Origin of the sequence: Rhizobium sp. L1K21, assembly GCF_024055895.1 — a bacterium.
Taxonomy (GTDB): Bacteria; Pseudomonadota; Alphaproteobacteria; order Rhizobiales; family Rhizobiaceae; genus Ensifer_A.
Map to the genome: position 1 here is coordinate 287989 of NZ_JAMXLE010000003.1, position 112574 is coordinate 400562.

The following is a 112574-nucleotide window of genomic DNA, read 5'->3' on the forward strand; positions in this document are numbered from 1 at the left end:
GTATCTTTCCACCGCTGCTCAAAGTCCCCGCCCCATTGATTGCGCCAGGTTTCTTCCACAATCTGCCGGCCATCCATGGGCGAACCCGCAATCGTGGAGAGCACGGCATGAAGCGAGCGAACGTCATAATAGGGCTGAACGAGCGGCTGGATGATCGAAACCGTACCGTCGGTGGCACGGGCATCGCTCCAGGTCTCAAGCTCATGTTGAAGCGGGGTGTGCCAGGTTGAGAGTTGCGCGGTCTCATCGAAATGCAGTCCGCCATGGAGAATGAAGTCGACATTTTTCACCGCCTCGGTAAATTCCCGCGCGTTGGGGGACGCATAAGCTGGATTGCAGTTGAAGATCAGCAGGTGGGACACGCGGTCCTGTTCCATGTCCTCCAGCAGTTCGCCAAACGAACCAGTCGAGGGATCGCGTTCAGACAAACCGATCGGCTCGGAATAATGCAGAACCGTGCCGGAAGAACCCAGCCTCTCATTTGCCAGCATCGCCAGGGCTTGGACTTCGGCAGAGTGGTGACTGCCTGCCGTGATGAGTGTGCGCAACGGGTTCGTCCGCGCTGAAGCAATCGCAAGGTCCAGCCATTGCGCTTCCTGCTGCGTCAGCGCCGCCTGTGTTTCGGCGACGTTAATCCCCAGCGCTTTTGTAAATCTAGCCAGAAGAAGCCCAATGCGGCTTTCCGAAACCAGGAGGCGGTTTTGCGCGCGTGAGCCGGTGAGTGTCGGGATGGGTTCTGCAACAAACAGTGTGCTCGCACCCTCGCCTGCGCGAAACCCGCGGCGACGCTCAGCCCATTTGCGCGCGTTGGCCGCCTGGTGCGGGCCGGGACCAAGCAGATCATCATTGAAACTGATAATGGTTTCCGCCGCATCAAGGTGAAGATGCTGATCGAGTTCCCGGTCGAAGGCCATCGAAGCCGCGCCCCTGCGGCTTTCGCCATCGGCCACTTCGAGGCGGTGGACGCGCATGCGGGGCCATCGCTTTTTGAGAAGCGCCAGCTGCCTCAGAGCGGTCGGCGAAGTGATATGGCCGGTGAGAAGGCGCAAGCCTTCACCACTTGCATCGTCCAGTTCTGCGAGCCGGCTGACCCAGGCCCTCTCGAAATTCCCCCAGCTTGTTTCACGGTTGTTCTGTTTCGGGGTTTGCGAGCGCGCAGGATCATAAAGCCCATAAAGCGCGGCCTGCATGAACGGGTCCGTTGCACCCGCAGTCAAGGGATGATCGGGATTGCCTTCGAGCTTTACCGGTCTGCCGGCATATGTTTTCCCGACGACCGGCTGAGCGTAACCGGCAAATGTCACCGCAGTCGAATAATAGGCTGCTTCATAAGGGCCTTCTGAATCCGGTGATTTGACATAAGGCAGCGCCTTTTCATCGGGGTTGGAGGAGCATCCGGCAGCGCCCGAGACGGCAACCGAGGCCGCAAATGCCTTCAGGAAAGAACGGCGGCTGATATCGAGCGCGCCCGGCCTGCCGGTGTTTTCTTCCCGGCTGAAGAGGCGGGAAAGCTCTGGAAGTGATGCAAGTTCATCGAGCTTCACCCAGAAGTCACGGCCGCTTTGTCCGGACATCCGGCTTCTGATCAGCTCCATTGCCTTTTCCATGGTGCTTCCTCTCCGTTAGCGGTGGCAAATGCTGCAGTCATCCAGCTTCGAAGGCTGAATGCCGTAGGCCTTGACCATCAACCTGCCGTAGTCTTCGTGCTCGCTTGAATTCTGTTTCCAGCTGCTCCAGTCCATGCGTGTCACTTGATCCGGCGGGCGCAAATTGGGTGCGGGATCGCGATGGCAATCGAGACAGAACTGCATCTGAAAGGCCTTGGCCCGTTTCATCAGTGGCATCTTGTCCACCCGCCCGTGACATTCCACGCAGGCAACACCCCGCTGGATATGGATAGAGTGGTTGAAATAGACATAGTCCGGCACCCGTGCGACCCGCTGCCATTCCAACGGGTTGCCTTCGGCGAGACTCTGGCGCACCGGTGCCAGCATTGGCGCGCTTGTCCATAGTTGCGAGTGGCAGGTCATGCAGATATGCGTCGGCGGCAGACCGGCGCTTGCGTCTTCCTCCACTGACGTATGGCAGTAGCGGCAATCGATACCCAGCCCGCCGACATGGTGTTCATGGCTGAAAGGCACCGGCTGATGGCGCACCCAATCCCTGAGCGTGGCATAGGCGGAATCCTGATATTTGAGGAAGGCCAGCGCAGCGATCAGCATGAGCGCCAGAAGGGCAAGAACCGCACGAAGACGCGTGTCTGCCGAGGCCGTAAATATCTGAGGCACATCCCTCCCCTTTGCCCGAAAGTGCTCTTTCTCGTGTGGGTGTGAACTAAAACGCACACGCGCAAAGGCACCCCCTGCGCACACCCGAAATTCGGCTTCCAACAAGCGTGCTTCAGAATTGTTCCAGCATTTTTGTGAAAGCCGCACCTGCGCGGGTTGGAACATTGGGAGGGAAACAGGGTTCGTCAGAAAACAGGACAACAAACGGAGAATGGAAATTGCCTGATTGGCTTCACGCGCTCGCCCTTCTTTCGCTGGTGGTTGCAGCTATCTGCGCCCTCGTCGTCATCATGGATGAATTCAGACATCCGCAGCATATGTGGATCATGAATGTGGTCTGGCCGCTGGTTACGCTCTTTGGCTCGCTCTACGCACTTTGGGCCTATTTCCGTTATGGCAAGCTGGCCACCAAAGAGGCGTTCATGCAGGCCAAAGAGGCTAACCAAACACCCCCCAGCAAAGCGCAAACGCCCTTTGCGGTCATGGTAGGGAAGGGAGCGGCCCATTGCGGCAGCGGATGTGCGCTCGGCGATCTGATTGCAGAGTGGCTGGCTTTTCTTGTTCCGGCGATTGCCGTCTACCTCGGTTGGAAATCTATCTTTGCCGAGAAAATGTTCGCCGTTTGGATCCTCGACTATATTTTCGCTTTCGGCTTCGGTGTGATCTTTCAATATTTCACGATCAAACCCATGCGGTCCTTGTCCGTAGGCCAGGGCATTATTCAGGCCGTCAAGGCCGATTTCCTTTCACTCACCTCCTGGCAAATCGGCATGTACGGCTTCATGGCCTTCGCGCAGTTTTATCTTTTCCGCACGCTGATGGGCATCAAGCTGGAAGTCGCCACGGCAGAATTCTGGTTCATGATGCAGATTGCCATGTGGGCCGGCTTTCTGACTGCCTACCCTGTCAACTGGTGGCTGATATCGAAGGGAATCAAGGAAAAGATGTGAACCGGCAGGCGCGCGAACCGCATCCAGGCGGGAACCAAACAGGCACTTTGCCGTTCGACATGATAATATGACGAATATCGGCGACTTCATTCTCAGCGAATTGCGCGGCCTGCCAGACTGGATCGTCACGCTCATTCTCTTCGTTGGCGCACTGCTCGTGAGCCTTGGGCTTTTCAAGCTGCTTTATCGTTTTCTTGAAAAGATGACGTCCTCGCGACAGACCGTTGCCGCGCGGATTGTCAGACGCGGCCGGCGACCGCTCCGTCTGGCGGTTATCGCCATTTCGCTGACATTGGCCTCTGCGATTGCACCACTGACCAATGCCCAGGCCGCCATCGTCCGGCATATCCTGATTATTGTGACGATAGCCATCATCGGATGGATTTGCCATATCGCGCTGGAATTGTGGATGTATGTCTATCTCCGCAACTACAAGCTGGATGCGGAAGATAATCTCTATGCCCGCAAGCACGTTACCCAGACGCGTATTCTTCAGCGGGTCGCCAACTTCCTCATTATCATGATTTCGATTGCGTGGGCGCTCATGACCTTCGAGCCCGTTCGCTAATATGGCGTGAGCCTCTTGGCTTCGGCAGGTGCAGCGGGTCTGGTCGCCGGCCTTGCACTTCAGCCGGTCTTGAAGAACCTGTTTGCCGGCGTGCAGCTTGCCATAACCCAGCCAATACGCATCGATGATGCTCTGCTGGTTGAGGGAGAATGGGGTCGCGTGGAAGAGATCACCTCGACCTATGTCGTCATCAAGATATGGGACTGGAGGCGGCTTATTCTGCCGCTCAGCTATTTCATTGAAAACCCGTTCCAGAACTGGACGCGCGAAACGGCTTCGCTGATCGGTTCGGTTTACATCTACACGGATTTCACCGTGCCGGTTCAGGTCGTGCGCGAAAAGGCCGAAGACATTGCGGCAGCCTCCCCGCTCTGGGACCGCGACGTAATCAACGTGGCTGTCACCGATTTCCGGGAACGGGTCATGGAAATCCGCGTTCTCGTTTCCGCGCGCAATTCCGGCGACGCCTTCACATTGCGCTGTGACATACGCGAACACCTTATCCACTTCCTGCAGGAAAACTACCCTCAGGCGCTGCCGCGCACCCGCGCAGAACTTGATGGATCCCTGGAAACCGCAAAGGACGATATGCCTCCCAACACCGCATTCGAAACCCCGAAGGGCAACCACCGGTGAGTGGCATCACCTCAGGTGCTTCAGCAGAAACTGCTCCACCTCACGCTGCCGGGCACCGGAGCGGATCTGGCTTGCGGAATATTGCCGCGAGGAAATCTCGTTTGCACGTGCGTCCACAAGAAACCGCCGCTCCGCACCGATGAGACGGTCCTCGGCGGTATAGGTAGCAACGGGCGTTATGAGGATCGACTTGATATCCTCGATACCATTTTCCAGGTCCTGCGCCTGTGGGCTGCCCAATCCCCGTTCAATCACCGAGCGGAAAGACCCGATATCCAGCATCTCTCCACTTGCCAGCGGTCCTTGATAGCGGGTGCGCTGACGCCCATGCCGGTCGCGGACGATATCGCTGAGAACGTGCCTGAATATGGATTCACCGAAGTCCAGTTCCACGAGTATGGATTCAAGATAAATCGTCTCGGCGCTCATATTGGTGATAATGCAATGCGATTCCACGGCACTGCTTGATCTGTTGACCAGTATCTTCGGTCGGAACCGATAGCGGTAGTTGGTCAGGATCAACTGGAAATAAAGCGCCCAGACCAGAAGCATGAGCCAATTGCCCATAGCACTGAGCGCACCACTGTTTTCGTTCATCCAGCGCCAGATGTCGCCGAAAATTTCCATCACATAGTCTTTCTGTTTTTGCGGGTTTTGGAGGCTGCGCGCCGCGACTGAGCCAAACCTGAATGATGACCGCAAGAACCACGCTTATTCGCGAATGTTCCGTCCGGAATCGTACAGGCTAAAATTGCGGCTTCGGGGAACATAAGGGTTCCAAAATGGTTATTCGGATAAACCCCTTGGAGCTAAGATATGCCCAGTCCACACGAACCTGACCTGCCGCAGAACGAGCCGCCGCCTCCGCCTGTTCCGGGGCCTGTTCCGCCGCCATACAAGGAGCCGCCTCCTGACCGTCTTCCGGACGAGGATCCCCTCCCCAATCCGGACGAAACCAACAATCCGCCGATCCAAACATGAACGGCGAACATCAAGGTTTCGATTGGCCCCGCGTCAATAAGCGCGGCCGGCAGAGGTACACGGTCGTCCTGCGATCCGGACAAAAGCCGGGAACGGCAAATATTGACAACCAACAGGGAGCACAGGGCGTCAAGACGATGAAGATCCTTTCAGTGACGTCCGAAATGTTTCCGCTCGTTAAAACCGGAGGGTTGGCAGATGTGACCGGATCTCTGCCCAAGGCGCTTTCTTCCCTCGGGGTTGAGATGGTGACACTGCTGCCGGGTTATCCCGGTGTCATCGACACCATCGAAACAGCGATACCTCTTATCGAATTTGACGATCTGATGGGAGAAACGGGACGTGTTCTGCGGGCAGTACAAGATGGTCTGGTGATCCTGATCCTGGATATCCCAACGCTCTATCAGCGCGATGGCGGCATCTATCTTGATGACCTCGGTGTCGACCATGCAGACAATTGGAAGCGGTTTGCTGCACTCAGCCTCGCGGGCGCACGCATCGGCGCAGGCGCCATTCCTGACTGGGTTCCTGATCTGGTGCATGTCCACGACTGGCAGACGGCGCTAACGCCGGTCTATATGCGCCGTGTTCTTGGCGAAACAAAACCGGTTGTGCTGACCATTCACAATCTCGCTTTTCAGGGGCAGTTTTCCGCCGAAACCATAGATGGTATCGGCCTTCCGTCCGATATTTATGAGATTGACGGGCTGGAATACTACAGTGATATCAGTTTTCTCAAAGGCGGCCTCCAGTTTGCCGACGCGATCACTGCGGTGAGCCCCACTTACGCGCGCGAGATACTGACCCCCGAATTCGGAATGGGCATGGAAGGGGTTCTCACCTCCCGCCGCCAGGCACTGACAGGGATCGTGAACGGCATCGACGCCGCGATCTGGAATCCCGCGACGGATATTTATCTCAAGCAGACATATTCCGTGCGTTCCATTGAGCGGCGGCGTTTGAACCGGGCCGACCTTCTCCACCGCTTCGGGCTCGACCACAACAGTGGTTGTGTTTGCGCTGCCGTGAGCCGGCTGACCTGGCAGAAGGGAATGGATATTCTGGCCGAGTCGGTTGATGAAATGGTTGCCAATGGGGATAGCCTCATCATTGTCGGCAAGGGCGACAGGGCCATAGAAAATGCCTTTCGCGACGCTGCAAGCCGCCACCCCGGCAAAGTTGCTGTTCACATTGGCTATGAGGAAGAACTTGCCCATCTCGTACTAGGAGGCGCAGATGTGCTCATACAGCCCTCGCGTTTCGAGCCATGCGGCCTCACACAGCTCTATGCCCTGCGCTATGGGTGCATTCCCGTCGTTGCGCGAACTGGTGGTCTCTCCGAAACCATTGTCGATGCAAATGATGCGGGACTTGCAGCCGGTGCTGCAACCGGCATCCAGTTTCATCCACCCAGCCGACAAAACGTTTTGCTTGCCCTGCAACATGCACGTGACCTCTACAAAAAGCCGTTGGTTTGGCGGAAACTGCAACGGGAAGGGATGAAGTCCGATTTCTCGTGGATGCGCAGTGCACAGCAATATGCAGAGCTTTATGAAAGCTTGCTGAATGGTCCGGACATAGCCGCAAAGAATGTTCCAGACCCTGAACCGGCACCCAGGCTGCAATTGCTTTCCTGAAAGGTTCTTCTGGAACTTCGAACCTCCCATGCAGTTAGGGCGGCAAACAGGAGCAGCAATGAACACATCTTCGACGGCAATCCAGAACTCATCTTCACCCCTTCTCCAAAGCGCGAAGGCGGATGTGACGATGCGCGCCGGCGTTTTGGAAGCGCCGCGAACGTTCAAGATCAAGGAAGTTTCCGTGCCTGAGCCGGAACCTGGCCAGGTCCTGCTTCGTCTGGAGGGCTGCGGCGTGTGCGCCTCGAACCTTCTTCCGTGGAAGGGGCCAGAATGGATGAATTTTCCAACCGAGCCCGGCGGGCTTGGACACGAAGGCTGGGGACGCGTTGTCGCGGTCGGCAAAGGTGCGAGCACCTCTCTGATGGGCCGTCGCGTGGCGGCCCTCTCCCGAAACAGCTATGCTGAATATGACGTTGCTGACGCGCAATCGGTCATCCCTTTGCCCGATGCGCTGGACGACCAAGCCTTTCCGGGCGAGCCGTTGGGATGTGCGATGAACATCTACCGGCGGGCCAATATCCGCAAAGGTGAAACCGTGGCGATTGTGGGCATCGGGTTCCTGGGTGCCATTCTCACACAGCTTGCCGTGTCGGAAGGTGCAAACGTGATCGCGATCTCGCGTCGCCTATTCACCCTGACACTTGCCAAGCAATTTGGCGCTGCCGCCGTGTTGCCAATGGACGATAAGGACGCGATTGTTGAAAAGGTGCGCGATCTCACCGGCGGCAAGCTTTGTGACTGCGTTCTGGAGATGACGGGGCATCAAGAGCCGCTTGACCTCGCAGCCGAGCTGACCGCTGAACGTGGCAGGCTCGTTATTGGTGGTTACCATCAGGACGCGCCGCGTCAGGTCGATATGCAGCTTTGGAACTGGCGCGGTCTTGATGTGATCAACGCCCACGAGCGCGATCCGAAGATTTATGTGCGCGGTGTCAACGAAGCTATATCTGCCGTTCTTTCCGGCCAAATAAACCCGGCACCGCTCTTTACGCACACCTATCCCATCAATGAACTGAACAAGGCCTTTCAGGATGCCGTCGACAAGCCTCCAAATTTCATGAAGGCGCTGATCACCTATGGCTAGACAACGCTGTCATTCAGCGAAAACCACTTGGTCGTGGAACCAAACAGGGGTCGGTGAAGTTTTGCTTCGCCTTGTGGAATTTCCCCTCCCCTGCTGCAAGGCCCCTCTAGGGTTATAGCCGGCCATTTCGATATCACGTTATGGTCGGCCCTTTTTCGTTTTGGGAAGACGCCGGAGGAACTATGTCGAAGCAGATCATGCAGCCTGGCCGAAACGTTTGGAAAGAGGCGCATGCCGAACGTGTTCAGTTTCTGGTGGACGGAGACAGCTATTATCCCCGGCTGAAGACCGTTCTCGAAAAGGCGAGACGATCGGTCTGGATTATCGGCTGGGATTTCAATCCGTATATCAAGCTCGATCCCATAAACGAACCGGAACTGACGCTGGGTGATTTTCTGCGCAGTCTCGTGGAACGCAATGAAGAACTCGATATCCGCGTGCTGATTTGGGATGAGGGACCGATCTATTCCGGACGCTCCCTGCAGCTTTTCATGAACCTTGGCTGGGAGAAGCATCCCCGCATCCATCTGCACTTCGATACGAAGCATCCGCTGCGCGCCTCCCACCACCAGAAGCTGGTCTGCGTGGACGAGACCTTCGCCTTTGTCGGCGGCATGGACCTGACGGCCAAACGCTGGGATGATCGCCAACACACAGCCGACAACCCGTTGCGGGTAACACCGGACGGTGACCCTTACGAACCTACACACGACGTACAGGCTCTTGTGCAGGGAAAGGCAGCGGCGGTGCTGACTGAGGTGGCCCGCACGCGGTGGCGTTGGGCCACGAAAGAAATATTGCGGCCCCATGGTCCCGTCCACCATGACTGGCCGGAGGGTGACCTGCCGGACATTTCCGGCTGCTATGTCGGCGTCGCACTGACCCAGCCCGGCATCAACGGCCACAGACGTCGCACGGAAGCGGCCAAACTGACTTGTGATGCAATTTCCGAAGCCGCGAAATGCATCTACATCGAAGCGCAATATCTCGTTTCCAATCGAGTTGTTGCCCAATTGGCGCGCAAGTTGAAAGAGGTCGACGGCCCCGAAGTGGTCATCCTGGTGCCCAAGACCACGCGCGGCATCGTTGAGCAAATGACGATGGGCAACGGTTTGGCGCGCTACATTCGCAAGCTTAGAAAAGCCGACAGCCATAACCGCCTGCTCATCGCATACGCTGCCGTTCCCGGCGAGAACGAGAAGGAAGTGGAAGTCCTCATTCATTCCAAGGTCGTCATTGTTGACGAAAAATTCCTGCGGATCGGTTCGTCCAATCTCAACAAGAGATCAGAAGGGTTCGATACCGAATGCGACATCGCAATCGAAGCTGAAGACGATCAATGCCGCACGGCAATCGTCGGTCTTCGCAACGATCTGCTGGCCGAACATCTGTCTGCCAAAAAGGAGGACGTAGACCGAATATCCCGCTCGCAAGGTTCGGTTCTGGCCGCCATCAGTGCCTTGAATGTTCAGCCGCGGGGACTGCGGATCATGCAGGCCGAAACCGGCAATGGCACAAGCAGATTCACCAACATCGCACTGCCCATCTTCGATCCCAAGAAACCATTCTGGCCTCTTCAACGCCTGAAGCTACGGTTCGTTGCGCTCATGAGGCGGCTGAGACATTCATTGGTTTCTCTCTTCTGAGCGATCTGACCTTTACACTGGTGAGAGCCACAAGACGCGTTCAACCGGACCTGTACGTGCCTGGGCGGACCGAAGCACGCCCGGCACGCAGGTTCTTGAGTTCGGTTGCCAAGAACAGGATGACACCGAAAGCCAGCGGGATGAAGAAATAGACGATGCGAAACGCAATCAATGCGCCAAATGGAACCGCGCCCGGCAGAACATAAAGCAATCCGGCTTCCAGTACGCCGAGGCCGCCCGGCACGTGGCTCAGTATCGCCAGCATGTTGGCGATGGAATAGCCGAGTGCAACATCAATGAACTGGATATCGACCAGTGATTTCAGAAGAAAATAAAGGCAAGCCGCGACGCACAGGAAATTCACGGTTCCCACCAGAATCTGAACAAGGGCAAGACGCCAGCTCGGAACCTTCATGTGCCATTTGTAAATGCGGATGTGCCGGGGCAAAAAACGGGCTGCCAGCAGGTAGCATAGAGGGAACGCCAGGAGCGCCAGAGCCAGCCCGGTCATGGCGGCGGGCGGCAGGAAGCTTGCAGCTTGTGGACGCCCGAGCGACAGGAGCATTGACGACCCACTCAAGGTCACGATTCCCAAAGCGACTGTAAAGCCGCAAAATACGATGAGCTGTCCCACTTCAGCCACGGTCAACCCCCACCGGGCGTAATATCGATAGCGGATCGCACCGCTGCTGAGCATGGAAACGCCCACATTGTGACCAATCGAAAGACTGACAAATGAAACGAGTAAAACTCTTGGCGGCGGGAGCCTACGACCGAGATAAGCAAGCGAGGTACCGTCGAAGCCTGCCAGACACACATAGGATGCAGCCGTGAACACAAGAGATAACGCCGCGTTTTCGAAGGGTATCGCGTAGATCGAGCGAAGCAGTTCTTCAGCGCTGTAGCGGCTTATGTTTCTGTAAAGAAGCACACAACCGATTACGATGGCCGCCAAGGTCAGCGTCCGGGTGAGAAACAAGCGGAGCTTCATGGAGAAATTTCCCCCTGCGTAACATCATTCTGGAACGTCGGGACGGGTTGGAAAGTTGAAACCCATAGACATCGGGAAATGGGAAAAGACGAATGGCACGAAAAATCAGAATCCTCACCTACAACGTCCACAGCTGCATCGGTACCGACCGGAAAATCGATCCGGCGCGTGTTGCAGATGTGATCGCCGCATACGAACCCGACATTGTCGGCCTTCAGGAACTCGATATGAACCGCCAGCGAAGCGGCTCGGTCGACCAGGCCGACATTATCGCGGCGCTGTTGAAGATGAAGACCTTCTCTCACCCCACGATCCACACCGCGGCGGAAAAATTCGGCGACGCCATTTTGACTGCCCTGCCGATGGAGGTGAAAAAGGTGGGAATTCTTCGTTCGATCCGCGAGCCACGGGGCGTTGCCTGGGTCGAAGTCGATGTCGATGGGCAACCGTTGCAGGTCATCAACACCCATCTTGGTGTCTTGCGGCGGGAACGGATGCCGCAAATTACGACCTTGCTCGGCAATGCCTGGCTCGACCATCCCGATTGCAGAGGAAAGCCTACCGTGCTGATGGGCGACTTCAACGCCATACCTGCTTCGCCCGGCTATCGCCAGATTGCAAGACAAATGCGGGACATTTGGCAGGATGTCAGCGGTAAGCCCGCTCCGACCTTTCATTCCCGCTATCGCGTCTTCAGGCTTGATCATATTTTCCTTTCCGGGGGCGTGCGCGGCGTGAGTGCACAAATTCCCTCAACTCCATTGACCCGCACCGCTTCGGATCACCTGCCGCTCGTTGGTGAAATCGAACTTCCGGAAAGAGCCTGAAACAGACTGACACGAACGCCAGCAAAGGCCTTTTTCATCCGGGCATGCCTTTCAGACGGTTGAGATGAACCGTGCTTTAGAACCTTTGGCAAAAGGCATTGTTCCATGCCGCCTCAGTCACTCAAGGAGCCCACTGTCTTACGGGGTGGCAACGGGAACATTTCAATGGCCATCGGGTTTCAATCTCATCTCATGGAACGAGGAGCACTCGATGACCTCACTTACGCTGAGGCTTAGCGGATATCTGAAACAATTGACGGCGGAAATCGTCGGAAACCAGGCGCTGCAGGACGAAGGCCGGCGCGAGGTCCTGACCGCTCAGCAACCAGAGGACAGCGGTTTAGTCCCTCAAGCAGACGACGCTGCCGTGGCAGTGGATGGCCAGCTGCGCAAGCGCCTTCCAGTCGCCACCTACAGGCTTCAGCTCCGCAACGGCATGGATTTTGACAAAGCCGGCGGCCTGATCCCCTACTTTCGACAACTGGGTGTCAGCCATCTTTATCTTTCTCCGGTTTTCAAGGCGGTTGCCGGCTCAGAGCACGGCTACGACGTTGTCGATATGAATATGATCGAGCCCGCCATCGGCGGACATGACGCCTTCGACCGCTTCGTAAAGCAGGCTCATGAGGCCGGCTTATCCGTCATCCTCGACATTGTGCCGAACCATATGGCAGCCTCGCCCCAGAATGACTGGTGGTTCAGCGTGCTGGAATGGGGTCAGGCCAGCCCCTATGCTACCCATTTCGACATCACCTGGACCGACAAGCTTTCTCTCCCTTTTCTCGCAAAGCCTGTCTTGGATCTTGTCGAAAATGGCGAGCTCCGGCTGATCTATGATCGCCAACGTTCTGCCCTCTGCCTCGGCTGGCCCGGCATGGCCTTACCGCTTGCACCGGCAAGCTATAAGCTGGTGCTTGAAAGCCTGGACAGACCTGTTGCGCGCGAAATCTTGGCATTGGCCGTGCAAATGCCGGCGGCCAGCGCCCAGATGCTTCATTCTGAGATTGCGCGCCTTCTTTCACAAGACGATGCCGCCGATTGGCTGGAACAGCAACTTGACGCGCTTTCTGCGAATCCACGTCTCATCGAGACCATTTATGAAAAGCAGCACTGGCGGCTTACAGAAAATGGCGACCGAAATTATCGCCGGTTTTTCGACGTTTCCGGGCTGGTCGGCCTTCGGGTTGAAGACCCGCGTGTTTTCGAAGACAGCCACCGACTGGTTCTTGATCTCGTCCGGCAGGGCAAGATTGATGGGGTAAGAGTCGATCATGTCGATGGCCTGGCCGAACCTGAGAATTATCTGGAACGCCTGCGCACACAAGCCGGCCGCGACGCCTACATCATCGTTGAAAAAATCCTGATGAACACCGAAAGCCTGCCGGAAACATGGGCCATTGATGGAGACACGGGATATGGCTTCATTTCCACCTTGGGCAATGCCTTTACCGATCCGGACGGGCTTTCGATCCTCACGAACAAGCATCAGGAACTGCTCGATTACGCCACCGGCCCGACTGCTCAGTTGCATGATGCCAAGCGACAGGTCATTGTCGAGTTTTTTACAAACGAGCTCACAGACCTGACCAATCTTGCACATCAGATCAGCGAGATGGACAACCCGGAGCATGCAATTCCCAAGGCCGAACTCGCCGAAGCCATTGAAGCGCTTTTGATTGCGATGCCGGTTTACCGCACCTATTCGGGCGAGAAACATGCCTCGGCATTGGTCGGAACCCGCAAAGCGCTTTCCGCCGTCAGTGAGGACAAAACACATTCCGTTCGTGTCCTCGACTTTCTCCAAAACGCACTTGCAAGCGATGCCGAAGAGGATTCCGATGGCTTGCGTGCTTTGCTGCGAACGCGTTTCGAACAGTGCTCCTCCGCAGTGATGGCAAAATCGATGGAGGACACGCTCTTTTACCGCTACACCGCCTTTCCGGCGTTAAACGAGGTGGGCGATAATCCGGCATGGCAAGAACGCTCGCTTGCAGCATTCCATCAGCGCATGGAAGAGGCGGCAAACGGCAAGCGACATGGTCTCGCAGCGACATCCACGCACGACACCAAGTTCAGCGAAGATGCGCGCGCCCGGCTTTTCACGATCAGCGAGGCACCGGAAGAATGGCACAAAGCCGTTGCCGGATGGTCCGCTCAGAACGCACGTTTTGCGAAGACTGTCGATGGCAAAACAGTTCCCGGCCCGCGTGAAACGTGGCTTGTCTATGTTTCGCTTGCCGCCCTGTGGCCGGCTGATCGCAGACCCCCCGCAGACATTGCCGAAGCCCTCAAGCCCCGGCTTTCGCGACATCTCATGAAGGCCCTGAGAGAGGCAAAGCTCGACACGAGCTGGATCGACATCAACACCGAATACGAAGCCGCCATCCAGGATTACGTCCAGCATGTTCTGGCTCGGAAAAACGACGCATTTCTCGGCACTTTCGCAGAAGATCTGGCACCCTTTATCGAAGCAGGCCTACTCAACAGCCTGACGCAACTTGTCATCAAGATGACGTCTCCTGCCGTGCCCGACATATATCAGGGTTGCGAAAGTCTCGCGTTCAGCCTGGTCGATCCCGACAATCGACATGCCGTTGATTTCGACAGGCTTGCGGCAAACCTCAATACTCTACCCGACCGCATGACCGACAGGGAAGCACTCTTCGACGGCCGTTTGAAGATGTTCCTGACGGCAAAATGCCTGCACTTGCGCCGAGAGAACAAGGTGCTCTTCGAAAGCGGAGGCTATTCGGCACTCGAGATCAACGGGCCATGCAGCCGAAACGTTATCGCGTTCGAACGCCGGCTGGCAAACGGGCAGGCCATGCTGGTGATTGCACCGCGCCTGTCGTTTGGCCGAACGCGCGAAACCTTCCCCCCTATTCCCGCCGAGAGCTGGCAGGAAACAAGCGTTCGACTGACGAGACCCGGCCTAGTGTATCGGGACATGATTTCCGGCGAGACCCACACTTTAACGGGAGAGGTGCCGCTGAACAGGATTCTGTCGGCCTACCCGGTTTCAATCCTGATGGAGACTTAGCGACTGCCCATTTTGGCTATCTGATGCCCGGATCCGGCAGTCCCCAAAAACAATGGAAGGACAATGACAATGAGCTTGGAAAAAACAATCCTGACGACATTGCGCGAGGAGCAAGGCCCTTTCGTAAGAATAACCTCCGCTGATGGTGATATCGTCTATGTGAAGGTCAACGCGGACCACTCTGAAAAAGACGGTTGGGAGATTGAATGGCTGCAACGGGCACCCGCGATATTGAAAAAGCTCGCTTCCATGGTCCCTGATGACGACCACCCGGAACAGGAAAGCGCCCGGTACCGTCAGGATGCGGAAGAGCTGGAAGAGCAACTGGAAGAAGGTCTGGAAGACAGCTTTCCGGCGAGCGATCCGGTCTCAAGCACCATCACCTCCGTGATCCCGAAAACGCAAAAGAAATAGATGCGATCGCAGGCCGTGGCGCACCATTTTGCGGGAACCTTTCAGTTCGAATTTGGTTCGACGAGCGCAAACAAAAACACGGAGAATTTCCATGGCCAACAAGACACTCGACGATCTCTTCTACGATACTCTGCGTGACATTTACTACGCAGAACGCCGCATCGTGAAAGCGCTGCCGAAGATGGCGCGCGGCGCTCAGGACGAGAAGTTGAAAAAAGCATTCGAAAAGCACAAGGAGCAGACTGAAGAGCATATCGAACGTCTGCAGGAAGTCTTTGAGCTTCTCGACAAACGGCCGCGCGGCAAGACCTGCCAGGCAATCGACGGTATTCTGGACGAAGGTGAAGAGGTTCTGGAAACCTACAAGGGAACCCCGGCTCAGGACGCCGGCATTCTGGCGGCCGCACAGGCAGTCGAGCACTATGAAATCAGCCGCTACGGCACGCTGAAGACCTGGGCCGAGCGCCTCGGCCACGACAAGATCGTCAAGATTCTGGATAAGACCCTCAAGGAGGAATCGCAAACGGACGAGGCCCTGACCAAGCTTGCCACCAGCCAGGTGAATGCAAACGCCCAGGACGCAGCCTGAGCAAATTCGACAAAGCCCGCTCTTGCGGCGGGCTTTGTTCTCAAGTGAGGGTGGCTGGCCGTTCCAATCAGTTGATGCGATGCAACTCCTGCATATGCCCGCCCAGGTTCTTCTGCCGCATCACCACCTCCACCTTGCGGTTTTCCTTCCGCAGGGCTCTGGTAGCAGCCAGCGCGGCCTCGTATGCCAGCTCGAAGGTTGGGAAGCGCGCACCGTGCATTCTGTCCATCAGGAAGGTCCAGCCGTCAGGGTGAGGTACAATATCGCAGTAGCAATTTCTCATTGATCGTTCTCCTTTCGCGCAGAACTGGAATTCGCGTGAAAGGTTCCGGCGACAGTGTGAAATTTCTGCCTGGCGTTATGGCTTCTTTGGGCCGGGCTTGCGGGGCGGTTCGCCGGTGTCAAAGGTCGCGTCCCAATCCTCCGGTGGGTCTTCTTTTCCCGGATACCATTTGTGGATCGTCGCATCGTCCGAATGCGTGATCACGCGTGGCTTGGCGCTGTCGACGCCATTGTTTTCCCGGCCATGCTGGCTCTGGACAAACTGGGGACCGGCGTCACGCTCGACTTCTTTTTCGGTTTTCTTGTCATCTTTGGTCATCGTCTGACCTTTCATCAGGGTTGACGGGGGCATGGCTTTTGCCCCCGTTTTTCCGATATCAGCTCCGGCTTTCGGCCTGCGGGCGGACACGGATATTGTTCTGCACATGGGTCACCCCGCTGACGGAATCCGCGCAATCTTCTGCGCGACGCTTGTCGGCACGCTCGTTCACCAATCCGTCGAGCGTGACTTCGCTGTCCTTGACAGTCACCGTGATGTCGCTCGCATCAAGGCGGGGATGATCGGACAGCCGGTCATGAACATCTTCGTTGATGCGATCGTCAGAACGGCGATAGCCCTTGGGCCCTTTGCCGCGGTGTTCGTCCATATCGCGGCGGCGCGCGGCATCGTCATCACCAAACCAGGAGGCCACTTCGTCTCCGGCCTTATCCCAGAAGTCGCGATCGCCTGAGCCTCGTCTGCGCTCCTCGTAGGGATAGCGTTCGCGATAATCGGGCTCGAATGGAGGAACGGTCTGATAAGTTGCGTAGCGACCGCCGATAAATGGATATCCCACAAAGCCGTAATCCATCGGATAGCGCGAGCCACGAGGCGCATATCCCAGATCGTCCGTCTGCCAGTTCTCGCGGTCGGGCCACCGTCCGTAACGGGCTTCACCGCCGCGGCGCGCACCATAGCCTGCAGGTCTTGAATAGTCATTATCTGCCATTTCAGGTCCTCCTTTGGTTTCAGGATGTCCCAGAACCGAAACGGAGACAAAACGTTCCAAGCAAAGCCCGGAAAATGAGCGGGAAATTCCGATTGTATAAACGATTGATTTTAAAGGTTAAAAATAATAATATGCGCGTCTGCGGCTTATGCGCAAACGCGCTTACACAATGCATGTCAAAAAACTGCTGCCTCGGCTAAAAGCCTCTTTTCAAAGGCCACCGTCAAGCTGATCGACCAGCAACTGCCTTGCCCGGTTGAGCCTGCTTTTCACCGTGCCGATGGGGCAACCGGTTATTCTGGCCGTCTCGATGTAACTTTCGCCTTCGATGATAATGAGGACGAAAACTTGTCGATAGTGGTAAGGTACGCGCTCCAGGGCAGAAAGCAATTCCCCGCCCCTGACGGTCCATTCCTGCGTTGCTTCCTTGCCCACAGTGTCGACAATGACATTTCCACCGAGCGTCCGTTCACGTGCGCTCTTCTTTGCCTGGGTGCAAAAGGCGTTGTGCATGATGGTGAACATCCAGGACTTCAGTTTCGTGCCTGGCTTGAATTTGTCGATATTGGCAAGAGCTTTTGTGAGGGTCGTCTGTACGAGATCTTCGGCATCGCTGGGGTTTCGGCAAAAGGTGCGGGAGAAAGCTTTGAGGGCTGGCATCAACTCGATGATTTCGCGCTTTATCTCTTCGTAGCTTTCTGATTTCTCAGCGCGTTCAGGTCGATATTCTGAATTCAATTGATGGAACATAACTCATCCTCTCCCATTAGGTTCTATCAGCCCGCTTTTCGCACCCAACGACAATCAAACCGAAAGTTACAAGACGCTCAGGTGAACATCCTAGTGTGTCTTAAAATTGTTCTGGCTCCGAACTTTCGTCTTTTGATTGTTTTTCTGACGGCCCGATGTTGGGTTTCGGAGTACAGATCAGGCAAGCTCCCGAAATCTCCACAAATCGCCGCAACCACCGACGCGTTCGTCTCAAGCCGTCAACGCATGCAGGGAAGGTTTGTTCCCCTGCCGCGATCACAAGATCAGTTAATTCTGCTTGGGAACATTTGCAGGCAGGGAAGGTTAGTTGCTGCCAAACGGCTATCCATTTGCCGTTCATACATCAACCGGCCGCATCACCCTTGAATTCGAGAAGATCATCAAGCGGTTCGGACTTTTTCAGGAGAAGTACTGATGCCACGCAAAACGCAATACCAAACCCCGACCGTTCTCGTCGCTGGCGGTGCAGGTTTTTTGGGTTCTCACCTCTGCGAGACCCTGCTTGAACGTGGATGCAAGATCATATGCGTGGACAGTCTGCTCTCAGGCTCACTCGACAATATCGCGGCCATGCGGAACCATCCGGCATTCACCTTCATTGAAGCCGACATTTGCGACGACCTCGAAATAAAAGGCTCGATCGACCAGATATTCAATATGGCATGCCCTGCGTCTCCGCCCCGCTATCAGGCCAATCCCGTTCACACGGTCATGACCAGTGTGGTGGGAACCAACAAGCTGCTCTCGCTTGCCGCCCGACACGGCGCCAGGATGGTGCAGGCATCGACCAGCGAAATATATGGCGATCCGGACGAACACCCGCAGCGCGAAACCTATTGGGGAAATGTCAATTGCACAGGACCGCGCGCCTGTTACGACGAGGGCAAGCGGACTGCTGAAACACTTTGCTTCGACTGGATGCGCACCGAAGGCCTGGATGTTCGCGTGGCGCGTATATTCAACACCTACGGACCCAGGATGCGGGCAGATGATGGACGGATCGTCTCGAACTTCATCGTCCAGGCCCTCGACGGGGAAGCATTGAGCATCTTTGGAAGCGGCGAACAGACCCGTTCATTCTGCTATGTATCCGATCTGATTGATGGGCTTATCAAACTGATGACGGTTGATCCCAATCCAGGCGTTCCAATAAACCTTGGCAATCCGACGGAACTGACCGTCATCGAGCTCGCAAAACTCGTTCTGGAGGTCACCGGCACACCCGCCTTGCTGAGCCTTGAACCCCTTCCCGTGGACGATCCACGACGCCGTCGACCGGATATTTCTCAAGCCGCCGAGCTTCTGGGCTGGAAACCTGCTGTCGATGTCCGCGACGGCATTCGCCAGACAGCCGACTGGTTCAGCCGGACACGCTGCGAACCGCAGGCTTTCCCCGCAGGAGAGACGGTTGCATCGCTACACATCGTATATGATTGATTAGGAGGAGCCGGCTATCGGCCCGCTTCTCTCTGAGGCAAAGCTTTGCTCATGGAAAGGGCGGCGCACGCGGTCTCAGCAATGACGGCGTTTCGCCGGTTTGCCAGGTGGGTAGCGTGCGCGCCCTCTCCCGTTGTCAGTTCTTGCGCTCTTCGCTGCCGGTTGTCGTGCGGTTTTGTCCGCCAACCTCATCCGCCTGGGTCTCGGTCGTGTAAGGTGATGGCGACCCCGAACCTATATCACCGGCGTCGGCAACGCGCTCGCCGCCGCCTGATCGACCGCCGCTATATTGTCGCGACGGGGTTGTTTCGGAATCTTTCCATACTTCCTTCGGGTTGCTGACATCACCGGCATCCGGACGGCCCTTCTGCCGCTCATGCGCCGTTTCAGCCGGTCCGTTTTCCGTAATATTCTTTTCGTCTGTTCGCTCTGTCATGAGACGTTCCTTTCTTATCGTTGGAAGCCGGTAGAACTTATGAGGAACTGAGCACAGCACAGGCCACGCGATCACCGGAATCGCCAGACGGCTGGGTTTCATAATCATCCGCCCCCGAATGGATAATGAGTGCTGCACCGTCATCATCAATCAAAGACATGTCACCGCCTTCTCCGAGCGTTAAGCCGTCCACGAAATAGGAGACATGGATAGAACCATCTGCCGGGACATGCAGATTGGGCAAATCGCCCGGATGCGGACCGCCTTCGCTTTTGACACCGTGTTTCATGTCACCGGCGACATGACCGCCCGCGGTCTTGAACTGTTCGGAAGCATCACATTTTCCGGTCTCGTGAATGTGAATTCCATGTTCGCCTTCGCTCAGTCCTTGCACCATCACGTCAGCGAGGATCAGGCCGGAGGCCGTTTCCGTCATTTCAACGGTTCCGCTGATGCCGTCTCCCTGGATTTCTCCGCGCACCTGGTCGCCCTCAGCGGCCATTGCTGTGCTTGCTGCCAGTGTTCCAGCGATTGCAATGAGTCTAAACATGTCTCGTCCTCTCTTTCTGGTTGGTCCGAGTTTTCCTCCCCGAAACGCCTCAGGGGTTCATTTGTTCGCGCCTGCACAAGTCATCTTGGAATGAAACTTCCGGGTTTCGGGCGGGAACAATTGGAAATTCGCTCGGTTTGACGGCGAACCAGCCTCGATATGGCTGGCGTGAAGAGGCCAGCAGCAAGCCCGCCAAAGGCACGGGACCCACGTTCCGATTTGCTCCGGCTTCACCCAATCTAGCCAATACAGGAGATAAACCGATGCAAATCTCGCAAGTGATGACAAGCGATGTCGAGCTCGCAAGTCCCGATGATACGATCCGTGACGTCGCCCGACGCATGCAGGAACACGATATCGGCTTTCTGCCCGTGGGAGAAAACGATGAGCTCGTCGGCATGATTACCGACCGCGATATCGTGACCCGTGGCGTGGCCAGTGGCCTTGATGGCGACAGCAAGGTGCGAGACGTCATGACCACCGATGTGAAATATTGCTTCGAGACGGACGAGGTCGATGACGTGGCCGTCAATATGGGCGACATCCAGGTTCGCCGGCTGGCCGTCGTTGACGACGACAAACGCCTTTGCGGCATTGTTTCGCTCGCCGATACCGTTCATGCCGACAAGCTTTCGACAGGCACCGGCTTCAGCGGTGTCGTTCGCCCCGGAGGCTCTCACACACAAGCCAGAGCCTGAGCGGGCGCGCGCCCATAAATGCCGTCCAAAACCTCGGCAACCCGTACGACCTTTTCCGCTGCGGGGTTGAAATGTCTGGAGCGGGCGAGGTCACGCACCCAGTTGACGGCGGCTCGCCCGCCCCATTCCTCTTCACCGGCATGCAGCAGTTCGGTACCGGTTCCGTGCAATCTGCGGGTGACGAAGTCGAAGAAGGAACCTTCGACATTGCGCCAGGCGTAGCTGCTGTTCCGACCCCAGAAATGCGCGGATATTTCTGCATCTTTGCCCGCATGCGCGTTCCAGGAACAGCTCAACCTGATCACCGTACCGCCCTTAAGCCTGATATCGGCCACGGCAAAATCTTCGATTTCATTCAAGGATGTGAGAGCTTGACCCACGCGGAACAGTTGGCCTTTCACCGAGGCAATTTCGGGGAAGTCGAGGCACCACAGCACGGCATCAACGAGATGCACCCCCAGATCTGCCACACACCCGCCGCCTGACAGCGCCTTATCCCGGTACCAGGCTTTGTCCGGGCCATAGGCATTGTGAAAGGCAAGGTCCACGGCAAATACATCCCCCACCTCGCCCGCTGCTATGGCTCTTTTGATTGCCTGCAGTCCCGACGTCTGACGATAAGAGAAATCCACGTCCAGCAGGCGGTCAGACTGGCGTGCAATGTCGACGACCCGGCGTGTCTGTTGCGCATCGCGGGCAAGCGGCTTCTGGCAAAAAACCGCAACACCGTTTTTGAGAAACCGCTCTGCCTGCGCGGCATGCAATCCGGTCGGCGTTGCGATCACCACGCCGTCGAGCCCGCATGCCAGCAAAGTGTCCTCATCAAGACAGGGGCGGAAATCCGGCACCACTTTGCCCAATGCGTCGAGTGCATCGCTATTCGTGTCCGCAATGGCCGCGATTTCAGCAAGCCCGCTTTTCGCAATCGCCTCAAGGCGGTTCCTCCCGATCCAGCCGGCACCGAGAAAGCCGATCCTTGGACGGCGATCAAGACCAGCACGCTCCTCGACATTCGATGTGCGGACAATTTCCAGATTTTCGGCCACGCCGGCATCTCCCTTCATGTCTGTTTCGGCGCACCAAACAGAAAGCGCGGGGCTTTGTTCCTGAAGAGGCTGCCTAAGTCGCGGCAGAGGCAAGAAGGTCACCGCAGACAAGAAGCTCTGGAACCTTTTTAGAAGGCTGCGGTTCGATGGGCGAATCCACAACCATTAAAACAGGTGATATCGTGCAAAGAGTTCTTGTTACCGGCGGGTCCGGTTTTATCGGACGTCATGTTTCCCGCGAGCTGGCAGAAAACGGATACAAGGTCCGCATCATCGACTCTCTCGTGGATCAGGTCCACGGCGGTGAACCGATCAACATCGTTCCCGGCACCGAATTGATCCACGCAGACATCCGCGACAGCAAAAGCGTGCAAAAAGCGCTGGACGGGGTCGATGCCGTTATTCATCTGGCCGCCGAGGTGGGGGTCGGACAGTCAATGTATGAAATCGCCCGCTATGTCGGTGCGAACGACCTTGGCACTGCCGTCCTCCTTGAAGCCCTCATCGAAAATCCCGTCAAAAGGGTTGTCGTCGCCTCCTCCATGAGCGTTTACGGCGAAGGCCTTTACGAAGACGACGAGGGCCGTCGCTATGGTCAAGCCCGGCGCAATCCGAAAACGCTCGAGGCCGGCAACTGGGACATCCGCGCACCCAACGGAGAACCGCTCAAACCGCTGCCCACCGACGAGGAAAAGCAGGTTGAGCTTGCCTCCATCTATGCGTTGACGAAATATATGCAGGAAAAGCAGGTTCTGATTTTCGGCGAAGCCTATGGCGTGGAAACCGTTGCACTGCGACTGTTTAACGTCTTTGGGGCCGGTCAGGCGCTTTCCAATCCCTATACGGGCGTGCTGGTGAATTTCGCATCGCGCCTTGCGACCGGCGAAACGCCGATGATCTTCGAAGACGGGCATCAAAAGCGCGACTTTGTCCATGTCAAAGACGTGGCGATGGCGTTTCGTCTGGCTCTGGAGCGCCCCGACGTTTCCGGCGAGGTGTTCAACATCGGCAGCGGCCAAGCCTATGCCATCGCCGATGTGGCCAGACTGCTTGCCCAGGAAATGGGGATGCCGGAGAGAGCGCCCGAAATCCTGAACAAGGCGCGCAAGGGCGATATCCGCCATTGCTTCGCTGATATTTCAAAGGCGCAATCCCTGCTCGGTTTCCGGCCCCGGCACCTGCTTGAAAATTCGCTTAAGGACTTCACGACCTGGGTCAAGACCTCAGCGGTCGTCGACAAGGCCCCCCAGATGCGCCAGGAACTGGAAGCGAGGGGGCTGGTTTCATGATCGACGCACCCGTAAATGGCCAGACCAGACTTTCCGAATTGGGCCAGCCGGCATCACCGGCAATCCGCAAAGGCGTCAAACCGATTGTGATCACCGGCGGCAGTGGGTTTATCGGTTCCAATCTCGCCGACAGCTTCCTCGCAGACGGCGAGGATGTGATCATCCTGGACAATTTGAGTCGAGCGGGCGTGCAGGAAAATCTCGACTGGCTGGTGAAACGGCACGGCAAGAAAGTTCATCCCTATGTTGCCGACATCCGCAACCTGCCGGTCATAAAGCCCGCCTTCAATGAGGCCAAGGCCGTTTTTCACCTCGCCGCTCAGACCGCGGTGACAACCAGCCTGGCCGATCCGGTCGAGGATTTCAGTATTAACGCAAACGGCACGCTGAATGTGCTGGAGGCGATCCGTACCACGGGAAACAGGATCCCCATCATTTTCGCGAGCACCAACAAGGTCTACGGTCAGCTTCAGGATGTGAAGGTGAGCGCAATCGGCGAAGAGTATCGGCCGCAAAACGAGACGATCCGAGCCCACGGCATATCAGAAGACAGGCCGCTTGATTTCCACACGCCTTATGGCTGCTCCAAAGGTGCTGCCGATCAATATGTGCTGGACTACGCACGATCTTATGGCTTACCGGCCTGCGTGCTGCGCATGAGTTGCATTTATGGCGCCAGACAGTTCGGCACCGAGGACCAGGGCTGGGTCGCCCATTTTCTCCTGCAGCTTCTGCGTGGCGAACCCATTACCATCTATGGCGACGGCAAACAGGTACGCGATATTCTCGAAGTCAACGACGCCGTGGGGGCCTACAAGCGCACCTTGGGCTCGATCGACACCTTGAGCGGCTGTGCCTTCAATCTCGGCGGAGGTCCGCAAAATGCGGTCAGCCTCAACCTCCTCCTGGCCGAACTTGAAAACCTGACCGGACTTCAGGCCGACATTTCCTATGGCGACTGGCGCGACGGCGATCAGCTCTATTTTGTTGCCGACACGAGCCGGCTTCAGCAGCTGATTGGCTGGGCACCGGAAACCTCATGGAAAGACGGCATTCGCGGGCTGGCCGACTGGCTCTCTGAAAACCGCTCGGGCTTCGTTTCGCATGACACCGGGAGAGCCACGGGATGACGAGCCACAACCGCGATTTCAGCGCGCTGACCGCTCCACCTGATCGCTTTGCCTCTCCCCCATCCCAAGACACCGCGAAGCTTCTCATGACGCTGGATTGTGTCGGCGGGGTCTGGCGCTACTCCATGGATCTGGCCCGCAGCCTTCGCAGCAGAGGCTACGAAATAATCTTCGCATCCCTTGGCCCCCGCCCCTCGCAGGGACAGGCTTCGGAGGCAGAAAGCATCGGCAGCCTGCATATGATCGATGAACCGCTGGACTGGATGGCAAATTGCGAAGATGATCTGCGCAATGTGCCACATTGCATTGCACAACTGGCGACAGAGTGCCACGCCGACATTCTGCACCTCAACAGCCCGTCCCAGGCCTGCGACATTGATGTGGCGATCCCGATTGTTGCAGCATCACACTCCTGCCTGCCAACCTGGTTTGACGCCATGCGCGACGGCAATCTGCCCCCGGAGATGGCCTGGCAGAAGCGTCTGCAACGAAAGGGCTTTGATTGCGCCAACGGCGTGATCTCACCAAGCGCCAGCCATGCAGCCATGTTGCTGGATTGTTATGGTGATATCGCCAATCTTCGCATCATTCACAATTCTGCGCCGCCTCTTCTGGCGTCAACGGAAAAGGAAAACTTTGTTTTCGCAGCGGCAAGATGGTGGGACGAAGCAAAGAATGGTGAAACTCTGGATGCCGCAGCAAGCGCCATCCAGTGGCCGCTCGTTGCCGCCGGTGCGACGGAGGGACCGGGCGGTGAAACGACCACCTTCAAGAATGCGCGCTCCAAGGGCGCGATCCCCCATCGTGAAGCGCTCAAACTGATGCAGCAGGCGGCCATTGTGGTCTCGCCATCGCTCTATGAGCCTTTCGGGCTGGTCGCGCTGGAAGCGGCCCGCTGCGGCGCAGCCCTCGTCTTGGCCGATATACCGACCTATCGGGAGCTATGGGATGGAGCGGCCTGCTTTGCCAATCCGCAGGACCCGGACGCCTTTTCCTCCGTTATCAATCTGCTGGTAGCCGATGCCGGACTGCGCAACAAGCTTGGCCAAGGCGCCATCGAACGAAGCCGCCTTTTCAGTCCGGATGCGCAAGCCGATGCGACGTCCGATCTCTACCGGCAATTGCTGACCGATACCCGACAAGACCGGAGGCTTTCCTGACAATGCAATTTGTATTCTACACACACTCCCTGGTTTCCGACTGGAACCACGGCAATGCACACTTCTTGCGCGGTGTGATGCGCGAGCTGGAAACGGCAGGCCACAGTGCCGTCGCCCTGGAGGCACATGAGAACTGGAGCCGCGACAATCTGATTGCGCAGCATGGCCCCCAGGCAGCCGCGGACTTCCACCGGAATTTCCCCGACCTGAAATCCGGCATTTATGGAGAAGACGCCGATCACCATGCGTTGCTGGAAGAGGCGGACGTGGTGATTGTTCACGAATGGAATGATCCGGCCCTTGTCAAAATGCTTGGCGAGTACCGCAAGAGCGGTGCCGATTTCACGCTGCTTTTCCACGACACGCACCACCGTGCCATTTCTGCGGGAAGCGAGATCGCCGAACTGGATCTATCCCACTATGACGGCATATTGGCTTTTGGGGAAACGCTTCGCCAGCGCTATCGCGCGATGGGATGGGAGAAGCCGGTGTTCACCTGGCACGAGGCGGCCGACACCGCGCTTTTCAAGCCGCAGCCCGACATTTCCAAAGACAAGGATCTGGTCTGGATCGGCAATTGGGGCGATGATGAGCGCAGCGCGGAGCTGAATACCTTTCTGATTTCGCCCGCCCGCGAACTTGGTCTCAGCGGCACCGTCCACGGTGTGCGCTATCCCGATGCTGCGCGGGCGGAGATCATGAAGGCCGGTCTCGATTTCGAAGGCTGGCTTGCCAATTACAATGTCCCGGCCGTTTTCGCCCAGCACAGGGCAACCGTGCACATTCCGCGCCGTCCCTATGTCAGGGCGCTGCCCGGTATCCCCACGATCCGCGTTTTCGAGGCATTGGCCTGCGGCATTCCGCTGGTATGCGCTCCCTGGAACGACGCGGAAGGTCTTTTCAGATCAGGCCGCGATTATCTTCACGCCGAAAACGGCAGCGAAATGAAGGCGCAGTTGGACCGCATTCTTCATGAGCCCGATTTGGCCGAAGACCTCGCTTCAGCCGGCCTCGAAACCATCCGCGACAGGCACACCTGCACGCACCGGGTCGGCGAGCTTCTCGATATCGTCGATCAGATGAGGACTGGATCATCAGCACAGCCCAAATTACGCAAGGAGGCAGCGCAATGAAAATTGCTTTTTACGGATCAAGCCTGTTGTCGGCCTATTGGAACGGTGCGGCGACTTATTATCGCGGCATGCTGAAAGCGCTCAGCGCAAGAGGCTATGAGATTACCTTTTATGAGCCCGATGCATTTGACCGTCAGTCGCATCGCGATATCGACCCGCCTGAATGGTGCCGCGTCATGATATATGAGGCGAGCATCGAAGGTCTCAAAAAGGCCGCGGCTCTTGCCGCCTCCGCCGATATCGTTATCAAGGCAAGTGGCGTGGGCTATGAAGATGACATTCTCCTGCAGTCCGTCTTGGATAGTACCCATGCCGATGCGCTCACGATATTCTGGGATGTCGATGCGCCGGCCACGCTCTCCGAACTGCAGCAGACGCCCGATCATCCTCTGCGCCATGCTCTGGCCGATATCGACCTCGTGCTGACCTATGGCGGCGGCGATCCCGTGGTCCGGCAGTACGAGGCGCTCGGCGCAAAATCCTGCCGTCCGATCTATAACGCGCTTGATCCCGACACCCATCATCCGGTTCCCAAACAGCGTCGCTTCAAGGCTGACATGGCCTTTCTTGGTAACCGGCTGCCGGACCGCGAAGCGCGGGTCGAGAGCTTTTTCCTCGAGCCTGCAGCCGCCTTGCCCATGCACGATTTTCTACTTGGAGGGTCAGGTTGGGAGGACAAGCCGATGCGTGCCAATGTCCGCTACATCGGCCATGTTCCGACATCGGATCACAACGCTTTCAACACCTCGGCAAAAGCGGTCTTGAATATCTCCCGTTCCAGCATGGCGACCAACGGCTTCTCGCCTGCCACCCGTGTCTTTGAAGCCGCCGGTGCCGGGGCCTGCCTGATTACGGACTATTGGGAAGGCATTGAACAGTTTCTGGAACCTGGCAAGGAGGTGCTTGTCGCGCGCGACGGTCAGGAGGTTGCCGAGATCATGCGCGGCCTGACCGGCGAAGAGGCGGAAAGGATCGGCCAGGCAGCACTCGCCCGGGTCTTGCGCGATCACACCTATGCCGAGCGCGCCGCCATCGTTGATGATCTTCTTCGCTCGCAGATACATGCCCTCAGGGGGGCTGCATAATGGAACGCCGCAAATATATTTTTCTCGGATTGTCCCTGTCTTCTGCCTGGGGAAATGGTCATGCCACAACTTTTCGGGCTCTCATCAAGGGGCTCAATGCGCTGGGACACGAGTGTATTTTCCTGGAAAGAAACCAGCCCTGGTTTGTGCAAAACAGGGATATGCCGAATCCGGATTTCTGCAAGCTGATCACCTATGACGAGGTCGAAGAGCTCATTCGCAGCCATGCACGGCTGCTTCGCAGCGCAGATGCCGTGATTATCGGTTCCTATGTGCCGGATGGTGTGGCAGTCATAGCCGCAGTTGCCGCCTTGCGGCCCAATGTCTTGTGCTTCTACGACATTGACACGCCGGTGACGCTCGGCAGACTCGACAAGGGGGACAGTGAGTATATCACAGCCGGGCAGCTCCAGGTGTTCGACATATACTTTACCTTTTCAGGCGGCAAAAATCTGACGCGGTTGAAAGAACTCGGCGCGCGAAAAGCCGTACCGCTTTATTGCTCGGTCGACCCTGAACTTTACTGCAACACAAATGAGCCGTTGCGCTGGGATCTCGGCTATCTCGGCACCTACAGCGACGACAGACAGCCGATGCTTGAAAAACTTCTGGTCGAGCCTGCCCGGCAATTGCCTGAGATGCGTTTCGTGATTGCCGGCGCGCAGTATCCCGACGGTCTGGACCTGCCCGCCAATATCGAGCGCATCGAGCATGTACCGCCAAACGAACATGCATCTTTCTATAGCCGCCAGCGCTTTACGTTGAACATAACACGCCGTGATATGGTGCGCGCCGGCTTCTCGCCCAGCGTGCGCCTGTTTGAGGCGGCGGCCTGCAAGACACCGATTATCAGCGATGACTGGGAGGGTCTGAACGACTTCCTGCCTGAGGATCGAGCCATCGTTATCGCCGAGGATTCACAACAGGTGATCAACGCGCTGACGGCGATGAACGATGAGGAAAGGAAGGCTCTTTCAACCGCGGCCCACCGCATTGTGATGGGTGGCCACACCGGCGCTGCGCGCGCTGAACACTTCGTCCATGCAATTGAAGATGAACTGAACACAGAAGAGGAAGGAGCAAATTCATGGCTGCTTCGCAAGCTTCCAGGCTGACGACGACGCAAGATCAGGTTTCCGAAATGTCGAGCAAAGACTTGAAAGAACAAATCAATGCGCTCGGCCCCTGGTTTCACAATATGACAATTCAGGGCGTGGAGACAGCGCCAGACCATTTCCTGGGCGACTACCCGCGCAACAAATGGCAGGCTTTTGAAGATGTCATTCCACGAGATCTCGAAGGCTGCAGCGTTCTCGACATCGGCTGCAATGCCGGCTTTTACGCTCTGGAAATGAAACGGCGCAATGCCGGACGCGTGGTTGGTATCGATACCGATGCCCGCTATCTGGCTCAGGCCCGTTTTGCCGCAGAACAGTGCGGTGCCGATATCGAATTCCGGCAAATGTCCACATACGACCTGCGCCAGTTCGACGAAAAGTTCGATCTCGTCATCTTCATGGGCGTCTTGTACCACCTGCGCCATCCGCTTCTGGCACTCGATCTGCTTTATGAAACGGTGGTCGGAAAACACCTGCTTTTCCAATCCATGCAACGCGGCAGCGCCGATGTCGGTGGGATTGAAGAAAATGATCCGTTTTCGGAAGAAAATGTCTTCCACCGTCCGGATTATCCCAAGCTGCATTTTGTTGAACACCGCTACGCGGACGACCCCACCAACTGGTTCATACCGAACAAGGCGGCTGTCGAAGCCATGTTGCGCAGCGCCGGTTTCAAGATCGAAGCCAATCCCGAAGAGGAAGTCTATCTCTGCAGCAGAGGCGAACGCCACTTTGCCGCAGAGCCGCCGCCGCTTTGCACCTGACACGCGGCTAAGAATTTCTGGCCCTCGCTTGCCAACAGAGGTCATCCGCCGCTTTGATGCGGCGGACGATAAAACATGTGGAACGGACTTAACCGCCCACGACCGGCAATACCTCACCAGTGATATAGCTCGAGCAATGCGGCGACGCCAGGAAGACATAGGCGGGCGCAATCTCCTCCGGCTGGGCCGGACGCTTCATGGGAACAGACCCGCCGAATTGCGCGATCTCGTCGGCGTCGCGATCGGAAGGATTAAGCGGCGTCCAGACAGGTCCGGGCGCAACGGCGTTCACGCGGATACCACGCGAAATCAGGTTGGCGGCCAGCGACTTGGTAAAGGCGTGAATGCCACCCTTGGTAATGCCGTAGTCCAGAAGGCCGGGGCTGCCGCGCAGCCCAACGACCGAACCCGTGTTGATGATGGATGAACCCTGCTCCATATGCGGCACCGCAGCCTTGGTCAGGTTGAAGAGACCATAAAGGTTGGTCTTGATCGTTTCGTCGAAATGCTCGAACGACAGGTCTTCGATCGTCTTGCTGTGCACCTGGAAGCCGGCATTGTTGACGAGAATGTCGAGATGGCCAAAATTCGCCACCGTCTTTGAAACAAGCGCTTTGCAATAGTCAGGGTCCTGAATATTGCCGCGGCTCAGCATGCATCGCCTGCCCTCACGCTCGACCATGCGCAGGGTCTCCTTCGCATCCTCATCTTCGGCGAGATAGGAGACGACCACATCCGCACCTTCGCGGGCAAAAAGAATGGCCACAGACCGACCAATTCCGGAATCACCGCCAGTGACGATTGCTACCTTGTCCTTGAGCTTTTCCGAGCCTTTGTAAAAAGGCGCATCATACATGGGTTCGGGATCAAGATCGGCCTCCGAACCCGGCTTCTTCTGGTGCTGTTTGGGTAACGGTGGGATCGGGTAGAGGCGTGCACCGGCCTGCATGGCCCCACCCTTGCCACCAGAATGCTGATGATCCCTTTCTCCAATCTCCTGCTGAATATCGCGTTGGCGTTCGACCGTGTCTTCGGTCTGCCGTTTCCGATTGTGCTCGGCCATGGTGTTTCTCCCATTTTGTGATTATGCGGATGCGCGCCATTCCGGCGGGCATTGAACCAACGATCAAACCGCGGCTGCGGAGAAAGGTTCCCGCTTCCGGCAACGCCCGTCTTGCGCCCGCTCACCGATTATCAAAGGCGATGCTCATCGCTTTCGTCGTTGTACATCGCCTCGACGGCATGCCGCCGCGAACGGCGCTCCGATGGGGTCAGTCTGCGCGAACGCATCATTCCGTAAAAAATCGCCAGGCCCAGCAGGACCGGGCCGATACCGGCCACGAAAAGCCACATCAAAATCGACATCATGAGTTCATCCTTCCTTTCTTTGTGCAGCTTAACAATTCAAACCCGCTCCTGTTCCGCCGGCAAAGTGGTGACCCTACGGGAACATCTGACGCCCAGTCTGGTTTTGCCCGTGCTTACATTCCAACCCCACCCGCACACCGGCCAACCGTGGCCCGTGCGGTTCTGAGAGGCGAAGAAACAATTGATATGTCTGCAGAGTTGATGAAATATCGCGAGGATCTGGCAACGCCGGATTCCGTCATCATCCGGATCGTCACGGAAGATGGCCTCACCCGAGCCTTCGTGCGCTTCAAAAGCGAAGGTGAAGACAGCACACCCCATTATCCGACCGAAGAGATTCCCGTGCCCGAGGCCATCAGGCTTGCTTCAAATAGAAGGGAAGCCGGCCAGCCCATTCTTGTTCAGCTGGAAGAAGGCGCTGAATGGGATGACGATTGGGGTGATCTGCGCGACGACGCCGAATAGGCAAAACGAATTTTCAAATTCAAGGAGAAGGTAATGGCCGAAAAGCCTGTTGCACTTGTCACCGGTGCCGGATCCGGCATTGGCAAAGCCTCTGCTTTAGTCCTTGCTGGCGATGGCTATGTGGTCGGTGTTCTCGGCCACACGGAAGAAGAAAACCGGCAGACGGCCGAGGCAATTCGTGCAAGCGGTGGCCAGGCCGAAGAGCTGCTGGCTGACGTCACACACGAAGATGAGATGAAGCGCGCCGTCGCCAAGATGGTAGACACCTATGGGCGCTTGGATGTGGTGGTGGCAAATGCCGGCATCAATGGAAAGTGGGCACCGATTGACGAGCTGACCCCAGCGGATTGGGACAAGACGATCGCGGTCAATCTCAAGGGAACATATCTCACCATCCACACGGTGACGCCCCACATGAAATCGGCAAAGAAGGGTTCGATCATCGTTATCGCATCCATCAACGGCACGCGCACCTTCACCTCGCCCGGGGCAACCGCCTATGTCGCAACGAAAGCTGCTGAGGTGGCCATGGTCAAACAACTGGCGCTCGAACTTGGAAAACATGGGATACGGATCAACGCCGTCTGCCCAGGCAAGATCGAGACCAAAATCGACGATAATACCGAGGTTATAAACCCGCAGGAAACGGCAATACCGGTCGAGTGGCCGGAGGGAGAGATACCACTGACCGGCGACAAGCCAGGCAAAGCCGAGGACGTGGCAAATACCGTAGCATTTCTGGCTTCCTCCAAGGCCGCACACATTACCGGGTCGCCCATCTGGGTCGACGGCGGGCAAAGCCTGCTGCGGTGAAATCTGCAGATCGTGAAAGGGAATACCATCATGACACATTCCAAAATGACAACCGATCATGAAACCATAAAAGAATGGGTGGAGGCGCGTGAAGGCCGCCCCTCCATCGTACGCACGGAGGGACCGGGTGGCATATTGCGCATCGATTTCGGCACGCCGGACGACGATCTGGAAGAGATCAACTGGACGGAATTCTTTGAGGTTTTTGAGGACAACAACTTGAAATTCCTCTATCAGGAGCATCTGGAAGATGGACGCTTGAGCCGCTTCAACAAGTTCATTGATCGCGAACACGACCCGGCAGATTGAGTACCCCGCCGATGCATATCGCTTCCCTTCCTGCCGTCAGGTCTCGTTGATGTCCGGCAGGAAGTGGATGACCTCTTTTTTGTCCTCGTCGTTCAGCACCTCGATATGCGCATCCCAGAAGCGTTTTGCTTCCGGGGAATCCTTTTCCCAATTGCGCGAGGTCACGACGTTGTCGTCGATCTTGGAAAGACGACCGCCGCCCAGGCGGACATATTCCTCGGCGAGCATCTGAAATCTTTCTTCGTTGGCCATGATGAACTCCTGTTTGTCTGCTCTGAACGCAGGTCGGCTACTGTCAACCCGAGACGGTCGATCAGAAAGGTTTCCATACCGATCTGCATCAGCACTCTCTCGGATTTGGCAATCCTGTCAAAGAAGCTCCAGCACGATTTTCCCGCGGCTGTGTTCGTGCTCCAGCACGCGTTGAGCCTCTGCAGCTTCCGACAGCGGAAAGATGCGATTGAGGACGATCTTGACCTTCTCGTCTTCCACCAGTTTGACGATGTCCGCGAGCTGCCTGCCGTTCGGTTCGGCCTTGAACCAGGCGACGCGAACGCCGTTCAGATTTGCAAGGGCTTCGCTCGGCTCCTGGACCGTCGAAACCAGAATGCCGCCGCTCTTCACAACGGCGAAGGACTGCTCTTGTGTCTCGCCTCCGATGAGATCGAGAACCATGTCCACCGGCTCGAGCGCCTCTTCGATACTCTCTTCATGGTAATTGATCGCCTGATCTGCGCCGAGCATTTCTGCCAGCTCGATGTCCGAGCCGGATACGGTCGTGGCAACCCACGCACCCTTGGCCTTGGCCAGCTGGATGGCGATATGCCCCACACCACCCGAACCGCCCTGGATCAGCACACGCTGACCTGCCTGCAAGTTGCCGTGATCAAATAATCCCTGCCATGCCGTAATGCCGGCCAGGGGAAGTGCGGCCGCCTCATTGGTCGTTGCAAAGCGGGGCATATGGGCGAACTCGTTTGCCTCGACGAGCGCGTATTCCTCGTAGGCACCGCGTCCTTCACCGATAAAGGCGATAATCCTTTCCCCTTCAGAACAATTTTCCACATCGGACCCAACAGCGGCAACCCTGCCACACACGTCGCGGCCCAGCGTGATCGGAAGATCGGCTTCGTCCACACTCGGATAACCGCCCTTGCGCATTTTCCAATCGACAGGATTGACCCCGGCGGCAAGAACCTTGACCAGAATCTGATTGCGGCCGGGTTCAGGCACACTAACATCTTCATAGTTGAGAGCGCCCTCGTCGCCGAAATGATGAATACGGACAGCCTTCATGCTAGCCATGTCTTATCTCCATTGGTTGTTTTTATCTGGGCAACTTGCCCTTGCGCTGGCAAAGACAACCTCGGTCACGTCACCTCAAAGGTTCCCGTCAGTGTGGCCTCAGCCAAAGCGTGCTTTTGCGCCTCATCCGTAAGCGTCTTGACGCCGGCTGCACCGGGAAGAGGAATGCTCGGCACATCAAGCGCCTGCAGACGGAAACGGTAACGGTGTTGGCCATGCCCTTTTGGCGGCTCCGGTCCGTCGTAGCGCGTGTTGCCGAAATCGTTTTCGGAGAAGCGCAATCCGGATTCCGGCTGCGTGTCGGCGCTCTCGGCGAGTTTTCGACAATCGCCCGACAGGTTAAACACACCGCAATGATGAAATGTGCCGCTTGGCGCATCGGGATCTTCCACAGTCAAGACGAAACTGCGGGTCCTGTCAGGCGCTCCGGCCCATTTCAGCGGAGGCATGAGGTTTTCTCCCAAGCGGCTGTATTTTTCCGGAATTGGCTCACCGTCTGCAAAGGCCGGGCTCATCAACGTCATGGACATTTCCATCTCCTGTGCCGTTCCAAGGACTAGGAGACCTAACTGAATTGGTCGGGGATGGTTCCCGCGCGCGCAACCTGACGCGCACTTTCTTGATCATAGACCATTATTGCTGCCGAATTTGCCGGTTTCAGGAACATTCACCAGAAGATGGGGTTGGGCCGACGTGCAGCGACCTGCACCCATGACCCGTGCAGCGACCTGCACGCATGGCCCACGTGCCGGCCCTCGGCTCAGAATGAAAAACGGAGGACACAGCCAATGCTGAAATGGGCGATTATATTCTTGATCATCTCGCTGATCGCGGGTTTCTTTGGATTCTCAGGCGTCTCGGCAGCCACAGCGACCATTGCAAAAGTGCTATTTGCCATCGCGGTCGTTATTTTCCTTGTATTCCTCGCACTCGCAATCTTTGGTGCCGGCGTTGCCTAATAGTGCCGGCAAACGGACGTCATCGCTACCTTACACGGCATCGTCTCCGCGAAGATAAACGAGTAGCCTTTGTTCCATTCTGCTCATCCCGGTGACGGGTTTGGGCGGATGGTTCAAAATATCTTCCAGTTGCTTGGCGGCTTTGTCATCCACCGCCGTTGCGATCACCGAGGGATGAACATAGCTCGAACGGCAGATCGAAGCGGTGTTGCACAATTCTTCTGCCGCCGCCTCGCACAGACTTTTGATGGATGGGGACTCGCCGCGCCGTATCGCAGTCGCGGCTTGCTGAAAGGCGGCGAGCGTTCCACCCCAGGTGCGGAAGACCTTGGCGGAAACGCTTCCGGTGCCCTCGCAAATATCATCGAGATATTGGTTCAAGAGACCGGAGTCCACCTTGTGCAGGTTGCCGTCATTATCACGCCAACTGAAAAGCTCGCGCCCCGGCAGGTCTGCAATCCTTTCAAGTGTCTTTTGCAGCTTTGGCGCATGCAGGCTGCGTTGGAGGATACGGTTCCCTTTGCCCCGAAATCGTATCTTCAGCGAATTTCCGAAAGAGACATGGCGCTTCATCAGCGTCGTTGCACCATAGGTTCCGTTGTCGTCCAGATACTCCCAGCTCCCGGCCCTCAAATGCGCGGCATCCAGAAGAAGGACAAGTGTGCCCAACACGGCGTTTCGGATCTCGGAAATATCTTCGGCGTCCCGTCTCGCCACCCTGCGTATCCGCGGCAACATCTCGGCAAATGCAATCAGGCGGTCAAACTTCTGTTCCGAACGAAGTTTCTGCCATTCCGGGTGATATCGATATTGCTTTCGGCCGCGCGCGTCGAAACCTGTGGCCTGAAGGTGGCCCTGCGGATTCATGCAAATCCAGACGCGTTCATGGGCGGGCGGGATTCCCAGCGCCTTGATCCTGGCCTTGACCTCTTCATCACGCACAAGCGATCCATCGGGGTAGCGATAGGAAAATCCGCGGCCTCTTCGTTCTCTCAAGATGCCCGGCTCATGATCGGAGACATAGACCAGACCTGAGCGTCTGATTTCCTTTTCGATGTCCGCGTTGTTGTTTTCATCGCCCGCCCGGCGTGTGGGACCCATGTCAACGGCGGTCTGGCAGGATAACGTCTTTATAGACGGCACCGCGCAGCACCTCGCGGGGGCCATCTTGAGGAAACTCTCCACTCTCATCTACAATGACCGTGAAGAGCTTTTCGTTGCGGAAGGCAGAGGCACCTGTGGTGGAAACACCCTCACCCGGGAGTGCATCACTGCCCAGAAAATCGTGTTCCGCTTCAACAGCGACCTGTCTTGCGTCACCGGTGCTTTTAGCACGCACGGTGATTTCGCCCTGCTTGGCTGAAAGCTCCCAGTTCGGATCATCATAAGGCGCGGTCGGTACCAGGCGGTAAATCTGCATGTCAGTCGCGCTCCTTGCGGGATTTGGACGTGTCTTGGTCATCCTTCGTTTTCATCGCGTCGGAGACATTCTCTTTCCGCGGGTCCTGCAGGTTTTCGCCGACAGCGTCGCGGTCGATATCCGGATCATCTTTCGCCGGCATGTAGCCGCGCGGACGGTTTTCCTCAGGACCTTCCCAGCGTGGTGATTGTTCAGTCGTTCCGGCTTTTCCCGGTTTGGGGCTCTTGATGGCCATGGTTTCCTCCTGTTTTTCCAACAGGATTTGAACCCCCAGCCCTTTCAAATGTTCCAGACGGCCGAACGCATGTCTGGAACATCTACAGGCCCAGTCGGTTCGGCTCTGACACATCACACATTTTGAAACGCTGCCTGAAAGGGAGGCTGTCATGAAGATTAACAGCGCTGCATTCCGCGACGGTCATCAGATCCCGGACAAATTTACCAGGTTCGGAGAGAACGCGGTGCCACCGCTTCAGTGGGACGATGTGCCAGAGGGAACCCAGAGCTTTGCTCTTCAGGTGGAAGATCCCGATGCCAGCAAATCCCCGTTCGTTCATTGTGTCATTTACAACATCCCGGCCGACCGCCTTGCCATCGACGAGCCGGCCTTGTCCTCAAGCAAAGGTGTGGTCTTCGCCACCAACGATTTCGGAAACCGGGGCTATGATGGTCCAGAGCCGCCGAAGGAACACGGCCCCCATCGCTACGTCTTTCGCCTGGCCGCCCTTGATGTTCCCGAGCTCGACGTTCGCGACTGGACGAAGGCATCCGATGTCTGGCGTCAGGCCTGCATTCACAGCCTCGCGATCAGCGAGCTGACGGGGCGTTACGAGAAAACCTAGACAATTGCATGCGCTAATATCGCAACGCCGGCATCGATCCTGTCTGAACGCGATGTGGAGCCCTCTACGTCGATGACATCTGTATCACCCTCGGCCTACGTGTCGGCGTAGCACACCGGGCAAGTATGGAGACAAAGAAGCCCGCCATCGAAAGAGAAGAAACCTTCTGGAACAAATTGATAGAGCAGGTGTTCAGCCTCCATCTCTCGATAAGAATGGAGGCGTAAGTTATGGCTTTACATGACGATTATCGCGCTAACTCGGTAAGATATTACCCGCTTCGCAATTTGTTTGTTCCTTTTCCTTTTGTGGGTTTTATCCTGACACTCTTTTGCGACACGCTTTATTGGCAAACAGCAAACCTGATGTGGAAGCATTTTTCCTCCTGGCTTTTATTTGCCGGGCTTGTTTTCGGCGCATTTGGCCTGCTGGCCGGCATTGTAGATTTGCTGCGCCCGAAAGAGCATGGCGTCCAGCCAACGCTGTTTGAAATACTCGGCTATCTGGCGGTGCTGGTCCTGGCGCTGTTCAATAGCCTCGTGCATGCCGCAGACGGTTGGACCGGCGTTGTTCCCGACGGCATCATCTTATCTTTCCTCACAGTGGCCTTTGTCGTCGCCACCGTCTGTTTCTCGGCGGCCTATACGCGTCCACACGGTTGGAGGACATATCATGACTAAGCTCTATCCACTCAAGAGCACTGCAAAATACATGCTCATTGGTGTCGCGACGCTCGCCCTTTCCGGCTGCGGCGATGACCCTTCCGGCTTTGATGTCTCAAAACAGATCGGCACCGATCCCGTGTTGCCCGAAGCTGACCCGTCCTTGCTGCCCAGCATGAAAATCGCCGAAGTGATCGGCTGGAGCGGCGAACAGAAACCCACTGTGCCGGACGGGCTGACGGTCACTGCCTATGCCACGGATCTCGCCAATCCGCGCACCGTGCATACCTTGCCAAACGGAGACGTTCTGGTGGTCCAATCCAAGGGGCCTGGTCTTGAAGCTGTGTCTCGCCCGAAAGATCTTGTTCGCGGCTGGCTGATGTCCATGGCGCATGGTGGTGGCGGCAAGCAGAAAAAGAGCAATCTCATTACACTGCTGCGTGATACCGATCGCGATGGCACGGTCGATGAAAGCTACGATCTCTTGACCGACCTTAACTCGCCTTTCGGCGTCGCATGGGCCGACGACACGCTTTATGTGGCCGCAACGGATGCAATTCTCGCTTATCCCTATGAACTGGGACAGACCGAAATTGCTGCAGAGCCGGAGGTTTTGACGCCGCTGCCGGGGGGCCCCATCGACCACCACTGGACAAAGGATCTGGCGCTTAGCCCGGACGGAGAGACGCTTTACGCCTCGGTGGGTTCCAACTCCAATATCGTCGAGAATGGCCTTGAGGCGGAAAAGGGCCGTGCGGCCATCTGGCAGGTCGATCGGCGCACCGGCGCTGCCAGGGTCTATGCATCGGGTTTGCGCAATCCCAATGGCCTGTCCTTCAATCCGGAGAGCGGCGAACTCTGGACCGTGGTCAATGAACGGGATGAACTGGGGCCCAACCTGGTTCCCGATTACATGACATCCGTTCAGGACGGTGCGTTTTATGGTTGGCCGTGGAGCTACTATGGAAACCATGTGGATGAACGTGTCCATCCGCAAAGGCCGGACATGGTCGATAAAGCCATTATGCCCGACTATGCGCTTTCAAGTCATGTGGCACCCCTTGGCATGACCTTTTCCCAGGGCTCTGCCCTGCCGGAGACATATGCGAGCGGCGCGTTCGTTGGCGAGCATGGCAGTTGGAATCGCAGCGTTTTCACCGGCTACAAGGTTATCTACATTCCCTTCGTCAATGGCGAACCCGCGGGCATGCCGCAAGACGTTTTGACCGGCTTCATTGAGGGTGATCAGGCGCATGGGCGACCTGTCGGGGTGGGCATAGACGGCACCGGCGCACTTCTGGTGGCAGACGATGTCGGCAATACAGTCTGGAGAGTGGCTGCCGCCGACGGATCCGTTACATCAGAGCCGATCGGCACAGACCGGATGCCTGCGGAATACGCGACAGACAACGGTGCAAGCCCGAGTGCCCAAAACGGCAACGCTGCAACGACGGACCAAAGGTCAGAGCCATCGCCAAGCGCCGATGAAAGGATGACGGATCAGGCACCAGTTGAAGGCTCTTCGGCGGGTGGGGAAACACTCAACCCGCCCCAAACGGAAATAGCGCCGACAGTCCTGCCCAGGAGCAATGACTAATCGTTTTCGCCGGGAGGCAGGCACAAGCCTTCCGGCGTTTTGCGGATAAGGATCGTTTGGCAACTTCGGCTGCGGCACAGTGGCCCTCATGGGTTTGAAAGGTAAACATGCCTTGCCGCCCTAAGCTCTTTGGTTTAATGAAGAATATCTTCTGCGAGCCACTCGAAAAAAGTTAAATTATTGTCATCCACTTTGGATACTGATCCGTAATCCACATATACGAGTGATATTATAAATGCGCCGAACCGCTGGATGTTGATAAGGCGCGACCGAAGTGGATTTGTCTTGATCTCTAGCAAGGTGGTTATCATCAGCAGCCGAAAACTGTTGAAAACGGATATATGGGAGGCATGGGAAGCCATGGAGATCGACTTGATCGGCCCTGTGTCCCCGTCCGGCCTGGATGACGCCAACCTCTCGCTGCAGACGACATTGGGCTGCTTGATAGACCTGCAGGAAGACCCGGAAATCACCGTCGAAGTTGTTGAAAAGCTTGAGGCGGTCGCCATACCCTTTCTTTTCATCAGTATCGAAGGTGATCAAAATGGGCGCTATGCAAACTACGAGCTGAATTCGCGGGCCGACGATATTGCACTGATTTTCGAGGCGCTAGTCCACCAGAACGACAGCGGGCTGCGTCACTAGAGGCTACAGCAAAATCACAAACTCTGTGGTCGAACATTTGCCGTTGACAAGCGTTTTCTTTCCAAAGCCGACAACTCTCAGGGTTGATGCCCGGGAGGCTGGTGAAGCAGAAAGAAAGGCAACGACATGCACATCACCTATCACGTGGAGCGTCATGACGAAGTATGGGCTTACAGACTGGACGACGTCTGGTCAGAGCCTTACGCGACCCATGACGACGCGTTTGAGGCAGCCCGTTCCGCTGCTGAGCGCCAACGTCTCGAAGGCAGTGACACAACGATCAACTATCAGACAGAAGATGGTCAATGGCACTATGAGTTTTCGGCAGCCGGGGACCGCCCGCAGAGCGACGTGGAAGCCTGAACTCTATTCAAAGCGTGAAGAAAACCGGCTGACTATTGCGAATTTGCGCTTGATCTCAGCACGATAAAGTGGCTGCGAAACGTCGGATAGAATGAAACAGCATAGGCCTTCAGCGGGCCGCCTGCGCCGGTATCGGCATAGACCGAGAGTCGTTCCAGCGCAGATTGAAGAATGATCATTTCTCCCGAGCGATAAACGTCATCGAATTCGGCGGGGTCGGCGGCGCGCAGCGCTTGAAGCTTTGCGAGCTGATCCTCATTAAGCTCCGGCTGCAAGGTCATGCCTTGCGATCTTGCAGCATTTTCCAGTTCTCTCTGTGCCTTCTCATGTTCCCGGAGAAACGTCTCCGCCATATCGCGCACATTGCGTTCATGCGAAATTTCAAGCGCCATTTGCGCCGAGCGGATGAAATACAGGTTGTCGGCTGCAGCGCGGGCGGCAAAGTCTGCTGGTTTCGGCGCTTCTCTTGGTGCAGGATCACTCGGCGTTGGCTCCATGGTAACCGTGGGGGCTGGAGGTATCTCCTGAGCAGCAGACGCCATTGGTGATGCCGCTGCGGCCAGTGAAAATAAAACCGTCAATGCTTTTCTCATGGGAATCTCCGTCATTTACCAACCTCAATCTTCGCGTTTCTCAGGATCGCTCATCGATCAGGCGCGCATTTCGTTGCTTGGTGAAAAACGTCCACATCCACTGTGTGCTGACCAGGAACCGCTTTTCGAAATTGACCAGCAGCAGAACGTGAACGATTGCCCAGAGGAACCATGCAGTACGCCCGGTCAGCTTCAGCCGGCCCGCTTCGAAAATGGCCGCGTTGCGTCCAATGACCGCCGTAATGCCGCGGTTTTTGAAGCGGAAAGGCTCATCACTGCGGCTGCGGCTGTGACGTTCGGCGCGGAGCTTTTTACCGAGGTAACGTCCCTGCTGTTTGGCCACCTGCGCCAATGCAGGAAAAGGTTTGCCGTTTTCATCCAGCGCCAGCGCAGCATCGCCCACAATGTAAATATCGGACAGTCCCTTCACCGAGAGATCGCCTTCAACGGGGACACGCCCGCCACGGCCGGCCTCGAGGCCGAGCCATTCGGCCACCGGCGTGGCTTTCACCCCGGCACCCCAGATGGTGCAGCAGGTTTCGAACCTCTCGCCTCCAGCCGTCACCCCGCCGTCTTCGATTGCCTCGACAGGTGTATTCACACGCACTTCGACGCCCTTTTTCTCCAGCGTCTTCTGCGCATAATCCGACAAGGATTTGTCAAAGCCGGACAGGATACCAGGCGCTGCCTCCAGAAGAACGATCCGCAGCTCGTCAATTGATATATTTTTGAAGTCGCGCGGTATGAGAAATCTGCCGAGTTCGGCAATCGCGCCCGCCAGTTCGACACCCGTCGGTCCGCCGCCGATGATCACGCTTGTCAGGCAGGCACGGCGCTCTTCTGGATTTTCGGCCAGCTCCGCCCGTTCAAACAGTGTCAGCAGGCGCTCGCGGATAAGCCTTGCATCGCGGTTGCTCTTGAGGCCAGGGGCGAATTCGCGCCATGTATCGTTGCCGAAGTAGTTGTCTTTCGAGCCTGTGGCGATCACCAGCGTATCGTATTCGATTGGCGCACCGTCTTCGGCGATAACGGCTTTGCGCACTGTATCGATCCCTGTCACTTCGGCCATCACGACATGGATATTGTTGTGCCGGCCCAACGTTCGGCGCAGCGGTTCGGAAATGCTTGCCGGTGAAAGAATGGCGGTTGCCACCTGATAGAGAAGCGGCTGAAACAGGTTGTGATTGCGGCGGTCGACCATCGTCACGTTGACTTTCGCCCCACCGAGCGCCGATGCGCAGGCAAGGCCGCCAAAGCCGCCACCCACGATGACGATGCGGCGCGGTCGCTGCAAAAGCGCACCGGAGAGGCCGCCTTCACCAGCGCCAAAATCTTCGTTTTCGGTTTTGGATATCATCATGGATTGCGTTTTCTTGCGCCACCGACAGGACGTTTTCCGCCATGCGCGTTTTTCCTAAATTTGCTGAAAGAAGATACGAATGAGCGACAGAAACACCGAGGCCGTGATCGCCAGGCAAAACGCCCAGTTCAGGAAAAGCAGAGTAACCTTCATTCCCTTGTGATGGACGTAGTCCTCAATGATCGTCTGCATCCCGAGCCGCATGTGCAGTATGGCAAGCGCCATGAAGACAAATACCGCGGGCGCTATCCAGAGCGAGGAAAGCGCACCCACGACCTCATCGCGCGAGCGCCCGAAAAGCCAGACCCCCAGAAAAATCATGAAAGGCGTCAAGAACATCAGGAGGACTGCACGCAGCCGATCTTTAAAAAAGTCTTCAGTTCCTTCCCGTGCGGAACCAAGACCCATGACGCGTCCAAGCGGTGATTTCATCGATTTTCTCCCCTAGCCAAGTCGCCTGAACCACGGGGTGTGCGAAATGTTCCAGGACGCTGCTATTCAGCGGGTTTGGTTCAGCAGCGCTTGTTCAACCGCCCTTCTTCTCGGGATCGTGGGTGTGGTGATAATCGCGCTCGCCGCCGCCGCCGGAGACCCTGCTGTGGTCTTTTGAGTCCGGAATGGGTGGGGGTTTCGGGATTTCGAGCGGTGCCTTGGCGTTTTCTTCCGATGCGCCTGGTCCACCCTGGCGGATGCTTGCCGGCGTCTTTTTCGATGTTGACATAACACCTCCTCATCTATCCTGCTGATAGCCTTGATTGTGTGTGTTCACGTTGATGTTGCCCTGTTGACCGGTCTTGTCCGGGTCCTTTGGAGACACAGTCTTCTTGTCCGTCTCGGCGTTCGACACATGGGCAGGTTCGCCCGTTCCTTTCGGGCTGCGGTTTTCCTCAGGGACCGGCGGCGTTCTGCTGTTCATTTCTCTTCCCTTTCCAGTTCTTCACACTTCAGACGCTTAAAACACGCCCGTTTGTGACCGCGAACCACAGCGTCTGCGAAATGTTCCAGAAACCAGTCTGCGTACCGCGCGGGAGAGCAACCGGTTCCGAGATGATCGATATTTTCTGGAACCTATTGGCCAAAAGGCAGTTCAGGGCGGGATTGTAGAAGCCACGGAGGGGCCGTTTCATGTCTGGCGGACACATACGCATTGCTATTGTTGGCGTTGGCAATTGTGCATCATCGCTTGTCCAGGGTCTGACCTATTACCGCGGCATTGATGACAATGAGCCTGTGCCGGGACTAATGAATGTTGATCTCGGCGGTTACCGGATTGACGACATCGAGGTCGCTGCTGCCTTTGACGTCGCCCAATCAAAAGTGGGCCGCGATGTTGCAGAGGCGATATTCGCACCGCCGAACAATACTTTCCGCTTTGCCGAGGTGGCGCCCACCGGTGTTCATGTCAATCGCGGTCCCACACTCGACGGGCTCGGCCGCTATCTGAACGAGGATATGCAGGAATCGACAGAACCGCTTGCCGATGTCAGCACCATCCTGCGGGAGAGCGAGGCCGACATTCTGATCTCCTATCTGCCGGTTGGCTCTGAAGAGGCAACGCGCTGGTATGCCGAACAAGCACTTGAAGCTGGCTGCGCCTTTATCAATTGCATCCCGGTTTTTATCGCCTCCGATCAGGATTGGCAGCGAAAATTCGCCGAGCGTGGTCTCCCGATCATCGGCGACGACATAAAAAGCCAGGTTGGCGCAACAATCCTGCACCGCGTGCTGGTCAACCTGTTCAAAGAACGCGGTGTGCGGATCGATCGGACCTATCAGCTCAATTTCGGCGGTAACACAGATTTTCTCAATATGCTGGAGCGCGAGCGGCTTCAGTCAAAAAAGATATCAAAGACGCAGGCCGTGACCAGCCAGCTCGACCTGCCGCTCGCTCCCGATGATGTTCATGTCGGCCCAAGCGATCACGTGCCTTGGCTGCACGACCGCAAATGGGCGCACATACGCCTCGAAGGCACCACCTTTGGCGGCGTCCCGATCAGCATGGAAACAAAACTCGAGGTTTGGGACTCCCCCAATTCGGCAGGCGTTGTGATTGATGCAATCCGATGCGCAAAATTGGGGCTGGACCGCGGAATGGGTGGGCCACTCGAAGGACCATCAAGCTATTTCATGAAGTCACCACCCCAACAATATTCCGATACGCAAGCACGCGAAGAAACCCGCAAATTCATCTCGGGAGAGCACGATCATGCTTCCGAGGCTGCCGAATGACGACCACGTTTCTTCTGGTTCGCCACGCCGCGCATGATGATCTCGGCAGGCTTCTCACCGGTCGCGCAGGCGATATCGCGCTGAATGCAACCGGGCGGCAGCAGGCACAGAAGCTGGGTGTCAGATTGCAGCGTGAAAAGCTCAGCGCGATCTATTCCAGTCCCCAGAGGCGGGCGCAGGAAACTGCGGCAGAGATCGCCTCCGTCTGCGATTGCGGCCCCGTGGAAACCAGCGCCGACATTGACGAAATCGACTTCGGTTCCTGGGCCGGCGAAAGCTTCGACACGCTTGCCGGCGACCCTGACTGGCAGAAATGGAATTCACTGCGAAGCGAAACTTGCCCGCCAAACGGCGAGTCGATGCAGGATGTCCAACGGCGCGTCAAAGCTTTTCTCGAGGCCCAGATCGCCGCCAGAAAAGATCAGACCGTCGCCCTCGTCAGCCATGCCGACGTCATCAAGGCGGCGGTGATCGACGCCATGGATATTCACATTGACGACTGGTCGGCCTTCGACATTGCGCCGGCTTCCATCACGTCCCTGGTCGCCGGCGACTGGGGCGCACGCATATTCACACTCAACGAAACACTGGAATGACAGGGAGGCTGCATTGATTGAAGCGGCGATGATCTGGAATGAGCCCAACAACAAGTCGCACTGGGATCTTGAACTCGATCCCAATTGGCGTCGGTTTTCCCACATGGCAGCCCTGGCTGCCGATGCGGTCGGGTCAGCAAATCCCGACATCGTGCGTGTGCTTGGCGGCATGTCGCCGATTGATCCGGCTTTCCTGCAGCGCCTTCAAGGCTACGGGCTTTTGGAGCATTTCGACGCGGTGGCGGTTCATGGCTTTCCGCTGGACTGGAATCTCTGGCAGATCCAGGAATGGCCACGCAAAATCGCCGAGATCCGCGCAGTCACGGACCTGCCTGTCTGGGTCAGCGAAACCGGAATCTCCTCTTTCGGAGCCGAAGAGGTGCAGCGATGGGGCCTGGAACGCACGGCAGAACTTTTGAAAGGTCTGGTCGATCGTGTGCAATGGTACAGTCTTTTTGATCTGCCGAGCGCCTGGGAGGCGACGACCCGCCACCGCGAAGCCGAAGGTTCTTCCTATTACCGCCACTTCTATATGGGCCTTCTGCGCGAAGATGGGACCCCGAAGCCGGCGCTGGAAGAGTTCACCAAACACACACCCGAGTTCGGCCTCATGCAGTGGTTCCATTTCGAGGATCACCGCCTGGACGACGCGGTGGAATGGATGAAACGGCTGGGTGTCACCTATGTCCGCACTGGCCTTTCATGGTCGGATCGTCTCAAGCCCAATGCACTCGACTGGTTTGACCGGCAAATGCGGGCGCTCGAGGATTTTGACGTGACATTGACCTTCTGTTTTACGCCTGAACACCGAGGCGTGCTACCTCACCACACCAGCGCGCCCCTGATCCCGGAAGAATTTGCCGAATTCTGTGGCGAAATGATCGACCGCTACGCGCCCGCTCAAGCCAGAAATCCGTTGCGCGCAAGCGCGTGAACTCAGCAGTTGGGGCGGCAGGAACAATTGCTGCATTGCGAAGTTTTGACACTGTAATCGACTAGCCCGACGGAAGCGATCATGACCAGGAAAACAGCAGATATCCCAGCTGACAGAGCCGCAGACAAGAGCCCCGATAAACCGATCTATCCCGATCAAGGACGGCATCTGGAAAGCATAGAACCCGATGATGTGCCCAACAATGACGCGCGGCGCAAAGCCGCCCGCAAGGGCACCGACACCTTTCTGGTCGAAGCCGATCTTGAGGATATGGATCAGGACCATGCGGCCACCGCCGACCGGGATCAAGACGATTTCAATCACTAGAGCTCCATCTATCCGTTTTTGCCGCATTGTCCGACGCTGAAGTAAGCGCGCTTCGACCGGAAATGCTCGAGGGACCCGACTATGCCGCACGATATTTCCGCGCCTGCCTCTGGAAAAGAAGCACGTCTGTTTCCAAAAAGCTGGGGAGCCGAATTCATCCGCGATGGTGCCGCACGCTTTCGCCTTTGGGCGCCGGCGCTGACGGAACTGTCGCTCGAACTGGACGGACAGGCCTACCCGATGGGCAAAATAGGCGACGGCTGGTTTGAGTTCCTGGCAGAAGGCGTTGCGGCCGATACACCCTATCTTTTCGTGTTGCCGGATGGCCAGCGTGTTCCCGATCCCGCCTCGCGCGCGCAACTGTCAGGTGCCGGCGGCCCGTCCCTATTGGTCGATCCAACGTCCTACCGCTGGGAGGCACGCGGTTGGCTGGGGCTGCCGTGGGAAGAAACCATCTTCTACGAATTGCATATCGGCACCTTTACACAGGAAGGAACCTTCCGTTCGGCCATCGGCAAGCTCGACTACCTGAAAGACCTCGGCATAACCGCCATCGAAATTATGCCGGTGGGCCAGTTTCCCGGCGTGCGCGGATGGGGCTATGACGCTGTTCTTCCCTACGCCCCACATTCAAGCTACGGCACCCCCAACGACCTGAAGGCGTTGGTGGATGCCGCGCATGTGCGCGGTCTTTCGGTTTTTCTGGACGTCATCTACAATCATTTTGGACCCGCCGAAAATTTCCTGCCGACCTATGCCCCAGATTTCTTCGACAAAGATGTCGTGACCCCGTGGGGACAGGCGATCGACTATTCGAAAGATGCCGTGCGTCGCTTCATCTGTGAAAATGCGCTGTACTGGCTTGAAGAGTATAATTTCGATGGATTGCGGCTCGACGCAACCGAGCAGATCAGAGACGAGCATTCGCCGACGCATATCCTGCACGAGATCAGCCAGCGCGTGGAGGCCTACTTTGATCGCCCGAGACACCTGGTGGTGGAGGACCACCTCAATCGGGCCAGCCTGTTGGAAAAGACGTCCAGCCGCAAGTCGCGGCTGTACCAAGGTTCATGGAACGATGATTTTCACCACGCTGCCCATGTGCTCGCCAGTGGTGAGACCGGCGGCAATTACGAAGGCTTCGATTTGACGCCTGTCGACAGGATCGGCACCGCGCTCGCACAAGGCTTCGTGCGACAAGGGCAGCCTTTTCCCGCACGGAAAGAAATGCAGCATGGCGAGCCATCTGCTCATCTGCCGCCCACAGCCTTTGTGAATTTCATTCAGAATCACGACCAGATCGGCAATCGCCCCTTTGGCGATCGTCTGAACACCTATGCCCCGGAAGACAAGGTGCGGCTCTTGACTGCAATTCTTTTCCTCGCGCCTGCTGTTCCGCTCATCTTCATGGGAGATGAAATGGGATCACGCCAGCCATTCCAATTCTTCTGTGATCTGCCATCGCTCGCTGATGCCATTGTTGAAGGGCGGTTTGGGGAATGCCAGAATTTCGGCCCGCTCCCCAAGGGAGCCGAGGCTCCGGCAGATTTGCCCAATCCCAATCATGACGAAACGTTCCTTCGCTCGAAAATCGATTGGTCGGAAGCCCAAAACCCCAAAGCTGCGAGCTTCATCGGGTTCATATCGGCACTGGCAAAATTACGAGCCGAACACATTGTACCCTACCTCACTACCCTGCTGGAAAACTGTGGTGAGCTGATCGAAGGCGACGAGGGTGCGGTGGCTGTCAACTGGACGCTGAATGGGAAAAGGTTGCAGATGAGAGCCAATTTTTCCGACAAGCCTGTCAACACGAACGCTATTGTCGGTCAGCTTATTTTCAGCCTTGGCGATTTTGTTCAGGCCGATGACATGACGGTTCTAGGGAAGGATGCCATGGTGGTCGCACTTTGTGACGCCCCCACCCTGGCGTGATGTGAGGGCCGAAGCTTGGGCCCTCTTCCTCTCGCTCCCGATGAGCAGGAACGGCCTTAGAGAACACCTCCGGACAGGTTGCGGCCATTGATCGAGGCCGGCACGCGAACTTCACCGCGCCCCTTTTCCGAAAGCGGAACGGACGGATAAGGCGAATCCGGCTTGCGTGTTTTTTCCATCGTCTTGGCTCGCTGAGTTTTCTTTTCGCTGTGGCGCTTTTGCGTAACGTTGGGACGCGGTTCGATTTTCATGACATTTCCTCACATTTCCATGCAGACGAAACCGGTTTGCGCTGCAAAGGTTCCAGTAAAAGGCTCCTAGGGTCAGGACCTATTAATTTGTGGTGTTGCGTTGGATAAAATGCGTTCAGATGGCGGGAAATGGTGCAAGAGAAGGCTTATTGCCTTGTCGCAGCAGCATTTCCAACAGATGGATGCATTTTATCCAACCCGAAGGGCGAGGCAGCTTTCCCGATTGGCTGCGTCGAAGACGCTTGAAAATACGACATATTTCCTGCGCGACTTCTCCTTGCCACTCGAAAAATCTGCTCTCGCGCAACGCCATAAATTAATAGGTCCTGACCCTAACGCTTCATCGCAGCTGCCCGTTGGGACGCTGCTTCCAGAATGGAGCGCAACTCTGCAGCCGTTTGCGCCTGTTCCGCGTAGGCTTCACCCGGCACCACGCCCGGGTCTTCCTCCTGGTCAAGCACGGCGAGGTCGCCATCGGGTGCAAACATGGCCGCATCGATCTCCTTGCCCTGCTGCATCAAGGCCGCTGCCAGTTGGATGAGAATCTCCCGATGCGCATTCAATCGCGCCTCGAGCGACTTGTGGCGGTTTTCCATTGCTTTTCTCCTTCTTAAGGGGCAGCCCTTTCGTCCGGTCGGGAACAATCAGCTTCAAACTGAAGTTGTTTGGCAGACGTAGCAGCGCCTTTGCCCGCATGTAACTCGAAAGGAAGAACAATGCCGCATCAGCATGGTTCCGAAGATTCCAGCGACAGCAGAATCATATTTGCTCTGGTCATCAATCTTGCGCTGACGGCAGTCCAGATCGTTGCCGGCTTATTTGCTGGAAGTCTGGCCCTGGTCGCCGATGCCATGCACAATTTCAGCGATGCCATGTCGATCGGTATCACCTTTGCGGCACGCCGCATCGCACGACGACCCGCCGACGAGACCATGACCTTCGGCTATGGCCGCGCCGAGGTGGTTGCAGCGCTCATCAATTACACGACTCTGATCGTCATTGGTCTCTATCTCGTCTACGAAGCCGTGACTCGCTTCTTTGATCCGGGCGACGTGGGCGGCTGGACGATGGTCATTGTTGCCGCAGTTGCGGCGGTCATTGACTTGGCAACCGTGTTTCTCACCTATTCCGGCTCCCGCCACAGCATGAATATCCGCTCCACATTTCTCCACAACTTGGCCGACGTATTCGGGTCTCTCGGAGTCATTGCAGGCGGCGTATTGGTGATCGTGTTCAAATGGACTGTCGCCGATCCGCTTATCACCCTGGCGATTGCGGCCTATATTCTCTGGCAGGCCTTTCGCGAAATTATCAAGCCGATCCGGCTTCTGGTCCTGGCGGTGCCGGAGGGTATCAATGGAAGAGAGGTGGTGGAGACCATAAAATCCGTGCCAGGTGTCTCCGGCTTGCATCATCTGCATCTTTGGTCAATCAACGAACATGAGCATGCTGTTGAGGCCCATATCGAGACGGATCAGAAGCACCTGCAGCGCATCGAGCAGATCAAGTCCGATCTCAGGCAAGCGTTGAAAAAGAATTTCGGCATCGAACACACGACCTTCGAATTCGAAGATCCCGCCGACACGACGTGCGAGGCATCGAAGACGCTGATCAATCAGCGCAAACCCCTGTCGCTATGACCTAGTCGGCTGGAAGTTTGTTGACCATCTCGATGGCAGCATCGTCGGAAATATGCTCGTAGTTCCTGTAAAGCCGGCGCGCTTCGCCTGACGAGGCAACCTGGTGCAGCGATACGACATCCTGAACATTTGAGGGTACGGTGTTCAGAATCTCCTCCGAGGTCACCGGCATGGCCAGTGTAATCGTACGTGGCTTGATTCTCTCCAGCGCCATCCAAACCGCCCTGAGAAGCTCAGGGGACGTTTCGCATTCACAAACCAGAATGACATCGCGGTCAGTCAGCGTTTCAGGCGTGTGATACGGCATGTATTCACGCAGAATGCGCTCCGCATGAAGAAGAAGATTGCGTCGTTCCTCCTCGACATAGCCCGGCGGTACAAAATGTTTGACCGCTTCGTCTTCGTCCATGATGATATGCGGCTCTGCTCCGCTGACCATGAAGCCAATCTTCTTCTCCGGCTCCAACGGTGCCTTCACATCCAAAACGATCAGAAGCTCCAGCGGCAGATTCAGGTTTTTGGCCATTTCCAGCGCCATGGGAACACCAAGCGGCGGAATTGCCGCGAGAACGGGCTCCTCGGGCATTTTCTCAGACAGCGCTGTCGTTAGCTGTTGCCCGGCATCCGACTGATTTTCAAAAACATATTTAATATCGCTCATTTTCCTACCGCCATGACTGTCTCAGGCTGTGTTCGGCAGCCTTCCTTCGCCACCAACCCTGATCACAGGCCTGAAGATGTAGTCACAACCTCGTGGGTAGGATTTTTGTTCCAAAAACCATTTAGAGTCACGACGGCAACGACATTACAACTCCCCTAAGAGCCTGCGATATTCGGCCTCCGGTTTTCCATAAGTCTCACCAACCATCGCTTCGATTGCGCCACGATCGCGAATTGTAATGCGTCCGCGCTCGGCCCGGATCAACCGTTTGCCCTCCAGTATATGCAGGGCCGTTGTGATGCTGGGACGGCGGACGCCCAGGACGTGCGAGATCGCGTCATGTGTCAGTGTGATTTCGTTGCCGCCCATCCGGTCGTGGCACATCAGCAACCATCGCGCGACGCGTTCGTGCATTTGCAGGGCCACGCTGGCTAGAGCCGTGTAGGAAACCTGCGAAATGAAGGTCTGGTTATATTTGACAAGCAAATCGGCAAAGGCAGGATTTGCGGCCACAACGCGGGAAAAATCCTCCAGCCCAACCCGCCAACCTGACCCCTCAATCAGCATGAAGATTTCGTGAACGCTGATCGTTCCACCAACAGCAGCGGATGTCGGCGAAAATCCCTCGACACCAAACATGCCGGCTTCCACCCGCTGGCTTTCGCCCATGACGGTTAAGACGGAGCCGATCCCTTCGCTTAGAAAATATACATATTCGATCACTTTGTCCGGACCAGCCATGACATACCCGTGCGGCAGTTCCACATATTCCAATACCTCCCGCAGTGCATTCAGCTCCTCCTCTGGAAGCCTGTTGAGGAGATGATTGTGTATTCTAGGCTCATGTAATGCTGGCATGGAACTCGCAAAATTTGAAAGAAATCAATATTTTTGGGGTTGATCCTCCTCTGCTCAGGCGAGCAGACAAATTCCTATAGCATCCTGTTTTTATAAAACGGACGTGGGTACGCTGGCGGACAAACGAGCGGCCAAGAGGTAGTAAACGAAATGTCCGCAACCGTACGGTGCCGATTCATTCGTTGCTATGGAAAAGCATGTATGGGATGTTTGATAGAGAAAATGATCTAGCTCGAACGGAATGTCCAATGACTCATCTGAAGAGTGTCGTTCGCCCGAGCGACCTTGCGATCATGCAACACGTCTATAACAGCGTCAGCAATGAGCCATGGTTTACCCAGAACCCCGTGGAGCGAGAGAAATTTGCCCGCTATACGATGCGCTTATATGAGCGTGGGCTTGTGGTCCCTCAATTGCTCGAAATCGTTTGCCGCATTTCTGCACAAAGGCGATTTCTGGACGGCGTCGAATACCCGGCATCTCTTCACCACACCCTGGTTATGGTCGTGGAAGAAGGGGATGCGATTACAAGTGACGCCAGCGATAGCCTTGCCCATTTCGGTGCCACCGTCTTTGGTCCGGTGAAATCCGTCAAACAGGCTGTCGGTGTAATCGCCCAATCAGACAAGCAGTTCGATGCAGTGCTGATCGACATGGCTTTCGGCAAGGAAGAAGAAAACCTTTTATTCGAATGCCTCCACGAGAAGCAAATTCCATATGCCGTCTCCACAGACGGCGAACCGCACAGCATGACCTCATTTCGCAAACCAGCTTCAACCTTTTCCCAACCCGCGGATTGGGCAGCAATTGCCAGCCAATTGATGGGCGGCAAGCTTTAGGTCGCAGGTTGGATATGGCTGACGCCTAATCTCGCTTGGGTGCGTAGGAAACATTTGCCAAACGCCATGAATAGGCTGGATCGCCCGTCCAAAGATCTTCAAGCGGCGCGGGCTCATCGGGAAGATGGGGACCGGTGACCTGAGCTGCGATAAAGCGTCCGGTCTCGCGCAGCCTCACCTCGCTTCCTGGATGACGCTTTTCCAGCACGGATTTGAGGGCCTTCGCGTCCTTGTCTATCTTTGTGCCGCCAAGTTCCCGCGGCATTCCATCAGACAGTTCGGCGATAGCCACTCTGGCAGCACGCAGCCCATCATGGGCAATATCCAGGGCAATCAGCGCCGCAGCAACCGAATCCGCCCACCAGAAGCCGAAACCCACGCCGGATACGCCCAGAATACCAGCCAGACCGGTCATCCAATCCGCTTTCTGCATCAGAGCATCCGTGTGCAGTACCTTGTCTCTCAAGCGCTTGGAAACCGGCTGTTTGAGCCGTCCGATAATGACAGGTGGAATGACGGAATAGGCCAGAGCGGCCATCATCACCCATCCGATCCAGATCGTTTCGCCAAACAGCGTTATCGGTCCCAAGGTCGGGTGTTCCATGGCGATCAGCTTGGACACGGAATCGTAGAGAAGATAGGCTCCCATGAACACCAGAACACTGGCAGACGCGAGGAAGGCAAGGCTGTTGACCCGTAGAAAGCCAAAGGGAAATTTGGGTGTGGGCGGCTGGCGCTCAAAATGGACGGAAAGCAGGAATATACCGGCAGGGACCAGCCCCAGCAGGTCTTCCATCCAGGCCGACTTCATTGCCTGACTGGACCCCAATACGAAATACATCACCACCACGATGGATGTCTGCCAGGCAAGTGTCCACCATTCCAGACGGATTGCATGCTTAAGGTCGGATTGGAGGTGATCAGGAACCGGCTTCATCGGCCCTCTCCTTTTTCATCTGCGCAGACAGAAACATCAGCCACCGGTTTTCGCCCAGGGCGACTGCCGCGCGCATAACGGGTTCATCTGACGGCGGTGATTTGGCTTCGGGGGAGGCTGTGAAGGCCGCTTTTTCCTTCATCGGCGATGCCTTGGCAAACTGTCCAAATACGACGTCCAGTTCGCCCTTTTCGAGGCGGCGCAACAGCACTTCGGAACTGCCCTCTTCAAACTGCGGCCGGGCACCTGCAGCATCAGCTGCGCGCGCTGCCAGCCGACGTTCCTCAGCTTCAACACCGGGACCGGACACAATGCCGGTGCGCATGACCCCGCTGGTCTGGACCTGTTTCATGGTGCCTTCCGGGTCCGCTGGAAAATCGTCGCAGCCCGCAAGCAGCAAAAGGCAACCGCTTGCCAGCAAAACTGAATGTATTGGCTTGAGCCTTTTCATGGGTTCTTCCGTTGATTCCGTTCGGTTGCAGTATCAATCTCTGCTCCCAGAACTCCCTTCTTCTTTGAAGGTTCCAGACCTTTGCTGAATGGAGAAACGTGAAGACCTTTCTTTCCCGTGCTAAACAGCTCCTGAGCGTATGCGCTCGCCCAGCAGATCGGCTTCGACGAAGATTTTCTGTACTTCGGGATGTGCATCGCGAATACGTTTCTGCACCCGATCAACAACCTCAAAGAGCGCATCCTTTTGCACGTCAGCGGCGAACTCGATCTCCATGTTGAGGAGAACCTGTTTGGGTCCGAGATGCATTGTCAGTAGCCTTGGAACCGCGTGCACGCTGCTGTCTTCGGTGGCGATTTTACGAAGCGCCTTCAAAAGATCAGGATCGGCACTTTCGCCGACGATCAGTGCCCGCGATTCATAAACAAGGAAACAAGCAACGATAATCAGAATATGGCCGATCCCGATTGAGGCCAGACCATCAAAAAGCGGCTTCTCGAACGTCACCGACAGGAAAACGCCCGCCAGTGCAACCATAATGCCGAGCAGTGCTGCCGTGTCTTCCGCAACGACGGTGAACACCGACGGGTCCTTGCTCCTGCGGAAGGTCTTAAACACACTCTCACCCTGCTTGCGCTCCTTCAAAAGCGACCGCAACGCGATGAGCCAGGACGTGCCCTCAGCGAGAAACGCGATCGCCAACACCACATAGTTCCAGATCGGCTGGGTAACCGGCTCAGGATGCCTAAGATGGGAAACGCCTTCATAGATCGAGAGACCGCCGCCAACTGAAAATAGCAGGACCGCAACGATCAAACCCCAGAAATAGATCTCATGACCGTGACCAAAGGGATGCTGCTCATCCGGCGGGCGCCGGCCAAGCCGTATGCCGAGAAGGAGAAGCAACTCGTTGCCGGTGTCCACCACCGAGTGGAAGGCTTCCGACAGCATGGACGAACTGCCGGTAAAGAAAGCAGCGACGAACTTTGCAACCGCTATCAAGAGATTGGCTGCAATTGCACCATAGACCGCTGTAGGTCGATTTTCGGATTGATCCGCCATTCTGCGTTCTCAAACACAAGGTGCGTTCAAGGCTCCACCAATTGGAGCCGTCGAACTGATCAGCCTTGCCCCGTCTTGATATCGACGCCTTCGAAAACCACTTCGACAGGCTTTGCATAGCGCTTGCCGTTGGTTTCATCATGGCGTGCAAACGAAGGGGCGGCGATGTTGACGGTGACGTCGTACTTGCCTGCATCCGGCACTTTCACATTGGCACCATAGTGGTAGAGGCCAGGATGCCACAGAAAGGGCGTCGTTAAGGGTCCGATCTTGGCGCCATCTTCCGCAGTGAGCGTGACCTCAATCTCCAAGCCGGGGATAAAGCGATGATCGGCCGCATCGCTGACGGAGACCTCGATGTGGCAGTTCTCCTCGTCCGGCTCCTGCCATTTCAGGCCGCCCTCGCCATCGGGGCGATACATGCCTTCGGCTTCTTCCTGGGCGATAGCCACGATATAGTCTTCCACCTGTTTCTTCGCGCCGGTGTGAGCGACTTCCGTGACCATATATTCGAGCGACTTGTTGTAAGCCTTGCCTTCTTCCCTGGCCAGTTCGAGCTGACGCTTGTCTGCTTCTTCGCTCGGTACCTGTTTCTTTGCTTCAGTCATTAAGGTGTCCTCCTTCAGCGTCCGGCTACACGGAATGCGCAGCCGGGACCTTCGGGATGACTAACTTCATCTATCGGGGTTTGGTTCCAAGCGGGGGGCGCAAGTGTCTGGATTGCGGCCACGGAAAAGTCCGATGGCCTCCTTCGCGATGCATCTGGTCGAATGGCCCGAGCATGGGGCTTCCGGGGCAATAAGGTGCAAAATGCCTTGGTTTCCCGGGCCAGGATGGGAAGGAAAAGTCCTCAGCGGGCAACCCAGTCGCGGATCAGGGCGTAGTAGCGATCGAGTTGATCGGTGGCGATTGATTCATCGGGCTGGTGCCCGTCATCCATTGTGCCCGGGCCACAGACGACCGTCGGGATGCCCAGCCCGGCGAAATATCCGGCCTCGGTTCCGAACGCAACGGTCGCCGGGTGCGCATCGGGCAAGGTGGCCAAAAAACCCGCTACGACAGGATCATCTGCTGAACCCGAGAGGCCGGGATACTGCCCTGTGCAGATAATGTCTGCTCCTTCCTGCGGCACCAGACCGGAGAGGATCCTGTCCGGCGTCTCCCCTGCCAGGTGACGGATTTCAAACAGGACTTCGGCATGGTCCGGAACGATGTTCAGCGCGACCCCGCCTCGGGCCACACCGGCATGGACGGTGGAAAAGGGCGGATCGAAGGCCTCATCATGTGCACCCGTTTCTGCCAGTGCGCCCTGAAGGTTTTTCAAGGACAGAATGAAGTCTGCAGCGCCGTGCAAGGCATTTGTCAAATAGGGTGCCATCGCGGAATGGCCGGGCGTGCCCTTGAATGTGGCCCGATAGCTGGCCTTGCCCTTGTGGCCCAGCACCGGACGCATCAGGGTCGGCTCGCCGACGATACATAGATCCGGTTTGCCAAGGGTCGGTATGACCGTTCCAATCATCTCCGGAATACCGCGGCATCCAAGCTCTTCGTCCCAGCTGAGGCCAATCATCACCGGCTTGGCGGGCGGCGTTTCGCGCAATGTCTCGGCCAGCGCCAGTACACAGGCGATAAAGCCCTTCATATCGGTGGTTCCACGGCCGATATAGCGACCTGCCCTTTCGACCAGAGCGAAGGGATCGGTGGTCCAGTTCTGGCCATCGACAGGAACGACATCGGTATGGGCAGAAAAAAGCGTTCCGCCATCGCCCTCTCCGAAGCGAGCGAGCAGGCCGGCTTTTGGTCCATCGCGTGCAGGAACAATGGTCACGGCAAATCCGGCTGCGGTCAGCAGATCCTGAGCCCAGTCGATCAAGTCGAGATTGGACTGGCCGGCAATCGTTGGAAAGGCGATGAGCTTTTCGAGGAGGGGCTTTATTCTCGACAAATCCGGCATGATCCATTTTTCTCGTTTGGAGCGCGCGCTTTAGCTGGCGGCAAAATCGAACGTGTTGTGGGCCTGAATGAAGGTTTTGGCGTGCTCGATGAAGGTGGAGACCGTGCGCGTGTTTTCCGCACCCTCGCTCATAAGAAGGCCCATGTTGAGGGGACGCACCGGGCCGGACAGCGGCACAAAACGAAGCTGTTTTCCATCGGGCGAAAGCTTGGACAAGGGGCGGATATTGGCGACCGAATAGCCGAAATTATTGGCCACCAGCGAACGCATCACGGCCATATCCCGCGTCCGCTCCACGATTTCGGGACGAACGCCCAGCGAAGAGAAAATGGAAAGAAAATAATCCGCGCTCATCGGCAGATCGAGCAGTATCATCGGAAAGCCGGCCAGGTCCATCGGCGAGACATATTGCCGTTCGGCAAGCGGATGCCCCTCGCTGAAAAGCGCAAAAGGCGGCAATTCGATGAGCGGCACGAAGCTGAGATCTGCGGGAATGTTGAGATCGTAAGTGAGCGCGATATCGAGCTTTGCGGCGCGCAACCCGTTGAACAGTTCGGATTGGTCCCGTTCGAACTGGCTGAATTCAACCTCCGGGAACAGATCGACAAAGCTGCGGCGCAGGCTCGGCAGCACGATCTGCGCAAATGTCAGAAGACAACCAACACGCAGGCTGCCGCGCACCGTTCCTGCGACATCGGCAGCCAGCTGGACGAGGCCATTGGCCTTCGCCAGTGTTTCGCGGGCAGCATTCAAAAACAACTCCCCGGTCTGCGACAGCGAAAGGCCGTGGGCATGCCGGCGCACGAACAGTTTCAGCCCGAACTCCGCTTCAAGTTGGGCAATCGCCGCGGAGATGGATGGCGAAGAAACATTGATTTTCTGCGCAGCCAGGGCAATCGACCCACAATCGCAAACCGCCACAAAATATTCCAGTTGTCTGAACGTGATACGAAGCGGCACGCCGGTTCCATGTCCTTCAAAATCAAAGAGTCTGCGGTCAAAGCAGCTGATCACCTGAGAATATACGGTTCTTTCGCGACGAGACAATCACGCGCGCACGATCATTCGTCGCCTGGAACGCCATAGGACGGAGCAGCCTCAGGGTTCAGGGCGCGCGTGATATAGGCGTCCGCCTGAGGTCTGTAGACATCCCATGCGCGGGCGAGTGCTGCAATCGGGCAAGCCTCATCCAGCCAGTCGATGCGCAGCTCGGCATAGGGCCAGCTCTGCCGGTCAACGATCAGCAGACCGGCGGAATGCACCGGTCCGGCTTCACCACCTGCTGCAAGGCCGGCCTGCATGGCTGCCACCAGCCTGTCGCCGAGCGCTCCTCCTGCTGCTTCAAACGCGGACACCATGGCGGCAGGCACCTGGTCGTTGGCAAGCAGATTGCCCCCGGCAGCGCAGTCTGTCCCGAAAGCGCTCGTCCATATGCCGAGCGCCTTCGGCCCGGAATGGATCGCGCTTACCCCTTCCCTGTCGATCGCCAGAAGCTGGCGGTAATCCGCAAAGCCGTCAGCGTCCCTGGCTGTCGCAACAGCCTTTTGCGCGTCGGCACCCTTCGCCATTTCCGACAGCATGATGGGACCGAGCGCCGGGTTGGTGACATTCTGCGTCGAAACCGCGCCCACGCCTGCTTCGGCAAAGCTGCAGCGCGCAGCAACCGCAGGCGAGGACGAGGAAATGGCTACGCCGAACTGTCCGGTTTCGGGGCAGCGGGCGACGATGGAAAAGGTCATGGCAGGCCCTTCTGTGGTTTAGTGCTCGTCGGGAATGACGGCAGTGCCATCGATTTCGACGAGCCATTCGGGCCGCGCGAGACAGGACACGACCACACCTGTCGAGACCGGGTGCACGCCCTTGATATATTCACCCATCGTGCGATAAACGGCTTCCCGATGGCGCACATCGGTCAGATAGACGACCACCTTGCACAGGTGCTCCATCTTACCGCCCGCCTCCTCGATCAACTGCTTGATGTTCTGCATGACCTTGTGCGTTTGCTCGACGGGATCGTGGCTGGCAATATTTTCAGCCGTATCGAGATCCTGAGGGCATTGGCCGCGCAGAAAAATCGTCGTCCCTCTTGCGACCACGGCCTGACACAGATCGTTGTCAAGCTTTTGCTCCGGATAGGTGTCCTTGGTGTTGAATTTACGAATGCGCGTATGCGACATGGTGTGTCTTTCTGATCATCTTGCAGACGTCGGATGCGGGCTTGGGAAAAGACCTATTCGGCTACAGCCTGCAATCGTTCTGGTTTGCTTTTATATTCGAGATACTTTTGCTGGATAAGTATATGGTCGGCAACATATTTCGCGTCGTGCCACACACCCCAGATGAAGCTGGAGCCGCGGCCCGATAGCCAGGGCAAGCCCAGGAAATAGATTCCGGGTTCCCCGGAGACACCGCGCTGGTGTCTGGGCTGCCCGCGTTCATCGAATATGTCGAGCTTCAGCCAGCTGTAATCTGATCGGAAGCCCGTCGCCCAGATAACCGTTGTGATGCCGGCCTCTTTCAGGTTCAGCTCGAAAATGGGATTTTCAATGCAGTCGGGATTTGCGCCGAAAGTGCGCGCTTCGGGTTCTTCAGGCAGGTCAAGTCCATTGCGCTCCACATAGGCATCGGCTTCATCAAGCAACGAGAGATAGTTCTCGTCTCCGCGGGCGATGTTTTCGGCAAGGTCATGCGCAAAGTGCAAGGTGCCGTTGTCGTAGCTTTCGGTGCGACCCACGAGAGTCATTCCGAGGTTCGCCAAATTGCGGAAGTCGATGGTTTCGCCATTACGCGCGCCGCTGACGGCGATGGTCACATGTTCCGTACCGGGGGCCTGAGCCTGCAGGTTCCATTTACCCAGAACCCCGAGCCACCAAACGAAATCCCGACCGCGATAGGCACGGGGCGGACGATCATGCGGGCCGACGGACAGATAAACCTTGCGGCCGCTTCGCGCGATTTCGTCAGCGATCTGGACGCCGGAAGACCCCGCACCCACCACCATGATGTTACCGGCGGGCAATTTATCCGGATTGCGGTAGTCGGACGAATGCATCTGAAGCAAACCCGCGGTTTCCTCTATAATCGGCGGGATCGCGGGATGCTGAAAAGGCCCCGTCGCCACGATAACGTTGGACGCTTCGATTTCCCCTTTATCGGTCCTGACCAGGAAGCCGCGTTGATGGTCCTTGCGTTCGACCGACAACACCTCGACCCCGCAGCGGATCGGGGCATCGAACGTCTCCGCATAAGCGGCGAAATAGTCTGCAACGGCGTCTTTGTGCACGAAGCTGTCCGGATCGGCACCTTCGAATTCAAGATTTGGGAAACGATCGTGCCAGGCAGGCCCGTTTGCGACCAGAGAGTCCCAACGCGCCGTTCTCCAACGCTCGGCGATCCGGCTACGCTCGATCACAACATGCTCGGTCCCGTTCTTGCTCAGGTGTTCGCTGGCCGCGATCCCCGCTTGACCGGCGCCAACCACGACGGTGTCAACTTTTTCCAAAGCCATACGCAAATTTTCCCGTTGTCAAAGCTTCGTTGAACCGTCACCAGCTCATTTGTGCATGTACTGAAGCTTATAGGGAATGCGGCGCATACAAAAATAGAAATTCCGATATCGTGAGTTAGGAAATAGCTAAGCCTAAGCGGATTGCGGATGCAGTTGGATGATGCCGCACGCGTGTTCTTTTGGGAAAAACGCGCCGACGGTTTCGTTGCCGGCTCTGGTGAGCGCGAAGCCGCTCTCCCAGAGGTGCCCCGGCTGCGGCACCGTCTGCAAAGCTAAGAGGGCTTGAAAATGGAGCCGGCCTGGGGATTGCTACGATCTGCGATGAACCCTGCCCGCATCAGGCTCAACGTTGAACGGTCACGAGATGGTCGGTGGTGAATTCTTCGATAATCCAGTGCCCGTTGAAACGCCCAAGGCCGGAGTTCTTTTCACCGCCGAACATCACATGCGGGAAATCATGGATCGTCATATCGTTGATGTGGGTCATTCCCGCTTCGAGCCCTTGTGCGAAACGCATTCCACGCTGCTCGTCTCCGGTGATCACCGCACTGGAAAGACCGTATTCGGTATCGTTTGCAAAGGCGAGCGCTTCTCGCTCATCCGCGGCACGGATGACCGGCGCGACGGGACCAAATATCTCGCTCCTGGCCAGGCGTGAATCATTGGTGACACCGGCGAATACGTGTGGCGGTATGATCCGCCCCTCTGTTTCGCCAGACACCCGCAGATCGAAACCCTGTTGACGACCGGATTCAATCAGACCGGTTACGGATTGCACCTGCGCGTCATTGCACAAAGGACCGATCATCGTGTCGTCTGCATTCGGGTCTCCACATTTGATCTCCGACACCGCAGCGCAAAAGGCATCCAGGAAATTGTCGTAGAGCGCGCCATCGACAATGATGCGGTTGGTGCTCATGCAAATCTGTCCACAATGGTCGAAGCGCCCGACAAGAGCCGCCTTAACGGCCACGTCAATATCGGCGTCATCAAGGATAACCAATGGCGAGTTGCCGCCCAGTTCCAAACCGAGCTTTTTCAGCCGGGGCGAACCGCCCGAAATCCGCGCGATGCGCTGGCCAACCTCGGTTGAGCCGGTGAAGCTGATGATGCGGGGGATCGGATGCGCGCAGAAGGCATCGCCAATGTCCGAACCCGCACCGATGACCACGTTGAGGACACCGGGAGGCAGGCCTGCCTCTTCGTAAATCTTCGCCAGAAGAAGTCCGCCGGTCACTGGCGTGTCACTCGCAGGCTTCAAGACGACCGCATTGCCAAGCGCCAGGGCTGGTGCCACCGACCGGTTGGAAAGATGAAGCGGAACATTCCAGGGACTAATCACCGCGATCACCCCGACCGGCTTGCGGTAGACGCGTGCTTCCTTTCCAGGACGATCAACCGGCATGATGAAACCATGCATCAGATAGGGCATGCTGGCGGCTTCGATCATGCCATCACGTACGCCATTGAACTCGATCGTGGCCTTCATTCGCGTGGAGCCGGATTCACGAATGATCCAGTCGATGATCTCGTCCCGCCTTCTGTCGAGAATGCCGACCGCGTTGTGGAAGATTGCAGCCCGTTCCTTTGGCAAGGCCATCGCCCAGGATTTTTGTGCCTGTTGCGCGGCTTCATAGGCGCGGTCGAGATCATCGACCCCCGCCATGGCAATCCGGGTCAACAAATTGTCGTTATATGGGTTGAAGTCCTCAAGCTCGCGCATCGCCGAACCGGAGCACCATTGCCCGTTGATATATTGTCCCGTGAAGCCATCATAGGCTGTCAAAGTCGTATGCACGTTCATATCTCCTCCATTTGCTGCTGCGGCGCAGCTGTGACCGGCAAGGTCACGCAAACCGGTATTGCGCTTCAAAATGCATTCTTCATCCCGGCGTTTTTTCGCCCGCGGCCGCCACGGCTTCTGCCGCCACCGGCACACTGTCCCTGTTCTGCTCCGTGTGGCCTGTTGCCGTAAGGCGTTCGATGACGGGCAAGAGCAGCTCAAGCGTTGCGACAGGCTCGATGGCCGCCACGTAACGGTCACGGCGCAGCAACAGCCCATGTCCCAGACAGTCTCGGAATGGCGGCACCGAGAAAAAGCGGCTTTTGTCCTTAAGGATTGGGAAGGATGCCTGCACGGGGTTCATCCATTCTGGCGTCAGGCCAACAATTTCGGCCCCAGCTGCTGAGAACCGCGCATGCAGATCCGCACTGACGACCCGATCGGGCATCTCGTCGAATATCAAGACAACGGGCCGATCTGGCAGGCACGCGTCAAGCAGGAATTCCTCCCGGTCGGGCTGCGTCACCAGCGGCTGTGGTATCATCCGCCCCACTGCGGGCGCGCCAGCACTGTTGGCGGATCGCCGGATCATGCCTGCCATGAACTTGGGCTTGGGCTTGTATTTCATTTGGGCAACATAGTCGCGTGCCGGGCTGTAAAGCCCCAGGAGCCGGAACCCCGTGCGGATTGCCATTCCACGCACAGATGAATCCGGCATCATCACCTTGCCCATCCTCAGCGCCAGTTCGATCATCGACCAGGCATGCGGCTTGCGCTCTGTCTGGTAGCTGTCGAGCAGGTCCTCAGGATCGGCCATGGTGAGTGCTTCGGCCAGTTTCCAGGCCAGATTATGCGCGTCGCGCAGACCGCTGTTCATGCCTTGTCCGGCAAAAGGCGGAGTCAGATGCGCTGCATCGCCGGCCAGAAATACCCGCCCCTTGCGCCAGCGCGATGCGATGCGGGCATGGAACGTGTAAACCTTTTGCCGCCGGATCGGCTCGTCGCGATCCGGCCCCACTTCGCCAAGAAGACGGCGCGCGAATGTTTCGCGCTCGGCTTCTTCGATCGTCTCCCCTGCATTCAGCTTGAATTCGTAGCGTCGAATGCCGCCCGGACCGGGCAAAGAGATCGCAGAACGTTTGGGGTCGCAAAACACCTCCGTATGAAAGCAGCGGTTTCTGGTCGTTGCCAGGTCTACGATCAGCCACGGCTCTTCGAATGTGGAGCCCTCCATGACGACACCGAGGGCCTTGCGCACCGTCGAGCGGCCGCCGTCAGCAGCAACCATATAACGCACACGCAATTGATAGGCCCTGCCGTTTTCTGTCATGTCTGCAACAACGTGGTCTTCGACCTGCTCGAATCCCGTCAGCGTGACTCCGAAGCGGGCATCAACCTTGCCATGACGTCCGAGCGCACGCCGAAGAGTGGCTTCAAATTCAGGCTGCTCAAATGCATTGCGTTTATCGAAGCCGTATTCCTTCACAAAGGGTTTGACCTCGGCAAAGACCTTCCCCGATGGCCCTTTGTACAGCGACCCGTAGCCCTTGGCCGTGATCGCGGAAATTTCCGCTGACAAGCCGGCGGCCTGCAGCGCACGCATTGATTCATCATCAATCGAGACCGCACGCGGCTCCTGAACGGTGGTCTCGTTGCGTTCGACCAGGATTGTGTCAACCCCCATCGAACCCAACAGGTTGGCCAGCAAAAGCCCGGTCGGCCCCGCCCCAACGATCAGAATGTCTGCATCCAGCAAAGTGGGTCTCATGTCAGAGCCCGCTTTCGTCCGCGACCGGATTGATGAGCGTTCCCAGCTGACCAATCTCGACTTCGACCACGTCACCAGGTTTCAGGTAAAGCGGCGGATCGCGGCGATCACCGACGCCTCCGGGTGTCCCCGTGACAATCACATCGCCCGGTGAAAGCGGCGTATAGGTCGAGATATAGGCGATCAATCGTGGTACCGGAAAGATCAGGTCGGCCAGCGTTGCGTCCTGAACCACCACACCATTGAGGCGCGTGCGGATCGACAACGCTCTGTAGTCGCCAACCTCGTCGGCGCTCACCATATAGGGCCCGAAAGCCCCTGTGCCCGGAAAGGTCTTGCCGGGGCCAAACTGATGGGTGTGGCGCTGCCAGTCGCGAATGGTGCCGTCGTTGTAACAGGCATAGCCAGCCACATGAGACATGGCGTTCTCTTCGGCTATGTAGCGGCCTCCGCGACCGATAATCACGGCCATCTCGCCTTCGTAGTCAAGCCGGTCTGAAACGCCCGGGCGGATCATGGGCGCGCCATGGGCAATTTGGCTATCGGCGTAGCGGGTGAACATCGTCGGATATTTTGCATCGGGACGCTTGGTCTCGGCGCGGTGGGTTTCGTAATTGAGCCCTACACAGAGGATCTTGCCGGCATCGGGGATTACCGGCAACAAGCTGACATCACTGGACGCCAGTTCCGGCGGTTTCGTCCCCGCATAATCGACGGCAGCACCGAGCAGATCGGCGGCAATCAAAGCCTTGAGACTATCTATGTCTGAACGGATACGACCGGTGAGATCGACAATCCCACCATCAACCAGGGCGCCCACGCCCGACCTGCCGAGGCGGGTGAAGCTGATAAATTTCATCGGAGTCCTCCTGTCACGAGCGCAGAATGGCGCGTCCCCATTTGTTGAGCGTGCGCGGGTCCTGCGGCCAGTCGATGACGTCACGATCATAGATCGTTTCCAGCTCGCCGGAGATTTCGATCCAGTTGCCGTCCGGGTCTGTGTAGAAGACGAACAAGTTGTTGCCCGGTCCGTGACGGCCCGGCCCCCAGGTTAGAAGAACATCATTGGCAGCAAACCGGTCGCAAAACTTCTTGATGTTTTCAAAGCTGCCCGCTTCGTATGAATGATGATCAACGCCTGTGCGGTCGGACAGGAAACAGGCAATGGTATGGTGTTCGTGATTGGTCGTTGTAAACACCGTCGCAGGTTGGCCATTTTCATGCAGAACCCTGTCGGACAGGAAAAAGCCGAGCTTGTCGACATAGAATTCCTTGAAGCCTGCGAGATCCTGTGTGGCAAACGTCAGGTGCTGGGTTGGAGCGTGAAGCCCCTCACGCTCCGGCAAATAGGCCGTTGTGCGCTGCTTTGCGACCCCGAAGCAAATCAGATGCCCATCATTGTCGCGAACAGCGAACGCGCCATCCTCGAAATAGGGAGAGACGTTTTCAAGGATCTCGACCCCGTTGGAAACGGCCTGCGCGCGCTGGACGGCAAGCACATCTGCATTCCGGTAGGCAAGCCCCGCATAGGCAAGCTTTTTGTCTTCGCCCTTAACGGCAATGAAGCGGCGCATGGGTCCAAGGCACCGATACTCGTCGTCCGAAATCTTCTCGACAGCCATATCCATATTGGCGGCGTAGAAATTGGCCAAGCGTTCCGGATCAGAACTCTCAAAGGCGACATGGTGCAAATATGCTCCCGCCTGAACAGCATTGTGCGACATCTCTCTCTCCTGTGTCTTTCTCACTTATTTATCCATTTTTCATAAAATAACAAGCGTCAACTTATATTTTTATCGTTTTATGAGAAAATCTCATATTTTATGCTGCAAAAAGACACTTTCTCTGGAAACCTGCGGGAGGGAAACATGTGCTGAAATCTTTCGCTCAGCGGATGCCGAGAATCCTGTTATGCGGTACCTTACCCCTGTCAAATCTCGGTTTCTGTCGATAGAAGATAAAAATGATACTCAGCAGAATGCATGAAAGAGAACCACGCCAATGACGGGAATTACGCGCTACACCAGAATCCTCACCTTGTTCGATCAAGCGCACCCAACCTGGACGGTCGCGGAAATTTCGGCAGCTCTTGATACCTCTGCCAGTACGCTCTACCGGCTGATCCGGGAAATGGTTGCTGCCGACATGCTGGAAAGCACAGTTGAGTCGCGCTACAGGCTCGGTCCGCTCTTCGTGGAATATTACCGACGCCTGAAGCTGACCGATCCTCTTGTCTTGTCAGGGTCGAAATTTCTTCGCCCGCTCCTGAACCAGATCCCTTGTCCTTGCACCACGATTCTTGCCCGGCTCTACGGGAAAACTGTGATGTGCGTTGCTGAGGAGCGTTCCAGTATTGCAACTTTTGCGACGAGCTATGAACTTGGCCGGCCTATGCCGCTTTTGCGCGGCGCGACATCGAAGGCCGTGCTTTCGACCCTGCCAAAACGCCAGATAATGTCGCTCATCGAGCAAGCCTCCCCCAATGCGCAGAACGATCTCGACGCGCTCTACGCCGAATTCACCAGCATACGCAAGATCGGGATCAGCGAGACCCATGGACAGGTTGACGCCGGATTGGTGGGTATCGCCGCCCCCCTGCGAAGCGCCGAGCTTGGAATCAATGCTTCGTTATCGGCCATTGTGGAAGAACGCAAACTCAATGAGGAAATTCGTCCGCAGATCTATGCTGCCCTGTCGTCAACGGCACGAATGATCGAAGGCTTCATGGCAGAACTCGCACTTGACGAGACAAAATCCAACCCCGCAAAAAGCTCATAAAAAACAGAAACAGAAAAACTATTTTTATCGATATTTGATAAATATCACATTATTGATTGACATATAGGCTGATATTTGCGAATTCTACTGCAACAAACAGGCCGCTCCATTCTGTCTATGGAGGGGCCGTTGCGGGAGGATTGCAATGTCATTTACAATTTCACGGCGCAAGGCGCTGATCGGTGGCGCCTATGCTGCTGCCGGAACACTCGTGAACCTTTCCATTCGTCCGGCATTTGCGGACGCACGCACCCTCAAGATTGGGGTCGTTTCCCCACAGACAGGCCCCATGGCGGCCTTTGCAGAGCCCACAGGGTTTGTCATTGAACGTATTCTGGAGGGCACCGGAGGCTTTATTGAGAATAACGGCATCCGCTATCCTCTTGAAATCATTGAACGCGATACCCAATCGAATCCCAACCGCGCCGCCGAGGTGACCCAGGAGCTGATCTTGTCCGAAGGGGTCGATGTCATCCTCTGCTACGGCGGTCCGGAGAATGCGAACCCCGCCTCGGATCAGTGCGAGTTGAACGGTGTACCCTGTCTATCCTCCGACGTGCCGATCGAACCGTGGTTCTTTGGACGCAACGGGGACCCGGCCAAGGGCTTCGACTACACCTATTGTGCCTTCTTTGATGTCAAAACCTATGCGGGCGCAATGCTTGCCTTTATGGACAAGATCGCTCCAGGCGGCACGGTCGGGGGGCTCTGGCCCAATGATGCCGACGGTGTTGTCCTCTCGCAGGCGTTCACGGAAGGCTTCGGTGCCGCGGGCTATACCATCGTCGATCCGGGCCGTTTTGATTTGCCGACATCAAGCTTCTCGACCCAGATTGCCAAATTCCGCGATAGCAATGTCGATATCGTCCAAGGCATCATGCCTCCACCGGATTTCACCTTGTTCTGGACTCAATGTGCCCAGCAGGGTTTTCAACCCAAAGCCATGATCGCCGGGAAATCCTCAGAGTATCCGGCCTCGGTCGAACCGCTGGGTGAGAAGGCCGTTGGCGTTTCCGTGCCGATCTGGTGGACGCCTGATTTTCCGTATGTGTCTTCTATAGACGGGACCACCGCCTTGGAAACGGCGCGCCGCTACGAGAGCGAAACCGGCCGGCAATGGACGGCCGGAATCGGATCACGCCACGCCATGCTTGAGGTGCTGGTTGATACCCTGCGCAGGGCCGAGAATCTCGACGACCCCGAAAGCGTCAGCGCCGCACTGGGCGCAACGAAGCTCGAAACGATCTGCGGCAGCATTGATTTCTCGACCGGACCGGTGCCGAACTCGGCAAAGCTCGGGCTGGTCTCGATTCAATGGGTCAAATCAAGCGAAGGCTATGCGTTTCCCTATGATATGGCCGTGGTCGAAAACAGCTTCCACCCGGCCGTGCCGGTTGCCCGCGAGCCTTTCCCGATCCCTTACGGCTGATAGGTCTGAATCGTCTTGCCCATGCTTGAAGTTTCGCAACTCAAGAAACACTTTGGCGCGCTCAAGGTCATCGACGGGGTCAACCTGTCGGTGGCGCGCGGCGAAGCGCTAGGTATTCTCGGCCCCAACGGGGCGGGGAAAAGCACCTTGTTCAACCTGATTTCCGGCAATCTCAGCCCGACTGCGGGCACCATTCGCCTGAACGGAGAGGATATCACCAGGGCGAGCCCATGGACGCGGGTTCGGGGCGGAATTGGACGGACATTTCAAATACCGCATCCCTTCGTTCATCTGTCGGTCTTCGAAAATGTCCTGGTCAGCGCCACGCAGGCCAGTGGCCGGGGCATTGCGGTCGCGCGGCCGGAGGTAAATCGCATACTGGATCTTTGCCAATTATCACATCGTTCACGCACACTCGCCGGCGATTTGCCGCTGCTCGATCTCAAACGGCTTGAACTGGCAAAAGCGCTTGGGACATCGCCCCGTCTGTTACTGCTTGATGAGATCGCGGGTGGTTTGACGAACAGCGAATGCGTCGCGCTTCTGGCAATTCTGGAAACGATCAAGTCTGAAGGCGTTACGATCGTGTGGATCGAGCACATTGTCCATGCTCTGATCAAGGTCGCGACAAGGCTCGTCGTCCTGGCGGAAGGCAACCTGATTGCGAACGGCACCCCCGAAACCGTAATGGCCGATGCGAAAGTGCGCGATCTCTATCTCGGGGTTGAAGCATGAGTGCACTTCTGGAACTACGCGGTCTCAACGTGTTCTACGGCGCTTTTCATTCCGTCCATGGCGTGGATATTTCGTGCCGAGAAGGTGAAGTCCTGTCCCTCATAGGGGCGAATGGCGCGGGAAAAAGCTCGACACTGCGCGCCATCATAGGTCAGGTGCCGCGCGTCACTGGCGAAATACGCTTTGCCGGTGAAGACATTAGCAGGCGCACGACGCCCGAGCGAATTTCATCGGGCATTGCTCTCGTCCCAGAAGGGCGGCAACTCTTCCCCAATCTGACGATTGAGGAAAATCTGAAGATCGGCGGCTATACCGGACAAAAGGGAAGCATCGGCCTTGCTGAAGTTTATGAGATATTTCCCGCACTGTCGGAACGCCGGAAACAGCTTGCCCGACTGCTTTCGGGCGGGCAGCAGCAGATGGTCGCAATTGGCCGGGCACTGATGATGAACCCCCGGCTTCTGCTTTGTGATGAAATCAGCCTGGGGCTGTCGCCCAAGATCATCGCGGAAATCTACGAGGTGCTGCCCCGCATTCGCGACCACGGCGTGAGCATGATCCTGGTCGAGCAGGATATCGCGCGCGCACTGAGTGCATCAGACCATGTCGCCTGCATGCTAGAAGGCCGCATCTCACTGGCTGGGCCTTCGAGTGAAGTCTCCCGCGAACAGATCGCAGCCAGCTATTTCGGAGAATGACATGACCGGCCTCCTCGACCAAATCATCCAGGCCGTCCTGCTGGGTGGACTTTACGCCATATTTGCTCTCGGCCTGGCCATCTCCGTGGGTGTTTTGAAATTCATCAATGTCGCACACGGCGATCTCATCGTTGCCATGTCGTTTCTCATGCTGACGCTGACCAATAGCCTTGGTTTGCCTGTTCCCGTTGCGCTGATAGTCCTTATTCCCGTGGGGGCTGGTGTCGGCTGGCTGCTGCAGTTTGGTCTTTTCCAGCGCGCGGCAAGCCAGAACGAGTTGCAGATCATTCTGATCACGTTTGGGCTTTCCGTCATCATTCAGAACGGTCTACTCGGCCTGTATGGTGCCGACACCCGCAAGGTTACGGCTGGCGGCATTGAAATGGCCTCTATCAATCTCTTCGGGAATATTAATGCAGGCGTATTGCCGCTGATAATTTTCGTCACCGCGTGCTTGCTCATCGTTGGGCTGGAACAGATACTCTACCGCACCGGGTTGGGCATCCAAATCCGCGCCATTGCCGATGCACCCGCCGCTGCCAAATTGGTAGGGCTGAGGCTGGCCGGGCTCATGGCAGTCGCAATGGCGATGGTTGGGATCACGGAAGCCGTTTCGGGTGGCCTTATGTCGATCTGGACCAATTTCGATCCCTCTTCAGGTTCAAGCCGCCTGTTGATTGCATTCGAAGTGGTCGTGCTCGCAGGCCTTGGCAGCTTCTGGGGCGTTCTTGTTGGCGGCATCATCATTGCTCTTGCCCAGACGTTTGGGGGCATGATCGACAGCGCCTTCCAGATGCTCGCAGGACATATCGTCTTTCTCGTTCTCTTTCTCTTTCGGCCTCAGGGCCTCTTCCCGAAGACATGAGGTAACATCATGACATCCGGTTTTGTGATTTTCGGGAGGCTGGCGCTGGCAGCCGGTCTGATATGTCTGTGTATTGCGCCCTTTGCCTTTACTCCGGCAGTTTTGGTTCTGTTGACTCAGGCTTTGTCCATGCTGTCTCTGGCGATGCTTTGGAACCTCGTCGCTGGATACGGCAATGTGATGGTTATCGGCCAGCATGCCTTTGTCGGCATTGGTGCCTATGCGTTTTACGGTTTTGCAATGCTTGCCGGTTTGCATATGGCGGTGGCGCTGCCTGCGGCAATGGCGGTGACACTCGCTTTTGGCTCCATGGTCTATGCCATGCTGTATCGGCTGCGTACCGCTTATTTGGCGGTTGGGAGCTGGGTTGTTGCCGAAACGTTGATGCTGGTTGCCAGCCGTCTGCCCGGCTTTGGCGGCGGATCGGGCGCGAGCCTGCCTGCAAACCTTCTGCGGACCTTCGGCGCGCGGGTGCCCGAACGCCTTTCGACAATTTACATAATGGTGCTGGCGGTGGCCGTGCTGACCTTTGTTCTGATCTGGGCCTTGATGCGCTCGCGCATCGGCCTGGGACTTGCCGCCTTGCGCGACAATGAGGAAGGTGCCGCGGTCGCCGGGGTTAATACCCGCCTTGTGCGCGCCGCCTGCTTCATCCTTGCCGCTCCAATGGTCGGTTTGGTGGGTGTCCTTGTAACTCTGCAAGAGGGTCGAATTTCGCCTGTCGCTTCCTTTTCGATGCTCGATTGGACCATTTATGTGCTCTTCATCGTTGTCATCGGAGGCTTGGGCAGCCTGGAAGGCCCTATCATCGGGACGCTGGTGTTTTTCCTGCTGCGAGAGTTGCTCCAGGATTACGGCACATTATACCTCATTACGCTCGGCGCGATTTCGATCCTCATCGTGCTTTTTGCTCCAACGGGCCTTTGGGGCTTGGCGCGGCGCAAGCTCGGGCGTGATCTCATTCCACTGACCCACGATCCCAAGACAGGAGGTGCTTCATGAAAATTCAGGCTGCCGTTGCCCGAGAACCCGGTAAGCTCGTCTATGAGGCCCTCGATCTCGACGCGCCGCGTGACAACGAGATTCTTGTACGCATCGTCGCAACGGGGATATGTCACACCGATCTATCCGCGATCGAGCAGCTTTTGCCGGCGCGCTTACCGATGGTCCCAGGTCATGAGGGCGCGGGAATTGTCGTCGCCGTCGGGGCCGACGTGACGAAGGTCGTGCCTGGTGACCATGTGGTCATGACCTACGATTATTGCGGCGATTGCCGCGCATGCAACGACCATGATCACACCTATTGCCACCATGCCGTGGAACGCTGCTTCTTCGGAGACCGTCCCGATGGAAGCAGCACTTTGCACGATGGACAGCAGGCAGTTGTGCACGGGAGTTTCTTCGGCCAGTCCTCCCTTGCCACCCATGCGCTTTGTTACGACCGCAATGTGGTCAAGGTCAGCAAGGAAGCACCACTGGAGCTTCTTGGCCCGCTCGCCTGCGGCATCCAGACCGGTGCCGGTGCCGTCTTTAACGCACTCGCCGTCGATGAAAAGACCGACTTTGCGGTATTCGGCGCGGGGGCCGTCGGGCTGAGCGCCGTGATGGCTGCTCATGTGGCCGAAGCGCCCGTCATTATCGCAGTGGACATTTCAGACGATCGCCTCGAAACGGCGCGCGCCCTGGGTGCCACGCATGTTTTCAACAGCAAGAACGGCGATCCCGTGGCCTTCATCCGCAGTCTAACCGATGGCGGCGTATTGCGTTCGCTCGACACAAGCGGTGTCCCGACGGTGATGCAACAGGCGCTCGCCTCCACCGCGCCGCGCGGCACTTGCGGATGGCTTGCCGGGGTCGATCCATCGCTGGAAGTGCCGATAAACCCGACATTCCTTTTGGCCGGACGCAGCGTCAAGGGCATTATCGAAGGAGAAAGTCACGATGCTCAGGCCTTCATAACACGGCTCATCGACCTCTATATGGACGGCCGTTTTCCCTTTGACAGACTGTGCCGTTTCTATGAGATGGACCAACTGGCCGAAGCGCTCGCCGACAGTAAGTTTGGAAGAACCATTAAGCCCATCATCAGGTTCGCGGGCAACTGAGAGTATAGGGCTGTATTTGCATAAACTCGGATGATGTCGGAAACGAGGGACTTTCCCCGGCATCGGCACGTTCAGCTTGCGATGTCATCTTGTTCTGACGCCAATGCTACAAGCCTTTCCGGAGGCGTCCCATGGGCTACTTTGTCAGGGCGTCCAACGGCGAGATTTGGTTTAGAAAACGCTCCCAGATTTGCTTGCCGACAGCGTCGAACTCTCTCACAGCCTGGAAAAACGCGTGACGCGCGGTTTCGTCCGTCAGCGGCGCAGGCAACAATGGGTCGAAGACAACCTGACGAATTGCCTCGTCGCCGAGCGTGAAACTCTCCCTTGCTGCAATATCCAGACTGAGCGAAGGGGCCTTTTCTAACCAGTGCATCAGCTTTTCTGTGCGCTCCCAATAAACTGCGGCGGGAAATTCGCCCTCCCACAACGAAGAGGCAGCCTCACGCCAGCCTTGTCCGAGATCGCTGATGGCAAAAACGATTGCCTGTTCATCAAGACCCAGGCCCAAAAGCCGTTTTTCCACCTTCGCTACATCGTCAATCAGGTTATCTGGACGAATGAATAAGCCTTGAGCAAGTTCACGCATGCCCAGCATTGACAACGCCCGTTCACGACTTCGCAGACGCTTGCGGTCACTGCGCGGCAGTCCCCCGGTTGCCGCGGCAATCCATTGGCCGTTCCATGGCCGAAGACGTGCTTCTGCGCGGACCCAGCCCGCAACATCGCGCCCCAAACGCTTGCCTGCAGGCCCGAGGGAATAAACGCCCCGCTCAACAGCTTCAATCAGGTCACGCTGAGCCAGACGGGCCAGCGTTACACGCGCGCTGTTTTCAGTGATGCCGAAAAGCGAACAGGCCCGCAACACAGCCGCAACCGACAGAGTTGCATCACCGTTTACCGCCAGCAGGTTCAAGATCAATCTTCGTGTGTCCATTTTCACATATTACTTGTTTTGACATTTATTGCCATTAGCTGTAATCAAAAAAGCCGCCTATGCACAGGAGGAGACAAAATGCAGCCCGTCAACCGGTTCATGACCCATGAAGTCGAAAACCAGCCCTTTGCCATGGGGTATTACAATGTGTGGGCGACCGACACGGCACTGAAAGAATGCGTAGACCGCGAAGGTGGCGGTTGGGCCGATGAGCAGCTGATGGATTATGGCGAACAGGCTGGCGGTGAACTTGTCGCACTTGGTTTTGATGCCAATGAAAACCCACCGAAGTTGCGCTCTTTTGATCGTTATGGTCGCCGTATTGACGAAGTTGAGTTTCATCCCGCTTACCACGAATTGATGAAGGCCAGCATGAAGGCCGGTGTCAACGGTTTTGCATGGCGCAATGCCAATCGCGCAGGCGCCCATGTGGCGCGGGCCGCACTCATGTATGTCGGCTCCCAGGCCGAACAGGGAACCGGCTGCCCCATATCGATGACCTATGCGAGCATCCCCACTTTGCGTCATGCCAAGCCCGAGATCGCCGACAAATGGATCCCCAAGCTGCTTTCGACACAATATGATCCGCGCAGCATTCCCATGGAGCAGAAGAACGGCTGCACAATCGGGATGGGCATGACCGAAAAGCAAGGCGGATCGGATGTGCGCACCAATACGACCCGCGCGGTCTTGCAAGCTGACGGCTCCTATGAAATCACCGGGCACAAGTGGTTTTTCTCCGCACCGATGTGCGATGCACATCTGGTGCTTGCGCAAACGGATGCCGGACTGGGCTGTTTTCTCGTCCCGCGTTTTCGACCGGACGGATCGCGCAACGCTGTGGAAATTCAGCGCTTGAAGGACAAACTCGGCGATCGCGCAAATGCCTCGTCTGAAGTAGAATTTCTGGGTGCCTATGGTGAACTGATTGGTGAAGAGGGCCGCGGCGTTTCGGCCATCATCGAAATGGTGGGGCTCACCCGACTTGATTGCATGATCGGTTCGTCATCACAAATGCGACAAGCCTTGGTGCAGGCATTGAACCATACAAATCAGCGCGAAGCATTTGGCAAACGCCTCATCAATCAGCCCCTGATGCGCAATGTTCTGGCTGACCTTGCCCTGGAAAGCGAAGCCGCTGTTGCACTCACGATGAGGGTCGCGCGCGCCATCGATTCTGCTCCACGCGACGAGCAGGAAGCCGCCTTTGCCCGCATCGCAACTGCGGTGGGCAAGTTCTGGATATGCAAACGCGCACCCGCCTTTATCAATGAGGCACAGGAGTGTCTGGGTGGCATCGGTTATGTGGAGGAGAATATTCTCCCGCGTCTCTACCGGCAGGCACCGCTCAATTCCATCTGGGAAGGCAGCGGCAACATCCAGTGCCTCGACGTTTTGCGGTCGCTGTCGAAAGAGCCGAAGACCCATGCCGCCCTCTTCGCCGAGCTCCAGAGCGCCAAGGGCAGGAACGCCCGCTATGACGCCGAGCTTCAACGGCTTATGGCCGCCTTTTCTGATATGGAGCAAATCGAATACCGCAGCCGCTATATTGTCGAACGCACGGCACTTGCGCTTCAGGCTTCCCTGCTTCTTAAAACAGAGCACGACGACATTGCAGACGCTTTCTGCGCATCGCGCCTTGGCGGAGAGCACGGCCTCGTGTTCGGCACATTGGGCAAGGAAGCACCGGTCGACAAACTGATCGAACGCGCATTGGTCGTCGCCTGACTACGAATTGCCCTTCAGCCAGTGTTATTGAATCCCTCTTGGGCAGAATTTGGATAATGGAAATGCAGAAACGGCCTGTTATTCGTGTCGAGCGGCAAGATGCGGTCACGACGATCATCATGGATCGTGCCGATTGCCGGAATGCAGTTGATGGGCCGATGGCTCTGGAATTGCGAAAGGCGTTTCGCGACTTCGAAGCGGACGACAGTCAGCGGGTTGCTGTCCTTTGGGGTGAGCACGGCACCTTTTGCGCCGGCGCCGATCTGACCGCAGTGAACGATCCGGCGCGAATGCATGAGCTGGATATGGAGGGCGGCGGCGATGGTCCAATGGGCCCGTCGCGCATGGCTTTGTCAAAGCCGCTCATTGCCGCCGTTGCTGGTTACGCCGTCGCTGGAGGGCTGGAACTTGCCTTGCTTGCAGATATGCGCGTGGCCGAGGAAGGCGCGACCTTTGGCGTCTTCTGCCGCCGATGGGGCGTACCCCTCATTGACGGCGGCACCGTGCGGTTACCACGAATTGTTGGAATGGGACGCGCGCTTGATATGATCCTCACGGGTCGGCCTGTCGGCGCTGATGAGGCCTTTCAGATGGGATTGGTCAACCGTATTGTGCCAAATGGGCAATCGCGCGTTGCTGCAGAAAAGCTCGCGCGGGAAATTGCCGCCTTTCCGCAAGAATGCATGAAGGCCGACCGTCGATCAGCCTATATGCAGTGGGATCTTCCCCTTGCAGAGGCTATCCGTCAGGAGGGACAGCACGGCGCTCCCATCGTCGCGCTTGAGGGCAAGGGCGGTGCCAAGCGCTTTGAAGACGGTGCGGGACGTCACGGACGCCCGGTTGAGTAAAGGGCGTGAGCATGCCCAATGGCGGTACAGCCTCTTAGCGCTCTTGAGAAGGGCGAACCCACCTCGTCCCGCCACACAATAAGAAATTAAGCGTGGTCTCAACTTAGGTTGAGCCCATAAGGGCGCGATATTCCTGGTTTCCCGCAGGCTGCAATTTTCCATGCATTGAATGCTTTGTGGGGTATTGCAACGTTAAAGGGCTTCGCTCCAAGAAGCACGCGGTGGATCTTCGCCTGCTTCGCAAGGCAATTTTGCTGGTGTCCGCACTCTAGCCAAAAGCTTCAATCTCTTTCAGGTATAGAGCGATCGACAGCGTCCTCATCGAGTTCCACGCCCCAGCCCGGTCCGGTCGGTACGTGCGCGAAGCTTTTCTCGTAGGGGATGCTCTCTTTGAGGCCTGCTTGCTTTCTCTAGTGTCTAGCGGACGATTGCACCTTCAGGGCGTGCTCCCGCCACTGATTCCAGTGTCCAGCAATTCGACCAACCGCTCTCGGGCCACTTCACGGCCTCGGCGAAGATTTTTGGAAACCCCTGCCCGGTTTGCGGCAGAGCGGGTCTGTTCCAGCTTGCCAACACCAACCACCTGTTCGATGTGCAGGCGAAAGCCCAGAATGCGTTTCATCATTCGATCAATATCGGCCTGCGGAATACGGTCCATCTGCCAATTCCCGCCGACCCGTGCCTCTGACTGTGCAATGATGTTTTCCATCAAAATCGACATGTCATTGTGATCCTGGACCGGCTCAATTTGCCCGCGCACATGGACCGCCTGATAAATCCAGGTCGGAACGTCCTCATCTTCGACATACCAGGCAGGCGAAACATAGGCCGAGGGACCGTTGAAAACGGCGAGCCCCGGCCTGCCTGCGGAGATATCTGCGGCTTGAGGATTAATCCGGGCGATGTGGCCTATCAGCGTGCTGCAGTCTGTTTCTCCCGTCTCGAAAAAGAGCGGCGTATGTGTCGTCTCTATTATCCCTTCAAGGCCTGGCGTCACAACCAGAGCAAACGGCTCTGCAAGAATCATTTGTCGCGCCGCATGCTCATCCATGCGGTAAGAAGAGGGAACGTAGGGTCGTGTTTTTTCCTGTATCATGGGGCGATCTCCGCGTAGCCTCTGACCGCGACCCGGTGTCCGGCATCCGTTTCAACCAAGCGATACGGCTCGTCTGCACGCAGTGCGTCGAAGTAGTCGACCGTATCGCCTTCGTTGTCCGCCAATTCGGTTTCCGCCAATTGCAATCCATCTTTCCCCTGTTCCAGGCGCGGCGACGCACTGAGCAGTCGGCGGGTATATGGATGACGCGGTTCAGCGAATAGGACGGGTGTCGGTGCCTCTTCCATCAAACGCCCTTTATGTAGAACATAGAGGCGCGCGCAGAGCTGTTCGACAATATGCAGATCGTGGCTGATGAAAAGACAGGCAAAGCCATAGTCGGCCTGCAGGCGCTTGAACAAGGCAAGTATCTGCGCCTGAACCGTAACGTCGAGGGCTGACACCGGCTCGTCTGCGATGATCAGATCCGGCTTGGCGATCAACGCGCGGGCGATGGCAACGCGCTGGCGCTGCCCGCCGGAGAGTGCATGCGGAAAGCGATCCGCCATCTCTGCCGTCAGACCAACCGCCTCCAGCATTTCCTCCACTGCCCTCTGGCGCTCTGACCTCGTTGCACTGCGGTCGTGGCGCAGACCTTCGCGGATGATGCGGCCGATCCGCATACGCGGGTTCAACGAGGAGAATGGGTCCTGAAACACGACACGGATCCGACGCCGCTGGGTTTGTTCTTCGGAGCGGGATAGGCGATCAAGTTCCTGCCCGTCAAAGATCACGCGCCCGCTCACCATTGGGGCGAGGTCACATATCGCTCGTCCGATCGTACTTTTTCCGCTGCCGGATTCTCCGACAAGACCAACGAATTCACCGGGTGCGATCTTCAGCGAGACGTCACGAACCGCGTGGTGAACCTTGCGCCCGAAGAGCCCGAACATCGTCTTTTCACTGAAATCGACACTCAGATTTTCGACCTGCAGCAGCGGTTTTCCTGACGACCCTTCAATCGGGCTTGGAGCGCCGAGCTGTGCGGCGCTGAGCAATTTGCGGGTGTAGGCGTGCTGGGGCTGCGACAGCACCCCGCGAGTGGGGCCGCTTTCCACCAACACGCCCTGCTCCATCACTGCGATCCGGTCGGCATAACGCGCGACAACTGCAAGATCATGGGAAATGAGGATCACTGCGGTCTCGTTTGCCCGGGCCACATCCTGCATGATGTCAAGCACCTCCCGCTGAACAACTGCATCCAGCGCGGTGGTCGGCTCGTCGGCAATCAATAGCTTTGGTTGCAGCATCATAACCGACGCAATCATGATCCGCTGGCGCATGCCGCCCGAGAATTCATGAGGATAGCGGTTCAACAAAGCCTCCGGCCGGTCCAGCCGAACCTGCCGCAGCATATCGATCGCGCGCTCCCGGATCTGCGCCTCGGACAGATCCGTGTGCAGCCGCATTGCCTCAAACATCTGCTCGCCTATCCGCATCGTGGGGTTCAGCGAAGACAAGGGTTCCTGAAAGATCAGGCCAATGGATCGCCCGCGCAATAGACGCAATTCGTCTGGGCTCGACGGTGCGGTGATTTCATGTTCGCCGAAGCCTATCCTGCCCGCTGTCACGCGACCGGGCGCAGGCAAAAGCCCGAGGATCGACCGCCCGATCATACTCTTGCCGCTACCGGATTCCCCGACAATGGCAAGCACTTCGCCCGGCTTCACAGTGAGATTGACCCCCTTCACGACCGCCAACGGGCCAAAGGAAATCTCCAGATTCTCGATTGCCAGAAGATCGGTGGCAGACCCTGTTTCGAGTTCGCTCATGTCAGATCGTCTCCTTGGAGGGGGCGACCCCCGATTTCGGGTCCAACTCATCGCGCAACGCATCGCCAAGGAGGTTCACGCCAAGCAGTGCAAGAGAAATGCAGATCCCAGGCAGCAGACCGAGCAACGGGTATCGTATCAGGTGGGCCTTGGCCTCGGATAGAATATTGCCCCAGCTCGGCTCCGGCGGCGGCACGCCCAGGCCCAGAAAACTCAGCGCGCTCTCTGCGAGAAGAATCCAGCCAAACATCATGGTGGTGAGAACAATCAGGGGCGCAAGACAGTTCGGCAGAATATGAACGACCAATGTGTAGAGGCGCGAATTTCCCATCACTGCTGACGCCTCCACAAATTCGTTCTGGCTTATGGAAAGAACCGATCCGCGCACCACACGCGTGACCGCGGGAAGATATGCGACGGACAGCGCAATGATGACGCCATAGCGGTTCGCCCCCATGACGGCCATCAAACCCAATGCAATCAGAAGACCCGGGAACGCCATCAGCGCATCGAGCACCATGATCAACAAACGATCGAACCAGCCGCGGAAATAGCCTGCGGCCGCACCGAAAAGCGTACCAAGCGCGACAGGGAGCACCAAGGTCGACAACCCGATCGAAACTGAAACCCACGCACCGCGCATGAGGCGCGAGAGCACATCGCGACCAAACATGTCGGTGCCGAACAGGTGCGCCATACTCGGTTCAGCAAAGCGGTTGAGCAGGTCGGACTTGAGTGGATCATAGGGCGTCCAGACTGCGCCGAGACAGGCCGTGAATAACACGATTGCGAGCATCAGGGCACCGATCAGGCCGTTGGCCTTGCTGAGCAGGCGAGCGAAAAAAGTCACGTCAGTCGCACCTTCGGATCAAAGAATGTATAGGCGATATCGATCAGCAGGTTTGTCACCACATAAATCAGTGCGATGAACAGCAAAGCGCCCTGAAGCACCGGATAATCCCGGCCATAGATCGAATCGACGAGAAGCTTGCCCAGCCCGGGCAGCGTAAAGACGGTCTCTGTCACTGCTGCGCCGGCCAGGAGACCCGCCATCGCAATCCCGACCATTGTCAAAGTCGGCGCAAAGGCGTTTGGAAACACGTGCCGCCAGAGTACCTGCCGCTCGGGCAGTCCCTTGGCACGTGCATGGGTAATGTAGTCGCGGTTCATCACCTCAAGGCTCCCGGCCCGCATCATCCGGGTCATGACCGCAATTTCCGACAAGGCAAGCGAGGTCACGGGCAGGATCAGATAAGTGACACCAAGCCCGAAGTCCTGCGACAACGAAACAAACCCCACAGTGGGCAACCAACCCAAAATCGCGCCGAACAGAACCAACAGCATCAGCCCAACCCAGAAGCTTGGCATGGACAGTTTGAGTATGGTCAGCACCACAATGGCATAGTCCGTTCGACTGTTGTGGCGGTGAGCGGCCAGCAAGCCAAGCGGCACGGACACAATCAAAGCAGACGCCATCGCCAGGAGCACGACGGTGGCGGTGACGCTGAACCGATCAAGCAGAAGCGCCCCCACTGGCTGTCCAGTCAGCACCGATATGCCGAGATTGCCGGAAAAAAGCTCTCGCAACCACGCCACGAACTGAACCGGCAGCGGCTGATCCAGCCCGAGCTGCTGACGCATCATTTCCAGCGTGGCTTCGTCGTCTATGTTTCCGCCCAGCATCATGATCGCCGCATCGCCCGGTAGCGCCCGGACGAGGCAGAAGATCATGACGGCCACGATGATGAGTGTCGGGATCGACATCAGCAAGCGACGTACAACAAAAAGGTACATGGCCGTCATCTCCTAGCGTGCGTTGATCAGTTCGAAGTTCTCAACATCCAGCCGCGCAACACGCCTGCACCCCAGTCCTCAAACCCTTCAATACGGTCTGACATGCCGGTAAAGAGCATCCGGTGGCCGAGCCCGATTGCCGGAACCTGCTCGTTAAAACGACGTGACAGTTCGTCGATAATTGCCTGCAGGCGCTCCGGGTCCCGGGTTGTCAGCGATTCCTGAACCAGTGCTATTGCTTCGGGATCCTGCCATGCCTTGCGGACATCATCACCGGTGAACATTTCAAAGCTCAGTCCGGCGTGAAGCCGTGGCGAGAAACTGAACGATTGCATCGTATAGCCCTCACCAGTGCGATAGGCCTCGAGTTGTGTTCCCCACTCGACCACTTCAAGCGTTGCATTGAACCCGGCGTCCATCAGCATCGCCTGCGCCATCAGCGCCCGCTCGTAATAGGCACCATTGCGCCGGGTCGCGAGGATCTTGATCTCTTCACCGTTATAACCAGCCTCTTTCATCAAGGTTTTAGCCAGTTCGACATCATATGCCGGGTACTCGGCCTCCACTTCGGTGAAGTTCTTCGACATCGGAGGCACTGGCGAGGGTGACGCCTTGCCGAACCCTTCCGTAATGGCCGCCATGATCTGGTTGGGGTCGATTGCATGTGCCATCGCCTGACGAATGCGCACATCGGCCAGCACCGGATCATTGGGGTTCAAGAGATAGGTATCCCAGACGGCCGACTGGGTGATATCGACCTTGAACCCTGGCTGGTCTTTAAGTTCGGACGCCGCCATTGCATCAAGTGCGACAAGATCAAGGTCCCCGGCCATCAATGCGGTCTTGGCAACTGCGCCCTCGCTTACGATATCGAAATGCAGCGTGTCGACCTCGGCATGCTTGCCTCCGCCAAGGCCGTTCATCGGCTCATCCCGGCTCACATAGTCGGCAAAGCGGTTGAGCTCCACATAGCGACCGGGAAGGTGCTCACCCATCACATAGGGTCCGGTCCCGATTGGTGCATTCCAGCTACCGTCCGCATTGACGGAGTCAGGGTGCAAAACCCCCATGGAACCACAATCGAACCGCGCTATGGTCGCCAGGAACACGGCATAGGGTCGGTCGAGCTTGATTTCGAAAGTATAGTCGTCGATTGCCTTGGCCGACACAACCTTCAGGCCGTTCTCTCCATTGAAGTAATTCTTGCAGTGGCTCTCTGAGGCTTCGCCTGCCAGCCGGTTCCACGACCACTCGACTTCTTTTGCCGTCATCTCCTCGCCATTGTGAAACTTCACGCCGTGGCGAAGTTTGAACGTATAGGTCAGACCGTCTTCGGACACGTCATAGCTGTCGGCCAGCATGGGTATGACCTCGAAGTTCTTGCCGTAGGTCACCAGCCCTTCAACGAACTGGGCATGAATGATGTCTGTGTTGCCGTCTCGGGTCACGCCGGGATTGGTGCCGCGGATATCGGCATTCAATGCCATGTGAACGACGCTCTGAGCCATGACGGCCCCCGCCGGGGCGCATCCGATCACCGTGGCGGCAAACAGTGTTGCGAAAATTCGAGTGTTCTTTTTCATTTCATGTTCCCTTTTTGGTTGGTTGTTTTTCGATACTGTTCTGCAGCAGCCGCTAAGCGAGGTTGAAAACCGTTGTCTCGGTGTTGGCATAGGGCAATTGGCGAATGCGCATCTCCCTTGCGCCCGCATCCATCAGGACCATCGCGACCGTTGCCGAGAGATAGGCATTGGTTTCGCCTTCGTTGCCTTGCGGCGAACGGATGATCCCTCGCGGCGCGCCGAAGCGGTCGTCCAGCGCCTTGGCCAAGGTGTCGAGCGTATGATTGGAGCCGCCCCGTTCGATCAGCGCACGCAGACGACGATCCCTGAAGAGCGTGTCCGCACCGCGAGCGATGCCCAAATCCGTTTCGCGAACACGCGCCGCCGGGCAGGTAAAATGATTGGCATGTGTCAGGCAGCCGCCCTCCGGCGCTTGCCAGTAGATCTGAGCAGGTGTCGTTTCGAAGTTGAGGCAGTCGCCGCTCTGAGCGCAACTGACCGTCATGTTGTTCGAGACCGTACGTGGCAGACGGTGTAGTTCAGTCAGCGCCCGCGAATAACCGCCTGCCTCCAACACGCGACGTCGTATTACCGAAAGTGGAACCCCGAAGGGAGCCTTTCCATCCTGTGCGCAAACGAGGTTGTTTCCAGTAATCGCAACACCTTCAGAGTTAAATCCGGCGCGGGCGAGCCCACCAGCTTCGACAAAAGTCAGCACGTCCGGCCCGCCATTACCCCGGATCTTGAGGACCACGGTACTCTCGGCACAGTCTGGCAGCCAGTCCCAGTTCTGGACGTGCAGCAATCGTCCGTCTTGCGTCATCTCCGGCAGAACCACGGCTGCAGTGCAGCCGTCGTCCAATTTGGATGTGTCCTTTGGCCGCTGCGCATGAAGATTGATGATCTCACTGCGGCCATTGATAACGAGAACTTCCTCAAGCAACACACCCGCGCCTTCCGCGATACCGGCGAGCTCTTCCATGGCGTCAGGCACTTTGCCAACCAGGCTCTCACGCAATTCCGCAGCATAGGCAAGAACGCTGTCCCAACTCAGCCGGTGCTCTTCGAAGAGTGATCGGTAGACGCCAAGGCCATGGCGCAATTGCGTGTCCGCGGCTCGCCCATAGGCCTGCCCGCGCGCACGCGGCGTGCCTTCAAGCTCGATCAGTTTGGGGACGGCAACCATCAGCGGACGCCCGGCGTTGGAAGCTTGTCGCGCACCACGTCAGTGAAAAAGCGTTCGACATAGGGAAACACACCGCGCATGTCGTGCGGAACGCCGGGCGCGATGTCATGCCAAACATCAATACCACGCGCGACAAGTGACTCCCTCAGGCTGTGAAGCCGTTCGTTGCGGTCTTTGCCTGCACTGTTGGCACCAGGAATGAAGCGCGGCGAATCCTCGGGAAAGGTAATCTCCCAGCTCTCGAGATCCTGAGCACCAACCGACATATGGACTTTGACCTGCTTCAACGCGTCAAAGTCGATACCTCGTCCGAACACTTCGGAAAAATTGCGGATGCCGGGCCACCAGTCCATCGTTTCGTCCAGCAACGTGACCGAACCCGGCGCACCAATCGAAACAGCCTTGAGCCGCTCGGGGTGCAAATAAAGAAACCGGTGGGTAAAGTGTCCGCCGCCAGAGAAACCGAACAGCATGAACTTCTCGAAACTGCGCTTCAGCAGTTCGCCCGCCTCCTTGACCATCGCGAGCAGAACCTCGTCATACCGGATGTCGCCCTCGATCATGTACTTGTAGCCGCTGCCATCCATGTTGCCGCGCACCCCGACAGGGAAGAGCGGTGCCAGGATCACGCAGTTGTTAAAACGGCCAAACCCAGAGAACGCGTCACGGTAGAGAGATTGCAGGCGCATCGTGCCATGCACCGCGACGAGGAGATCCAATTCCCGCTCCGGCTCGTCCCAGGCGCTTTCGGGTATGTAAAGCGTGTAGCAGAAACGCGGATCCGCCTTGCAGGCGATGATTGTCGTGTCCCCGGTCAGATAAAGCGACTTTAGTCTTTCCTCAGGACTATCCCCTACTCTTGGCAACATTCCACCGATCTCCATTCATTGATTTTGGGTGACTATAGGAGCAAGAAATGTTGGCGTCAAAATGTTTTTACAAATTGGCGCCAATTTCGTATACCATATTGTAAGATGCCCTCGAGATGTGTAAATTGACGACAAAACAGCCGGATACGACCTCAATGAACGAAGCACAGCTAGAGATCAGCACTGAAAAACAATCCCCTGACGAAATCTCGCAGCGGATCGTCACCGACATCAACAAGGGTGTCCTGAGCCCAGGGGAATGGCTCAAACAGATTGATTTGGAAAAGCGTTACGGCAGCACCCGGATCAAGGTCCGCAGTGCGCTGACCAACCTGCATTCCAAGCGACTGGTCGAGCATATTCCCAATCGTGGATACCGTGTACCCCTGCCCGATCCTGTGCGGCTCCGTCAGGTTGGCGAAGTCAGGGCAATGCTTGAATGCCAAGCCGCCGCCGATGTCATCAAATATGCCACCGAGGCAGATATCGCCGAGCTGCGCGGCTATGCCGAAGCATTCAAGCGGGCTGCATACCATGGTTCTTCATTTGAACAGATCGAGGCCAATCAGGCCTTTCACTTCAAGTTCTACAGTTTTTGCCGCAACGATGTGCTGCGAGAACTGATGCTGGATCTGCGCCAGCGCGGACCGGCCGCGCCCATTGGACAATGGCAGACGATGTTTCAGCTTCAACAGGCCACACAAGGCCATTTCGACCTCGTAGACGCCATAGAGAAGCGCGATCTCGGCCTGCTGCAGGCCACAGTCACCAACCACATCAGAGGAAGCGGCAACGGATCGGAAGCAAGCGAATGACAATGCATCCTGACCTGTCCCGACTGCTGGAACGTAATCGCGCTTCCGGCGGCCCGCCTCTGCAGGACATGGACCTGGCTGATGCGCGCCAAGCGATGCGCGACATGTTCCTGGCGAATGGCTACCCCCTCCGCCATGCAGCCAGAGTCGAGCACATCTCTTCAGCCTCAACCGGCGCCCATTTCGACGCGACCATCTATCGTCCCGAACATGTCGAGGGGCCGCTGCCTGCAATCGTCTACTTCCATGGTGGTGGTTTCGTTTTGGGCGACGCTGAAACCTATGACGCCCATTCCCGTGCGCTGGCGCATCTACTGGAGGCGGCGGTTGTCTTCGTAGGCTACCGGCTAGCCCCGGAACACCCGTTCCCCGCAGCTATTGAGGACGCGCACGCTGTCATCGAGTGGCTCAGCCGTTCTGCCTGCGAACTGGGCATAGACCCGGCCCTCATCGCGTTGATGGGCGAAAGCGCTGGCGGCAATCTCGCAGTCAACGCCGCCCTCCATGCCGGGCGAACGGGTGTGCTAAAGCTGCGCGCGGCAACGTTGATCTACCCGGTCGCTGATGCCCGCCCCTTTGCCAGCGGCGGACAGACGGACCGCTATCCCTCCCTCTCGCGCTACGCCCAAGGCACCAATCTCGAGCATGCGGAAATGCAATGGTTCATGGTAAACTACCTGCCAAACAGCGCCGATGCCCAACGACCCGAGAACGTGCTGGAACTGCACCCGGATCTGGCCCTTATGCCACCCACCCGAATCATCACCGCTGAATGCGATCCGCTACGCGACATGGGTCTTCAATTCGCCAATACGTTGATGGAGGCAGGCGTAACGACACGTGCAGAATGCCTTCCCGGAATGCTGCATAGTTTCATGTGCCACGGCGGAATATCAGGCCGAGCGCTGAGGCACTTCTTTCGCATTGTGGAAATGCTGGCTGGCGATCTCAACCGCTGAACGCACCCCGCTTGTGCGGATTTCCTGAACAAAAAACCAAGAAGACAAAATCATGACCCAGGACGCTACCACCGCCGAAGAGCTCGGGCTGATGCAAGGATTTCCGCCACCGCCAGACAAGCAGGTCACACTCCAAAACGGCTTCTGGACGCCACCATATAACCGCTGGGCCTATCAGAATATGCGCCGTTTGATGCCAAGCGCGCCCATTCGATGCCCGGCCAGTCCAACGCCAATGAACGTCATGCCCGACCCGAGGATCGAGGCGTTGGAGATTCACAGACCAGACGGTTCCCTCTCCGATTTTCAGAGTTTCCTTCGCGAGACGTACACCGACAGTCTGGTTGTCGTTTCTGGCGATATGATTGTACATGAAAGCTATCTGAACGGGATGTCGGCCCAGACGCCGCACCAGATGATGTCATGCACCAAGTCACTTGCAGGCCTCTTTGCACTCATCGCCATCGAAGAGGGGCAGATGAGCCCAACAGATACGATAGGCTCACTTCTGCCGGACGTCACTTTCAGACCCGGTGTGGGCGAGGCCACGCTGGGGCAGCTTCTGGACATGACCAATTCGATCCGTTTCGATGAGGATTACGCAGACCCGGGGTCGCACATCCATGATTACGCGCGGATCGTTGGAATCGGGCTTGGCAATGGTGACGCGCCGAAGGCGAAGACGATACAGGAATACCTGTGCACGCTTTCGACCGAAGAAGAGGCAAAGCATGGCCAGCGATTCCACTACCAGAGTCCGAAGACTGATTTGCTGAACTGGATCACGTCGCGCGTCACCGGCAAGAGCTATACCCAACTCGCCGAGGAACTGTTGTGGCAACCATTGGGCGCTGAAGGCGAGGCGTATGTCCTGCTTGATCCCGCCGGTACCGAAATTGCTGCCGGCGGGCTGAATGCGACGCCGCATGATCTGGCCCGCTTTGCCGCGATGATTGCCTCTCGGGGCGCATGGAAGGGACGGCAGGTGATACCCGCCAATGTGATTGATCTGATCTGCAAGGGTGGATCGCCCTCGGCATTCCTGTCCGGGCCGAACGCTTCGCCACCGATGAACGACGGTCACTGGAGCTACCGCGCGCAATGGTGGGTAAGGCGCACACCCGGTCATAAGGCGATAACCGCGCAGGGCATCTTCGGCCAATGGCTTTATTGCGACACGAACCGGCAGATCGCCATCGTCAAGCAGAGCTCCCCTCCCTTTGCGACAGGTGCCGATTTTGACGTTTACACGATAAACGCCTTCGATGAGATCATCCGCGCACTCGCTCCATAGGATGGGGAGCGAGGGTGCAAATTGTGAGATGGCTTCAAAAAGAACGCCAGTGCGAACATCCATCGTCACACAATCGTTTCCGGCAAGCTTGCGAAAAGACGCTCTGGCGAACGGAATCCCGATGCAAGCGAAATAACAAAAGGAGAAAATGGAATGCTGGAGCATTGGACGAGTGTCTTGCATCGACATTGGGGGATTGATGCGACTTTGCACCGGCTAAGCCAGGAAGACGACCTGAGCTTTCTGGCAGACACGGCGGATGGTCAAAATTACATCTTGAAAGTGATGCGCCCCGGCTGTGAAATCGCGTTGGTGGATATGCAGATCCGCGCCCTGCGCCACATCGCAAAGCAGGCTCCGCAACTCTCGACTCCAGAACCCCGCGCTACGCTCGATGGTCGTGAAGTGGTTCAGGTGCCTGACGAAAACGGAAAGAGCAGGCTGGTATGGGTGCAGGCCGTCGTCTCAGGACGGTGCTTTCATAAAGCGAGCCCCAAGTCACTTGAACGCATCGAAGATCTTGGACGCGTATTGGGGGCGACAGACAAGTCGCTGTCGGGGTTTACAGATCCCAGATTGGGTGCCGATTTGAAAGGAAACCTGACACAGGCCGACTGGATTGCGGGCGAACTCGAAGCCAATACAAATCCTTCTCACAAAGCGCTGATCGGCGATATCGCGTCACAGCTTCGCGCCGTTGCTGAGAACGTGAAATCCCTTGAGTCCCAGGCAATTTACCATTGTGCAAACGACTTCAACCTTCTGACTTCGGGTTCATTGTTGCAGCCGGACAAGGTTTCGAGCCTCGTTTGCCTGGGCAATTTGGGTTTGTCGCCGCGGGTCTGCAGCCTGATTGCAGCGGCGGCCTGCATTGTTCTGGACCACCCCGCGCCCGAAGCAGCATTGGCCGCACTGGTTGCCGGTTATCACGCCGCCTACCCGCTAAAGACACAAGAATTGAACCTGGTCTGGCCTTTGCTGCAGGCGCATCTTGCGCTGAGCATCGTAACCGCCACGCCAAATTCGGCGGATAGTGACGACACCCCATCCGCAACGGCGTCAGCCTGGCATTTTTTGGAAGGCAACAATGTGCATGGAGGGCTGTTGGCCGCCCGCCTTCGCGCCATGTGCAATCTGCCTGTTGTGGAAGGCGCAGACCGGGTCATGGCGTGGCTGGAAAGGGAGCGAGGCAATTTCTCTCCCCTCATGGGTGAGGATCTGGCAGAGGCGCCGATGGGGTCGCTCTCGGTTGAACGCTCCACCTGGCCCCAGAACCCCTTCCATCTGCCGCTCGAAGAAGCTGCAAGAATTGGCGAAGAATTTGAAGACAACGGCCGCATCTGGCTTGGACATTATTACGAGCCACGGCTGATTTATGCGGAACCGGCATTTCGCAAAGGGCCGTGGAAGGCCAGCAACCGGCGCACAGTGCATTTGGCAATTGACGCCTTTGCCCCTGCCGGGACCCCTATGTTTGCGCCCCTGCGCGGCGAAGTCTTTGTCGCGGAATATCGGAGCGGACATCTGGATTACGGCGGGGTCATCATCCTGCGTCATGAAACGCCTGAGGGCGATTCATTTTATACGCTCTATGGTCATCTGAGCCCTGAGTTCCTGGATCGGCTAAAACCCGGCGATATTGTTGAAAAAGGGGAGCAATTCTGCCTGCTGGGAGATCCCTCGCAGAACGGTGGATGGGCACCCCACGTCCATTTCCAATTGGCACTGACAACTGACGGAATTGAAGCCGATTGGCCGGGCGTTGGTGATCCCGACGAGATGTATCTGTGGAGTGCCATCTGCCCGAACCCGGCTGTTCTGTTGAACCTCCCGGATGAAAAAGTGCGCTACCGACCAACCGACAAGAGCCGGGTTCTGGCCGAGCGCGAAGCCCATTTCGGCGGCAGTCTACGCTCTGCAGAGACCGATCCGGTGATGTTGGTGAGAGGCTGGAGGCACCATGTATTCGACGAGTGGGGCCGTCCCTATCTGGACGTCGGCGATAATGCACCCGTCATAGGCCACGCACATCCGCGCATCCAGGCGGCAGCGGCCGACCAATTGAAAAGGATAGACGCTACCAGCCGCTACGTGCATCCGGCGCAAACTGCCTTTGCGTCCAGGCTGCTTTCAAAACTGCCGGACAGGCTTGAGATCTGCTTTACGGTTGGTTCAGGCCCTGAGGCTCACCAACTCGCCCTGCTTCTAGCCCGGGCTCATACCGGCGCGACAGGGGTGATTACAGCGCTGCTCGATCCGGCAATCAAAACCCTGCAGGGCAAAGGTCATCGGCTCGCGAGCTTTGTTGCCGAAGCCTTCCCCTTGCCTGGAAGACACATGCCAGAGGTCTACGCGAAAGTCCGTGCCGCAGGTGGTCTTTATATCGCCGATGAAAGTCAAACCGGCCTTGGCCGTCTTGGGGATCATTATTTCGGCTTTGAGGATCAGGGCGTCATTCCAGACATCGTTCTGATGGACGACCTCTTGGGCAACGGCCACTCGATGGGTGTTGTGGTGACAACAAAAGAAATTGCCGCGAGCTTTGCCAAGGGTTCCGATTTCAGATCTTGCTTGCAGGGTTCAACGTTGGAATACCGGACCTGCACGGAACTGTTGGATATCATCGACGATGAAGGCCTGCAGGAAAATGCCAGATTGATGGGAAGCCGATTGTCACAGGGGCTCAAGCAGATTGGCACTGAGTTCAACTGTGTCGGCCATATCAGTTGCAAAGGACTGCTGGCCAAAATCGAATTGATCAAAGGCGATGGTCGTGCCGCCACGGACATTTGCAGCTACATCTTAAGCCGTCTGCGGGATTATCGCGTCTTGATGGGACGCACAGGAGCAAAAAAGAATCTCCTTGCAATCCGCCCGCCGATGACAATCGAGGCAGACGATGTGGAGATGATTTTGCACTTACTACCGCTTGTGCTGCGTGAGATTGAACCCTGAAGACGATAGGCGGTTCGCAAAAAGCTGCTCAGTCCAAACCCCTCTAGCGCCGAAACCGCGTCGAGAGGATGACGGATGACTGGGTTCTTGCGACCCCATCCAGTTCCCCGATAACGTCGATTATGCGGTCCAATTCGCTGACCGACTGGCCCGCGACCTCGACGATAAGGTCGAAGTTGCCACTGACCGAATGAACGGCCGAAACGCCCGCAATCGCCTGCAGGCCGTGGACAACCGCACCCAGGGCCTTCTCCTTCAGCACGATCATGACGTGGGCGCGCACCAAACTGTTTTGGAAATCATCAGACAGTCGGACCGAGTATCCCGCAATCACCCCTTCATCGCAGAGCCGGTCAATTCTTGTTTGAACGGTGGTGCGGGCCACACCGAGGCGTCGGGCGATCTCCGCCACCGGCATCCGCGCATCTTCGGATAAAACCATCAGAAGCTCGCGATCTTTCGCTGTAACCGTCATTTTGCTCTCTTTATACGTCGATCTGATTATTTTTTGTCTCCATTTATGAAGAAACGCCACTACGAATCAACACCTCATTTTGTGATCCTACGCCGAAATGCAAACCATCAGCAGGAGTAAGGTATGAAGAAGATTGCGGTTTTAGGTCTTGGAAAAGTTGGCACGCTCGCAGCCGAACTGCTGAACGAGAGTGGTTTTGAAGTGATCGGCCTCGACAGTGCAAAACCCTCGGGCAGCCATGCTTTCACCGTGGAACAGGTCGATGTTTCGGATCACGATGCCCTCAGCCGTGAATTGAAGACCGTGGACAGCGTGCTGTCCTGCCTGCCGTATCACCTCAATGTTGGCGTCGCGACAGTCGCCCATGCGGTCGGCATTCATTACTTCGATTTGACCGAGGATGTCCCCACAACCAAGGCTGTTATCGAGCTTTCAAAGACCTCCAAAGGGCTCATGGCACCGCAATGCGGCCTTGCCCCCGGCTTTGTCGGCATTGTCGGTGCCGACCTGATTTCACGGTTTGATGAATGCCGCTCCTGCAAAATGCGCGTTGGCGCGCTTCCCCAGCACCCTACCGGCCTGATGGGCTATTCGTTCAACTGGTCGCCGGCGGGTGTCGTCAACGAATATCTCAACGACTGCGAAGTCCTGGAAGACGGCAAGATAAAGTGGGTCTCGCCCATGGAATGGGTTGAAAAACAGGTGATCGGCGGCACCGAGCTTGAGGCATTCACCACGTCTGGCGGGCTGGGCACGATGTGCGAAACCTACAAGGACAAGGTCCCGAACATGGATTACAAAACCATGCGCTATCCGGGTCATGTCGAACTGATGAATTTCTTTTTCCATGAACTTTTGATGCGCGAGGACCGCGCAAAGGCAGAAGAGATCCTCGTCAACGCAAAGCCGCCCGTTAGCGATGATGTCGTCTATGTTCATGTCTCGGCCGAGGGTAAAATCAACGGCAAACTGGCCCGGGAAGAATTCGTACGCGCCTATTATCCGCTTGAGCTTGCAGGACGCCCACGCCCCGCCATCGCCTGGACAACAGCCAGTTCAGTTGTTGCGGTGATCGAAATGGTGCGGGATGGAAAGCTGCCCGACCGTGGATTTCTCAAGCAGGAGGACATTCCACTGGAAGCGCTTCTTTCCTCAACCACTGGCGCAGCCTTCAAGGGCGGATGCGTGTAGGACAAAACAAACGCCCGGATGACCGCCCGATCGGTCATCCGATTGCGAACATCAGCGGACGGCTGACCTGTTTTCTGAGCCAGTTCGCAAATGGCGTTGCCAGCGGCTTGGCTTGGCCTGCCGGGGTCACAATGCAATAATTGCGGACAAAAGAATCTGGTAGAACTGAAATCTGGCGCAAGGTACCAGACTGTATTTTTGGCTCGGTCTGGCCGCAGATGTGGCTATCGCTGGACGCAGTTATCCAGCGAGTGCTGCAAATCGTTGAAGGGCCGATTGGCCAACTGTTGGAAGTTGGCCTTTCCTCGAATGATCAACAGGCACACCCCGTTCACCCAACATCTGTTCAAGATCGTGGTCGCTGACGCCATAACCGCGATACGAGTGAACCGCTCATAAAATCACCTCGCTCTGAAAATGACCCCACTGAAGGCGTCAACAATATCGCTTGACTAACATGTTACATGTAACATACAAGGCCCCAACGGGATGAGGAGATTGATGAGCATGGAGAAGGCTCTTCGCATTGAGCAACAGCCGCCACTCACCACTTTGGTGACCGAGCGTTTGAAGCAAGCAATCATTGATGGTGAGTTTCAGCTCGGAGAGAACGTGTCAGAAGACCGTCTCGCGGCTCTTTTCGGTGTCAGCCGCAGTCCGGTGAAAGAAGCGCTCAAGGCGCTGGAATTTGCGGGACTTGTCGAAATCCGCCCCAAACGCGGCACTTTCATCTTCGATCCATCCATTGAGGATGTTGCCGAGCTTTGCAGCTTTCGTCTGATGATCGAAACCCAGGCTTGTCGTATGGCAATGCGCAATGCGCGAGACCCATTCCTCACGGAGCTGTCAGGCGTTGTTGACCGGATGCGCGATGCGCTGGAAGCGCGCAATGATCTCGATTACTCACGCGCCGACAATGACTATCATATCTCCTTTTTCAATCATTGTGGCAACAAGCTGGTGCAGGATGCCTATCAGCTCGCCGAAGCCCGTATTGCAACAATCAGAACAATCCTGACGGCACCCAACAAGGTTCAGCGCGAGCTGAGCTTTTCCGAACATTGCATGATGCTTGACGCTCTCAAGGTCGATGACTGGCATCGTTTCGATGCGCTGATGGATGAGCATATCGGGCGCACCATGCGCGGTGTCACCAGCATCCTTTCTTCCAATCAGAATGATAGCAACCAATGACCAAGCAAGCTGATTATCTTAGAGGGCTGCTTTCGGCAGGTCCCATTGTTGCGGCTCCCGGTGCGCCGGATCCGTTGACTGCGCGCCTTGTTGAACAGGCAGGATTTCCTGCAATCTACATGACGGGTTTCGGTGCCACCGCCACGCGGCTGGGCCAGCCCGACATCGGTCTGCTGACGCAGACGGAGATGGCCGAACATGCCCGCAACATGGTTCGGGCTACCTCCATACCGGTGATAGCCGATGCCGATACCGGTTATGGCGGTCCCTCCAACATCAAGCGTACGGTTGAAGAATATATTCAGGCTGGCGTGGCCGCATTGCATCTCGAAGATCAGGTTGCGCCAAAGCGGTGCGGGCAACTTGCCGGTATCAAGCTGATGGATGCTGCTGAATCGGCCCTGCGATTGAAAGCAGCCATTGCTGCGCGTGAAGACGATTCCCTTGTCATTATCGGACGCACCGACGCAATGCCCGCGCTTGGGGCTGATGAAGCAATTGACCGCGCAAAGCGCTATCAGGATGCAGGCGTTGATCTCGTGTTTGTCGATGGGATCAAGAAAATATCCGAAGTCGAGGCTGTGGCGCGCGAAATCGCCGGGCCGAAGGTGGTGTCGATTGTCGATGGAAATGAAACCACCGCGCTGAAAGCCTCCGACCTGGAGGAAATGGGCTTTTCGGTTGTCTTCTATGCTGTCACCACACTCTTTGCAGCCGCGCGCGCAAGTGCGGAAGCATTGAGGCATCTCAAAAAAAACGGCAGCCCTGCCGGCGGGCCGGCGGCCATGTCATATGCGGACTTTTCCGATGTCGTGGGACTAGCGCAGCATCAGGACCTGGATGAGAGTTACGGCGCATGAGCAACGCGTGTGTTCTCATTACAGGCGCTGCGCGTGGCATTGGCCTCGCCATTGCGAAAGCCGTTGTTCATACAGGCAATCGCGCCATTCTTTGGGATGTCGACGCCAGCGCACTGCAGGAAAGAGCCAGCGAACTTGGGTCGCTCTCATGCTTCGCAAATGCGGACATTTCAGACCCCGATTCTATAGACGAGGCCACACGCGCGCTCCCTTCCGGCTGGGCACCCACGCACCTCGTCAACAATGCAGGCGTGCTGGGCCAGAAGATGGCGCTGGATGCAATCGATCCCGGCGAAATCGACAGGGTGCTTTCAATCAATGTCAAAGGGCTGATGCTTTCAACGCAAGCGTTCCTGAAAACGCGCAGGGCGCATGCAAATGCTGCCATCGTCAACATGTCATCGATTGCCGGCTTCAACGGCGGTGCTCCCGGCCATGCGGTCTATGGGGCGACCAAAGGTGCGGTGTTGGCTTTGACACGGGCAATGGCGCGCGATCTTGCCCCGGAAATTCGGGTCAATGCCATCGCTCCAGGCATTATCGAGACGGATATGCAGAAAGGCGTTTTCGCTGATGACAGCGCCATGCGCCAGCTTGCTGACACAATACCGCAAAAGCGGATTGGAACGGCTGCGGATGTTGCCGAAACGGCATGCCATCTGCTGTTCGGTGCGTCTTACGTCACTGGCGAAATCATCAGAGTTGCGGGAGGACGGATTTGAAACGCGCAATTGATCTCTTTTTCCAGGGGCTGGAATGGCTTCTGGCGCTGTTGCTTGCCGGGATGACGATCATGGTCTTCGGCAATGTGGTCCTGCGTTATGGCTTTCGTTCGGGCATCGACGTTTCGGAAGAGCTGTCGCGCTTCTTTTTTGTCTGGCTGATCTTTCTCGGCGCCATCGTTGCCATGCGGCGCAACATGCATATGGGCTTTGATCTGGTGCTTCATGTTGTTGGCCCCAATACCCAGCGTATGCTGCTGACAATTGCCAATGTGCTGATTTTGGGCGTCTGCATGATCGTCCTTTCAGGTTCCCTGATGCAGTTTCACATCAATGCGACAAACCACGCACCGGTAACCGGGCTTTCCATGGGTTGGGTGTTCGGTGTTGCAATTCCAATGAGTACACTTGTCGGGATCATGGCTGCCATACGTGCGGTCGGATATGCGACAGGACGTCTTTCAGGCGTTCCGGAAAACGAAGCGGGGTTCAGCGAATGACCCTCCTCATTTTCATCGGCACGCTTGCAGCAACACTCATGACGGGCGTTCCGGTTGCCTTTGCATTGCTCATTTGTGCGGCTGCCATGGGCTATGCACTCGGTCTTTTCGACCCCCAAATTATCACGCAACGCATGATCGTTGGGGCAAACAGCTTTCCGCTCTTGGCTATTCCATTCTTTCTTCTTGCAGGGGAATTGATGAATGCAGGCGGCATGTCGCGCCGCATCATCAGGTTCGCCATGGCATTTGTTGGCCATTTGCGCGGCGGACTGGGTGTCGTCGCGATTTTCGCGGCGGTCATCCTGGCGAGCCTTTCTGGTTCGGCGGCGGCTGACACTGCTGCGTTGATCTCCATCCTTCTGCCGATGATGCGCGAGTCCGGTCATGATGAGGCGCGTGCTGTTGGTCTCATGGCGTCAGGCGGCGTTATCGCGCCCATCATCCCGCCGTCCATTGCCTACATCATCTTCGGTGTGGCAACCGACCTTTCCATTTCGCAGCTATTTATGGCTGGCATCGTTCCCGGCGTATTGATGGGTGTCGGCGCTTTGACGGCCTGGATCATTGTGGCACGACGCGAAAACGTTGCCGCCCTGCCCCGCCAAGGCTGGCGGGAGCGGGCAAAAGTCACCCGCTCGGCAATTTGGTCACTCGGCATGCCCGTCATCATCCTGGGCGGTATAAGGTTTGGTATCGTGACACCAACCGAGGCCGCAGTTATCGCCGCCGTTTACGCCATCTTTGTTGGCATGGTCATTCACCGAGAACTCTCGGTCAGGCAACTTTTTGAAGCATTCCGCAGTGCAGCCCTCACCACCGCAGTTGTCATGATGCTGGCCGCTGCAGCGCTTGCTACAGGATGGTTCATTTCCGTCGCAGATCTTTCGGGCATCGTGCTTGATCTCGTCAGACCGCTGGCTGAACACCCCACTCTGCTTCTGCTCGTCGTGATGGCAGTGGTTCTGATTATCGGCACCATGCTCGACATGGGCCCCACGATCCTGATCCTTGCCCCGGTTCTGCTTCCTGTCGTGACCAAAGCAGGCATCGATCCGATCTATTTCGGCGTGCTCTTTGTGATCAACACCGCCATCGGATTGGTCACGCCACCCGTCGGCATAGTTCTGTCGGTGTCGGCAGGAGTGTCAAACGTGCCGCTTCATAGGGTCGCCAAGGGGGCGGCGCCATTCATCTTAGCGCAGGTCATTGTCCTGCTGTTGCTCGTGCTCTTTCCGCAGCTTGTGCTTGGACCATTGCAGTGGCTGCGCTGAGAAACACCAATCCCGGAAATCCGGATAATACTAGAGGAGGTAAACAATGAAACTCAAGACTCTCGCTTTGGCGCTTGCCGCCACAGTTGCCTTTTCGGCGTCAGCAATGGCTGCTGAATACGGTTCACACACATTCAAGGTGTCCAACGGTGCTGGTCCAGACCATCCCGTGGCCGCTGGCGTTGACGGAATGTCTGCATGCCTGGAGGCTGGCTCCGATGGCGCAATGAAATTGCGCGGTTTCTATTCCGGCCAACTTGGTGATGATGCCGAAGCCACACAGTCAGTGCGTGCAGGCTCAATCGAGATGGTGGTGACAGGCGCTGCAGCCATTGGCGGTATTGAGCCTGCAATGAGCGTTTTCGGTCTACCGTTCCTGTTTGCGAACGACAAGGAAGTCGACGCAATCATGACCGGCCCATATTTCGATTACCTGGCCGCCAAGATGCCGCAACATGACTTGATCCTTCTTTCGATCTGGGAAAACGGCTTCCGCAACGCGACCAACTCGAAGCGCCCGATTGAAAAAGTCGCTGACTTCGATGGTTTGAACTTCCGCGTGATGCAGAACAACATCTTCCTGGACACGTTCCGCCGCCTGGGGGCCAACCCGGTGCCTATGGCGTTTGGCGAAGTCTTCACCGCGCTGGAAACCGGTGCTGTTGATGGCCAGGAGAATCCGCTGCCCCTGATCGAGGCATCAAAGTTCTATGAGGTGCAGAAATACCTGACACTGACGCGCCATGCCTATTCGCCGACACCGGTTCTCATGTCCAAGTCTGTCTGGGAAGGTCTGAACGCTGACGAGCAGGCGCTTGTCATGAAATGTGCATCCGAGGGCCGCGACGCTCAGGTGGCACGCAGCCGCGCAGCCACTGAGGAAGCTGCGCAGGAATTGCAGTCGGAAGGCATGCAGATCTCTGAATTGTCTGAAGATGAAATGGCCAAACTGCGCGAAATCGTTGCTCCTGTCTATGAAACCGCAATCCCGGATATCGGACAGGAAAACTTCGACAAGCTGATGGCTGAACTCAAAGCGATCCGCGGAGAGTAAGACAGACATATCGTCCCGGCACGTCATCGTGCCGGGACGTATTCCACCCAAACGGAGTTGAAATGGTCGAACTGGCCCACCATCAAATCGCCTGCATTGAAGCGCTGAAAGCGCATTTTGCCCCCGCCGCCTGCCTGACGGGTACCGAAGTGCCAAAGCGCAATGAAGCGGATACAAGCTTTTTGCCCCCCATCGTTCCGATTGCCGTTGTCCGCCCGGATACTCCTGAAGGCGTTGCTGCGGCTGTGCGTATCTGTGCCAACCATGGTGTTTCGATCGTCCCGCAGGGCGGGCTTACCGGCCTTGCCGGCGGCGCACACCCGATAGACGGTGCTGTTGCACTGTCGCTGGAAAGATTTGCGGGTATTGAAGACATTGACCCCGCATCAGCTACGATGACTGTGCGTGCCGGTACACCGCTTGAAGTGATCCAGAAGGCTGCAGCCGACGCCGGCTTCTTTATACCGCTTGATCTCGGTGCGCGCGGCAGCTGCGTCATCGGCGGCAATCTTGGAACCAATGCCGGTGGCAATCGTGTGATCCGTTATGGCATGGCACGAGAAATGGTTTTGGGGCTCGAATACGTTCTTGCCGATGGCACGCTGGTGAGCGGCCTCAACAAGATGATCAAGAACAACGCAGGTTACGATCTCAAGCAGATCTTCATAGGTTCTGAGGGCACGCTTGGCGTGATCACACGGGCAGTGCTGAAACTCCAGCCGCAGCCGGGTGTCACCGTGGCCGCCCTTTGCGGCTTGAGCAGCTACGATGCCGTCGTCTCCCTTCTAGGAGCCGCGCGCCGCGGTCTGGGGCCGCTCATGTCCGCCTTTGAAGTGATGTGGCCGGACTATTGGAAAGAGGCGACCGAAACGGTCCCAGGGATCCGCAAGCCGATTGCCGGTGCGCATCAATTTTATGTGCTTGTCGAGGTTCAAGGTTTGTCTGAGGCTGTCGACACGCCCCGCTTCATGAGCTGGATCGAAGAACAATTTGAAGCTGGTTTGGTCGAGGACGCTGCGATTTCGCAAAGCATGGCAGATGTCGCCGATTTCTGGCGAACCCGCGATGCAGCGGGCGAATTCCAGATCGTGCTTGGTCCTCACGTCGCCTTCGATATCGGCTTGCCCGTCAAAAGCATGGATGACTTCGCGCGCGAATGCCGTAAGCGGCTTTCCGATGCTGTGCCCAATGCACTGTCGGTCTATTACGGCCATATCGGCGACGGCAACATCCATATCGTGGCGCTGCAACAAGGTGCCGCGAAACAACCGTCCGAGCAGATATCGCGGATCGTCTATGAAACCGTGCGAGAGTTTGATGGAACCGTTTCAGCAGAGCACGGGATAGGGACTGTGAAGAAGCCCTATCTTGGTTTCACGCGCTCCAAGGAAGAGTTGGCTCTTATGGCGCAGCTGAAGAAGGCACTGGACCCGAACGGCATTCTCAATCCGGGCAAAGTCTTTGACTGGCCGCAATAATAAGGACAACTGAAATGAATAGTCTGAAGCAGCGCCTTCTTGCTGGTGAGTTTGTTGCCGCGGCCTGGGTAGAACTCGGCAATGCTGATATTGCCGAGGCGATGGTCAGAGCCGGATGGTCTGTTATTGTCATTGACGGTGAACACGGAACCGGCGATCTGGAACAGTGGGTGGCTGTAGCGCGGGCAGTGGAAGCTGCGGGCGGTGAGGTTGTCTTGCGTGTTCCCCACGGCCAGCCATGGATGTTGAATCGCGTGCTTGATCGCGGCTTTCACTCCATCATCGTGCCGCGCGTCAACTCCGCCCAGGAGGCTCGTGTCATTGCCGATGCCTGCCGTTACCCGCCGCATGGAAACCGCGGCTATGCCGCACCAATCGTGCGCGCCTCCGGCTTTGGTGCTGAACCGGACTATGCGCTGGAAACCGCGCATGAAGAGACCCTGATCATGGTCCAGTGCGAGCATGTGGATGCGGTCAACAATATCGACGAACTCGCTGCCGTTAAAGGGATCGACGCTGTCTTCATCGGGCCCAATGATCTCGCCGGTTCGATCAACAGGCTGGAGCGTTTGCGGTCGCCCGAGGTTCTGGAACTGATCGAAAAGGTGGAGACTGAATGCAAGCGGCAGGGCCGCATGCTGGCGACTATTACCGGTGTGGAGAGGGGCTTTGGCGAACTCAAGGCACTCGGTTATGCCTTTGCGATCGGCATCAACGATGTCTCTCTCGTCGTAAACGGCGCACGCGCTGCAGCCAAGGATCGTGATCTTGCCATGACCGGTTCAGCAGCGCCCTGATTGAAAGGTGGATGCTGGACTGGCCGCGAGGCGGAGCGATAGCACGATCATAAATCGACGATAGGGTGAGTGATGAAACTCAAGACTTCCATTGCAACGGTCTCTATCGCTGGAGATCTCCGCGACAAGCTCAACGCAATTGCGGCAGCCGGTTTCGATGGTGTGGAGATCTTCGAAAACGACTTTCTGACCTACGATGCCTCCCCATCAGAAGTCGGGAAAATGGTTCGCGATCTTGGAATGGAGATCACGCTGTTTCAGCCTTTTCGTGACTTTGAGGGGATGCCTGAACCTTTCCGATCACGCAATTTCGAGCGGGCTGAGCGCAAATTTGAGCTGATGAAAGAGATGGGAACCGATCTCATGCTCATCTGCTCGAACGTTTCCCCGGCCTCGCTTGGCGGTATAGACCGGGCGGCTGACGATTTGCGTGAGTTGGGTGAACACGCATCAAAACATGGGCTACGTGTCGGTTTTGAGGCACTTGCCTGGGGGCGTCATATCTGGGACCACCGCGACGCCTGGGAAATTGTGCGCCGTGCCAACCATCCCAATATCGGCATTATTCTCGACAGCTTTCACACACTTGCGCGCAAGATTGACGTCAACTCGATCCGGGCGATCCCCGGCGACCGGATTTTCATTGTGCAATTGGCCGATGCCCCCGTCATCGACATGGACCTGCTTTACTGGAGCCGCCACTTCCGCAACATGCCGGGCGAAGGCGATCTCCCGGTGACCGGGTTCATGCGCGCAGTTGCCGCGACCGGGTATAATGGTCCGCTTTCGCTGGAGATCTTCAACGACCAATTCCGTGGGGGGTCGGCGACTGCCATTGCACGTGACGGGCATCGATCGCTGATTTGTCTCATGGATCAAGTCAGCCGGGCCGAAAGTGATATCGCAATTGAGGTAGCCGAAATGCCTGACCGCATTGATGTGCAGGCAGTGGCGTTCTTGGAGTTTGCTGCCAGTGAAGAAGAAGAGGCCAAGCTTTCGGCACTTCTCAAGACATTCGGATTCAATTTGGCAGGCCGGCACCGCAGCAAGGAGGCTCGACTTTACAAACAGGGTGCAATCAACATTGTCATCAACACTGAAAATCAGGGTTATGTTTCATCATACCACGCGGTCCGTGGTCTTGGTGCTTATGCAGTCGGCCTGAGGGTCGACGATGCAAGTGACGCGATTTCCAGAGCGAACGCTCTTGGCGTGAAGCTGTTCGAGCAGCCAGCCGCACCTGGCGAGGTCCAATTGAAGGGTATTGAAGGTGTTGGCGGCAGTATCATCTATTTCCTGGACGAATCCGAAGCCTTCTCAAACATCTGGGAACGGGAGTTCGTGCTTGAAAGTCCATCAGCGTCTGATGACACCGCGGGTCTCACGCACGTGGATCATATCGCCGAGACAATGGCCTATGAGGAAATGCTGACCTGGCTTTTGTTTTATACATCCATATTCAACATGAACCGTGCGCCAATGGTCGACGTCGTGGACCCGGGCGGGCTTGTGCGCAGCCAGGCCGTGCAAAATGGCGAAGGCACCCTGCGCCTGACCTTGAACGGTGCCGAAAACAGGCGCACTTTTGCAGGCAGGTTCATTGCTGAAAGCTTCGGCTCCGGATTTCAGCATCTAGCATTTGCCTCCGCTGATATTTTCAAGACCGCAAAGGCACTTGAAGAGCTTGGCTTCAAGTGCCTGAACGTGCCGGAAAATTATTACGACGATCTGGAGGCCCGTTTCGGGCTGGATCCTGATTTTGCAGATCGGTTGAGACAGCATAAAATACTCTATGACCGGGACGACAAGGGCGGAGAGTTCTTTCAGATCTACAGCACGACGCTCGGTGAAGGTTTCTTCTTTGAAATCGTCGAGCGGCGCGGCGCTTACGCAGGATACGGCGCCCTCAACGCGCCCTTCCGCATAGCTGCACAGAGAAGGGCCGAGCGGGCAACCTTGTCCTTGGATGGCAATCGTCTGCTGGGGTGATTCGGGGCTCGGCGGCCTGGAAAAACAGCTTCCGATTCCAAACACCACACCCGAGGATCACGAAGCTCTCGAGCACTCCTACTACTTTCTCAACACCTCGCTGGACGAGCCAACGCCTGAGGGCCGCTGGACGGAGGGCAAATCGCTTGATGGCCGCTCCGAGTTCACGGTCATGGAAAAGCCCGATCCACTCGGACAAAAGCCCGATCTCGGAAAGGCCCGCCCCGGCACTGGTGCCCAGAAAGCACAGATTGGGTAAAGCTCGGCTGGCCGCAGCGTCGCAGCGCCATACCCGATTGTGTGGGCTGCCTGTCTCGGTTCAATCTGGCTCAACAGATGGCTAGCAAAGAGAAGAAAAAAGTGCTCGCGGAACGGATTGCCGCGGGTTCACGGGAGTTGGCTTCCGGACGACGGAGAAAGGTTGCCGGATCAGCTGCTGCAGCATTGAGATCGGTCAAATACCTGCCGATCTCTGGAAAACGGATATGTCACAATTGTACGGTGGGAATTGCCACTCGCACCGATCGGGCGCAGGCCGATCGGAACCCGCGGCTTAAACACCCGAGCCCGATGATGGGGGCGGCGTTGTTTCAATCCCGCGCGTGATCCCGCGTGCCATGGCCGCGATGAGATCGGTTCTGGTGACGATCCCGATGATCTTGCCATATTCAAGGATGGGTACTGCATCCACCTCACCGTCGCCCATCATCGGCAGCAGGACGTGGAGCGGCGTGGTTGCGATCGCTCGCGGGACCGTCACGCTCATGATATCACCAGCCATCACGGGCTTGTCGCGGTTACGGTCCACCAGCCTTTTCAACGCTGAAACAAAGCCCCGGTCGAGACGCAGGGCATCTTCCCTGGCGCGGCTGATCAGATGCATCTGGAAGATAACACCGAGAAATTTGGAGCCGTCGCCGATGACTGGCAAGGAGGTGAACCTGTGTCGCTTGAACAAGTCTGCGACCTCGCCCAATGACGTGTCAGCCTTCACCGCAATCAGGTTTCTGGACATGATGTCCGAAGCTGTCAGAGGACCGGTGCGATGTGTTGCAGCCTGAAGCTCGGCAGCGCCGATCAACCTGGCAAGGTCTTCGACGCCAAGGTTGAATGACTGACGGTAGCGTTCAAGAATGTTCGTCAGTTCCGCCTCTGAAAGCCCAAGCCGCTCCAGCGGTTCAGCGTCTTTGGTGCCATGGTGGTTCGGATCGTCGAATTGGCGCAATGGATAGTGGCGGCCCGTCAATTTTGCGTAGGCAATTGCGACAATCACAAGGGCGGCTGTTCCAACGGCAACTGGTGTCAGTGCAAACCAAAAGCCCAGATGTTGAATGGCGTCGGGGCTCATTGCAGCGGTCATCGCCACAGCGCCGGCCGGTGGATGAACGGCGCGAAGAACAATCGTTGCTGAAATCGCAAGTCCCACCGAAAGAGCAATCCGCAGAACCGGATCACTCACGAACATGCAAACGGCCACACCGACCAATGCGGCAACGGTGTTTCCGACAATGGCCGACCACGGCTGCGCAAGCGGGCTGTTGGGGACTGCAAACAGGAGAACGGAGGTGGCTCCGAACGGTGCAACGAGATAAAGGCCCAACCGCAGATCAACACTTGGAGACAGCACAAACAATCCGGTCAGACCCAGACCAACAAGAGCGCCCAAGCCAGCGCGCATAGCCTCCGACAATGATGTACGCGCAACAGCTGGACCAAACGAGCGCAAGAGATGCAAGATCTTCTCCCTTTTAAAGCTTGCGCAAAGTTCCAGCATTTTGTGAAAAGTCAAGTCAGTTGACACCCGAAGGAAAGGTTCAGAGGTGCTCTGTTTCTCCAGAGCGTTTTTGACAAACTTCAATAAAAGCAGGATGCCTGGAAATTGACCCGATAACCGCCTTTCAGCGCCAGTATCTCTCGCGCTTCGTCGGGGGAGGCGATTTCGTGGCCGAGTTCTTCGATTACCCGCCGGACTTTGACCACCTGCTGTGCGTTGCGTTCGGCCAGTCTGCCGCGGGCAATAAACAAACTGCCTTCAAGACCGACAGCCAACCTTGCTAATCAGCAAGATAAGCTCTGACCCAAGCGCGGCTAACAGCGGCATAGGGGGCCTTGGGGTCTATCATTTCGGAGAAACGAGTTTTAACCTCGTTAGTGTAAAATAAAATCTTCCTTTGGATCGCCGCATTGAAATCGATCTGGACCTGCAGATCGCGGCCAGCCATCGCGGAGACCGATTTCTTCTTCTTGGTGAGCGCTTTGTTTCGCTCGGCAATCTCCAACGAGAGTTCCGTCAGTCCAATCGAAATCTCCAGCAACAATTCCAGATCGCGCAACACACGCGTTCGGGCCTGCACCAGCCCAAGGCGATTGAGCCCATAGACCTGGATGGAAATCGCCCCTTTGGCGCTAACCTCAGCTTTATTTGCAGCATCGCGGATTGCGTCCGCCTCCCCTGCCGCATCGGCAGGCGGCAGAAAGGCCCCGCCGGCGGCGCTTTGCATCTTCGCCCCCACAAGGCTGATCTGGTGTTCGCGGCTCACCACGAAAACGAGGTGATCCTCCGGGTTGTCGCGCGTTGGGTCGAGCAGCAGCGCTTTCTCGGCAATCAGCTCTGGTTCTGTGCCCGGCGGTAAAGCGCAGCGCACGCCATCATCAGCCAGCGGAAACGCACAGGCCTTGCCAGTGGCCAGCTGCTTGGCACGGTTCAGATCACCGTCGCGTGTCAGCTTCACCAGATCTAGCCGGTCGGCTTTCGGGGTTCGCTGGTTTCGCCGCCGGTTGCAATCAATGCAGCTTGGCAGAAGGTTGGTCCACTCCATGGCAAGCCACCAATAACCCGGGTGCACATCGTCACCCTCCACCTTTCCCTTGGGACGAAAATGCTCCACATCCACCGGCTGGATGGAAGAATATGAGCTTTCGCAATAGGCGCATTTGCCATGGAAGAGTTTTTCCAGCGCCTCCTTCACCTCCGCCGATTTATAGCGGCTGAATTCGAAGGTCTTGTCCTTGTCGGGGCCGTTCATATGTTCGCTCGCCCGCTCAAGCTCCGTCTTTCCGTCGCTTTTGAAGGGCTCGGAGAGGACGGCAGGCGGCGGCACTTTTGAACGGTCGACGCGGATCATTCCAGCAACTCCTGCAGGAAGGTCTTCACCTGCGCCTTGGCTTGATCACGCAGCGTCTTGGTTCCCTCGGTGCCGGTCTTGCGCCGTGCGGCCAGATATTCAGCCACCGCCTCCTGCACCAGCCGGGTTACCTCCGTGCGGCCATAGGGCAACGCATCACCAATCTGGCGGCGGAAATCCCCCAGAATTTCACGGTCGCCCTGATCCAGATTTCCCGCATCCTCCCGCGCCAGAATTTTGGCCACACGCGCAAAGGCCAATTCCGTCTTTCGGTCGTCGGTTGAAAAGAGCTGGAACATATCGGAGGTCAGCAACTGCTCCACCGTGAGTGCACCGATATTGCCGAAATCGGCCACGCGCTCCACCACTTCCGGCAGATCGCCATCTGCCACGCCTCCCTCGTTCTGGTAGCGATTGAGCATCATCACTTCGCCGGGGAACATGCCGCGCACGCAGAGCGGATCATGGCTGGTGAAAAGAAAGGTTGCGCCAGGCAGCGCGCGGCGAAGACCGGAAACGATCTGCAATTTCCAGCGCGGATGCAGATGCGCCTCGATCTCGTCGATCAGCACGATCGCCTTGGCATTGCGTGCGGTGTGCGGGCCAACCCCCTCCACCGCCATCAGCTTTTCAAATACATCGCAGACGACGGCCAGCACCGCCTTGTAGCCGGAGGAGGCAACATCAAGCCGCTGAAACAGCGAGCGGCTGGAGCCATCGGCCAGCTGCCGCACGATCTTGATGAGGCAGATGTCCTTCTGCTCCTCCTCATCCCACCTGACTTCAATATGCTCAAACCGGCCATCGATCTGGATGATATGGCGCAGCGCCGACACCACCTCGTTCAGCGCATCAGGCCGCTCGCGGCTCAACCGGGCGAGCCAGCTTTCCGGGTTTGAAATCTGCTTATCGTCGCTGAAAAGTGTGTCGACGTGGCGAAGTTCGTCCTCGCGGTGCGCCTTGCCATAAAGCCGGTGCGCGCCATAGGCGAAGAGATAGGGCCGCGCCTCAAGGTTCCCCTCCCCGCTCGCCGACTGGCGAATGCCTTCCTGATCAATGTCCAGCGTGAAGCGCTTGCCGCCATCAAATGTTAGCTCCACATGACTCTGGCGCGGCGCGCGATCTCTCAACTTGCCGACCTCCGCACCCATATATTCCGGATTGGTCGTCAAACGCCCAGGCTTCAGCTGCAGCCCGTCGCGCAACTCCGCCGGCAGACAGGCCAGCGCGATTGCCTCCAGAATGCTGCTTTTGCCGGTCGAGTTCTCGCCCAATATCATCACCGCCGGCGCATCCGGCACCTCGGTCAACTCCTCCAGCATCGTTGCATTGCGCTGCGCATCACTCAACACAGCCGGCAGGTCGAATTCGATGCTTTCCAGCGATTTGAAATTGGCGACCTTGATATTGGTGAGGCGGGGGTGGTTGATGGCATATGGGCCGGTGGTGAAGGAGATTGGCGGCGGTGGCTCAGCGGCAAACGTGGAAACAATGGGCCGGCGACCTTCAGGCATGGGCCCATCGAAATTTTCCAGCGCCTCATTCAACGCTGTCTCGAATTTTTCTTCTTGGCACCATTTCAGAAAAGTATCGACAATGCCTTCAGGCGATTTCGAATAGCGGTCAGAGAAGTGGTCTTCCATGCGCTCAGCCAGTTGCACCATGAAGAGATAACGAGCACTCCCAAACGGCTTTCGTTCAAGCCCCACCAGATAGTCCTGAACCGTGATGCCTTTGCGGAAAAGCGAAATTTGATGCCGAATGGCCTTGGCCCGTTGGTCCACCAATTCCGGTCGGTTTAGCTTGAACTGATTGATTGTCTCTGGGGCTCTGCCGGTAAGCGCATTCAATTCACCAGCAAGATTGATGCTGAGAGCTTCGTAGGATTGAGAAAGCTCGCCGGGGTAGTATAGAACAGTCCTTTCATCCAGCTTCAGTCCAACGCCGAACGGATCGATGAAAGAGGTGCTTGAAACATCAAAGGTCGCACGGCGACCGCGCACCCGAAAGTAGGACTTGTCGGTCGGCAAGCATCCCTGGCAAATCGGAAACAGGTTCTCCCAATTGAAAGCCAGCCAGAGATAGGAATATTTGTCCTCTGGCCCCTTGGCCGGGGTTGCATGCGCGGGTGGACGAAACCGATAGGGCCGCAGATCTGTTGTCGGTGTATCGCAAAACGGACACTTGCCATAGGAAAGCACCGAAAGCGCCTCAAGCACGTCAGGTTCAAACGTGTATTTCCAAACCGGTGGTACATCGGTTTGCAAACGCTCCTTCTCCCGCAGCCTCAAGTAAGACAGCACCTCGCCCTGGATGCTCTCCAATCTTTTGTCGGACAGCGATTTCGGCCTGAGCGCCATCCGCCTTTCATGGTCAAAAAATAACATCCCCCTACCCCCTCAGTCGCTGTTGCTGCTGCTCTGCGGCACGCGGTCAGCGTCGGCGATCAGGCGGATGCGGGCATCGGCCTTTGGCACAGCCTTGCCGTTTTGAATGCCCCGTTTTTCGTTGCGCGCAGTTTCAGCTTCGCGGCCCATTTCCACCAGTTTTTCGACAAAGGGTTTCAGCTCGTTCTTTCGCCATGTCTTGGTATTCGACGCGTAGGCCGTTGGAACGTAAGCGGTGAGAATTTCCGGCAATTGCATATCAGCGAATTTCCCGCCAGGTGCTGATTTGTCGTAATTCCTCGAAAGCGCGATCAGCTCGTCTTCCATCACAGTCATGAAAGAGAGGACGCGTCGCCAGCGGTGTTCGTTGAAGTTGAAATCCTCCACCAGCTTCTCGCCCGCCTCTTTGCCAAGGTCGACCAGTCGCTGCACCGTCTTGTCGTCCATGTTGAGGTTCATGCCGCCTTCCTTGTCGTTCAGGCGAATTTCGACAATGCGCTCGGCATAGCCGGGCAGCTTGGTCTGCAGCGTATCCTGCCAGTCCTTTGCCGTGTTCACGATGGACATGAGGAAGCCCAATATGCCCTTCGGCGGGCGCACGGCGAGCGCGCGGCTGTCCGCCCTCGCCTTCTCCGGCAGATCGACGAATTTATCGCCATGTCGCTCCACGCTGTATTCGGCAAGCGTGATGCCGAGCGTCGGCCGGCCCGGCAAAAATGCATCGAAGAAGTGGATCGGGAAATTGGACGATATGCCGCCATCGGAAAAGACGCATTTGCGGATCTTGTAGGACTTGTCGATCACACCATCCTTGCCCTTGATCTCATCATCAAAGCGGTAAAGCGGCACGGCCTGAATGAGCGCCGGGAAACTGAGCGACATGCGAGCAACCAGAAGCACCGGCATCTCGTCACCCACCGGCAATTTATAGAGATCGTCCGGCAGGCCATAGCCTGAAAAGGGCCTGCGATTTTCCTCGCGCGCCAGATAATCAACCACGCGTTTGGGGAGCAGCTTTTCGAATTCGCACTTGCTGAAATAGTGAATCTCGGTCTGAAACGGCAGTTGATAGGGTCGGCCGGAAGATAGATCAGTGGTCATCGCCGCAATGGTAATGCCATGCGCTTTCAGGTCGCCGACGGTCAGCGGCCTTTCAGCCGGTTTTCCGCCGCTCGTGAGGCCGGCAATGCTGTCGATCTTCTCCGCCATCCAGTCCGTCAGCGCAGGCTTCGAAAAACCGGGTTGCTGCGTTCCGGGGCAAAGGCCGAAATTGTTCTTTTCGGGCAATTCGACGTTCAGGAGCTGGTAAAGCTTTGCGCCGATCAGCCCCGCCGCCACAAGAAGTCCGACCACGAGCCCAAGAACAGCCAGCCAGGCACTGCAAATGAGGATACCCGCGACAACGCCGACGAGCGCAACAATGCCGCCTACCAACCATGATCCGCGGAAGACACTGAAACTCGCCCTCACCAATGCGGTGAGCTTATTGCCCTTGGCCTCAAGCGCGGCGATCATCAGATCATAGATCGGCTTCAGCTCGGGAACCGGTTGAAAGAACGTACCGAGCTCGGAGGCAAGATCACCAGCGAGATCCTGGATGTCAGTGAAGCCATCCATACTCATCTTGTCGGCACTTTGCTGGCGGCGATATTCGGCAGCGGCCGCCATCACGGCTGCAATGGCGCCAGCAGAGGTGCCCCCGATATTGCGCAGCCGATAGCGCCCCGCAACCTTTGCAACGGCATGAGGGTAGACCACCCCCGATGTGATGCCGCCCTTCATCACCAGATCGCATTCTTCCATGCCGCGCCCTCCCTGATCCATCCGCTTCAGCTTCGTGAATGGGATTGTAACCGCGAAGGAATAGCTTTTGACCGGCTGGCCTGCGCGCGATCCAAAACCGTATCCGAAAACCTATTTCCGGTTTCCGGCCGAACATACAAACTGAAAGCATTCTGATATTACGCAGGATAGGCAGACTATCGAGGATTTGACAAATAAAATTTTGAGTTGCACATAAAGATTTATGCTCATCTGAGATTGACTGACAGGTCTATATATCCGCTAGACTGGATTTTATTGTTGTTTTTCGGGGATGATGAGTCAGCTGGTCAATCGCGCTGGACAAACTGTAAATCGCATTACTGTCCGATATTTAACAGCATTGATGACAGAACCGAACGGACGGCCCGATGTCACAAACGCGCTGTCGATAACAATTCAACTGGCGGCGGCTGGACGGTCAACGATCACGATGCGCTCATCGCGCGCCTTTCGGACTGCAAAAAGTTGACAAAGCATGAAAACGCAGCCTGTTACCGGATAATTGCGACGTTAAAAATCTTTGCTACACGCCCAATTTGTTACCCGAATGCCAATGTAGGAACATCAACAATCGTCGACCCGCCATCGGCAGTAAGCGTCGCTCCAGTGATCATGGACGCGTCCGATGAGCACAGGAAGGCCATCACGGCGGCAATCTCATCAGGATCGGCGGGTCGTCTAAGTGGAACATCCCGCGTAACCATTTTATAAGCCTCCTCTCGGGACGCCAAACCAAGCTTTGCTTGGAGTTCGTCCATTTCTGCATCCGCCATCTCTGTCGTGACCCAACCTGGGCACACAGCATTACAACGCACGCCCTGAGGGCCGAAATCACGCGCAATGGAACGAACCAATCCAATCTGGGCATGCTTTGTAATCGTATAGCCGAACGCGGTGGCGGGGGCTGCAAGGCTCGCGATCGACGCTGTAACGGCAATTACACCTTTTCTGCGGATCAACTCAGGCATGGCCTCGCGCAGTAGGACAATCGCAGTATCGAGATTAGCGTGACGGCAATCTTCCCAATCCTGATCCGTGGTTTCGACAATTGTCGCAAAACCATGGCCACCTGCATTGGCCACCACGATGTCCAGACCGCCAAACTGTTCTACCGCTTTTGCCACGGCGGATTTCGACTGCACTGGATCGGCAGCATCACCGATAAATATTGTGGAGCCGGTAGCCTCTGCGACCCTTTCGAGTTGTTCAGCGCGTCGACCCATAATCACGACTTTGGCAGCCTCCTGCACAAACCTTCGCGCAGTGGCTGCTCCAATGCCTGTTCCGCCGCCTGAAATCAAAGCGACTTTTCCTGCTAATCGCCCGTTCATGACGCGGTTTTTCCTGCAGGCACCAAGCCTTCGGCAACCCAGGCGTCGAATTTGTCCAACACGGCGTCGCAGAACGCAGCATCATTAATATGGCAGTCCAATACGGTCATATCCACTCGGCCCTGCATTACCCTCTCAAACTCTGATGTAAAGGCTTCAAGTCCCTCTGGGTCGTATGCCGATTCTCCAGGTCGGTCCCATTCTTCAATGCCGCCCTTCGGTAAGATGAAATGGGTGGGCCCCTTCGCCGATGCGAGACTGTCTGCGATGGCTTGGGCAAGTTGCTTACGCTCATCACCGTTGAATGCGACGTTTTTGATAAGCCGATTGTGCTGATGGAAAGGGCGATCCTTGAACCTGTCGGGAATCTCTTGCCAGCCTGCCAGATCAAGAATATCCGCCGCTCCCGGTGCGACGATTTGTGGTGTACCGCTACTCCCGGCTCCTGACAGTCGATCCGCACCCGCGCTTACCAATGAGCCATACTGGACATTGACAAATTCCTGCAACGAGAAGTCCATGACACAGGCGAACACGCCATCTGATGCAAGTCTCTCAAAAGCCATGCCACCCATGCCGGTTGTATGAAAAACGGCAACATCATATCCGCGTTTTACCAACTCGGGATGGAGGCGTTTCATATATTTCAGACATGAAGAACCAAGCGATGTCATGCCGATAACCGGACGGTCGAAAGAAGGCTTTTCTACTGCCCGTGCGGCTCCGAGTACTGCCCCCGCTGCCTGGCTCAATGATGATTTGCATAAGGGATTGAGACCATAGAGGCCTCCCGCCCAGAGAATGAACTGGACATCTGCGGCCATGCGTTCAGCGGCAATCAACGGAGAACCGGCGACAGTTGACACAAGATACTTCGGAACGCCAACCGGCAGTGCCTGCGAGCAATCAAGTCCAAGGTCTGTGCCCATCGTGCCGCCCAGCGCTATCATGCCATCGAAACGTCCTTCGTCGTAAAGTCGGCGAGTGAGCAAAGCGGCTCCAGCGCTCATCTTTTCGAAAGCCTCTCCTTCTTCTCCCAGCGCGATCAATTCGGCAATGGTTGTTCCTGCCGCCTGCGCAACATCATGCTTACTGATTGCCACAGGAATGGCGGCATTTCCGAGAATACTGACATCCATGGCAAGGACTGCGCCGCCTTGTAATTCTATCCGCTCGATCAGGTATCCGAGTTCGTCTGCTTTGGTATCGAAGGTGCCAATAACCAAAATCGTCTTTTTCATGGTTCCCCCATCTGGATTCAGCGCATATTGAAAAAAGATATGCAGAGGTTTTTTGCTTCTGAGACGAAACGTTCGTTGCGCAATTCCCCTCCTGTCTCGTGAATGCGTGGCACGATCCAACCGACATAGGTTAATGCGCGCATGGTGATGAAGACATCAAGCCCCTCGATGTTCAGGGCGCGTCGGTTGAGGTAACCCTCAATGAGCGCTGATTTAAGCTCGGAGTAATCAGGCTCTGCCATGTTTTTCGACAAAACGGTTGCGATGTCGAACAGTCGATAACCGAAACCGCCGTCATCAAAATCGATTATCTTGATAGTCTTTCCATCAAGAAGAACGTTTTCGCGAACCAGATCAGCGTGGATTAACCCATAATCCAGGCCGGACGAAAGCTCTGCTATCCGGTCTCTAGCAACACTGCGGAATTGAACGAACAACTCACGTGTATCCTTTGGTAGAGTCGGATTGTCCCAAAAGCGCCCCCATAATGGAGATTCGCCAAGCAGTCCTTCCAAATCCCAATCGCACCTATGGAATCCATCTGGCCGTTGCCATTCGTCACAGGCGGCATGCATCTTGGCCATTTCGGCCCCAAGGGCATAAAAAGTATCGCTCCGATTATGGAGCTCCAACGGATGCCGACTCTTGCCCAAAGGTTTTCCAGGCAGCCAGCTAACCATATCGACATAAAATGAATCGATGCACTCAAGGAAGCGCCCGTTGCGCGATGG

The 112574-nt window shown here is 56.8% G+C and carries 115 protein-coding genes and 3 pseudogenes (2 of these 118 only partly in view); 59 read left to right on the forward strand and 59 right to left on the reverse strand.

The window, feature by feature from the left end; translation table 11 throughout:
• Positions 1 to 1607, reverse strand: partial view of a 4Fe-4S dicluster domain-containing protein gene (locus NHF56_RS16320; protein ID WP_252806480.1) — the 5' portion only. Its footprint begins 1336 nt before the window's first position; 1607 of the gene's 2943 nt are visible here — the first part of the coding sequence; it begins with the start codon at positions 1605 to 1607; its stop codon lies off the left edge, out of view.
• 15 nt (positions 1608 to 1622) lie between these two features.
• Positions 1623 to 2288, reverse strand: coding sequence for a cytochrome c family protein (locus NHF56_RS16325; protein WP_252806482.1), 666 nt, complete (start codon positions 2286 to 2288; stop codon positions 1623 to 1625).
• Between the two features lie 218 nt (positions 2289 to 2506).
• Here NHF56_RS16325 and NHF56_RS16330 point away from each other — a divergent pair, with 218 nt between their 5' ends.
• From NHF56_RS16330 to NHF56_RS16340, 3 genes are all read left to right on the forward strand, one after another.
• Positions 2507 to 3238 (forward strand): DUF4396 domain-containing protein, encoded by a 732-nt coding sequence (locus tag NHF56_RS16330; RefSeq protein WP_252806484.1) that lies wholly within the window; start codon positions 2507 to 2509, stop codon positions 3236 to 3238.
• A 67-nt stretch (positions 3239 to 3305) separates the two neighbouring features.
• Positions 3306 to 3806, forward strand: a complete 501-nt coding sequence (locus NHF56_RS16335; RefSeq protein WP_252806486.1) for a hypothetical protein — start codon at positions 3306 to 3308, stop codon at positions 3804 to 3806.
• A 15-nt stretch (positions 3807 to 3821) separates the two neighbouring features.
• Complete coding sequence (locus NHF56_RS16340; protein WP_252806488.1) at positions 3822 to 4442, forward strand: mechanosensitive ion channel family protein; 621 nt, start codon at positions 3822 to 3824, stop codon at positions 4440 to 4442.
• Between the two features lie 6 nt (positions 4443 to 4448).
• Here the strand turns inward: NHF56_RS16340 and NHF56_RS16345 are convergent, their stop codons facing one another.
• Positions 4449 to 5072, reverse strand: coding sequence for a hypothetical protein (locus NHF56_RS16345; protein ID WP_252806489.1), 624 nt, complete (start codon positions 5070 to 5072; stop codon positions 4449 to 4451).
• A 488-nt stretch (positions 5073 to 5560) separates the two neighbouring features.
• Here NHF56_RS16345 and glgA point away from each other — a divergent pair, with 488 nt between their 5' ends.
• The 3 genes from glgA to NHF56_RS16360 all read left to right on the forward strand — a co-directional run bounded on the left by glgA (position 5561) and on the right by NHF56_RS16360 (position 9793).
• Positions 5561 to 7060 (forward strand): glycogen synthase GlgA, encoded by a 1500-nt coding sequence (gene glgA / locus NHF56_RS16350; RefSeq protein ID WP_252806491.1) that lies wholly within the window; start codon positions 5561 to 5563, stop codon positions 7058 to 7060.
• 130 nt (positions 7061 to 7190) lie between these two features.
• Entirely contained in the window at positions 7191 to 8147 is a 957-nt protein-coding gene (locus NHF56_RS16355) for a zinc-binding dehydrogenase (protein WP_252806777.1), read from the forward strand.
• Positions 8148 to 8329: 182 nt separating this feature from the next.
• Positions 8330 to 9793: a phospholipase D-like domain-containing protein gene (locus tag NHF56_RS16360; RefSeq protein ID WP_252806493.1), complete on the forward strand. Its 1464-nt coding sequence runs from the start codon at positions 8330 to 8332 to the stop codon at positions 9791 to 9793.
• Between the two features lie 40 nt (positions 9794 to 9833).
• Here NHF56_RS16360 and NHF56_RS16365 read toward each other — a convergent pair whose 3' ends face one another.
• The gene (locus NHF56_RS16365; protein ID WP_252806495.1) at positions 9834 to 10784 is read right to left on the reverse strand and encodes a lysylphosphatidylglycerol synthase domain-containing protein; all 951 of its coding nucleotides are present in this window, start codon (positions 10782 to 10784) and stop codon (positions 9834 to 9836) included.
• A 92-nt stretch (positions 10785 to 10876) separates the two neighbouring features.
• Here NHF56_RS16365 and NHF56_RS16370 point away from each other — a divergent pair, with 92 nt between their 5' ends.
• The 4 genes from NHF56_RS16370 to NHF56_RS16385 all read left to right on the forward strand — a co-directional run bounded on the left by NHF56_RS16370 (position 10877) and on the right by NHF56_RS16385 (position 15654).
• Positions 10877 to 11611 (forward strand): endonuclease/exonuclease/phosphatase family protein, encoded by a 735-nt coding sequence (locus NHF56_RS16370; protein ID WP_252806497.1) that lies wholly within the window; start codon positions 10877 to 10879, stop codon positions 11609 to 11611.
• Between the two features lie 211 nt (positions 11612 to 11822).
• A complete protein-coding gene (gene treY, locus NHF56_RS16375; protein ID WP_252806499.1) occupies positions 11823 to 14651 on the forward strand; it encodes a malto-oligosyltrehalose synthase in 2829 nt (942 codons plus the stop codon).
• A gap of 69 nt (positions 14652 to 14720) precedes the next feature.
• Positions 14721 to 15065, forward strand: a complete 345-nt coding sequence (locus tag NHF56_RS16380; RefSeq protein ID WP_252806502.1) for a hypothetical protein — start codon at positions 14721 to 14723, stop codon at positions 15063 to 15065.
• Positions 15066 to 15156: 91 nt separating this feature from the next.
• Positions 15157 to 15654, forward strand: coding sequence for a ferritin-like domain-containing protein (locus NHF56_RS16385; protein WP_252806504.1), 498 nt, complete (start codon positions 15157 to 15159; stop codon positions 15652 to 15654).
• Positions 15655 to 15721: 67 nt separating this feature from the next.
• On the opposite strand, the gene NHF56_RS16390 is transcribed toward NHF56_RS16385, so the two are convergent.
• From NHF56_RS16390 to NHF56_RS16405, 4 genes are all read right to left on the reverse strand, one after another.
• On the reverse strand, positions 15722 to 15937 hold the full coding sequence (locus NHF56_RS16390) for a hypothetical protein (RefSeq protein WP_252806506.1): 216 nt from the start codon (positions 15935 to 15937) through the stop codon (positions 15722 to 15724).
• A 75-nt stretch (positions 15938 to 16012) separates the two neighbouring features.
• Positions 16013 to 16255: a hypothetical protein gene (locus tag NHF56_RS16395; RefSeq protein WP_252806508.1), complete on the reverse strand. Its 243-nt coding sequence runs from the start codon at positions 16253 to 16255 to the stop codon at positions 16013 to 16015.
• A 58-nt stretch (positions 16256 to 16313) separates the two neighbouring features.
• On the reverse strand, positions 16314 to 16925 hold the full coding sequence (locus NHF56_RS16400) for a BON domain-containing protein (RefSeq protein WP_252806510.1): 612 nt from the start codon (positions 16923 to 16925) through the stop codon (positions 16314 to 16316).
• A gap of 210 nt (positions 16926 to 17135) precedes the next feature.
• Positions 17136 to 17675: a sigma-70 family RNA polymerase sigma factor gene (locus NHF56_RS16405; RefSeq protein ID WP_252806512.1), complete on the reverse strand. Its 540-nt coding sequence runs from the start codon at positions 17673 to 17675 to the stop codon at positions 17136 to 17138.
• A gap of 435 nt (positions 17676 to 18110) precedes the next feature.
• Here NHF56_RS16405 and NHF56_RS16410 point away from each other — a divergent pair, with 435 nt between their 5' ends.
• Positions 18111 to 19133, forward strand: coding sequence for a UDP-glucuronic acid decarboxylase family protein (locus NHF56_RS16410; protein WP_252806515.1), 1023 nt, complete (start codon positions 18111 to 18113; stop codon positions 19131 to 19133).
• A 136-nt stretch (positions 19134 to 19269) separates the two neighbouring features.
• On the opposite strand, the gene NHF56_RS16415 is transcribed toward NHF56_RS16410, so the two are convergent.
• Both NHF56_RS16415 and NHF56_RS16420 read right to left on the reverse strand, forming a co-directional pair.
• Positions 19270 to 19569 carry a hypothetical protein gene (locus NHF56_RS16415; protein WP_252806517.1) on the reverse strand — a complete coding sequence of 100 codons (300 nt, stop codon included), beginning with the start codon at positions 19567 to 19569 and terminating at the stop codon, positions 19270 to 19272.
• Between the two features lie 37 nt (positions 19570 to 19606).
• Positions 19607 to 20119, reverse strand: a complete 513-nt coding sequence (locus tag NHF56_RS16420; protein ID WP_252806518.1) for a superoxide dismutase family protein — start codon at positions 20117 to 20119, stop codon at positions 19607 to 19609.
• 263 nt (positions 20120 to 20382) lie between these two features.
• Between NHF56_RS16420 and NHF56_RS16425 the strand changes: the two genes are divergently transcribed.
• Entirely contained in the window at positions 20383 to 20817 is a 435-nt protein-coding gene (locus NHF56_RS16425; protein WP_252806520.1) for a CBS domain-containing protein, read from the forward strand.
• Here NHF56_RS16425 and NHF56_RS16430 read toward each other — a convergent pair.
• Positions 20796 to 21881: a Gfo/Idh/MocA family protein gene (locus tag NHF56_RS16430; protein ID WP_252806522.1), complete on the reverse strand. Its 1086-nt coding sequence runs from the start codon at positions 21879 to 21881 to the stop codon at positions 20796 to 20798. The two genes, NHF56_RS16425 and NHF56_RS16430, sit on opposite strands and share 22 nt — an antisense overlap.
• Positions 21882 to 22009: 128 nt before the next feature.
• On the opposite strand from NHF56_RS16430, the gene NHF56_RS16435 reads away from it, so the two are divergent.
• From NHF56_RS16435 to NHF56_RS16465, 7 genes and pseudogenes are all read left to right on the forward strand, one after another.
• On the forward strand, positions 22010 to 23152 hold the full coding sequence (locus tag NHF56_RS16435; protein WP_252806524.1) for an NAD(P)-dependent oxidoreductase: 1143 nt from the start codon (positions 22010 to 22012) through the stop codon (positions 23150 to 23152).
• A gap of 17 nt (positions 23153 to 23169) precedes the next feature.
• Positions 23170 to 24282 (forward strand): annotated as a pseudogene (locus tag NHF56_RS16440) (NAD-dependent epimerase/dehydratase family protein); the annotation flags it as partial.
• Positions 24279 to 25442 carry a glycosyltransferase family 4 protein gene (locus NHF56_RS16445; RefSeq protein WP_252806526.1) on the forward strand — a complete coding sequence of 388 codons (1164 nt, stop codon included), beginning with the start codon at positions 24279 to 24281 and terminating at the stop codon, positions 25440 to 25442. The pseudogene NHF56_RS16440 and the gene NHF56_RS16445, both read left to right, overlap by 4 nt.
• Before the next feature lie 2 nt (positions 25443 to 25444).
• The gene (locus NHF56_RS16450; protein ID WP_252806529.1) at positions 25445 to 26575 is read left to right on the forward strand and encodes a glycosyltransferase; all 1131 of its coding nucleotides are present in this window, start codon (positions 25445 to 25447) and stop codon (positions 26573 to 26575) included.
• Positions 26572 to 27660 (forward strand): glycosyltransferase, encoded by a 1089-nt coding sequence (locus NHF56_RS16455; RefSeq protein ID WP_252806530.1) that lies wholly within the window; start codon positions 26572 to 26574, stop codon positions 27658 to 27660. Before NHF56_RS16450 ends, NHF56_RS16455 begins: the two co-directional genes overlap by 4 nt.
• A complete protein-coding gene (locus NHF56_RS16460; RefSeq protein ID WP_252806532.1) occupies positions 27660 to 28775 on the forward strand; it encodes a glycosyltransferase in 1116 nt (371 codons plus the stop codon). Before NHF56_RS16455 ends, NHF56_RS16460 begins: the two co-directional genes overlap by 1 nt.
• A complete protein-coding gene (locus tag NHF56_RS16465) occupies positions 28748 to 29542 on the forward strand; it encodes a TIGR04290 family methyltransferase (RefSeq protein ID WP_256995420.1) in 795 nt (264 codons plus the stop codon). Before NHF56_RS16460 ends, NHF56_RS16465 begins: the two co-directional genes overlap by 28 nt.
• A gap of 88 nt (positions 29543 to 29630) precedes the next feature.
• Here the strand turns inward: NHF56_RS16465 and NHF56_RS16470 are convergent, their stop codons facing one another.
• Both NHF56_RS16470 and NHF56_RS16475 read right to left on the reverse strand, forming a co-directional pair.
• Entirely contained in the window at positions 29631 to 30605 is a 975-nt protein-coding gene (locus NHF56_RS16470) for an SDR family oxidoreductase (protein WP_252806534.1), read from the reverse strand.
• A 131-nt stretch (positions 30606 to 30736) separates the two neighbouring features.
• Positions 30737 to 30910, reverse strand: a complete 174-nt coding sequence (locus NHF56_RS16475) for a hypothetical protein (protein ID WP_252806536.1) — start codon at positions 30908 to 30910, stop codon at positions 30737 to 30739.
• Between the two features lie 186 nt (positions 30911 to 31096).
• Between NHF56_RS16475 and NHF56_RS16480 the strand changes: the two genes are divergently transcribed.
• Genes NHF56_RS16480 through NHF56_RS16490 form a run of 3 tightly spaced genes read left to right on the forward strand, consistent with a single transcriptional unit; the run spans position 31097 to position 32497 of the window.
• A complete protein-coding gene (locus NHF56_RS16480; RefSeq protein WP_252806538.1) occupies positions 31097 to 31375 on the forward strand; it encodes a hypothetical protein in 279 nt (92 codons plus the stop codon).
• Between the two features lie 33 nt (positions 31376 to 31408).
• Positions 31409 to 32188: an SDR family NAD(P)-dependent oxidoreductase gene (locus tag NHF56_RS16485; RefSeq protein ID WP_252806540.1), complete on the forward strand. Its 780-nt coding sequence runs from the start codon at positions 31409 to 31411 to the stop codon at positions 32186 to 32188.
• 30 nt (positions 32189 to 32218) lie between these two features.
• Entirely contained in the window at positions 32219 to 32497 is a 279-nt protein-coding gene (locus NHF56_RS16490; RefSeq protein WP_252806542.1) for a hypothetical protein, read from the forward strand.
• Between the two features lie 36 nt (positions 32498 to 32533).
• On the opposite strand, the gene NHF56_RS16495 is transcribed toward NHF56_RS16490, so the two are convergent.
• From NHF56_RS16495 to NHF56_RS16505, 3 genes are all read right to left on the reverse strand, one after another.
• Positions 32534 to 32749, reverse strand: a complete 216-nt coding sequence (locus NHF56_RS16495; protein WP_252806544.1) for a hypothetical protein — start codon at positions 32747 to 32749, stop codon at positions 32534 to 32536.
• A 117-nt stretch (positions 32750 to 32866) separates the two neighbouring features.
• Complete coding sequence (locus NHF56_RS16500) at positions 32867 to 33802, reverse strand: NADP-dependent oxidoreductase (RefSeq protein ID WP_252806546.1); 936 nt, start codon at positions 33800 to 33802, stop codon at positions 32867 to 32869.
• A gap of 65 nt (positions 33803 to 33867) precedes the next feature.
• Positions 33868 to 34332, reverse strand: a complete 465-nt coding sequence (locus NHF56_RS16505) for a YbhB/YbcL family Raf kinase inhibitor-like protein (protein WP_252806548.1) — start codon at positions 34330 to 34332, stop codon at positions 33868 to 33870.
• Positions 34333 to 34590: 258 nt separating this feature from the next.
• On the opposite strand from NHF56_RS16505, the gene NHF56_RS16510 reads away from it, so the two are divergent.
• Complete coding sequence (locus NHF56_RS16510) at positions 34591 to 34761, forward strand: DUF1328 domain-containing protein (protein WP_252806550.1); 171 nt, start codon at positions 34591 to 34593, stop codon at positions 34759 to 34761.
• A gap of 30 nt (positions 34762 to 34791) precedes the next feature.
• Here the strand turns inward: NHF56_RS16510 and NHF56_RS16515 are convergent, their stop codons facing one another.
• The 3 genes from NHF56_RS16515 to NHF56_RS16525 are packed head-to-tail and all read right to left on the reverse strand — an operon-like array spanning position 34792 to position 36410.
• Positions 34792 to 35862 carry a DNA topoisomerase IB gene (locus NHF56_RS16515; protein WP_252806552.1) on the reverse strand — a complete coding sequence of 357 codons (1071 nt, stop codon included), beginning with the start codon at positions 35860 to 35862 and terminating at the stop codon, positions 34792 to 34794.
• A gap of 1 nt (position 35863) precedes the next feature.
• Positions 35864 to 36181, reverse strand: coding sequence for a hypothetical protein (locus tag NHF56_RS16520; RefSeq protein ID WP_252806555.1), 318 nt, complete (start codon positions 36179 to 36181; stop codon positions 35864 to 35866).
• 1 nt (position 36182) lies between these two features.
• Positions 36183 to 36410, reverse strand: coding sequence for a hypothetical protein (locus NHF56_RS16525; RefSeq protein WP_252806781.1), 228 nt, complete (start codon positions 36408 to 36410; stop codon positions 36183 to 36185).
• Positions 36411 to 36567: 157 nt separating this feature from the next.
• Between NHF56_RS16525 and NHF56_RS16530 the strand changes: the two genes are divergently transcribed.
• The 5 genes from NHF56_RS16530 (at position 36568) to NHF56_RS16550 (ending at position 40290) form a co-directional block, all read left to right on the forward strand.
• Positions 36568 to 37023: a YbhB/YbcL family Raf kinase inhibitor-like protein gene (locus tag NHF56_RS16530; protein WP_252806557.1), complete on the forward strand. Its 456-nt coding sequence runs from the start codon at positions 36568 to 36570 to the stop codon at positions 37021 to 37023.
• Between the two features lie 230 nt (positions 37024 to 37253).
• Positions 37254 to 37703 (forward strand): DUF2231 domain-containing protein, encoded by a 450-nt coding sequence (locus NHF56_RS16535; protein ID WP_306431188.1) that lies wholly within the window; start codon positions 37254 to 37256, stop codon positions 37701 to 37703.
• Entirely contained in the window at positions 37696 to 39282 is a 1587-nt protein-coding gene (locus tag NHF56_RS16540; RefSeq protein WP_373456326.1) for a sorbosone dehydrogenase family protein, read from the forward strand. The genes NHF56_RS16535 and NHF56_RS16540 overlap by 8 nt, the downstream gene beginning before the upstream one ends.
• Positions 39283 to 39642: 360 nt before the next feature.
• Entirely contained in the window at positions 39643 to 39927 is a 285-nt protein-coding gene (locus NHF56_RS16545; RefSeq protein ID WP_252806561.1) for a hypothetical protein, read from the forward strand.
• 126 nt (positions 39928 to 40053) lie between these two features.
• The gene (locus tag NHF56_RS16550; RefSeq protein WP_252806563.1) at positions 40054 to 40290 is read left to right on the forward strand and encodes a DUF2188 domain-containing protein; all 237 of its coding nucleotides are present in this window, start codon (positions 40054 to 40056) and stop codon (positions 40288 to 40290) included.
• A 32-nt stretch (positions 40291 to 40322) separates the two neighbouring features.
• On the opposite strand, the gene NHF56_RS16555 is transcribed toward NHF56_RS16550, so the two are convergent.
• From NHF56_RS16555 to NHF56_RS16575, 5 genes are all read right to left on the reverse strand, one after another.
• On the reverse strand, positions 40323 to 40883 hold the full coding sequence (locus tag NHF56_RS16555; RefSeq protein ID WP_252806565.1) for a DUF4142 domain-containing protein: 561 nt from the start codon (positions 40881 to 40883) through the stop codon (positions 40323 to 40325).
• Between the two features lie 40 nt (positions 40884 to 40923).
• The gene (locus tag NHF56_RS16560) at positions 40924 to 42243 is read right to left on the reverse strand and encodes an NAD(P)/FAD-dependent oxidoreductase (protein WP_252806567.1); all 1320 of its coding nucleotides are present in this window, start codon (positions 42241 to 42243) and stop codon (positions 40924 to 40926) included.
• Positions 42244 to 42297: 54 nt separating this feature from the next.
• Positions 42298 to 42675 (reverse strand): succinate dehydrogenase, hydrophobic membrane anchor protein, encoded by a 378-nt coding sequence (sdhD, locus tag NHF56_RS16565; protein ID WP_252806569.1) that lies wholly within the window; start codon positions 42673 to 42675, stop codon positions 42298 to 42300.
• Positions 42676 to 42769: 94 nt separating this feature from the next.
• The gene (locus tag NHF56_RS16570) at positions 42770 to 42964 is read right to left on the reverse strand and encodes a hypothetical protein (protein ID WP_252806571.1); all 195 of its coding nucleotides are present in this window, start codon (positions 42962 to 42964) and stop codon (positions 42770 to 42772) included.
• Between the two features lie 9 nt (positions 42965 to 42973).
• Positions 42974 to 43159, reverse strand: coding sequence for a hypothetical protein (locus tag NHF56_RS16575; protein ID WP_252806573.1), 186 nt, complete (start codon positions 43157 to 43159; stop codon positions 42974 to 42976).
• A 209-nt stretch (positions 43160 to 43368) separates the two neighbouring features.
• On the opposite strand from NHF56_RS16575, the gene NHF56_RS16580 reads away from it, so the two are divergent.
• The 5 genes from NHF56_RS16580 to treZ all read left to right on the forward strand — a co-directional run bounded on the left by NHF56_RS16580 (position 43369) and on the right by treZ (position 48264).
• Positions 43369 to 44472: an inositol-3-phosphate synthase gene (locus NHF56_RS16580; RefSeq protein WP_252806574.1), complete on the forward strand. Its 1104-nt coding sequence runs from the start codon at positions 43369 to 43371 to the stop codon at positions 44470 to 44472.
• Positions 44469 to 45068 (forward strand): histidine phosphatase family protein, encoded by a 600-nt coding sequence (locus tag NHF56_RS16585; RefSeq protein ID WP_252806576.1) that lies wholly within the window; start codon positions 44469 to 44471, stop codon positions 45066 to 45068. Before NHF56_RS16580 ends, NHF56_RS16585 begins: the two co-directional genes overlap by 4 nt.
• Before the next feature lie 13 nt (positions 45069 to 45081).
• Positions 45082 to 46002 carry a beta-xylosidase gene (locus tag NHF56_RS16590; RefSeq protein ID WP_252806578.1) on the forward strand — a complete coding sequence of 307 codons (921 nt, stop codon included), beginning with the start codon at positions 45082 to 45084 and terminating at the stop codon, positions 46000 to 46002.
• An 81-nt stretch (positions 46003 to 46083) separates the two neighbouring features.
• Positions 46084 to 46329: a hypothetical protein gene (locus tag NHF56_RS16595; RefSeq protein WP_252806580.1), complete on the forward strand. Its 246-nt coding sequence runs from the start codon at positions 46084 to 46086 to the stop codon at positions 46327 to 46329.
• An 81-nt stretch (positions 46330 to 46410) separates the two neighbouring features.
• A complete protein-coding gene (gene treZ / locus NHF56_RS16600) occupies positions 46411 to 48264 on the forward strand; it encodes a malto-oligosyltrehalose trehalohydrolase (protein ID WP_252806582.1) in 1854 nt (617 codons plus the stop codon).
• Positions 48265 to 48320: 56 nt separating this feature from the next.
• On the opposite strand, the gene NHF56_RS16605 is transcribed toward treZ, so the two are convergent.
• Positions 48321 to 48515 (reverse strand): hypothetical protein, encoded by a 195-nt coding sequence (locus tag NHF56_RS16605; RefSeq protein WP_252806585.1) that lies wholly within the window; start codon positions 48513 to 48515, stop codon positions 48321 to 48323.
• Positions 48516 to 48847: 332 nt separating this feature from the next.
• Positions 48848 to 49111, reverse strand: a complete 264-nt coding sequence (locus tag NHF56_RS16610; protein WP_252806587.1) for a hypothetical protein — start codon at positions 49109 to 49111, stop codon at positions 48848 to 48850.
• Between the two features lie 120 nt (positions 49112 to 49231).
• Between NHF56_RS16610 and NHF56_RS16615 the strand changes: the two genes are divergently transcribed.
• Positions 49232 to 50155: a cation diffusion facilitator family transporter gene (locus NHF56_RS16615; protein WP_252806589.1), complete on the forward strand. Its 924-nt coding sequence runs from the start codon at positions 49232 to 49234 to the stop codon at positions 50153 to 50155.
• A 1-nt stretch (position 50156) separates the two neighbouring features.
• On the opposite strand, the gene NHF56_RS16620 is transcribed toward NHF56_RS16615, so the two are convergent.
• Positions 50157 to 50816 carry a hypothetical protein gene (locus tag NHF56_RS16620; protein ID WP_252806592.1) on the reverse strand — a complete coding sequence of 220 codons (660 nt, stop codon included), beginning with the start codon at positions 50814 to 50816 and terminating at the stop codon, positions 50157 to 50159.
• 144 nt (positions 50817 to 50960) lie between these two features.
• Entirely contained in the window at positions 50961 to 51674 is a 714-nt protein-coding gene (locus NHF56_RS16625) for a Crp/Fnr family transcriptional regulator (RefSeq protein ID WP_252806594.1), read from the reverse strand.
• 206 nt (positions 51675 to 51880) lie between these two features.
• Here NHF56_RS16625 and NHF56_RS16630 point away from each other — a divergent pair, with 206 nt between their 5' ends.
• The gene (locus NHF56_RS16630) at positions 51881 to 52513 is read left to right on the forward strand and encodes a hypothetical protein (RefSeq protein WP_252806596.1); all 633 of its coding nucleotides are present in this window, start codon (positions 51881 to 51883) and stop codon (positions 52511 to 52513) included.
• 25 nt (positions 52514 to 52538) lie between these two features.
• On the opposite strand, the gene NHF56_RS16635 is transcribed toward NHF56_RS16630, so the two are convergent.
• The 13 genes from NHF56_RS16635 to NHF56_RS16695 all read right to left on the reverse strand — a co-directional run bounded on the left by NHF56_RS16635 (position 52539) and on the right by NHF56_RS16695 (position 65700).
• On the reverse strand, positions 52539 to 53450 hold the full coding sequence (locus NHF56_RS16635; RefSeq protein WP_252806598.1) for a cation diffusion facilitator family transporter: 912 nt from the start codon (positions 53448 to 53450) through the stop codon (positions 52539 to 52541).
• Positions 53434 to 53901 (reverse strand): hypothetical protein, encoded by a 468-nt coding sequence (locus tag NHF56_RS16640; protein WP_252806600.1) that lies wholly within the window; start codon positions 53899 to 53901, stop codon positions 53434 to 53436. Before NHF56_RS16640 ends, NHF56_RS16635 begins: the two co-directional genes overlap by 17 nt.
• Before the next feature lie 120 nt (positions 53902 to 54021).
• On the reverse strand, positions 54022 to 54963 hold the full coding sequence (locus NHF56_RS16645; RefSeq protein WP_252806602.1) for a cation diffusion facilitator family transporter: 942 nt from the start codon (positions 54961 to 54963) through the stop codon (positions 54022 to 54024).
• 59 nt (positions 54964 to 55022) lie between these two features.
• Entirely contained in the window at positions 55023 to 55571 is a 549-nt protein-coding gene (locus NHF56_RS16650) for an iron transporter (RefSeq protein WP_252806604.1), read from the reverse strand.
• A 242-nt stretch (positions 55572 to 55813) separates the two neighbouring features.
• Entirely contained in the window at positions 55814 to 56917 is a 1104-nt protein-coding gene (gene argE / locus NHF56_RS16655; RefSeq protein ID WP_252806607.1) for an acetylornithine deacetylase, read from the reverse strand.
• 30 nt (positions 56918 to 56947) lie between these two features.
• Positions 56948 to 57877 (reverse strand): LysR substrate-binding domain-containing protein, encoded by a 930-nt coding sequence (locus tag NHF56_RS16660; RefSeq protein WP_252806609.1) that lies wholly within the window; start codon positions 57875 to 57877, stop codon positions 56948 to 56950.
• Between the two features lie 101 nt (positions 57878 to 57978).
• A complete protein-coding gene (locus NHF56_RS16665; protein ID WP_252806611.1) occupies positions 57979 to 58656 on the reverse strand; it encodes a DUF1028 domain-containing protein in 678 nt (225 codons plus the stop codon).
• Positions 58657 to 58674: 18 nt separating this feature from the next.
• Positions 58675 to 59094, reverse strand: coding sequence for a RidA family protein (locus NHF56_RS16670; RefSeq protein WP_252806612.1), 420 nt, complete (start codon positions 59092 to 59094; stop codon positions 58675 to 58677).
• A 53-nt stretch (positions 59095 to 59147) separates the two neighbouring features.
• A complete protein-coding gene (locus NHF56_RS16675) occupies positions 59148 to 60425 on the reverse strand; it encodes an NAD(P)/FAD-dependent oxidoreductase (RefSeq protein WP_252806614.1) in 1278 nt (425 codons plus the stop codon).
• Positions 60426 to 60768: 343 nt separating this feature from the next.
• Entirely contained in the window at positions 60769 to 62229 is a 1461-nt protein-coding gene (locus tag NHF56_RS16680) for an aldehyde dehydrogenase family protein (protein WP_252806617.1), read from the reverse strand.
• A 79-nt stretch (positions 62230 to 62308) separates the two neighbouring features.
• Positions 62309 to 63976: a bifunctional 3-(3-hydroxy-phenyl)propionate/3-hydroxycinnamic acid hydroxylase gene (locus NHF56_RS16685; protein WP_252806619.1), complete on the reverse strand. Its 1668-nt coding sequence runs from the start codon at positions 63974 to 63976 to the stop codon at positions 62309 to 62311.
• A gap of 1 nt (position 63977) precedes the next feature.
• Entirely contained in the window at positions 63978 to 64835 is an 858-nt protein-coding gene (locus tag NHF56_RS16690) for a fumarylacetoacetate hydrolase family protein (RefSeq protein WP_252806622.1), read from the reverse strand.
• A gap of 13 nt (positions 64836 to 64848) precedes the next feature.
• Positions 64849 to 65700, reverse strand: a complete 852-nt coding sequence (locus NHF56_RS16695) for a VOC family protein (RefSeq protein WP_252806624.1) — start codon at positions 65698 to 65700, stop codon at positions 64849 to 64851.
• Positions 65701 to 65977: 277 nt separating this feature from the next.
• On the opposite strand from NHF56_RS16695, the gene NHF56_RS16700 reads away from it, so the two are divergent.
• The 7 genes from NHF56_RS16700 (at position 65978) to NHF56_RS16730 (ending at position 72586) form a co-directional block, all read left to right on the forward strand.
• On the forward strand, positions 65978 to 66754 hold the full coding sequence (locus NHF56_RS16700; protein ID WP_252806626.1) for an IclR family transcriptional regulator: 777 nt from the start codon (positions 65978 to 65980) through the stop codon (positions 66752 to 66754).
• Positions 66755 to 66965: 211 nt separating this feature from the next.
• Positions 66966 to 68183, forward strand: a complete 1218-nt coding sequence (locus NHF56_RS16705; RefSeq protein ID WP_252806627.1) for an ABC transporter substrate-binding protein — start codon at positions 66966 to 66968, stop codon at positions 68181 to 68183.
• A gap of 21 nt (positions 68184 to 68204) precedes the next feature.
• The gene (locus NHF56_RS16710; protein ID WP_252806628.1) at positions 68205 to 68918 is read left to right on the forward strand and encodes an ABC transporter ATP-binding protein; all 714 of its coding nucleotides are present in this window, start codon (positions 68205 to 68207) and stop codon (positions 68916 to 68918) included.
• On the forward strand, positions 68915 to 69616 hold the full coding sequence (locus tag NHF56_RS16715; RefSeq protein ID WP_252806630.1) for an ABC transporter ATP-binding protein: 702 nt from the start codon (positions 68915 to 68917) through the stop codon (positions 69614 to 69616). The genes NHF56_RS16710 and NHF56_RS16715 overlap by 4 nt, the downstream gene beginning before the upstream one ends.
• A 1-nt stretch (position 69617) precedes the next feature.
• Positions 69618 to 70481, forward strand: a complete 864-nt coding sequence (locus NHF56_RS16720) for a branched-chain amino acid ABC transporter permease (RefSeq protein ID WP_252806632.1) — start codon at positions 69618 to 69620, stop codon at positions 70479 to 70481.
• A gap of 9 nt (positions 70482 to 70490) precedes the next feature.
• The gene (locus NHF56_RS16725) at positions 70491 to 71483 is read left to right on the forward strand and encodes a branched-chain amino acid ABC transporter permease (protein WP_252806633.1); all 993 of its coding nucleotides are present in this window, start codon (positions 70491 to 70493) and stop codon (positions 71481 to 71483) included.
• The gene (locus tag NHF56_RS16730; RefSeq protein ID WP_252806635.1) at positions 71480 to 72586 is read left to right on the forward strand and encodes an NAD(P)-dependent alcohol dehydrogenase; all 1107 of its coding nucleotides are present in this window, start codon (positions 71480 to 71482) and stop codon (positions 72584 to 72586) included. Before NHF56_RS16725 ends, NHF56_RS16730 begins: the two co-directional genes overlap by 4 nt.
• A gap of 136 nt (positions 72587 to 72722) precedes the next feature.
• On the opposite strand, the gene NHF56_RS16735 is transcribed toward NHF56_RS16730, so the two are convergent.
• Positions 72723 to 73502, reverse strand: a complete 780-nt coding sequence (locus tag NHF56_RS16735) for a PaaX family transcriptional regulator C-terminal domain-containing protein (RefSeq protein WP_252806638.1) — start codon at positions 73500 to 73502, stop codon at positions 72723 to 72725.
• 99 nt (positions 73503 to 73601) lie between these two features.
• On the opposite strand from NHF56_RS16735, the gene NHF56_RS16740 reads away from it, so the two are divergent.
• Together NHF56_RS16740 and NHF56_RS16745 are read left to right on the forward strand one after the other, a co-directional pair.
• Entirely contained in the window at positions 73602 to 75251 is a 1650-nt protein-coding gene (locus NHF56_RS16740) for an isovaleryl-CoA dehydrogenase (RefSeq protein ID WP_252806639.1), read from the forward strand.
• 62 nt (positions 75252 to 75313) lie between these two features.
• Positions 75314 to 76099, forward strand: coding sequence for a crotonase/enoyl-CoA hydratase family protein (locus tag NHF56_RS16745; RefSeq protein WP_252806641.1), 786 nt, complete (start codon positions 75314 to 75316; stop codon positions 76097 to 76099).
• Between the two features lie 436 nt (positions 76100 to 76535).
• Here NHF56_RS16745 and NHF56_RS16750 read toward each other — a convergent pair whose 3' ends face one another.
• The 7 genes from NHF56_RS16750 to NHF56_RS16780 are packed head-to-tail and all read right to left on the reverse strand — an operon-like array spanning position 76536 to position 84378.
• The gene (locus tag NHF56_RS16750) at positions 76536 to 77195 is read right to left on the reverse strand and encodes an FMN-binding negative transcriptional regulator (protein WP_252806643.1); all 660 of its coding nucleotides are present in this window, start codon (positions 77193 to 77195) and stop codon (positions 76536 to 76538) included.
• Entirely contained in the window at positions 77192 to 78967 is a 1776-nt protein-coding gene (locus NHF56_RS16755) for an ABC transporter ATP-binding protein (RefSeq protein ID WP_252806645.1), read from the reverse strand. Before NHF56_RS16755 ends, NHF56_RS16750 begins: the two co-directional genes overlap by 4 nt.
• Position 78968: 1 nt before the next feature.
• Complete coding sequence (locus tag NHF56_RS16760) at positions 78969 to 79763, reverse strand: ABC transporter permease (protein ID WP_252806784.1); 795 nt, start codon at positions 79761 to 79763, stop codon at positions 78969 to 78971.
• Positions 79764 to 79813: 50 nt separating this feature from the next.
• Entirely contained in the window at positions 79814 to 80761 is a 948-nt protein-coding gene (locus NHF56_RS16765; RefSeq protein ID WP_252806648.1) for an ABC transporter permease, read from the reverse strand.
• 26 nt (positions 80762 to 80787) lie between these two features.
• Positions 80788 to 82344: an ABC transporter substrate-binding protein gene (locus NHF56_RS16770; protein ID WP_252806650.1), complete on the reverse strand. Its 1557-nt coding sequence runs from the start codon at positions 82342 to 82344 to the stop codon at positions 80788 to 80790.
• 52 nt (positions 82345 to 82396) lie between these two features.
• A complete protein-coding gene (locus NHF56_RS16775) occupies positions 82397 to 83509 on the reverse strand; it encodes a C45 family peptidase (RefSeq protein ID WP_252806652.1) in 1113 nt (370 codons plus the stop codon).
• On the reverse strand, positions 83509 to 84378 hold the full coding sequence (locus tag NHF56_RS16780; protein ID WP_252806654.1) for an alpha/beta fold hydrolase: 870 nt from the start codon (positions 84376 to 84378) through the stop codon (positions 83509 to 83511). Before NHF56_RS16780 ends, NHF56_RS16775 begins: the two co-directional genes overlap by 1 nt.
• 155 nt (positions 84379 to 84533) lie before the next feature.
• Between NHF56_RS16780 and NHF56_RS16785 the strand changes: the two genes are divergently transcribed.
• The 4 genes from NHF56_RS16785 to NHF56_RS16800 all read left to right on the forward strand — a co-directional run bounded on the left by NHF56_RS16785 (position 84534) and on the right by NHF56_RS16800 (position 90401).
• Entirely contained in the window at positions 84534 to 85193 is a 660-nt protein-coding gene (locus NHF56_RS16785) for a GntR family transcriptional regulator (RefSeq protein WP_252806656.1), read from the forward strand.
• The gene (locus tag NHF56_RS16790) at positions 85190 to 86152 is read left to right on the forward strand and encodes an alpha/beta hydrolase (protein WP_252806658.1); all 963 of its coding nucleotides are present in this window, start codon (positions 85190 to 85192) and stop codon (positions 86150 to 86152) included. The genes NHF56_RS16785 and NHF56_RS16790 overlap by 4 nt, the downstream gene beginning before the upstream one ends.
• A gap of 52 nt (positions 86153 to 86204) precedes the next feature.
• Positions 86205 to 87446 carry a serine hydrolase gene (locus NHF56_RS16795; RefSeq protein WP_252806660.1) on the forward strand — a complete coding sequence of 414 codons (1242 nt, stop codon included), beginning with the start codon at positions 86205 to 86207 and terminating at the stop codon, positions 87444 to 87446.
• Positions 87447 to 87599: 153 nt separating this feature from the next.
• Entirely contained in the window at positions 87600 to 90401 is a 2802-nt protein-coding gene (locus NHF56_RS16800) for an aminotransferase class III-fold pyridoxal phosphate-dependent enzyme (protein ID WP_252806662.1), read from the forward strand.
• A 43-nt stretch (positions 90402 to 90444) separates the two neighbouring features.
• On the opposite strand, the gene NHF56_RS16805 is transcribed toward NHF56_RS16800, so the two are convergent.
• Positions 90445 to 90876, reverse strand: coding sequence for an Lrp/AsnC family transcriptional regulator (locus NHF56_RS16805; protein ID WP_252806664.1), 432 nt, complete (start codon positions 90874 to 90876; stop codon positions 90445 to 90447).
• Between the two features lie 123 nt (positions 90877 to 90999).
• On the opposite strand from NHF56_RS16805, the gene NHF56_RS16810 reads away from it, so the two are divergent.
• The gene (locus NHF56_RS16810) at positions 91000 to 92067 is read left to right on the forward strand and encodes a saccharopine dehydrogenase C-terminal domain-containing protein (protein ID WP_252806668.1); all 1068 of its coding nucleotides are present in this window, start codon (positions 91000 to 91002) and stop codon (positions 92065 to 92067) included.
• A 306-nt stretch (positions 92068 to 92373) separates the two neighbouring features.
• On the opposite strand, the pseudogene NHF56_RS16815 reads toward NHF56_RS16810, so the two are convergent.
• A pseudogene (locus NHF56_RS16815) lies at positions 92374 to 92472 on the reverse strand (IS6 family transposase); the annotation flags it as partial.
• A gap of 102 nt (positions 92473 to 92574) precedes the next feature.
• Here NHF56_RS16815 and NHF56_RS16820 point away from each other — a divergent pair.
• From NHF56_RS16820 to NHF56_RS16865, 10 genes are all read left to right on the forward strand, one after another.
• Entirely contained in the window at positions 92575 to 93261 is a 687-nt protein-coding gene (locus NHF56_RS16820) for a GntR family transcriptional regulator (protein WP_252806669.1), read from the forward strand.
• A complete protein-coding gene (locus tag NHF56_RS16825; RefSeq protein ID WP_252806670.1) occupies positions 93258 to 94121 on the forward strand; it encodes an oxaloacetate decarboxylase in 864 nt (287 codons plus the stop codon). Before NHF56_RS16820 ends, NHF56_RS16825 begins: the two co-directional genes overlap by 4 nt.
• Complete coding sequence (locus tag NHF56_RS16830) at positions 94118 to 94843, forward strand: SDR family NAD(P)-dependent oxidoreductase (RefSeq protein WP_252806672.1); 726 nt, start codon at positions 94118 to 94120, stop codon at positions 94841 to 94843. The genes NHF56_RS16825 and NHF56_RS16830 overlap by 4 nt, the downstream gene beginning before the upstream one ends.
• Positions 94840 to 95343, forward strand: coding sequence for a TRAP transporter small permease (locus tag NHF56_RS16835; RefSeq protein ID WP_252806674.1), 504 nt, complete (start codon positions 94840 to 94842; stop codon positions 95341 to 95343). Before NHF56_RS16830 ends, NHF56_RS16835 begins: the two co-directional genes overlap by 4 nt.
• Positions 95340 to 96617: a TRAP transporter large permease gene (locus tag NHF56_RS16840; protein WP_252806676.1), complete on the forward strand. Its 1278-nt coding sequence runs from the start codon at positions 95340 to 95342 to the stop codon at positions 96615 to 96617. Before NHF56_RS16835 ends, NHF56_RS16840 begins: the two co-directional genes overlap by 4 nt.
• Positions 96618 to 96663: 46 nt before the next feature.
• On the forward strand, positions 96664 to 97671 hold the full coding sequence (locus tag NHF56_RS16845) for a DctP family TRAP transporter solute-binding subunit (protein WP_252806678.1): 1008 nt from the start codon (positions 96664 to 96666) through the stop codon (positions 97669 to 97671).
• A gap of 62 nt (positions 97672 to 97733) precedes the next feature.
• The gene (locus NHF56_RS16850; protein ID WP_252806680.1) at positions 97734 to 99149 is read left to right on the forward strand and encodes an FAD-binding oxidoreductase; all 1416 of its coding nucleotides are present in this window, start codon (positions 97734 to 97736) and stop codon (positions 99147 to 99149) included.
• A 14-nt stretch (positions 99150 to 99163) separates the two neighbouring features.
• Positions 99164 to 99946, forward strand: a complete 783-nt coding sequence (locus NHF56_RS16855; protein ID WP_252806681.1) for an HpcH/HpaI aldolase/citrate lyase family protein — start codon at positions 99164 to 99166, stop codon at positions 99944 to 99946.
• 72 nt (positions 99947 to 100018) lie between these two features.
• The gene (locus NHF56_RS16860; protein WP_252806683.1) at positions 100019 to 101935 is read left to right on the forward strand and encodes a bifunctional sugar phosphate isomerase/epimerase/4-hydroxyphenylpyruvate dioxygenase family protein; all 1917 of its coding nucleotides are present in this window, start codon (positions 100019 to 100021) and stop codon (positions 101933 to 101935) included.
• Positions 101913 to 102194 (forward strand): manganese catalase family protein, encoded by a 282-nt coding sequence (locus tag NHF56_RS16865; protein ID WP_252806685.1) that lies wholly within the window; start codon positions 101913 to 101915, stop codon positions 102192 to 102194. The genes NHF56_RS16860 and NHF56_RS16865 overlap by 23 nt, the downstream gene beginning before the upstream one ends.
• Before the next feature lie 294 nt (positions 102195 to 102488).
• On the opposite strand, the gene NHF56_RS16870 is transcribed toward NHF56_RS16865, so the two are convergent.
• The 8 genes and pseudogenes from NHF56_RS16870 to NHF56_RS16905 form a co-directional block, all read right to left on the reverse strand.
• Complete coding sequence (locus NHF56_RS16870) at positions 102489 to 103613, reverse strand: HPP family protein (protein ID WP_252806686.1); 1125 nt, start codon at positions 103611 to 103613, stop codon at positions 102489 to 102491.
• Between the two features lie 176 nt (positions 103614 to 103789).
• Positions 103790 to 103978 (reverse strand): annotated as a pseudogene (locus NHF56_RS16875) (3-keto-5-aminohexanoate cleavage protein); the annotation flags it as partial.
• 11 nt (positions 103979 to 103989) lie between these two features.
• Positions 103990 to 105060, reverse strand: a complete 1071-nt coding sequence (locus tag NHF56_RS16880) for a hypothetical protein (protein WP_252806688.1) — start codon at positions 105058 to 105060, stop codon at positions 103990 to 103992.
• Positions 105057 to 107447 (reverse strand): AAA family ATPase, encoded by a 2391-nt coding sequence (locus NHF56_RS16885; protein ID WP_252806691.1) that lies wholly within the window; start codon positions 107445 to 107447, stop codon positions 105057 to 105059. Before NHF56_RS16885 ends, NHF56_RS16880 begins: the two co-directional genes overlap by 4 nt.
• A gap of 12 nt (positions 107448 to 107459) precedes the next feature.
• Positions 107460 to 109250 (reverse strand): patatin-like phospholipase family protein, encoded by a 1791-nt coding sequence (locus tag NHF56_RS16890; protein WP_252806693.1) that lies wholly within the window; start codon positions 109248 to 109250, stop codon positions 107460 to 107462.
• A gap of 560 nt (positions 109251 to 109810) precedes the next feature.
• Positions 109811 to 110602, reverse strand: coding sequence for an SDR family NAD(P)-dependent oxidoreductase (locus tag NHF56_RS16895; RefSeq protein WP_252806695.1), 792 nt, complete (start codon positions 110600 to 110602; stop codon positions 109811 to 109813).
• Complete coding sequence (locus tag NHF56_RS16900) at positions 110599 to 111843, reverse strand: Tm-1-like ATP-binding domain-containing protein (RefSeq protein ID WP_252806697.1); 1245 nt, start codon at positions 111841 to 111843, stop codon at positions 110599 to 110601. The genes NHF56_RS16895 and NHF56_RS16900 overlap by 4 nt, the downstream gene beginning before the upstream one ends.
• Before the next feature lie 17 nt (positions 111844 to 111860).
• Positions 111861 to 112574, reverse strand: the 3' portion of a protein-coding gene (locus tag NHF56_RS16905) for a phosphotransferase enzyme family protein (RefSeq protein ID WP_252806699.1). The gene runs 225 nt beyond the window's last position; the window shows 714 of its 939 coding nt (coding positions 226-939); its start codon lies off the right edge, out of view; its stop codon occupies positions 111861 to 111863.

Bases quoted from the DNA above. Each gene is read 5' to 3' on its own strand.
- NHF56_RS16775 (WP_252806652.1), bottom strand. From the start codon at position 83,509: ATGGTTGCCGTCCCCAAACTGATCGAGCTTGAAGGCACGCCGCGTGCG.
- NHF56_RS16610 (WP_252806587.1), bottom strand. From the start codon at position 49,111: ATGGAAAACCGCCACAAGTCGCTCGAGGCGCGATTGAATGCGCATCGG.
- NHF56_RS16895 (WP_252806695.1), bottom strand. From the start codon at position 110,602: ATGAACGGGCGATTAGCAGGAAAAGTCGCTTTGATTTCAGGCGGCGGA.
- NHF56_RS16625 (WP_252806594.1), bottom strand. From the start codon at position 51,674: ATGCCAGCATTACATGAGCCTAGAATACACAATCATCTCCTCAACAGG.
- NHF56_RS16870 (WP_252806686.1), bottom strand. From the start codon at position 103,613: ATGCGCGCTGGCTTGGGCGCTCTTGTTGGTCTGGGTCTGACCGGATTG.
- NHF56_RS16690 (WP_252806622.1), bottom strand. From the start codon at position 64,835: ATGAAATTTATCAGCTTCACCCGCCTCGGCAGGTCGGGCGTGGGCGCC.
- NHF56_RS16880 (WP_252806688.1), bottom strand. From the start codon at position 105,060: ATGATCCGCGTCGACCGTTCAAAAGTGCCGCCGCCTGCCGTCCTCTCC.
- NHF56_RS16370 (WP_252806497.1), top strand. From the start codon at position 10,877: ATGGCACGAAAAATCAGAATCCTCACCTACAACGTCCACAGCTGCATC.
- NHF56_RS16335 (WP_252806486.1), top strand. From the start codon at position 3,306: ATGACGAATATCGGCGACTTCATTCTCAGCGAATTGCGCGGCCTGCCA.
- NHF56_RS16530 (WP_252806557.1), top strand. From the start codon at position 36,568: ATGAAGATTAACAGCGCTGCATTCCGCGACGGTCATCAGATCCCGGAC.
- NHF56_RS16490 (WP_252806542.1), top strand. From the start codon at position 32,219: ATGACACATTCCAAAATGACAACCGATCATGAAACCATAAAAGAATGG.
- NHF56_RS16695 (WP_252806624.1), bottom strand. From the start codon at position 65,700: ATGTCGCACAATGCTGTTCAGGCGGGAGCATATTTGCACCATGTCGCC.
- NHF56_RS16495 (WP_252806544.1), bottom strand. From the start codon at position 32,749: ATGGCCAACGAAGAAAGATTTCAGATGCTCGCCGAGGAATATGTCCGC.
- NHF56_RS16790 (WP_252806658.1), top strand. From the start codon at position 85,190: ATGACAATGCATCCTGACCTGTCCCGACTGCTGGAACGTAATCGCGCT.
- argE (WP_252806607.1), bottom strand. From the start codon at position 56,917: ATGCCGGATTTGTCGAGAATAAAGCCCCTCCTCGAAAAGCTCATCGCC.
- NHF56_RS16700 (WP_252806626.1), top strand. From the start codon at position 65,978: ATGACGGGAATTACGCGCTACACCAGAATCCTCACCTTGTTCGATCAA.
- NHF56_RS16405 (WP_252806512.1), bottom strand. From the start codon at position 17,675: ATGTTCCATCAATTGAATTCAGAATATCGACCTGAACGCGCTGAGAAA.
- NHF56_RS16575 (WP_252806573.1), bottom strand. From the start codon at position 43,159: ATGAACAGCAGAACGCCGCCGGTCCCTGAGGAAAACCGCAGCCCGAAA.
- NHF56_RS16390 (WP_252806506.1), bottom strand. From the start codon at position 15,937: ATGAGAAATTGCTACTGCGATATTGTACCTCACCCTGACGGCTGGACC.
- NHF56_RS16805 (WP_252806664.1), bottom strand. From the start codon at position 90,876: ATGACGGTTACAGCGAAAGATCGCGAGCTTCTGATGGTTTTATCCGAA.
- NHF56_RS16795 (WP_252806660.1), top strand. From the start codon at position 86,205: ATGACCCAGGACGCTACCACCGCCGAAGAGCTCGGGCTGATGCAAGGA.
- NHF56_RS16680 (WP_252806617.1), bottom strand. From the start codon at position 62,229: ATGAACGTGCATACGACTTTGACAGCCTATGATGGCTTCACGGGACAA.
- NHF56_RS16520 (WP_252806555.1), bottom strand. From the start codon at position 36,181: ATGCAGATTTACCGCCTGGTACCGACCGCGCCTTATGATGATCCGAAC.
- NHF56_RS16675 (WP_252806614.1), bottom strand. From the start codon at position 60,425: ATGGCTTTGGAAAAAGTTGACACCGTCGTGGTTGGCGCCGGTCAAGCG.
- NHF56_RS16725 (WP_252806633.1), top strand. From the start codon at position 70,491: ATGACATCCGGTTTTGTGATTTTCGGGAGGCTGGCGCTGGCAGCCGGT.
- NHF56_RS16855 (WP_252806681.1), top strand. From the start codon at position 99,164: ATGAATAGTCTGAAGCAGCGCCTTCTTGCTGGTGAGTTTGTTGCCGCG.
- NHF56_RS16830 (WP_252806672.1), top strand. From the start codon at position 94,118: ATGAGCAACGCGTGTGTTCTCATTACAGGCGCTGCGCGTGGCATTGGC.
- NHF56_RS16760 (WP_252806784.1), bottom strand. From the start codon at position 79,763: ATGCTCGCAATCGTGTTATTCACGGCCTGTCTCGGCGCAGTCTGGACG.
- NHF56_RS16890 (WP_252806693.1), bottom strand. From the start codon at position 109,250: ATGGAAGAATGCGATCTGGTGATGAAGGGCGGCATCACATCGGGGGTG.
- NHF56_RS16670 (WP_252806612.1), bottom strand. From the start codon at position 59,094: ATGTCGCATACGCGCATTCGTAAATTCAACACCAAGGACACCTATCCG.
- NHF56_RS16640 (WP_252806600.1), bottom strand. From the start codon at position 53,901: ATGAAAAGGCTCAAGCCAATACATTCAGTTTTGCTGGCAAGCGGTTGC.
- NHF56_RS16595 (WP_252806580.1), top strand. From the start codon at position 46,084: ATGACCAGGAAAACAGCAGATATCCCAGCTGACAGAGCCGCAGACAAG.
- NHF56_RS16360 (WP_252806493.1), top strand. From the start codon at position 8,330: ATGTCGAAGCAGATCATGCAGCCTGGCCGAAACGTTTGGAAAGAGGCG.
- NHF56_RS16585 (WP_252806576.1), top strand. From the start codon at position 44,469: ATGACGACCACGTTTCTTCTGGTTCGCCACGCCGCGCATGATGATCTC.
- NHF56_RS16820 (WP_252806669.1), top strand. From the start codon at position 92,575: ATGGAGAAGGCTCTTCGCATTGAGCAACAGCCGCCACTCACCACTTTG.
- NHF56_RS16765 (WP_252806648.1), bottom strand. From the start codon at position 80,761: ATGTACCTTTTTGTTGTACGTCGCTTGCTGATGTCGATCCCGACACTC.
- sdhD (WP_252806569.1), bottom strand. From the start codon at position 42,675: ATGAAATCACCGCTTGGACGCGTCATGGGTCTTGGTTCCGCACGGGAA.
- NHF56_RS16415 (WP_252806517.1), bottom strand. From the start codon at position 19,569: ATGACAGAGCGAACAGACGAAAAGAATATTACGGAAAACGGACCGGCT.
- NHF56_RS16460 (WP_252806532.1), top strand. From the start codon at position 27,660: ATGGAACGCCGCAAATATATTTTTCTCGGATTGTCCCTGTCTTCTGCC.
- NHF56_RS16480 (WP_252806538.1), top strand. From the start codon at position 31,097: ATGTCTGCAGAGTTGATGAAATATCGCGAGGATCTGGCAACGCCGGAT.
- NHF56_RS16645 (WP_252806602.1), bottom strand. From the start codon at position 54,963: ATGGCGGATCAATCCGAAAATCGACCTACAGCGGTCTATGGTGCAATT.
- glgA (WP_252806491.1), top strand. From the start codon at position 5,561: ATGAAGATCCTTTCAGTGACGTCCGAAATGTTTCCGCTCGTTAAAACC.
- NHF56_RS16710 (WP_252806628.1), top strand. From the start codon at position 68,205: ATGCTTGAAGTTTCGCAACTCAAGAAACACTTTGGCGCGCTCAAGGTC.
- NHF56_RS16780 (WP_252806654.1), bottom strand. From the start codon at position 84,378: ATGTTGCCAAGAGTAGGGGATAGTCCTGAGGAAAGACTAAAGTCGCTT.
- NHF56_RS16615 (WP_252806589.1), top strand. From the start codon at position 49,232: ATGCCGCATCAGCATGGTTCCGAAGATTCCAGCGACAGCAGAATCATA.
- NHF56_RS16515 (WP_252806552.1), bottom strand. From the start codon at position 35,862: ATGGGTCCCACACGCCGGGCGGGCGATGAAAACAACAACGCGGACATC.
- NHF56_RS16580 (WP_252806574.1), top strand. From the start codon at position 43,369: ATGTCTGGCGGACACATACGCATTGCTATTGTTGGCGTTGGCAATTGT.
- NHF56_RS16455 (WP_252806530.1), top strand. From the start codon at position 26,572: ATGAAAATTGCTTTTTACGGATCAAGCCTGTTGTCGGCCTATTGGAAC.
- NHF56_RS16505 (WP_252806548.1), bottom strand. From the start codon at position 34,332: ATGTCCATGACGTTGATGAGCCCGGCCTTTGCAGACGGTGAGCCAATT.
- NHF56_RS16770 (WP_252806650.1), bottom strand. From the start codon at position 82,344: ATGAAAAAGAACACTCGAATTTTCGCAACACTGTTTGCCGCCACGGTG.
- NHF56_RS16475 (WP_252806536.1), bottom strand. From the start codon at position 30,910: ATGATGTCGATTTTGATGTGGCTTTTCGTGGCCGGTATCGGCCCGGTC.
- NHF56_RS16380 (WP_252806502.1), top strand. From the start codon at position 14,721: ATGAGCTTGGAAAAAACAATCCTGACGACATTGCGCGAGGAGCAAGGC.
- NHF56_RS16385 (WP_252806504.1), top strand. From the start codon at position 15,157: ATGGCCAACAAGACACTCGACGATCTCTTCTACGATACTCTGCGTGAC.
- NHF56_RS16885 (WP_252806691.1), bottom strand. From the start codon at position 107,447: ATGTTATTTTTTGACCATGAAAGGCGGATGGCGCTCAGGCCGAAATCG.
- NHF56_RS16845 (WP_252806678.1), top strand. From the start codon at position 96,664: ATGAAACTCAAGACTCTCGCTTTGGCGCTTGCCGCCACAGTTGCCTTT.
- NHF56_RS16860 (WP_252806683.1), top strand. From the start codon at position 100,019: ATGAAACTCAAGACTTCCATTGCAACGGTCTCTATCGCTGGAGATCTC.
- treZ (WP_252806582.1), top strand. From the start codon at position 46,411: ATGCCGCACGATATTTCCGCGCCTGCCTCTGGAAAAGAAGCACGTCTG.
- NHF56_RS16800 (WP_252806662.1), top strand. From the start codon at position 87,600: ATGCTGGAGCATTGGACGAGTGTCTTGCATCGACATTGGGGGATTGAT.
- NHF56_RS16865 (WP_252806685.1), top strand. From the start codon at position 101,913: ATGGCAATCGTCTGCTGGGGTGATTCGGGGCTCGGCGGCCTGGAAAAA.
- NHF56_RS16720 (WP_252806632.1), top strand. From the start codon at position 69,618: ATGACCGGCCTCCTCGACCAAATCATCCAGGCCGTCCTGCTGGGTGGA.
- NHF56_RS16560 (WP_252806567.1), bottom strand. From the start codon at position 42,243: ATGATGATATCCAAAACCGAAAACGAAGATTTTGGCGCTGGTGAAGGC.
- NHF56_RS16715 (WP_252806630.1), top strand. From the start codon at position 68,915: ATGAGTGCACTTCTGGAACTACGCGGTCTCAACGTGTTCTACGGCGCT.
- NHF56_RS16635 (WP_252806598.1), bottom strand. From the start codon at position 53,450: ATGAAGCCGGTTCCTGATCACCTCCAATCCGACCTTAAGCATGCAATC.
- NHF56_RS16630 (WP_252806596.1), top strand. From the start codon at position 51,881: ATGTTTGATAGAGAAAATGATCTAGCTCGAACGGAATGTCCAATGACT.
- NHF56_RS16500 (WP_252806546.1), bottom strand. From the start codon at position 33,802: ATGGCTAGCATGAAGGCTGTCCGTATTCATCATTTCGGCGACGAGGGC.
- NHF56_RS16510 (WP_252806550.1), top strand. From the start codon at position 34,591: ATGCTGAAATGGGCGATTATATTCTTGATCATCTCGCTGATCGCGGGT.
- NHF56_RS16470 (WP_252806534.1), bottom strand. From the start codon at position 30,605: ATGGCCGAGCACAATCGGAAACGGCAGACCGAAGACACGGTCGAACGC.
- treY (WP_252806499.1), top strand. From the start codon at position 11,823: ATGACCTCACTTACGCTGAGGCTTAGCGGATATCTGAAACAATTGACG.
- NHF56_RS16355 (WP_252806777.1), top strand. From the start codon at position 7,191: ATGCGCGCCGGCGTTTTGGAAGCGCCGCGAACGTTCAAGATCAAGGAA.
- NHF56_RS16425 (WP_252806520.1), top strand. From the start codon at position 20,383: ATGCAAATCTCGCAAGTGATGACAAGCGATGTCGAGCTCGCAAGTCCC.
- NHF56_RS16365 (WP_252806495.1), bottom strand. From the start codon at position 10,784: ATGAAGCTCCGCTTGTTTCTCACCCGGACGCTGACCTTGGCGGCCATC.
- NHF56_RS16540 (WP_373456326.1), top strand. From the start codon at position 37,696: ATGACTAAGCTCTATCCACTCAAGAGCACTGCAAAATACATGCTCATT.
- NHF56_RS16730 (WP_252806635.1), top strand. From the start codon at position 71,480: ATGAAAATTCAGGCTGCCGTTGCCCGAGAACCCGGTAAGCTCGTCTAT.
- NHF56_RS16605 (WP_252806585.1), bottom strand. From the start codon at position 48,515: ATGAAAATCGAACCGCGTCCCAACGTTACGCAAAAGCGCCACAGCGAA.
- NHF56_RS16545 (WP_252806561.1), top strand. From the start codon at position 39,643: ATGGAGATCGACTTGATCGGCCCTGTGTCCCCGTCCGGCCTGGATGAC.
- NHF56_RS16755 (WP_252806645.1), bottom strand. From the start codon at position 78,967: ATGAGCGAACTCGAAACAGGGTCTGCCACCGATCTTCTGGCAATCGAG.
- NHF56_RS16485 (WP_252806540.1), top strand. From the start codon at position 31,409: ATGGCCGAAAAGCCTGTTGCACTTGTCACCGGTGCCGGATCCGGCATT.
- NHF56_RS16465 (WP_256995420.1), top strand. From the start codon at position 28,748: ATGGCTGCTTCGCAAGCTTCCAGGCTGACGACGACGCAAGATCAGGTT.
- NHF56_RS16550 (WP_252806563.1), top strand. From the start codon at position 40,054: ATGCACATCACCTATCACGTGGAGCGTCATGACGAAGTATGGGCTTAC.
- NHF56_RS16430 (WP_252806522.1), bottom strand. From the start codon at position 21,881: ATGAAGGGAGATGCCGGCGTGGCCGAAAATCTGGAAATTGTCCGCACA.
- NHF56_RS16570 (WP_252806571.1), bottom strand. From the start codon at position 42,964: ATGTCAACATCGAAAAAGACGCCGGCAAGCATCCGCCAGGGTGGACCA.
- NHF56_RS16650 (WP_252806604.1), bottom strand. From the start codon at position 55,571: ATGACTGAAGCAAAGAAACAGGTACCGAGCGAAGAAGCAGACAAGCGT.
- NHF56_RS16435 (WP_252806524.1), top strand. From the start codon at position 22,010: ATGGGCGAATCCACAACCATTAAAACAGGTGATATCGTGCAAAGAGTT.
- NHF56_RS16840 (WP_252806676.1), top strand. From the start codon at position 95,340: ATGACCCTCCTCATTTTCATCGGCACGCTTGCAGCAACACTCATGACG.
- NHF56_RS16555 (WP_252806565.1), bottom strand. From the start codon at position 40,883: ATGAGAAAAGCATTGACGGTTTTATTTTCACTGGCCGCAGCGGCATCA.
- NHF56_RS16400 (WP_252806510.1), bottom strand. From the start codon at position 16,925: ATGGCAGATAATGACTATTCAAGACCTGCAGGCTATGGTGCGCGCCGC.
- NHF56_RS16810 (WP_252806668.1), top strand. From the start codon at position 91,000: ATGAAGAAGATTGCGGTTTTAGGTCTTGGAAAAGTTGGCACGCTCGCA.
- NHF56_RS16420 (WP_252806518.1), bottom strand. From the start codon at position 20,119: ATGTTTAGACTCATTGCAATCGCTGGAACACTGGCAGCAAGCACAGCA.
- NHF56_RS16620 (WP_252806592.1), bottom strand. From the start codon at position 50,816: ATGAGCGATATTAAATATGTTTTTGAAAATCAGTCGGATGCCGGGCAA.
- NHF56_RS16750 (WP_252806643.1), bottom strand. From the start codon at position 77,195: ATGATACAGGAAAAAACACGACCCTACGTTCCCTCTTCTTACCGCATG.
- NHF56_RS16685 (WP_252806619.1), bottom strand. From the start codon at position 63,976: ATGAGACCCACTTTGCTGGATGCAGACATTCTGATCGTTGGGGCGGGG.
- NHF56_RS16825 (WP_252806670.1), top strand. From the start codon at position 93,258: ATGACCAAGCAAGCTGATTATCTTAGAGGGCTGCTTTCGGCAGGTCCC.
- NHF56_RS16665 (WP_252806611.1), bottom strand. From the start codon at position 58,656: ATGACCTTTTCCATCGTCGCCCGCTGCCCCGAAACCGGACAGTTCGGC.
- NHF56_RS16445 (WP_252806526.1), top strand. From the start codon at position 24,279: ATGACGAGCCACAACCGCGATTTCAGCGCGCTGACCGCTCCACCTGAT.
- NHF56_RS16740 (WP_252806639.1), top strand. From the start codon at position 73,602: ATGCAGCCCGTCAACCGGTTCATGACCCATGAAGTCGAAAACCAGCCC.
- NHF56_RS16410 (WP_252806515.1), top strand. From the start codon at position 18,111: ATGCCACGCAAAACGCAATACCAAACCCCGACCGTTCTCGTCGCTGGC.
- NHF56_RS16450 (WP_252806529.1), top strand. From the start codon at position 25,445: ATGCAATTTGTATTCTACACACACTCCCTGGTTTCCGACTGGAACCAC.
- NHF56_RS16535 (WP_306431188.1), top strand. From the start codon at position 37,254: ATGGCTTTACATGACGATTATCGCGCTAACTCGGTAAGATATTACCCG.
- NHF56_RS16785 (WP_252806656.1), top strand. From the start codon at position 84,534: ATGAACGAAGCACAGCTAGAGATCAGCACTGAAAAACAATCCCCTGAC.
- NHF56_RS16745 (WP_252806641.1), top strand. From the start codon at position 75,314: ATGCAGAAACGGCCTGTTATTCGTGTCGAGCGGCAAGATGCGGTCACG.
- NHF56_RS16900 (WP_252806697.1), bottom strand. From the start codon at position 111,843: ATGAAAAAGACGATTTTGGTTATTGGCACCTTCGATACCAAAGCAGAC.
- NHF56_RS16850 (WP_252806680.1), top strand. From the start codon at position 97,734: ATGGTCGAACTGGCCCACCATCAAATCGCCTGCATTGAAGCGCTGAAA.
- NHF56_RS16395 (WP_252806508.1), bottom strand. From the start codon at position 16,255: ATGACCAAAGATGACAAGAAAACCGAAAAAGAAGTCGAGCGTGACGCC.